Below are 115,343 nucleotides of genomic sequence, written 5' to 3' on the forward strand. Positions count from 1 at the left end.
CAGTTGTACGCGCGTCACGTAAGACGGTCTATCGGACCGAACCCTGCCACGAAGGCACATCCCGCAGATTGATCACGACTCGATACGCGCCCTAGCGCGCCGGCGCGCAAGTCCGCTTGGAGCGAGGCGGCGGTACCGACAGAGATCACCTTCTGAACGCCGAGGGCGACTAGCTGTTCCAGCACCAGAGCTGCTGCGGGGGCTCCGAGACCGAATCCACCGCACACAGCCACCCAGCGACCTCGCCGCTCCAGCAGATGTAGATCACCGCGGACCCAGTCCATGTAATTACTGCGGTAGCTGGTCGCGATGTGGTTCAGGACCTCGCGCTGGTACACGAGGACCACCCCGTCGACTCCTGTGAGCGTCGCAGCCGGGTGCCGAGTCCGCACATAGTCCGCGTGCTCGATTGGATTAACGACCGCCGGAAGCGTGTGCTTGCCCGGATGCAGGGGGAAGTGCCCTTTCATACGCGGGTTTCCCTCTCTGCGAGCGCGGCGGCGAAAGCCTTCTCGGCCTCGGGGTTGACGTGGTTCACTACGTGCCACGGCAAGGCAGGCTCATCCATGTGCCGCAGATGCCGCTCGTAGGACAAGCCGCGCTTTTCCAAGGCGGCAACGAGTTGGTCTTTCGTGATGGTGCGCAGGTCGACCCCTGCGTCGTACAGGTCCTCCAGGACGTGGCCCATGCGACGGTCGCCGCGCGAGCATACGACCTCCAGGTGCATCCGGCTTGCTCCGAACTGTTCCACTCGGTAGTGCTGCTCGTATTCCTCGTTCCCTACGAGCTCACGCAGCCGGGCAGTAATCTCGGCGCCGTACCCTTCAACCACATCAGGGTCTGCCATGCGAAGGCGCTGGCTGAGCGTCCCGGGCTTGGGCATGAACTGGTGGAGTTTGACGACTATGGCGCCGTCCGGATGTCCGAGACGTTGGCGGACGTCGCGGGCGTAGTCAGCGATGGCGAGACGGTCTTCGGGGTGTTCCCCGGGCGCCCCGACGATGAAGTACATCATTACCGTGTTGACGTGTTCGCTCTTGCGACACAAGTCGATGGCTTTGTTGACTCGTTCGCGTTTCTGCGTCTTGCCATAGAGGGAGACGAGATCGGGGGCCGCCCATTCTGGGGCGATGGTGATGATGCCGCGGGCCTTTTCGAGGTTCAGTTCGGTGAAGAGGTGGCCGAAGTCGCCAAGCTCGGTCACGGCTTCGAGGTAGTCGGCGCTGATCTCGTCGGCGCGGATGGAACCGATGATCGTGGTGACCTTTTCGCCCTCGGCCGCCGCCCTATGGGCGTAGGCGCGGATGTGTTCCAACAGCTCGCCCCTGTACTTGTACTGGGTGAATGTGGGCGCACTGATGATGATCTTTCGGACCTTGTGTGCCTCCAGCCGATCGATGTAGTTGGTGAGCATGTCGAGCGGCGCCTGCCGGAAGTCCGGGACACCGAGGTTGCAGAACCCGCAGCTGTGGAGGCAGCCGAGCACCGGGTACACGCCGGCAGCGGTGCCGTCTGTGACCGGGTAGCAGAAGTGGGCGGGAGGTAGGTCGTCGACGGTGAGGTACTGGGCGTGCACTGTGTCCGGGACGGTCGGCCGGGTGGGCCGGACGAGGTTGACTCCACCGCCGGTCTGTAAGTCGTACTCGTACATTGCGGGCACATAGAGTCCCGGAACGCGGGCGAGTTGTTCGGGCAGTGACACGGAGACCGGTGTGGTGCGGTGGGCTTGGACAATCCGCAGCAGCTCAGGAAGGGACTGTTCGGCCTCGCCGATTGCGACGACATCGAGATAGTCAGCGAGCGGTTCGGGGTCGGCGAGACCGCTGTTTCCACCCACGACGAGCGGGTGCACTCCGGGGATTCGGTCGGCTGCACGGCGGGGAATGCCGGCGAGGTCCAGCAGGCGAAGCACGCTGTGCAGATCACCTGAGTTGATCACGGACAGGCCGATGACATCGGCCTCGCTCACCGGCTGTGGCGACTCGATGCTGCGGAACGGCTCTCCATCCGGAGGCAGGAGTCGGTTCCCGTCGCGGACAAGGCAGTCGTACTCGATGGCTCGCTCGGCGACGGCCGGAATGCCCGGAGAACGGTTGATCAGGTCCCGGAGGCTCATGGGTCCGTTGCACATCAGGCTGTAGGCGTGCCCGAACGGCATGAGGAACACCATGCGCAGCAGCTCGTCCCCATCTTTGGGCTCATACGGGTCGGCTACGGAGATTTCGCGGGCGAGGATGCTATCGATCTCCTGCTGAAGCTGGGACATACGAGGTCCTCTCAAACGGTGAGGTTGGTGTGGGCGACGTCCGCCGTTGCCCGGCGGATGGCGTCGCAGATCGCGATCTCGTCCTCGGGAGTGATGCGTGGGTGAAGGACCGGACACAAGAGGCGGGCGGCGAGCTTTTCGGCCCGTGGGCAGTGCTGACCGTCGGTGTGTTCGCGAATCAAGTCGTGCCCGAGGTAGGTCACCGGGTCGCTGATGATGCTGCCGACGCCGTATTGGCTCGCGAGGACGTTCATCAACTCATCGCGCGCCGTGCCTGCCCACGCGGTTGGGACGAGGAGGCTGTGCCGGTAGTAGAGGTGCTGCCCTCGATGCAGGGTCGGTGGCAAGGTCAGCTCGCCAACGTCGGAGAGAGCTTGAGTGCGACTGTGGGCCCGATTGATACGGGCGAGGTTCATCTCCTCCAGGCGGCTCAGCTGGACCAAACCCACGGCTGCCTGGATCTTGGAAAGCATCTGGGTGGTGCCCCACTGTTCGCGGCCTCCGTAGGTGCGCAGCAGACGCAGCCGGTCGGCCAGCAGCGGGTCATTTGTCGTGACCATGCCGCCCTGCCCGAAGGTGGTCATGAGCTTCTTGGACTCGAAGCTGAAGACCGTGGCCCATCCCTCCGCGCCGACCGCTGCACCGGTCGGTGTGCGGCCGCCACAGGCTCGTGCGGCGTCCACAATCACGACCGGCGGCCCGTGTAACGGGTGCGGATAGCGGCTGGCGAGGTCCAGGAACGGACGAAGGTCGGCGACCGCTCCATTCCAGTGAGTAACCAGGATTGCCCGGGTGCGCTGGGACAACAGCCGCTCGGTATCGACCGGGTCCAGGTTGAGCGTCACCGGGTCGGGCTCACCGAGGACCAGGGAACCGCCCTGCCCGATGACGGCGATGTGCGGACCCACGAAGTTGATCGCGCAGGAGATCACCTCGTCACCTGGAAGGAGCTGCAAGTAGCGCAGGACCATCTCCAGGGCTGTGCCGCCGGAGTTGAACGCCACGGCATGGCGGGCAGCCGTGTGCGCAGCGAAGGCGTCCTCGAAGGTTCCGACGTATTCGGCGGGGCGCCAGCCCGTCCGCCAGTCGTCGGAAGCTGCCACCACCTCGCGTATGGCCTCGTGCTCAGCTTCCGTGTACCAACCGCCTTGTGCTGGTTCGACGGGCCAGCGGAGGTCGGCGGCCACAGTCGGCACGGTGCAGGGGTTCGTGGGCATCAGTCTTCCCCTCGCCCGGTTGGGACGAAGGTGTCGTGCCTGTTCTCGAAGGCACTGATCATCCTGACCTTCACGGCTGCGGACGAGCCGGGGTCGAAGCGATAGGTGAGCCACTCCGCTACGAGGCGACGGGCCAGGCTGAGACCTACGACACCCTGCCCAAAGGCAAGTACCTGAGCATCGTTGGAACACACCGCTGCTCGCACTGAGAGCGAGTCGTGCGCGGTGACAGCCCGGACCCCCGAGACCTTGTTGGCCGCGATGGCGACACCCAGGCCGGTGTGACACATCAGCAGTGCGCGATCGGCCCGGCCATTGGCGACGAGCTGTGCCGCGGCGACGGCGATTTCCGGATACGTCCCGCTGTTGTGAACACTGACTCCAACGTCGATCACCTCGGCAACCAGGTCGCTGGCTCTCAGGTCGGCGGTCAGCGCGTCCTTGTAGCGGCGACCCGCATCGTCGGAACCAACGACGATCTTGAGTCGATTTGGGTCCGTACTCATACACGTCCTCCTACTGAGCGGTGATGGGGTAGCGCGTGCTTCCCGGCCAGGCTCGGCTGCCATCCGCTTGAGCGCGGAGAGGCTGCCGGCTCTGCGGGGTGCCTGCCATCAGCAGGCCGGGAAGTTGGAGCCCGCCCCCGGCCTGCGCCACATGGCGGGCAGGTCGTGCCCGGCAGCAGGCGGGGGGCGGGAGTCTGGAGAACTGCGACGGTGACGCTTCGAGAACACCACCAGTGCGACGGCCGTGGTGGTCGACTAGCAGGATGTGCAAACGCCTTGCAGGATCTGCAAAGGCCGCCCTTGCGGGCTATCAGCCCGGGGGGCCGTGGGCCGAGTAGTCCCTCGTTCACACCGGCATTTGCCGGGGTGTGCGAGGTCATGCCGAGCGGGGCACTGTGGCGCCGGTCGGACGACTGATGCCGACGAGTGCCGCCAGGTCTCCGACGGCCGTCGCCAGGCACGCTGTGTGCCACACGCGCACCGGGTAGTCGGGGCCGCGCACTGCCGCGGCCATGACTGCCGTGCGTGCGATGAGGGCCGACACCTGCTGATGCGTGGTCGTCGGTGGCAGAGGGCCGCATCGGGCGTGTTCGACCAGGTGGTGCGCTGCCGTGACGAGCTGGGAGATGACCCGGTCCAGTGCTTCAGGTGCCGGGAAGAGGCGTGCGTTCCACCACCCGCGGGCACGGCGCACGGCCTCACGGGTTTCGTCAGTGCTGAGGGCCAGATGCGGCGCCGGTGAGGGAATCTCGACCGGCGCCGTCGATCGCTTCGCGGCATCTGGACGCACGGTCGGCCGCCGGGAGTCGCCGTACTCCAGCACCCCTTCCGCGAACAGGCGGTGCAGGGCAGCGGAGAGCGGCTTCTGCCCAGTGACCAGGATGCGGCACAACTCAGACCGCTCTGGCAGCGCGGCGCCGGGAGGGAAGACGCCACTCTGCACAAACTCCAGCACAATCAGGGCAAGTTGTGTTGGGCGGTTCTGTTCGAGGTGTGCGCCTGGCACCCGCACACGCCCATTGGGGTGCTGTTCAATCACGCCCTTTGCCGCGAGGTCGACCAGGGCCAGCCGGACGCTCGGGATGGGAAGAGAGAGATCGGTCGCGACCCTGCCTGGGGCCATGATGACGCCAGGAGGGTAGGCGCCGGCCGCGATCCGCTTCTTGATCTGCTGTGCGACCTCGATGATCGGTACCCACGGGGGCAAGGTGTCCCGCAGGGCCCGAAGCAGGTCTCGTGTGTAGCCGATCCGCACGACCAGCGTCTCGTACGTCATCGTGGTCGGCGCCGGGGGACGAGTAGCCGCCTCGATCAAACGGGACCACCGAGCCTGGTCTGACTCGGAACCGGCAGCCGATTCGCGGCGGCGCTCGGCCAGCGGCACCCACGTGGCGGCATAGCCGTCGAGGACGGCGTGATCTTTCAACAGCGTCGTTGTGGATGCCGTCAACTTCGCACTGCCGACCTGTCCCAGCCGTCGCAGATCAGCACGTAACGCACGCCGGGTGACCGCGGCGTCGTCCGACGGCGAGCTGGACTCGCGTGCCCGCTCCTGGTCCTGATGGGTCATGTCGCTGTCACCTCTGTGGCGGCCTCGGCCTCGGCGATGCAGTGGTCGGTGGCGCCGTAGAAGCGGTCGCGGTCGCTGTCGGTGATGCGGAAAGGGAGGCGCTCACCCCATTCCACGATCCAGTGATTCGGCTTGCCCGGAGGTGAAACGAGGCGGATGCGCACATTGGGGAACCCGGGGATCTCCGACAGGGCGTGCCGGATCGCCAGGGCCACGTCCACGGGCCCGGCGTCCATGCTGCCGCCGCGGCGCCGGCCGCCGACGGGCACGGCGAGCAGGGGGGCGCGGAAGACGCGGACGGCGACGCTGGAGTCCAGGAGGTGGCGGTCGTGCAGGCGGGCGGCGGCGAACTCGAAGTTGTGCGCCGCCCTGGCGTGGAGCAGCGTGACGGACGGTGTGTCGGCTTCCTGCGCCTGGGAAGAGAGATGCGCTCTCATGTCGCACCACCGGCCAGGCGTGCCGCGCGATCCAGCACGTCTTCGTCAATCACGTCCTGATCGAGGATGTCTTGGGCGGCCAGGGCGACGCGTCGTAGGTGTCCCAGGCCCCCATCACCTTGCGTGGACAGTGCCTCCGCCAAGGCTTCACAGGCGCGGAGGACTGCGGCGGCGACCTCGCCCTGGGGCCGGTTGTGCGTTTTCTGCATCACGACGTCCATGAGCTGGGCGGCTGCGCTGCGCAGCCGGAGGGACAGCGGGATGATCGCGTTTGCGGCCGGCGCGCGTTCGCCAAGCGCTGCGTCGATGTCGTCCTCGACATGGGCGAGGGCGACCATGTCGATGGCCACGGATTCCTTCAGCGCGGCCACGAGCCGTTCCATGAGCGCCGTGTCGCCGACCAGTTCGGCCCTCTCCACGGCGTCGTCTCGCCAGGGTGTCCGCTGAGCGAGGCCCGTTGCGGCAGTCATGGGCTCCTCCGCGCAGTGGTGGGGATCGTGAAGGTGCACCAGGTCTTGGTGCCGTCGGGACTCACGCCGCACAGGGTGGACAGCTCGCTGACGATGAACAGGCCGCGGCCGTTCTCGTCGTACGGGTCCGCTTCGTTGACGTGCGCTCGTTCGAGGGAACCGTCGTCCACTTCGAGCGCGAGCACGTTTGCGGCGAGGAGGAGCCGGAAGGCGACCCGGTCACCCTTACCGTGTAACAGTGCGTTGGTGACGAGTTCGCTGATCACGCTTTCGGCGTCTTCGACCAGGCCGGGGATCCCCCAGTGGCGCAGCTTGGCCGTGCTGATCCGGCGGAGGCGACCGACCCACTGGCCCTCGTGTTCGGCGATGGGCTCGCCTTCGGGCCTGGGGTCACGCTGGATGCTGAGGGCCAGGTCGTCCCATACGGCCTCGGGTACCAGCCCCAGATCCTCGACTGTTCCGACGATCATGGTGTTGCCTCCCAGCGAGCCGGCTCACGTCGGCCGGGCGGCGGCCTCACTGCGGCACCACGTTCTCGGCGTGCACCAGGGCGATGAAGCCGCTGTGCATGGCGAACCAGTTCAGTTCGGTCTCGTACCTGTCGAGCTGCGGGCTGATGGCGGCCCGGGTCACCGCCACGACTCCATCGACGAACCCGCTCTTGACCCGCTGCTTCATCTGCAACCAGCCGTAGCGGTCCTCGGGGGCGGTCAGGCTGAGGCAGTCGGTGAAGGTCTGCTCACGGCCGACCTGCCACTCCATCCGCTCCGTGAACTCGCGGGCCGCGGCCAAGGAGCGGTCGGGGTTCTGTCCGTTCACCGTGCGGGCGTACAAGGCGATCCGGGGGACACGGTCGTTGGCCCTCAACGCTTCGAGCCGCCGCTCCACCTGCTCTCTGCGGAGCTTCATGAGCTGGACGGCCCGGTCCGGCGAGATGCGCGGGACGCCGGGACGGAACATCGGGTCGTGGTCGTTGTCGAGGTCCATCCAGTCGATGGAGGCACGGGTGGTGCTCTGGCTCGTCATCAGCGGCCTCGGCTTCGTCGGAGGGAGCAGCGGAGGTCCGCCCCCACGGGGGTAGGAGGGCGGACCTCCGCCGGGCCAGCGACCCGGCCCGTGCGGCGGCGTCCGTAACTGTGCGTCACCAATGATCGTGACTTGATGGACAGTCACGTTCGCTGTGGCCCTAGGATGCTCCAGTCGAGCATCGATGCGCAATATCGAGCGTCAGATTCTCGAAACGACAGAACACTTGTCTTATCGCCAACGCTCCTCGCGACTGACACAATGCTCCCCATGACGCAAAAGAAGCTCCCTCCGCCTGTCATGAGGCGCCGCGTAGGTAGCTTGCTGCGCGATTACCGCGAACAAGCCGATCTGGGACCTGGAGCAGCCGCCAAGAAACTCAGCTGGGACACCACACGGCAGGGCCGCATCGAGCGGGGCATCTACCGCGTTGCCGTCGACGACATCCGCAGGATGCTGGAGACGTACGGCATCCACGGGGACGAGGAGGCTGTCCGTGAGATGGCTGCGGCCTCCAACGAGGCAGCGGGAGCCGGCTGGTGGGCCTCATATATGGGCCAAATCTCGAATGCTCTCCTTGACTTCATCATCCTTGAGTCGAAGGCGAAGAAGATTCAGATCCAGCACCCTGCGATCATCCCCGGCCTGCTCCAGGCCCCTGGCTACGTGAGGGAGATCTTCAACAGCCCGCTCCACCCGGACAACCGTGAGTTGTCAGACATGCTGAGCGCGATCCGGATGGCGCGCCAGGAAGTCCTACACCGTCCGGGGAACCCGATCCAGCTTCACGCACTGATCTCCGAAGCCGCCCTCCTGCACCGCTTCCCCAATGCTCCGGGGGTGATGAAGGAGCAGCTCCGCAAGTTGGCCGACGATGCTGCACGTCCCAACATCACCATCCAGATTGTCCCGGTGGATGTCCCCGCCTACGCGGCTGCGAACCAAGCCATGACCATCTTGAACTTCAATCACCCTTGGCCCACGGCCGTCTCTATCGACAGCTCCTTGGGTGGCAGCTTGCTGGATGAACCAGCCGAAGTGCGCGACCTCGCGGTCGTATTCGAAAAGATCGCCGAGCTCGCACTTCCCGCGGAGAAGTCGCGGGATCGCATCAACGCTCACCTTGAGGGGAAGTTTTAATGACCGGCTACACCCGTACCGATGAGAAGACTGGCCTGGCCTGGCGAAAGTCGTCCTACAGCGGCGGGGAGCAAGGGCAGTGTGTGGAGGTCGCCGAGGCGACCAGCGTGATCCACGTTCGGGACTCCAAGAACCCTGACGGCCCCTGGCTGACCTTCGCCCCTGCCGAGTTCAGCGCCTTCGCTCAGTTCGCATCTGCCTTCGACGTCTGACCCGGCGTACTGCACGACAGGGGCCCGACTCCCCCAACCTATATCTGGGGGAGTCGGGCCTCGTCGTACTTCCGTACCCACCGGTCAGGGCAGTGTGCCCCGAGCGATCGCCTCGCTAGATGAAATTGGACGCTCGCGTGGGAATGGCCCCTTTGCAGGATCTGCAAACGATATACACGCAACGCTCCCGAGGCCCTACGGTGGGTGTGCATACGTGTCGGGTCCTCGCGCGGGAGAAACCGGATGAACGCGGTTCGTCTCTGGGTGTCGGAAGAGGCGCGCTCCTGCGTGGATGAGCAGGACCCGGGCGGCCTGATCCGGCTCGGCCGTACGGGACGCGGCTGGCGCCTGGAAGACCTCGGTGCCCGCATCGGCTGCTCGGCCGCCACCGTCTCCCGGCTGGAGCGGAAAGGCCGGAAGGCCGACTTCGATTTGATCATGAGCGCCGCCAAGGCGGTGGAGATCCCGACGCATGTCCTAGCTGCGTCTCTCGGCTTAACCAGCCTCCCAGCAACTAGAGTTGCGCCGGATGGGCCACGCTGTGCCGAGGAGGACCCAATGCGTCGCCGCACGTTGCTCGCCGCCGCCGGCCTGGCGGCTCCAGCCTCCCTCTTGGTGGGGGTGAGCGACGCACTCGCGAGCATTCCCGACCCCACTGGGTCACCCGTACCTCTCGACTCGCGGCTCGCCGCGGCCCGCGGGCTCTTCGATGCCGGTCAGAACTCCAAGCTGCTGCGCGTGCTGCCCGGCCTGCTTGCCGACGCGAACCACGCCGCGTCCCCCGCGCACGAGGAGATCGCGCTCGCCCGTCTCTCGACTGCATACAGCCTGGCCAGCCGGGTGCTGACGAAGGTCGGCCATTACGGGGACTCTCGACTCGCCGCAGACCGGGCGACGCTGTACGCGGAGTGGTCCCGATCGCCACTCGCCGCCGCTGCGGCGGCCCGGGAGCTGAGCATCGTGTTGCGCCACCAGGACCGGCCCGCCGCCGCCGAGCGCCACATCCTCGATGCCGTGGCCAAGGTCGAGGAAACCGGGCTGCGAACGGACGCGCAGCGCTCGGCGTACGCACAGATGCTGTGCACAACCTCTTACACCGCGGCCCGCGCCGGGGACCGCGACCAGGCCCTCACGATGATCCGCGACGCCGCGCGGGCTGCCCGCGATCTTCCCGACGTTGCTCCAGAGGGGCGGCTCTTCCCCATCACACCGGCAGCGGTGGACTTGTATTCCGTCGGCGTCCACTGGGCCCTCGGGGACGCGGGTGCCGCACTGGAGGCCGGTCGTGATCTGCGTGAGGGACAGTTCACTACCGCCGAGCGCAAAGGCAGGATGCACACCGACCTTGGCCGGGCGTGGTGGCAGTGGGGAAAGGCGGAGCAGACGGCCGCCGAGCTGCTGTCGGCGGTGCGCGTCTCCCCTGGCGAAGTCCGTGACCGGCCCGCCATCCGGCAGATCGTCAGCGACCTGCGGTCCCGTCACCCTCGGGTGACGGGGGTGCGCGAGCTGGCAGCGGCGGTGGGCTCGGCGGCCTAGATCGCCGGAGGCTCGGTGCCCATCGTGTCGGGTTCAGCCCCCTCTATATCCGCCGCGTCCCGGTAGGCAGACCGCCGCGGTTCTGTCTGTGCACCGCTCGGCTCGGTCGTGGCAGGCCCCGACTCTGAGTTTCCCCGAGCCGTAGCCACCGTGAAAATCTGTTCCGCGCGTGCCAAGGACAGCCGCATCGTGCCGTACGGCCCCACCGAGTATCCGGCGCGATGGCCGTGAAGGTGCAGTTCCGCCACCGCTTGCACGCCTGCGTTCACCTCCGGAACGTCGTCCGGGGGAACGAGCGCGTGCAGCTCGTCTCTCCACTCCCAGCCGAGATCGTGGAGCACGGCCCGTGCTTCTTCCTGCTCCCAGCCGCTCCGTGCCACGAGTCCGTGGCGGGGGTTTACCGAGAAGACCATGTGGAGGTTCGCCATCATCCCGCCATCTCCTCGACTCGCTTCGCGCGGTCAGGTTCTCCAGCGTCGCCGTTGGCCAAAGCTGGCCAGGCTGCCAGCTGGAAGCGTGCCGGACGCTGTTCGTGCTTCCCGACGCGGCATTCGTCGCCCGCTTTACCCAGGGTGTTGTTCATTCGTGTGAGGAAGCGGTTGTACTGCTCGTGCCAGGTCACAGCCGAGCCCGCCTCCGCGTACGCGTCACCTCTGGCGAAGGCCAGGGCCGCGATGTCGTACGCCAGGCCCTCGTGTTCCGTCCAGCAGGGCGGGATGACGTCCTGCGGTTGCCAGGCGTACCGCCCGTTCAGCCAGCGACACACGGAGTCGAGCCACGCGGGCATCGGCTCGATCAACTCCGCCGGCAGGGCCCCAAGATCCCACGGCGCGGGACCGTCGACCACGGACTCCTCCGCACTCCGCTCCGCGATGTACTCCAAGATCAGCGCGGGCGGCTCGGGGAAGGGCTCGAAGCGAGCAAGCGGATTCGTCACGCGGCAGCCGCCTTCTCCCGGGCAGCCCACGCGGCGGCATGGGCCTTCATCTGGTTCTTCTTCGCGATGGTCTGGCGCGAACGCTCCGCCTCGTTCGCGGCCCGGAGGTCCCGTACGTGATCTTCGATCTCGGGCCAGGACCTCCAGGTCCACATGCCGTCGAGGCGGGTGACGACGGGCGGGAGGTTGTCCGCGAGCACCAGGGCGTGGCCCTCGGGCAGAGCCCGGATCTCGTCTGGACGCAGGACCGGTTCCAGTGCCATGTGCGTGGCGGTCGAGTGTCCGCCGCGGTCTCCTCCGGTCGTGGTCTTGGTGGTGCGCGCGCGCTCGATCTGGCCGCACAGGTCGGACGTGTCCTTGAGGAAGGCCGGGTCCTTCGCTCCGCCGAAGGCCACGACGTGGTTGGTGAACGACGCCAGCTCGTTCGCGGTGTCCTCGCCGAAGCGGGCGCGGGCGGAGGCCCATCCTTGAAGGCCGTAGATCACCGTGATGCCGCGGCCTCGGCCGTCGGCGACGCGTTGGCGGAGGGAGGGGAGCGGCGCGATGTTCGGCGCTTCGTCCAGGGCGGCCAGGAGGGGCGGGTCGAGACGCCCTGCCGGGGACGTGATGGCGTGGGCCTCGGCGAGGTCCAGCAGGTCTTCGGCTATCGCCGTGGTCAGCGGTGCGACGCTGTTCACCTCAGAGTCCTTGCCCAGCAGGAAGATGGTGCCTTCTGCGTCGAGGAATTCGCGGACGTCCGTAGGGCTCTCTCCGTTGCCTTGGAGCGCGCGGATCACCGATTGGTGCATGAGCGGTTCGAGCGCCGCATCGAGCGTCGAGGCGGTGTTGCCGACGGTGCGGCTGTCGCCTGTGGTCGCGGTGCGGAGCATGTCCGCCCAGCCGGGGCCGGCGCCGGGGTGGGCGTTGAGGATGCCGAGCGGAGCGGGGTCGGTGAGCTTGCGGGCCCACTTCAGCACCCAGTCCAGGTCGGCGCCGTCGAGGGCGGCAGCGTGGAAGAACGCGGCGAGGATCTTGGATGCCTGGCCCTTGTAGAAGGCGCTGCCTTCGCTGGACTGCGCCGCGGACCCCGGGATCCGGGAGCCGGCGACGAACGCCTTGGCCCTCGTCATCGCGACTTCCGTTTCGGACGCGCCTGTGATCGGCGTCCAACGGAACCGCGGCAGGGAGGGGGCGATGTTCTGAGGGTCGAAGACCATGACCGGGCGGCCGTCGCGCCGACGTGCATCCAGGGCCAGTTCGACCAGGTCAGGCTTGGTCGAGGTGGCGAGCACGGGCCCGGCCCAGCTGCGGATGGTCGGAGCGAAGAAGCGCAGAGTCTTTCCGCTGCCCATGGGGCCGATGACCCGGCACGCCTTGTCCGCGCGGGACCACAGCTGTACGCCCTTCGGACGTTGCGAGGTCCCCAGCGAGTAGCCGAAGTCGTGAGGATCGAGGGGGTGGCGCATGACGTGCTCCGGGGAAGATACGAGGTGAGCGGGTGAGTCAGGATCCGGCGGAGCGGTTCTTCGCGAAGCTCACCGTTGACGTGCGGGCGGGGTGGTCTGCGCCGCGCGTGAGGGAGGGCCGGATCTCCGTAGCTCTCACGACGGCCTTGGCCGACATGTGGCGCTTGAGGTGGGCCTTCGTAGCGAACCCGGCGTTGCGTCGGCCCCGGTTCGTCAGGACCCAGACCGTCACCAGAGCCACCGCGCTCACGGCGGTCAGGGCGTACAGGGCCAGGGAGACGGTGCTCGGCAGGAAGTCCACTACTCGGCCCTCCGGGCGACGCGGGCCGCGAGGTAGCGCATCCGTCGGCCGCACAGCCGGGAGAGAGACGCGTGGGGTCCGGCGCAGCGCGGCGGAGCTGTGTGGAAGGCGCTGTGCAGGTCCTCCGCAGCCCGCCAGATGTGGGATACGGCCGTGCGCACACGGCCACCGGCGGCGGAGTAGTCGCCGTGGTCCAGGATCGTGGCCAGCGCCTTCGTACGCCGGGCAAGTTCGAGGGCATCGGCGTGCAGCTGGTCGATGTCCTGTCGCGCCGCGTGCCCGTTGGCCGGGAAGTGGGTTTCGGGGTTGATCGTCATGGAGGGGACGCGCTCCGAATCTGCGGGGGAGAGGTCGGTGGCGGAGAGGCGAGACCTGGTCATTCGGCGTCCGGGGAGGTGCTGGTGAGGTCGGTCATCGAGCCGGAGGAGAAGCAGAGGTGCTGCTCGGCTTCGACCAGGAGGTGTTGGACGCCGGGGTAGATGACGTCGCCGACCTTCCACAGCGCGATCCCGCGGCGCAGTCGCATGATGTGCTCCGCCGTCCAGGACGGCAGGCCCAGCCGGGACACCGTCGCCTCTGCCTCCGATTTCTTCTGCGAGTAGATGACGATGGTGTCCGCCATCGTCAGGGCTGCTTGGGTCTCTGCGCTGTCATCGATGTCCGACAGGTGGTGGACGATGAAGATGCAGCTCAGCCCGTAGCCCCGAGCGAACTTCAGGAACTTCTCCAAAAGCGCTGCGAGTTGAGGAGTCCCGAGGATGTGCCACGCTTCCTCGCAGACGAGGATGCGCTTGCGCTGGGTGTAGCGGCGGCAGCCCGATCCGGGGTTCGGCCCCAGTTCCCAGGCGCCGGAGTTCGCATCGAGCACGACGCGGTCGTGCTGTCCCGGTTCCGTCCCGCACTCGCACAGCGGGCGCAGCCAGACCTCTTCGAGGAAGACGCTGATGACGGCGACGAGGATCGTCATGGCGACACCGCCGGACGGCACCTTCGTCAGGTCGAAGACGATCATGTCGGCGTCGAGGTCCACACCGAGGCTCGTCGGTCCGTCGAGCATGCCGGTGAGGTCGCCGGTCGCGTCCTGTTCGGTCCCGCAGAGCCGGTCCAGTACGTAGGACGCCTCCAGACCGTCACCGAGGAGTTCGTCCCGGGTCCGCTGCTTGTCCGTGGCGTCGGACTCCTCCGGAGACCGGAGTGCGGCGGCAACGTCCGCGAGGACTGGCGTGCGGCCGAGGTCGCCCGCCCGCTGGTGGGCCCGGCGGATCGCGATGCGCAGCGCGGAGCCGGCGAACTCGTCCAGCGACTTGCCGAGGCCGAGTTCCACGATCGTGCGCACCAGCTCGATCTGCCGCTTGCCCGCGATGGCGGGGTCCATCGGGTTGATGCACGAGGCACCGCGACCGCCGCCCAGGGCGAACTTGACCGGGGCCTTGCCGGTAAGCGAGCGGCCGAGCGCGGCCCACTCGCCCTCTTCCCGCTCCTTCTGTTCTTTGGTGTCGAGCACGACCACCTGACGGCCGAGACGGATCTGTCGCGCCGTGTACGTCTTGGTGAGCGCCGACTTCCCCCGGCCGGTGTCGCCCATCACGATCATGTTCCCGCCGGGCAGGCCGTCGCCGAACGCCGAGAACGGGCAGTAGATGAATGCCTTGCCGGAGTACAGCTCCCGGCCGATGATCGCGCCCGCGGAGCCGAGGGTCGGTGGCGCGATGGGCAGGTACAGGGCTTGGCTGGTGGTCGTCTCGGTGTAGAGGGGACGGCGCACCGTCTCGTGCATCGGGGACAGCGGGGCGAGGTCGAGGAGGTCAGTCACTTGATGCCTCCGGCGAGGGGGAGGGTCGTGGCGAAGGCGCGAGCGTGTTCGAGGTCGAGCCATTCGATCCGGAGGCGGGCGTTGCGGGCACGGGAAGCGGTCGTCCGCTTCGTGCGCTCCAGCTCCTCGGCGCTGCGGGAGGAGATGGTGATGTAGCCGACGACGGCGGAGCCGGCTGCGCCGGAGGAGGCCAGGGCCATGCCCCGTGATCCGGTGGCGCTCGCGGCAATCTGGTCGCGTGGGTCGATGTTCTTGCCGTGCCTACGGTCGCGGTCCATTTCGGCCTGGTTGTTCGTGTCCTCCGCGAGCATCCGTTCCACGGCCTTGTCGTTGGGCTCCAGTTGCTGCGTGATGGAGATGGTGCGGATCACGTCGGGCATCCCGATGAGCAGGGGCGACAGGAAGTCGGGGCCCACGGGCGTGGTGGGCCACCCGACGACGGCGGCCGTGGCGTGGAACCAGCTGTCGGTGGAGCCTGCGGCCCGGGTGGCGACTTGGGCGCCGTTGCGGACGTCGACGTTGCGGGGGAAGGCGTGCGCCTGCGGGAGGTCGGTGTCCCAGATGGCGTGGTCCGGGTCGTAGGAGTTGCGGATGACCGCGGTCATCCGGCCCTCGTCCAGGGGTGCGATCACGGAGAGGTCGGCGTCCTCCGCGCGGGACCACAGCTCCTCCAGGTACGCGGCCATGGCGGCGGCCACCCCTTCGTCACCGGTGCCTCGGGCCGCGGCTTCGGCCGCCAGGTCGCGAGTGAACCTCGCGTGGATGGTGATGTAGTAGCGGTGCTCCTCCGCCGACGTGCTCACGGCGTTGGCCAGCACGTCGTACGAGTCCTTCAGCCACTGCGGCGCATCGGCCGTCGCCGCCGATTCGTCGCGCTGCGCGATGAACCGCTGGTGCGCGTAGGGGGCGGACTTCATCTGCCGGGCGAGGACCTGAACCCGCTTCACCGGGTGTTCCTCGACGTTGCCGAAGGCATCCAGCAGCTCACCCCAGCGCTCCAGAGCGACGACCTGCTCCCCGGCCTCCTTGCCACCGAGGCCGGGGGAGGCAATCTCCAAGGTGGCGGTGACGCACCCGGCCTCCGGCTGGAGTACCACCACGGCCTGCTGCCCGCGGACCGTGACCGGCACCCACGTCATGCCCGTGACGCCCTCCGGCTCCGCCAGGGCCGCGTCCGGCGGGGTGCCGTCGCGGCCCACGCCGGCCTCGAAGGCCGGGGACACCCACACGCCGCCGGTACGGCGGAGCGCCTTGCGGTGGTAGCGGTTGATCCGCCACCAGCGGTAGAGCGTGCGCCGCTGGGACGTGCCCTTCGGCCGGTACGGCGCGTACACGATGACCAGGGCGAGCAGGACCGGCAGGATGAGGCAGGTCGCGGCGATGGCCGTCACGCCGTTGAAGAGGTAGCCGAACAGGATGCCGGTGGCCGCGCCGCCACCGAGGACGACCTGTTCGCCGAGGTCGCGGCGGCCCACCAGCCCTGTGGGGCGGTGCTTTCCGAACTGATACGTACGAGTCGACATGGTGGGTCACTGATCCTTGCTGGGGTTCGGTTGTCCGGGGGACTGGCTGCCCGAGGGCCGCGGCGGCGAGGCCTGGCCGGAGGTTCCCGGGCCAGGCGACGGCGGCAAGGGCGGCTGAGCCGTGCTCGGTGCCCTGTTGGCTCCCGGTGGGCGTGCGCCCGATGCGTAGGTGCCTGCCGAGGACCAGTCCGGAGAAGGGCTGACGACCGGGTCGGAGGTCGTTCCCTGGGGACGAGCGGCGTCGGGTGCACCGGACGTACCAGCGGTGTCGTCGCTGGCCTGCTGGCCTGCTGGCTGTTCGGGCTTGCCGCCGCCTGCGGCGTCGGTGCCCTGCATGCCGGGAGAGCTCGTGGCCTTGTTCTTCGCCATGTCGATGCCGGCCTTGGCCACGGCCGCCCCGGCGGCGACCGGTCCAGCCGCGGCCGTTCCGCCACCCATCTTGGCGCCGACCGCCTTGCTGCCGGCCGTCTTCGAGCTGCCGCCGACCAAGGAGTCCTGCACATGGGCCCCGATCGCGCGGTTGGCGTGCTGGCCGGGCCCGTCGATCGCGGCGGCCGGGCCCGAGGACTGGGCGCTCTTCCGGTCGTGGTGGAGCTGGGCCATCTCGTCCCCGTATGCGGGCACCCACTTGTAGAGCGTGGTGCTGGCGAAGACGGCGAGCAGGAGGATCAGCGCACCGACCAACGTCTTGGAGACCGCGTCGGACATCCTGCCGGACGTGTCACTGAGGATGGCGCCGCCGAGGCCGAGCAGAGCGAAGAGCACGGGCTTGCTCAGGCCGATCGCGAAGATGGCGCCGAACCACTTCTTGCTCTTGTTCCACAGGTCGCGGTCGACGAGCCCGGCGTTCACGATCGGGCCGACCGCGACCGCCACGTAGATGGCCGCGCTGCGGATCAGCAGCTCGATCCACATCAGCAGAGCGCCGAGCATCATGATGAGGTTGACGATCAGCAGCTGCCCCACGCCCTCGTTGGGGTTCGAGGCCATGACCTTGAGGATGTTCTCCAGGAACGGCTTGAAGTTCGCTGTCGCGTACGGCTCGAAGATGGCCGTGACCTCGTCAATGGCCTTCATCAGCAGGGCGATGGCGCCCGGTGTCATCGCGTTGACCACGAACTGGAGGAGCAGGAAGCCGATCGCCTCGGAGACCGCGGTGGTCACGGCGACTCCGCGGACCGCCCGCTTGGCCACGGCGATCAGCCACAGAGCCACGGTGAGCAGGCTGGAAGCCGCGAAAATGATCGCGTACTGCTTCAGGAAGCCCGCCGACGTGAGATCGATCGTCGTCGTGTTCTGGATCAGCTCCAGCATCTTGCGCAGGAACCAGATGTTGGCCTCGGTCAGCTTCTGGAGCAGGAAGCCCAGCGGATCCGAGGTGAAGTCGATCGCTGCCTTCGCCTCGCACACCATCGGGATGTAGCAGAAGGGATTGGCGACCGCGGAGGGCACGCACAGGAACGCGATGACCACGTTGACCATGGCCACCATCTGGAGGCGGCGCCGCCAGCGGCTCGGGTTGCCCCGCTCGATGGTCAGCAGGCCGGGGGCGTCGTCACGCAGTCGCAGGACCATTGCCGGCACCTCCCACCTCCGCGAACCTGTCCGCCGGGTCCGCCTCCTGCATGGCCGGCGGCGACGGCACGAGCGGTTCGGACGGAGTGACGGCCGTCGTCTTCCAGGTGCCGCCCTCCCAGACCAGGTCCACGGTCATTCGCAGGAAGCCGACCTGCGGGCGCTGTGTCTCGTCCTTCCCGGCGACGCCGCCCGCCGACGCGGTCCACAGCTCGATGCTCGCGGCCTGGTCGGAGTACGAGATCGAGCGAGTGGCGAGCGCCGAGGTTCGCGTGATCAGTTCGCTGCCGTCGACGGTCTTGCCGTCGGCACCGACCCCGCGGTTCTCCATGACCAGGCGAGCCGTCGAGTCGGTATCCGAGGTGACCGAGTGCAGCACGCTCGATGCCGCGGTGGCCGTCAGCATCCGGTGTCGCCAGTCCTCATCGGTGAAGAACCGCGGGTCGCCGTAGAGCATGGTGGCGGTGACAGCGGCCGCATGGGCGCCGCTCTCGTTGCGCGCGTACGGTGCCGGAAATCCGTCATGGCCGGCCGAACCGCTCAGGACGGGGTCCTCTGCAGCCGCCGGAACGTAGTCGGAGAAGTCGCCCGGGACGTTGGACGCCTGCCGCGCATCGATCGGAGCGACCAGGCCGCTTGAGGCAGAACTGTCCTTCAGTTTCCAGTCGTTTGACTCCCAGACGAGCGTGACCGTCACCGACTGGAAACCCGCCTTGGGCGTCGCCTGCCCGGCCGCACTGCCGTGAACCGTTGTCGTCCACAGCCGGACCATCGCCTCGTGTGAGTCGAAGCCGAGGACGTGAGCCGAGAGGACACCGGTACGTGCGATGGCCTTCTTGGCGGAGACCTTGGAGGCGTCGCCTCGAAGGGAGCCGACCGCGTCACCGGCGGCGTGGTCGGCCTTCTTCACTGCCGCACTGGACGCGCCCTTGGCCGCCATGACCGCCACCGCGCGGTGGCGCGCGTCCCTGTCCGTGAGGAACTTGGAACTACCGGAGACTGTCGCATAGTTGGCTGCTGCCGCCTTGGCTCCGGACCGCGTGTGCGGGTAGCCGACCGGCACGCCATGCAGCTCATGAACGCCGTCTCCGCTCGCCTGTGGCGTCGAGTGGATGGGTGCTGACGTGGAAGGAACAGGAGCGGGCGGGGTGCCCGTGGCCATGCTGACGATCACCCCGGCCGCAGTGACGACGGCCGCCCCTCCGGCGGCGATGCCCCAGAGCTTCGCCGACGGTCGGCGGGCTCCGGTGGACTGTGATGAGGAAACGTTCCTCCGTCGGGATCGGGACGTCATGGGTCACACACCCATGCCGTAGGTGATGGCGAAGATGGTGCCGAAGGAGGCCACGAGAAAGACGCAGGTCAGGCCGCCGACCATCATGCCCTTGCCGCGCGAGCTGTCCATCGTGCTGTGGCCTTCTCCGAACCAGCCCTTGGACTTGCCGACACCGGCGAGGAACGCACCGGCCCCGAGGACGAGGACGACGGCGGCAATGACGCCGAGGATGACCTTCGCCGTGCCGCCGAGCTCGCCGAAGGGGCCCCAATCGGGCTTCACGCCGGACACCACGTCGGCTCCGGCGGCGAGGGTGGTGTGGAGGGAGGAATCGGCAGCGGCAGACAGGAGGTTGTGCATGTTCAGCCCCTTGGTGCTGTAAGTGATGGTTTGGGAGGTTTTAGTACGATTAGCCGACGTGCCGCATCGCGGTGATCTGCGGTTTCCAGTAGCTGAGCGGCTTGGTCCGCACCTGAGCGCCGGTGTGCGGGGCGTCGATGACCTGGCCGCCGCCGATGTACATGCCGACGTGCTCAGGTCCGGAGCTGCCGGGGACACTGAACAGCAGGTCGCCCGAGGCGAGTTGGGAAACGCTCTTGACGGCGGTACCGGCGTGGACCTGGTCGTACGTGACTCTGGGGAGGTTCACGCCCGCTGACGCCCAGGCCATTTTGGTCAGCGAGGAGCAGTCGCAACCGCCCGCGCCCTTGTACGGGGAGGTGCAGCTGCCGCCCCACCGGTACCAGGTGCCCAGCGCGGCTTTCGCAGCGCTGATCGCGCGGGCCGCGCCCTTGCCAGCCGGAGCGTCCGGGCGGACGACATTCGCCCATTTCGAGGCCAGGACACGGATGTTGCGTACGTAGTCGCGGGTCTCGGGGTACGGCGGTACGCCGCCGTACTTGATCACCTCACCGCCGCCCGCGTTGTAGGCCGCCAGCATGTTGTCCGTCGAGTCGCCCGGCACCTTCTTGACCTCGTCGACCAAGGTGCAGTCGTACGCGACCTGTGCCGCGATGGCGTCGGCCGGGTTTCGGATGTGTTTGACCCCGTCCCCGTCGCCATCCTTGCTGTGCTGAGCCCAGGTCCCCGGCATGAACTGAGCGATCCCGATGGCTCCGACGGGTGAGGTCGCCTTGAGGTCGAACTTGCTCTCGGTGTAGAGCTGAGCCGCCAGGAGCGATGCGGTGACCTGCGGGCACTCGCCCGCGTGCTTGTTGATCAACTCGCGGACCCAGCCCGGCACGGGCGCGTCCGTCTTGATGCCGCCGCCGGGGCCGGCCTTCTGCGCGGAGGTGCTGTCGGCGCCGCCGAACGTGGTCAGCAGGGCGACGCCGGAGATCAGTCCGGCTGTGACGAGTCCCAGGCCAGCTTGAGTGCCCTTGTTCATCGCGGCCCCGTCATGCCCAAGGCAAGGAGACGACGCGCCAGCCCTTGGAGGTGTGCTCCAGGCGGAGCGCGAGCTGTTCGCTACTGCGTCGCGCGGGCCCGGACTTCGGGGTGGTCGTGAGGGTGTAGCCCGCGCGGACGAGGGCGGAGTAGCCGGTCACCGCGGGTGCGCCGTCAGGGACGACGGCGGACGTGACCTTCGCCGTCTGGTGTGCCTTCTCGGCTCGCAGGGCAGCCCACGCGGCGTCCTGGCTCGGCCGCTGCTGGGCCAGGACGCCCGCGAGTTCCCCGGAGGCGAGGCGGGCCGCCCGAGCGCCGGCGTTCGCGTACGAGCTGTCGGCTCCGTCGCGTGCGTCGTGCTCTGCATAGGCCGTGGTGAAGGCGCGTGCTGTGCGCTCAATGTCTTTCGGCAGGATGGAACTTGGAGATGTCTCTGAGTCCTTGGTGCTCGGCGAGGCCGTGTCGGAGGCGCCCGCCGAGACGGAGTGTCGCTGTGCGGCCGAGGGCGAGGTCTCGGATGTGCCGCTGGTCGAGCTGGAGCACCCGGTCGACAGGAGAGCCAGAGAGCCAGCAACTCCTAGTGCTGCGGATATAGGTACGAAGTGGGTGGATCGAGGCATTGGGGAACCACAACCTTGGTGCAGGAATTTCGGGGGGGTACGAGCGGCGCGGCCCGCGGGGGATGGGGCCGCGCCGCCCCTTCGCAGGAAGAGGAGGGAGTGCTTCCTGCGGGCTTTACCGGCGATTGCCGGGGAATTTGAAGGGCAGGTCGGAGCCTGTGGCCGGGCTCTATCTGCCTGGCCTCTTCTGTGGAATGATTCGATCGCTACCCGCGTCGAATCGAATTCTGCGATCAGTTCCAGATCGCGTGATTGCGTGCAGTGACCTAGGGGCTAGGCCCGTCACTCATATCAAGGCCATCAACCCCTTGTGCGATTCGGAGGGTATCGTGAATCGATCTCCACGGCCGGAAAACGCCCTGTGGCGTTGGCCGTGCCTGAATCCTTGCAGGGGTTCGCGGACAAGTCGAACCAGCAAGAAAGCCGGAATCTAATTCCAGGAATTAAGTTCCGGCTTCTGTGGTCGAGGGGTTCTCGGTCTTATGCAGCAGGGCGGCTTAGGGTCTGTCCGGCGGATCTTGCCGGACAGACCCCTGGCCCCTGGGGAGGGGGCTCAGCGCTTGAGCGTGAAGGTGAAGTCGCAGGAGAGCTTGCCGCTCAGCCGGACTGCCGAAACGATTTTCCCCTCCGTGATCAGTCTCTCGACCTCGGCCCGCGAAAGACCGCACCCTTCAGCGATCAGGCGCACCGGCCGGACAGGGATCCGCGCCGCAAAGCGGACCGAGACGTCGATCGCCTCGCGGTCCATGTAACCCGATCCGCCGGTGTCGAGGCGCCAGGCGTCGTCCCAGTCGAGGGCGATGCGATTACGACGCTGCACGACCGGATCCTGGAGCAACTCGGCTGTCAGACCAAGGTCGTTGGCATGTAGGCAGTCCAGCAGCTCAGGCCGTACGGAGCGCACATTCACCCGCTCCAGGATCGTGAGCTTTGCAGTCTCCCCGCAAGAGGTGCAGAGCACGAGGAGCCAGGCGTCGAGGAGCTTGCGGTTTGCGTTGACGCGAAACTTGCCGTTTGCCCGGAAGCGTTCGGACGCGCACGTGTGGCAACGGCGGAGGACGAGAGGCAGGCAGGTGGGCATGACAACCCAGTTGTTGAGCACAGAAGTACACCGGTTTCAGTGAGAAGACCGCAGCAGAAAGGAGCGCGGCGCACACGTGCGACGCGCGACAAATCAGCACTCGGGAGGTCTCACAGGGTGTACAACGGCACGTCCTTGCCTAGACGACTTGGTTCGGCAGCACGGTAATGGCACACAGGGGCGCTGTTCCACTGGTTTTCGAGCGCCTCACCGCCAGGTTCTGACCGGCAGATCATTTGTGGGGCATCGCCCCACTGCCCCGGAGCGATCAGTAGGGCCAGGGGGCGGCGTCCACCCTCACCGGCCAGATGAATCTTGCAGGTCAGACCGCCCCGGGAGCGTCCGAGTCCCTCGTCGGGGCGGTGCTGCCGGGGCGTGCGTCTTTTCCCGGCACCCGCGGCGCCGTCTTACGGGCCCCGGCGGCGTGCTGGTGGGCCCGGCAGGAGGTCGAATCCACGCTCACCATGGACCAGTCGATGCGGCCTTCCGCGTCGGCGTCGGCCAGGACGGCCGCGAAGATCTTGTCCCACGTGCCGTCCGCCGACCAGCGTCTATGGCGTTCGTACGCGGTCTTCCATGGACCGAAACGCGCAGGTAGATCTCGCCACGGCACCCCGGTGCGCAGTCGGTACAAGATGCCGTTGATGACCCTGCGGTGGCTGGCCCAACGGCCGCCGCACTGCCCGGACTTCGGCACATGTGGCTTCAGCCGGGCCCACTCCAATCTACCCGCCCCTTATCCATGCTCATGCCAACGAGCCGAAGTCACGACGGTCACAAGATCCGCCGGACAGGCCCTAGGTGCTCGATGGCCACGCTCAGCCACGGCGTAGCCGGGCCAGAGAGGAGCAGAGGCGCGCACACGCTATACGAGAGCACGACCGCGGGCTCTTCCTCGGCGGCGACTCCGGTCAGGAGAGCATGGTCGAACGGCAGCCAGTCACGTGATCCGGTCGGCCTGAGCCGCACACCGGTCGAGGTGAGCAGCACTCTGGCCACGGTGTGATCGCGCCACTGCGGTAGGGCGGCGTTCTCCGCCTCTCGGCGCCGACGGGCGTCGAGGCGGCCGTTGGACACCCACCGCCGGCCGAAGGTCGGGTGGTCCTCGAAGTACCCGCTGGTCGAGGGCAGGTAGGCAACCTCTGTTCCGTAGAAGCGGGCGGCGGAGCAGATCACGTCGGCGAAGACGACCTCGCCGCAGGCCAGAGGAACGTCATTCACCTGGAGCGGCTGAAGTTCGCCCCCGCCCTGGAGATGAGCCGCAAGCGCGGACGCTGCCTGTACGGCATCGGCGCGGACGGCGTCCTCCGCCCGATCGCGTCGGCGAGACCACATGATCGTTCCTTCCTGATCGAACTGGCCGGCCAGGACCTGTGCGGCGCGGGCGTACAGGCCCCGGGGCCATTCTTGAGATGAGATCACCAGAGGGCACTGGAGGAGGCTGCGGGCGTCGTCGCAGCATCCTCGGCCTCTTCCCTCAGCCGGGCCAGCAGCAGCCCAAGCCGGTCGTTGCTGATCGCCTGGTGCTTGCGCACAGCGCCCGCCACCACGTCACGACTGATCCGTCCGGCCTGCTCAGTAGCGGCCTGCGCGATCGGCAGCAGCTCCGCCAACCACTCGTCGTCGGCCTCCCGATCCTGCGGGCAGTCCGCATCGTGAGGGACGGACGGCTTCTCGCTGTCCGCAAAGGCGCGGACCGCTGCCGGGTCCGAGAGCTCTGCCGCTGTCGGGGTTGCCGTGGCTCTCCCGTGGTCCGCCGGCGCAGCGTCCCGTCCGTCCGCGGCCCGGGTGACTTCGTCCGCGCCGTCCGTGCCCCTGGACGCTTGGGGATGCGTGCCGTCCGCACGCGTCCACCTTTCGCGCTCCGCTTCATGTTTCCGCAGGTCAACGGGATGCGGGGCGGATTTTCCTGCTGCGGACGGACCAGATGTAAGGGTTCGTGCCCCCACCGTCATCGCTGCTTCCAGCGGACGAGGATCGGGCTGAACTTCGACCCGTTCGAGTGTCGACATCTCTTCGCGGTCCGGTCCGGGACCGCTGTCCGCACCGTCCGGGACCGGCACTTCAGCCGTCCGCGCCATCAGAATGTAGAGGTGCACCGAGCCTGCCAGCGCGAGCGGCGCGAGCATCGACAGCACCCCGACCACACCGTCCGCGAGGTGCAGTGCGGACCGTCCGGCCTCCGGGGCATCGTTCAGCGTGATGGCGTGCAACGCGTTCGCGCCGAGACTCGCCCCGGTCGCAGCGAGAAACAGGAACCAGGCGTACAACCGAGCGCCGAAGCGCTGGTGACGAAGAAGGACGATCGCTCGAACGCCGTACGCAATGAACCCGTCGATGAACACCGGGAACAGGTAACTAAGGCTCTCCCGCGCGTGGATCGCGATGGCGACCTGACGTAGCGCGTCGTAGGAGAAGGCGAAGCCGGCCGCGCCGAGCATGACGATCGCGGAACGGTCCCAGGCCGTCATCCTGCGAAGGCTGTAGACCCACTGCTGATCGGCCGCCCTGGTGTCTATGTGTGCGCGTGACATCAGAGGTTGCCCCCGTTGCGCGGGCCGATGTCCTGCCAAGCCGGAGTCTGCGAGAGCAGCTGACCGAGCTGTTCCAGGGACGTCACCTCGTGCACGTGCTGACTCGGGCAGCTCACGCACGACACCCGCAGCAGGATGCGTTCCGTACCTCCTTGGTCGGTGTAGTACAGCTCCAGGTGCTGACCACCGACGGTGTTGAGCGATGCGAACGCTTGCAGGTGTTCCTCGAAGGACAGGAGCCCAAGGACCTCCCAGTCGAGAGTGAGCGCCGGGTGCCCCAGGATGCGTCGCGCGTACTTCGAGGCTGCTGTCACGGACCGCGGCCCCCAGGTGCGGAAGGCAGTCTCCCGCGCGGTCTTTCGCCGTTCTTCGGCGGTCGCGAGGCGCTGTGCCGCAGCGTTCATGATCGGGTGACTCATCGGGAGACCTTCCGAGCAGTGCGAGGAGCAGGGTGTAGCGGAGGTGACGGATCTGTTGGCGAGAAGCAGCAGGACGTCTGCGTGGCACGGCAGGTCGAGTGGGCAGTTGCACAGCAGATCAAGGCCGTGCAGCTCACGGGCGAAACGGGCTGCGTGGTAGCGCCCTACCGGACCTCGGAGGGTGGCCGCGAAGAGGTCGACGGCTTCGGCCGCATCCATCGGCAGGCCCTCCGGGGAAGGGCTGGGAACGCCGACCGTGAACGGATTGGCGTACGGACTGCCCAACCCCACGAAGGCGCAGCGGGAGGGATCGGCAAGGTCTTGCAGCCCACCGCACAGCCGGATTGGCATCACGATGCCCTCCTGCCACGGCGACGGTCGTTCCCGGTCATCGGAACGAGGGTCGTCACCATCTCCGCGAGGCGGCTGGCCACTCGGGCACCGACGAAGTCGGTCAGGTCAGGGCCTTCGTCGTCCCGGGCGGGCAAGTTGGACGTGATGATCGTGGGAAGGCAGTGGTTGTAGCGGTAGTTGATAAGCCGGTACGTGACCTCCTCTGTCCATTCGGAAGTCTTGGCCGAACCCAAGTCATCGAGAAGCAGATACTGCACTTCGCTGAGCCGCCGAAGCTCCCTCTCCGCAGCGCCCATGACTTGAGAGGGGCGCAGGCTGCCGTACATGTCCGCACTGTTCACTGCGATCAGCTCGAACTTATCCGGACCGCTGGCCGCGATACGCCGTAGGGCACCATAAGCCTGGTGCGTTTTGCCCGTACCGGTCAGCCCGGTAAGGAGCATGCCCCCCGCAGAGGCGTTATCCGACAAGGCTTCATCGGCCCAGGTGGCGACCTCGGGAATGGTCGATTCGGCATCACGGAACCGGGGCGGAGTCGCGGTCTTCCAGCGGTTCAGTGCGTACTCGGCCCGCGCGCGACGGTGCCATGCACGATCGCCGGGATTCTCTTCCTGAGACCCATTGTCGAAGCAGTCGGACACGATCTCGATTCCCTTCGCTGAAAGTATTCGCTCCAAGGCGCGCATGGACCGGGCACTTCCCGCCCGTTCAGGCTCGGCCATGATTAAAATCCGTTCTGGTAAGCACTCGCATTTGCTGCGTTCTGAAAAGGGATGTGTCCGGAGGGCGGTCGACGTATCGGTACGACATTGGCTGCTGACTTCCCTGGCGTAGACCCCTGTGGGAGATCAGCCCATATCCGAAGCAGATAACGAGCCGACTGAGGCGGTCGGTCCGCATTCCAGCGTCGGGCGACCATTTCCACCAGCCGCGCGTGACCCCATTGGTCTTCCAGCGCTGTTACCTGGGCCCATTCGTCAGCTGTGAGACGCCAGCCGACCAGCATTCCGGCGTCCGTCATCGCCGCCACCAGTTCCTTCGCGCCATCGGGAACTGTTACCGGACTTTCGGAGATCTCTTCATGATGCCCACTGGGCAAGCTAGCTTGCTTAGGGGTGGTAGTAATACTCCCGTAGGGAGTATTACTACCACGCGTACGCGAGGAAGAAAGTTCCGACTCTGAAGGCGTAAAGTTCCTACTTGCTGGGCTTTCGAGGGAGTTCCCGGAAGGGTGTTCCGGGAACGTGGTTCCGTCTTGCCGAGCCCCGACGGCACTTGTAGGAACTTCACTGCTCTGCGATGAACTACCCTCGGCGGAGTCGTCGTGAAGGAGTATGGAGTACTTGTTGGGGTTGGACGCGCCGCCCCCACGCTGGTGTGTAAGTTCCCCCAGCGCCGACAGCTCGTTTACGCACTTACGGACAGCGCGATCCGTAAGGCGGGTGCTGTGGGAAATTTCTTCCAGAGTCGCAGTCGCGTGACCTCGGTCATCAGCCATGCGAGCGAGGGCAAGCATCACGAGACGCGAACCTCGGCACGACTGAGACTTTGACCAGACGATATTCGTAATGCTTTCGCTCATCGAATTTCCCCGTCGCCTATTCGTATGAGGCGCGACGAGGCCATGCCGAATGTCAAGTCATCCTCGGGGACGTAGCCCAGCTGGGTCGGCTCTGGAGTGAGATAGAGGTGTCCCGTGGGAACGTGGAAGTCATACGCCGACCGCCAGTCAATGGTGTCACCGAAGTTTTGGCGCACCATATGCGCTATCGCCATTTCGTTCTCCCACCCAATGAGAGCGCGATCGAAGTCATGCCCGAATACATGGGTAACAACTCGTCGCTTTGGATGGACGCGAACTAGGGCAGCGACCGGGGCCACTGCGAGGATTGCTGCGCGAAGGCTCTCGCACGAATCCTGTGTGTCGTAGACCATGGGAGTCTCCGGAACTGCAAGGAGGAGCCTTGCGTGCAGAATCAGTTCCTCAGAGTGAGGTGAATTTAGGCAGCGTCTACGGCAGGTGCCGGCCGGGACTTCTTCCGTGCGCGCCAGGCGAGCTTGAACAAGTAATCGCGCGTGACGCCGAGAGCCCTAGCCACAGCGGCAGCGTCCAGTACGGAAGAGTCCGCTGCGAAGCGCGCGATAACCGCTTCACGTTCGCCTGTACTTAGTGGCGCCGTCGCCCCGCGAAGAGCGCGCTCAACGACCTTGTCGTCTACCCGTTGCTGCCAGGTCGCCCGCAACTGCGAGCGCTCAGAGGCCAGCAGGCCGCCCCGAATTCCCCACTCGTCATCGTGCTCGATCGAGTCGACCAAACAGCGCGCTGCCACGGGCAGAGGGCAGGACGCGCACAACTTCATTGGCCGGACGATGGACAGCGCCAGACGCTCCGCCACTTCATGCGGGTCCTCCCGCGGGTGGTCTCCCTTGGGAAAGAAGATGCCAATGTCGCGATTAATGCAGTTGGCTTCTTCTGCCCAGTGCTTGCCGCGGGCCTTTTCGGCTTCCCTGAAAAGCGGGTTCCAATCGCCCTGAAATGCTGCCCCAGATAGGGTCTTTATGTTGGCACTCATGTCGCCTCACGCAGCTTCGCTGTCGGTCGCGCTGCCAGTTGCAGGGAATTTGAAAACGTGAGGCTGCTCACCGGGCATGGAGAATTCGACATCGAGAAGGCTCCCGAGCATTTCCCATTTCTCGCGACTCCATGCGGGGGAAGCATCGAGCTGCGTGCGCACCCACTCATCGATGGAGGCTTCGATGTCACCTGCGCCTGCCATGGCGGCCCTCACGCTTCCAGCCCGCGGAGTTCCGCCGTCCGCAGGTTGAAGGCATGACCTGTGGTGGCCCAGCGAGCATGAGGGAAGCAGCGGATGATCCACCGCGCCATAGGCAGAGACTTCGCGCGCGGCACGCGCAGGGCCTGTCCGCATTCGTTCAGCGCGGTGAGTCCCAGATGGGGCCACAGGGTCCGTGGCCCCTGAAGGCGCACCTGGACGACGACTGCCCCGGGCAGCATCGACGTGAGCTGAGCGGCCAGCCGCTCGGCGCGGGCCGGGCCGGTCCCTGACTTCGGGTTGCAGTCCGCGGAGGGAGACATGCGACACTCCTCTGTGTAGTGCGCCGCTCCGTCAATGCCGTGCTAGGGACACGGAGCGGCTTACCGAGTGGCCTTCACCCCCTGCGAAGGGGTGCCGGTCACGGGCTGTCTGGCGTCCGGGAGCTGCGAACTCCCGGGCGCCGATGGCGCGTTTTGAGGGGGGTGTCCTTGCGCCGATTGCGTTTCGGCCCCTGTCCCTCTACCCGGCCGCGCCCCGCTGGGGCGCGGACAGGCAAGCGAAGGCGGAGGGGTGCGAAGTCCCTCGTTTTTCGCTAACCTGAAGCTATCGCGACCCGGCAGAATAGTCAACACCCCGAGGTTTCCTCGGGTCGTCCGAAAACGAGGATCGGATGCCTGCTCGACGCTTCGACAGAGCTCGTGTGCGCTCAGTACGGCGAGCCGAAGAGATCTCGCAGTCTGACGTGGCTACGGCCTTGGGAGTTGGGGATTCGACGGTAGCGGGATGGGAGATCGGCTCGTCGTCCCCGGATCAGGAGAAGCTGCCCGCCCTCGCTCGGGTCCTGATGCAGGGCTTGGACGATCTCTTCCCGCGCACCGGGTTGCCTGACCTCAAGGATCTGCGCTGCGACGCTGGCCTCTACCGGTACGAAACGGCCGATGTCATCGGCACCAAGAGCGATGGACCTGTGGCAGGGGCTGAACAGGGGGTCCGGCGGCTCAAGGACAAGTACATCTCTAGCCTCGCGCGTGCCTATGGGGTGACCGAGGACGAGCTGAGACGAGCTGCGGAGCGTTCCTTCGCCAGAGCCCACGGCGATGAAGTAGCGGACGAGCCTGTGGTCGCCGCTGCCGAGCAACCTCCCCGCACCTTGGCGGACAAGATCACCCTGATTCTGGAGCGCTCCTACACTGACCAGTCGGCACCGAGTGATCAAGAAATCGCGGACTCCGTGAACGCCTACGCCGGGGCAGACGTGATCTCGGCCGAGAAGGTACGGAGACTTCGCACGGGCGAGGACGAGGAGGCGGCTCCCGTGGTCCGCCAGGGACTGGCCAGCACCTTCGGCATCTCCCACCTCTATTTCGAAGCGGACGACGCCGTTGCACGGCAGGTCTACGAAGGGCTGCGCCTCATGTCGGCGGCCAAGCAGGGGGCAGTGGGCCGCGTCCGCGCCCGGGGCATGACATCCACCGGGCTGCCGCCCGGCGTTCTGTCGATCTTGAATGACCTCGCCACGGAACTGGACAAGAAGGCTGACCCCGGAAGCGAATAGCGTCTGTCGCTGAGCATGTTGCCCGGCAACAGACGCCGAGTTCAGTTGCTCGCTATGCCTCCGCCCGCGGCTCGTACTGGCGGCCAGCGGCGAACACCGCCTGCACCTGCGACAGCGCGTCGAGATCGGCGAGGGGGTCGCCGTCAACGATGAGGAGGTCCGCGCGGCAGCCGGGGGCGATCCGGCCGGTCGTCGAGCCCAGCCCCAGGGCTTCGGCTGCTCCAGAGGTCGCCAGCTCGATGACCTTGCTGTTGGCAAGTCCCAGATGGGCGTAGAAGGACAAGGCTGGGACCAGGCTGTCGAAACCGGCGCGTTGGACTCCGGCGTCAGTTCCGGTAATGATCTTTGCGCCAGCGGCCTCCATCTGCCGCACCTGATCAAAGATCGTTTCTGCTCGCTCTGCGCCGAAGACGAGCGGGAGCATCTGCCAACGAGGGTTCACTGCTGGGCAGATCACGATGCCCTGATCGACGATCCGCTTCAGTACGTCGTGGCGGAGGTCGAAGCCATTGCCCGTCATCCACGTACAATGCTCGATCGTGTCCACGCCTGCCTCCACGGACGCGGCGATGCCGTCTGCTCCGTGAGCGTGGGCGGCTACTCGAACGCCCGCTCTGTGGGCCTCGTCCACCAGCGCCGCGAGTTCTTCCGGTGAGAACTGGCTCTCGAAGCTCTTGGGCCCGTCCTTGGTCAGCCCGCCACCAGTCGCCATCACCTTGATGACAGCGGCTCCCGCTGCAAGGTTGCGCCGGACCAAAGCGCGGATCTCGGCCTCACCGGAGACCTCGCCGCCGAGGAAGTAGCAGTGTCCGCCGGGTGGGGTCGCGGGCGTGCCGGCCGCGACGATCCGGGGGCCCGGCGTTCGGCCCGCGTCGATATCCTTAGCCAAGCGCAGCGCCAGGCCATTGCGGTCGCCGAGGTCGCGCGCCGTCGTCACTCCGCTGTGCAGCAGTCGTTCCGCACGGCTCCGCATGTCCTGAAACAAGCGCTCGTCGGGCGACGAGAGGAACGTTGCAAGGGGTTCTGTACCACCGTCGAACACGAGGTGCACATGGGCGTCGATCAGCCCTGGCACGATGGTTCCGGAGAAGTCGAACCGCGGTATGTCGGCGCGAGCCTGGTCCAGGATCTGCGCCCGGGATCCAACCGCGGTGATCGAATCTCCGTCGATCAGAACTGCGCCGTCGTCCAAATAGGTTCCGGAACCGATAAGCACTCGGCCACCAGTGATCAGCATCTCGTCTCCAAGGGAGTCGACGGTTGTGCGGCAGTGCGGAGCGCGTCCGATACCGCGATGAGTTGCTGCACGTCCGATCGATGATCACCTCCCAGAGCCATCGCCAGCGGCACAGCTTGGCGCGGTGCGGGATCGCCTTGCCCGATCTCGGCTACGGCTCGGCGCAGTCGGGCGGCCAACTCGGCAGGGGGGAGTTCGAGTGCTGCGCTGCCGTCCCCCTCGCAAGCCAGATATGGGCTGATGTCGACCAGACTGTCCCGACACTCCACTATCCGCCGGTGGTAGCGACGATGCACCCCACGAGCCCGCCACCGGTCGCGGACAGATGCAGAGGCGGGCCTCAGCACGTTCTCGGGGTACGCCTCCGCCAGCAGCTCCCACAGGGGACTCAGCCGACGGTGGTCACGCCGGTGCCGAAGCCACAGGCCTGCGGACGCGATCCTGGCGCGAGCCCCCGAGTACGTCACGCCTGCCAGGAACAGCAGGATGGACAGCAGCACTACAACGGCCACGCCCGACATGAGCGGTCGCGGCACGCTCCCCCCGCTCCATCGGATAGCCACGATGACCGCGCGAATCGCGCAGGCCACCGCCATGGCTCCGAGCCCAATTGCCGCCATCCAGAGGCCCGTGGCATGTGGGCGGCGCGACATGCGGGCGTACTTCCGCGTCCAGTGAGCGGCCATGCCCAGGGCGTACGTGAGATAGAGGCCGGCCCCTCCGTAAAAGAAGGCGACCTGAGTAATCGTCATGTCTGCCGTGATGAACGACCCCGCGAGGGCCGGGTGCGGAACCGTCTCCGCCGCCATGGTGATCGCCACTGCCACCACCGCGACTACGACGGCCTCACGCCGAGCCCGATGACGCCCGACCTGCCCGCCTGCTGAGTACAGGTAGAAGCACATAAGGAAGTACACCATCAGAAGGAGGAGCACGTTCTGAATCAGCTTCGCTGTCCCGTATCCGGCCATGGTGTCCACGGCAGTGGCGAAGCGATTCATAGCCAAGGGGTACGACAATCCTGCACTGAGTAGGCAGAGAACGACGGCTCGGAGTGGCGCATCGTGGGGGGCCCGCGTCAGCTGGTACAGCTTCCACACGACGGCTGCCGCAGGCAACAGCAGAAAGAATTCCATCGTTAAAGCCACCCTCGCCGGTCACCAAAAGCGGACTCGATCCGGCGGAGCGACGGGTCCTCTGACATCGAGGTAGCGCCCTCCAGCACCGACGACCACTCCAGGATGATCGTCGCCACCAGTTCGACCGAACACTCCTCTCCATCGTCGTATGAGCAGCGTCTAGCCACTCGCTTGATCAGATCGGGATCGAACATCGGGAGCATGTCGGCCCAGCCGCTGACGAAGGCGTCGCTGTCATCCTCCTGCTCGGCGCTTGCCTGCTCACGAAGCTCTGCGTGCTCGGCCAGGAAGATGTGGCCCACCTCGTGCAGGACGATGTGCTCCTGATGCAGCCGGGTCGTCTCCTCCTGGTAAAGGATCACGTCGTAGTCATCGAATTCGACCCAGAGTCCCGAGGGGCCAGGCCGCTCCAGCGGGGCCGACCGGAGGACGAGGGGCCGCCCGCGCCGCTTACTCAGCGCTCGGCACAGCTCTTCCACATCCAGAGGTGGATAGATCCCCAGGTCTCGCAGTTCTCTTCGAATCAGGCGGTGGAGATCTTTCTCCACATTGCGATTCGCGGCGGTACGCCCGCGGTTCATCCGTCCAGGGCTTCTGCCCTGGACGGGCAGCTTGGGCTCAGCAGCTCTGCGGCCACGGCTCTTCGGCCACATTTGAGCACTCCTTCAACCGGCGGTGAATGGGCTGCCGGGTGATACGGCGCCCGAGGTGACGTCCAGTTCCTCGGTGCATGCGGAAGGCGATCGATGGCTGTACGGGCTTCCGAACCGAGCCTTCAAGCTTCGGCGTTTGGCCGCTCCATCGCCCAGATGTCGCGAACGCGAATCGGGAATGAATTGCCGACGGCTGCCTCAACCGGGCCTCCGGGAACTTCTTTGGACAGTACGTGACCGTGCTGACGAAGATTGACCAGAGTGCGCCCTGCTAAGCGAGGGCAGACGGTTTACCGACCTTCGTGAAACCACCCAAAACGGCCTTCCTTGTTTTGCGATCACGGTTTGAGCTGCAAATTTTTGCGCGACGTGATCACCCTCAAGCGGAGTGGAGCGCTCCGGATACCGTTATGGATTCGAGATCTTCCCTGGCTGTGATTCAGGGTGATCATGCCGCAAAGATAATAAATCCTCAGGCGGAATGAGGTGTGGCGGCGGCCGCTTGGGGAAGTTTGGGGCGGTTCGGGCGGAGAGCTACCTGTTGTTCTGTATTTGATACCACCTGTGCGCCCTTGCGGCTATCTGTGAGGACGGAGGCGCGTAGGGTGCTTTCGACCGGCGTGATGGCTGCCCTTCCTGAAAGCGCAGCGCGGATTAACACCCGCAAATCCAGGAGGAAGGTCGCCGACAACTGGAAGGTGGTCTCCCATGGGTCGTCGAGCGCGTGATGATTGAGACCTCGACCGACGGCGCTCAAATCCTGACCGCCGGAACCTTCACCACGCTGGGCTGACCGAGCCATCGGCCTCTAGACCGTGACGCAGCACCTTGGCACTGCCTTCGGGGGAGTCGTGCGGCAGAAGCGGGGCTAGGTCGGCCAGCACGGTGTAGTCCCCGCCATCCACAGCGCCCCGGAAGTGCCGTTCGGCTTCGGGCGCATCGCCGGTGATCTGCGCGTGCTGGCCCAGCAGGCGACGTGCCTCCGGCTCGTGCGCAGATGCTTCCTTGAGCAGCGCGATGATCTTCGAGGGCACTGCCTCATCCGGCGCAGGTTCCCTCTCCTGCCACTGATCCAGGTGCCACAACGCCAACATGAGCTGCGCTGCGCTCGAACCGTCCTTCGCCAGCAGGGTCAGGAACTCTTCGGCCAGGTGCACTGCGGCTGGCTGGGGCCGCATGAGCAGCGCACGCACGGCAAGTATCACGGCCTTGGTGCGACCAGTGCGCCGACAGCGCTCCAGCAGGTTCCGGACCTCTTCGGGACGAGTTGTCGACCAACGGGAGACAAGGTCGACCACCGCAAGATCATCGCCTTCCTCCGCGGCTGTCGGCAGCAGCGCTGTCGCCTCGTCGTGCCGCCCCTGTGCCCTCAGGAAATTCTCCAGGCTGAAATACCCTGGGCGTGAGCCGGCGTCGATCAGTGCGCGCAGCAGTTTTTCGGTGAGGTCCACTTCGCCGAGCGCGGGCAGGTTGGTCAGCCAGCCCGAGGGAAGTGCCCTCGGCGTGGTGGCGAGCCGGCGGCCCAGGGCGCGGATCTCATGCGGCGTGGCTTCGATCCGTTCCCGCTCGTTGCCCCGGTTCGCCGGAGCTGCCAACGCCGCCTCGATCTGCATCACAAGAGGAGAACCCGGCGCGGAGGGAGTACCCGGCGCCTTCGCCTCCGCGGCACGCGTGTACGCAAGCAACTGAGCAGCTTCCGTGACGAACCCGGCGTCCTGCCACATACCAGCCAGAGAGTGCGCGGCATCGAAGTACCCGGCATCGATGGATTCAGCCAGCAGCTCAGCGGCCACGGCACACATTGCCTTGTCGCGGACGTCGGTACCCACGGTCGCCAGAGTCGAGCCGACGTACCACAGGCTGTAGCCGCCATCGTCCACCTCGCGTGCATGCGCGGCGAGTTCTTCGCGGGCTTCCGAGGTCAGGATGCGGCCGGTCTCGGCGTAACTGAAGCACAGGCCCTCAACGGCGTCCGAGTGGCCTCGCGCCAGAGCCCGCAGGTACAGATCACGTGAAATGCGGTATCGGCTGCGGGAGAAGGCGTGTATAGCCAGCCGTTCCAAATCCTCACCGGCAGCGACATGTTCGAGTGCGGCGTCCCAGAAGGATGCGGGTGGCACCTGGTCCCAGCGCAGGTCGCCCACGTGCTGCTCAAGATAGTCCGCCAGATCGACAACGCCCGGCACGGCACCCATTCCGGTGGCAGGAGCAACCGGCAGCAACGCGCTGGTGACCTGCTTGATCGGGCGGCGTGCGTAGTCCAACGCCTCTTCGAACCACGACGCAACCTTGGCTTGGCCCCGCTCGCGCGGGGTGAGATAGCCGGATACCGCCTGTTGCAGGAATGTCTCTGGCAAGGGCGAGCGTATGCCCAGCCGACGAGCGTCGACGGCCGCAGTGATCAACGCCTTACCGCAGGCGTCGGGCGCCTGCCGCCAGTGGTCCAACAACTCGGGCCCAGCCGCCAGAGTCTGAGTCACCGCCCCTTCAGCCCCGGCAGCTGCCGCCACCGCGGACAAGGACGCATCCGCAGCCGCCCGCCGCTGGAACTCCTGCCACGCCTGACCGGTGAACGCCACCGGCACGTCAACCATCCACCCACACCTGAGCAACGCGCGGGACTGCCGATGTCGGTCCGCCTGGCCCGCGACGGGCGTTGCGACCAGCGCCTGATAGTTCTCGGGCCAGATCGTTGCCACGGCTGCCACCGGTCCGGGCCGCTCCAACACCTCCAATAGCGCCACTGCCGCGTCCTCTCCGGCCGGCTCGGCCAGCAGACGGTGCAGGTCGTCCAGCCACAACACGGTCTGGCCCACCACGGACGAACCTGCCAACGCTTCCACCAGTGCCTGCGCCGTCTTCGGGTACAGCAGACGCCAGTTGGGTACCACGTCCCGCACCGCCTCATACGCAGTGCGGGTCTTGCCCGTACACGACCCGCCACGCAACACCAACAGTGCTGCCTCGCCGCCCTCGACCACGTATCGCAACCGCGCGCGTACGCGCGCATCGTGCTCTCGCGGCACATAGTCCGGCAGCGCGAACTCGCCGCGATCATCGTCGCCCCGGCCACCAGGCACCGCAGCATGGATTCCCAGCTGGCGAGCCGTCCACGACGACGCATTGCGGGGAACGACCTGGTGCTGCACCGGGGAGCGGTCGGCCTGCTGCGACTGTGCTCGTCGCGCGCTGCCGGTGCGGGCCGACCGGCTGCGCCCCTCAGCCCGAGCATTCTGAGCCGCTGCGTGTGCCCGCGCCCAGTCGACCCGGTCAAGGCGGACCACATAGTCGCTTGCCGAGGCGTCCGGGTGATTACGGGCAGCGTCCAGCAACAGGTCGGCCGCCTTCCTCACCCTGTCGACCTCATCGGGAATCGTCGCGTCCTTCAGCCACGACACCAAGGTGCTGCGCGGCACCCCGACCTGACTCGCCAACTTCCTGATGGGAAAGGCGACGCATTTGCGCAGATTGCCCAGGGTGAGCAACAACGAACGGAAGTGTTCCTCCGCCTCCACCGAGCCCCCCTCGTCGCCGGCCATCTCTCTCCCCCTGTCGGACATCCCAGCAGGTGGTGTCCGACGCTATTCGCCGTTGGACGCCCAGCAGCGCGATGCACCCCGCTGACCTGCTGACTCGACTGGCCGGACACCTGCTTGTCCGATCGGCGTGTGGGACACCCAAACCCCCCGGCACGGTACTCACATCACGCAGCGCACAGCTGCCCGCCCACCCAAGGAGAGTCCATGTCCCTGTCCGCCGTCGTGGCCGTTCTCGTTCTGACCGTTGCCGCCGTCTGCTCCGCCCTCGCGGCAGGTGTGGCCGGCGTCCTGCACCGCTTGGACGGGGCCACGCTGCCGACCGCGGCCATCAGGGCCGCCTCCACCTTCGTCGCCGCCTTCGCCACGAGTATCGCAGCGCTCACCCTGCTCGCGTCCTGGACGAGCAAATGATGACCATTACACGATCTGCCGCTGGAAGTTGCTCTCCATCCCCAACCTCACCCGACAGGACGACTAGTCCGCATCGTCAGAGGTAGTGCGCATGTCGAGCTTCCAGTCCAGTTGCACGGCCAGGGTGTCGTCGCCGGGGCGCTGCGGGGGCGGTGCCCCGGCGGTGCGCGGTGGGGTGCGGGTGCGGCGGGAGATCTCTCCACTGGCGATGATGTTGTGCTCCACGCGGGGACGGCGGCACGCCTCGTACAAGGAGAGGGCGCTGTCCAGGCCGGGGGTGTCCCGCAGAGATTTGGCGAGGATGACGGCGTCTTCCAGTGCCATCGATGCCCCTTGCCCGGTCACCGGTGAGGCGGCGTGCGCCGCATCGCCGATGAGCAGCGTCCGCCCGGAGTTCCAGCGGGTGCCGGGCGGGATCTCGGTGGCGTTGGTGGCCATGATGTCGTCGGTGGAGGCCGCGACGATGTCCGCGGCGGGGGTGGCGTCCTTGGCCAGCAGCGCGACGAGTTGTTCTCGCCAGCGGGACGGCGTGGGGTGTGCGAGTTCGTCGACGGGCACGGCGTCGCCGCTGACGCGGGCAAACCAGTAGGTCTCCCCATCCGGCGAGACCATGTAGCCGAAGGCCGCGGCGCTGCCCCGCACCGTGGTGAACCGGCCGGTGCCCTCAGCCGCCGGGTTACTGCTCGTGTAGCCGTAGAAGACGCCCTGCCCCGCGTAGACGGGCTCCACGCCGGGCGCGACCGATCGCCGGACGACCGAACTCAGGCCGTCTGCGCCGACGAGCAGATCGCCGGTCGCGACGCTGCCATCAGCGAAGCGCACGGTCACCTCGTCCTGCCTGTTCTCGACGGACACCAGCCGCGCCCCGTGCGACAGCCGGATTCCTCGGCGGACGGCCTCGGCCTGCAGGGCGGCGTTCAACTCGCCGCGGCGCAGGCACCGGTACCGCAGCCGCGGGTTGTCGGCCTCGCCCAGCGGCACCTGGGCCAGCTGACCACCCTGGGCGTCGAGTACTCGCATGGAATGCAGCGGGAAACCGAGCGCCGTGACCACGCCCGAGGCGTCGAGTTCCGTCAGCGCGCGCATCCCGTTGCTCGCCACGGCCAGAAACGCCCCGATGTCCTCGGCCGTGTCGGGGTGCGCCTCGTGCACGGTGACGTTGAACCCTGCCTTGTGCAGGGCCAGCGCAGTCGCCGTGCCGGCGACCCCACCACCGATGATCAGAATGCGTGTCACGTATCACTCCGCTCTTCTCGGCAGGTTCCTCGGAGTCCTAAAAGAGTCCGCAGAATTAGGCTCCGGTCGCCATCCGCATGCCGTCGGGTGGGTCGGCGCTGCTCGGCTCACTGATTCCAGATAGGGATAAGCCTCTTGGGGTCGGGGGTCTTGTTGCCCTTCTGTCCCGGCAGCACCTGGATTGCGGCGAATGCCTCGAACAGCACTTTACGCTTCTGTTCGAGGTCGTATTCTCCGGCCAGCCACTTTCGAGCTACATCGCCCGGCGCTTCTCTCTCGGCCTGGGATGCCAACTCGAACTGTGCGCGTTCACGCCGAAGCGCCTTTACTTCCTTCTCAATCTTCGGGGCCAGCCGATAGAACATCTCGCTACTGATCCTGTCCTCGCTCCACTGATCTTCCAGTTCGGCCAACTTGTCGGCTCGCTGCCGTAGTTGACCTTCCTTTGGCCAAAGGGTGTCAGGCGGGATGAAGGTTGCCTGAGCTTGTTCCAGCTTGGCCAGGAGCAAGCGCTGAATCTGCATGTCAACCATCGGGCCGGATATTCCATTGCGCGAGCATCGGGCGCAGAGGTAGACGTATGGGCTCTTCCTGCTGCGAGCCTTGTTGCCGCCCATTGGTTTATTGCAGACCCGACCGATGAGCGAAGGGTCTTTGACGTCATATCCAAACCGATACTGGCAGCGAAGCAGGGTGGACCCCATATACTTTATGGTCTTTGGCACCCCGGTTATTCGCGGAGTTCCAGCGCCGCGCGCCAGGTAGGTGCTGCCGTCCCCAAAGGTCGCGCAGACCGCGAGCCATTTCTCGGGTGAGCAGATCGTCTGCCAGATGCCGGCGATCGGGGACCCTTCGTCGTCCAGGACGAGTTCGCCGCGGTTGGCGCGATAACCACAAACTCGCGGAGCCGTCATCATCTGCGTAAGGGTCTGAGGGACGATCTCCCCACCCCGAGTACCTGTGAGTCCGCGTCGCTTCGCCTCCAGGCAGAGCGTCGACATGGCCTTGCCCTTGATCCGTTCATCGATCGACCAGGCCAGGAACATCGCCTCGTCCGGCCGCAGGGTCTTGCGGTCCTCTTCCCAGCCGAAGGGCCGGGGCCCGCTGTGAGGGAGGCCGTCAAGGATTCGGTCCTGGTGCCAGTCGCGGATGCGACGCCTCTTCTTCAGGGACTCCGCCTTGTTCACCACCGCCATGACGCCGGTCTTGATGATCTCGCTCTCCTCGGTGAGATCCATCGGGCCGGAGGGGGTGTAGAAGCGTCGACTCGTGTCGAGGGTCAGGGCGTCCACGAAGTCTTCCCAGTCCCGGTCCGTGCGCTGGACTCGGTCCTGGTCCACGCAGATGACCCCGTGCGCGGGGTAGCCCTCGGGGGTGTGCCCGCGCCGCAGGTCGCGAAGCATCGCCTGAAAGTCGGGGCGTACGACGTCTCGCTTCGAGGCCGACAAGTCGTTGTCGGTGTAGCGGTGGACGATGATCGCTCCGTGGCGAGCCGCGTTCTTGTCGTTGCGTCGGTGCTGGTTCGCGACGCCCTTGCCAGCCGCCCAGGACGACGTGGCCGCCTTCTTGCGGTTGTGCTTCCGCCAGTCATCTGATATGCGCGAGTACGCGATCAAGAAGGCCGTGTCGGGGTGGAGGTGGGCAAGTTCGTCGGGTGGCGCCAGGCCGGCGGGCCTGCCCCGCAGGTCGAGATCGCTCGGACCCATCTCCTCCGCCGGGGCAGGGGATGTACCTTCTTGGTTACGTTCTGTGTACATCTAATTACTCCCGGGTCTGGCCCTCGATTGCTGGGCCGGACGCTCCGGATCGTGCGACGATGCCGGTATGAATCGACTGGATAACTCCCAGTCGCCTTATGTGCTCCAGTACGCCTCCAATTCAGTGTACTGGTGGCCATGGGGAGTGTGGGGGCGATGGTAGAAGCGAAGTGGCGGGACGCACCCATCCTCTTGAGCGTGGGCTATGCGTCCTGTCGCTTACGTGTTGTTAGTTTACTGGTGTCAGTGCTGAATACGTAGAACCAGGTGGTCACTGCCGCGGTCAGCATCACAGGCCTGATGTGAATGGCTGTCGCGCAGGTCCCTACGTTAGGTGCCGCTCCCCTCGCTGCGCTCTCCGGGCGCAGTCGTTGTTGAGGCACCCGGCCGCGAGTGGGGTATTGATGGCGTCCCCACCCTTGTCACCCAGGGGCGAGTTCGGGTTTCGGTGCTTGGTGGCTTGTGTGCCGCTGCCGCCTGTCCCCGGTGTATGTCGAACGGTTGGAACTGACCGCACTTGCCTTCCGTGAACTGCCTGTCCTTGCGTGCCGGTTACCGACTCGGCCCGAGGTGTGGGGCCCCCGACGGGGCGTCTTGGGGGCCTGGCAGCCTCAGCTGAGAAACCTGGGCGTGAACGCGTATTCTGTGGCATGGAGGGATCTCAGGCGAATGCATTCACCTTCTGTCCTGGATGTCCTTTTCTCTCATCCTTGCTGAAACAAGCGTCGACCCTTGATAAAAGTGCAGATCACGAAGACCGCTCCCCGCACCGCGGGGATGAGCCCGATGGAGGCCGAGTACGGCACGGCGCTGCGCCCCGCACCGCGGGGATGAGCCCGGAGCAAGCTAAGCGCGACGGCGATGACTGGGCCGCTCCCCGCATCGCGGGGATGAGCCCCCGACGTAGGACGAGCCCCCCTGAGCTCAATCTGCTCCCCGCACCGCAGGGATGAGCCCACAGTGCATCCCAATGATGCACAGGCGTGGAACCGCTCCGCACCGCGAGGATGAGCCCCTTCCCTCAGGCCCTGCCTTACTGGTCCTTCGCGGCCCGCCGGGACCAGCTGCAAAGAGACCCTTTCGCCTCCACCTGCCAGGGAGCAGCGACCGGCGACGGTCGCTTCAGCCGCCGCATGATCGACAAGACGCAGAACAGTAGGGGCGGGACGGCCCTCGTGAACTTCTATATCTACAGCCGGATCCTGAACAAGGATAAGTTCCTGGTATGGATCAAGCCCTGAACCCCGGCCTGTGAGGCTCTCCGATGACGCGCCCGATCACTGAACACACCGGTCAGCTCTTCGTCCACTACAGCCAGTTCCTCGTCCAGGAAGAAGCCGGCAGCGTCACCGAGGACCTGCCGCTGGGGGACAACGGCCTGGTCGAAGCCGGCGAGGGACGGCTGACCGTCCACACCGGCATCCACACCGGCGACATCGAAGTGACCCTCCGCGCCTACGGCACCGAACCGGAAGCCGAACTCGCCGGCTTCGAAGAAGTCGTCGAGGTATCGGTCACCTCCCCTTCCGGAAACCTCACGGTAGGGGAGCTGATGACCGACCCGGGAGCCTTCCCCTCCCTGGCCCCCCAGGGCCCGGGAAGCTACCGGCTGCGCTTCCACGCCCGGGGCAGGGACACGGCGCCGGATGAAGCCCCCGAGCATGTGGTGGAGTGGTACCTGATCCAGTCCTGGCCTGCACCACCCGCCCCGCCACAGGCCCTGGCACTCAACGACGCCTGCGGCGCGGAACTCCGTGAAGCATCCTCAGGCCAGGAGATCACGCGCACCGTTCCGGTGGCCGAGAACTCCGGCCTCGCCGCCATCCGGGCACGCCAGGCCCGCCTCGAACAAGAGGGCGACTGACCTCGACGACGTGCCGCTGAACGGACCCCAGCGCCAAGACTCGCCCTCGCCGGCATCAAGGAGCGGATCCTCCCCAAGACCACTTGTCGTCGGCAGGGCGAGCACGTCGAGCCGACCCGGGACATCCCTGCCTCTGAGGGGAGCGCGGACTGGAGGTAGCGGATGTGGGTACGCACCGGAGGCCCACCTCCCGTCCACGGAAACCACGCGGCGCTGTCAGGCACTTCACCTCGAACCTCGGGAAGGTGAGTTCTGGGCTCCGCACACGCGGAGGGCTTCCGGATAGCCCCAGCCCGGTGCCTGCCGGCCGGCACCGCGGCCCGGGGGTGCGCTTGGCGGGTTTCACGGCTGCGGGATCTCATCGTTTGCAGCCCCCGGCGGAGCCGCCGACTGGAGGATTCACTCGAACGAGGGGTGTGGTGTGCCGGGTGCGCGAGGGACTTTCAGGCTCGCCTGCACCTTTCTGACCAAAGTTGCCCACCAGGTTCCGCCATTGATCGACAGGGCTTCCTCTGCGTTGGGAAGCGGTCAACTCCAGCGCTGCTCCACTGCACTTTTGGAAGTTCCCGGCTCCGCTTTCATGTGTATCAGCTGCTCCGGCAAGCGGGGAATGTGACTAGCTTCCGAGTGGGCACGAAAAGGGCCCCGAGGCTGACGACAACCAACTCGAGGCCCTCTCCCTCGTGCCTTCTCAACTACGCACCGAGGAGCACGAAAATTGATTCAGCACGTCCGCCGGATGCTCGCAAGAGTCCTTCCGGCAGCGCCAGAGGTTAGCATTCCGCTGCCGGCCCTCCTGCAAACCGCGATCTCGAGCGTCTTCATGTTGACGCTCCGCTTCAGTTCCCTGCTGTTGATCGGCACCCTCGCGACGGCAGCCGCCCGCGCAGAACCCCTCCCGGTGGAGGTCCTGCTGGGTATGACGGCGGCCTCCGTGTCCGACCGCAGCTGTGCCGCCTACCTGAAGGTCCGCCGCACCGTCTGACGGCTCAACCTGGGTGAAGCCCCCGTCCGCCCCGGCGGGCGGGGGCGCCGCCGGAACATCCCCCCGCGCCACCGGCCGACTCCTGACCGTGTCCCTTTCGCCTGCCTGCGGCCCGTCGTCCAACGCGTTGTGCCGCCTGCGAGCCCGGCTCCGCTCTGCCCTGCCTGCAACACCTGTGAGGTGAACCTCATGCTGATGCGCCCCAGCCCGCCGGGACTGCGCGCTGAAGCCGAACTCGGCGACCGGTGCTGCGCATGGATGGAACCGCGGACCGCTCAGCAACTCCCCGTCTCCTACCTGGCCTTCTGCTCCGACCACTGGGCCGTCTACCAGCGGTTCGGCGCTGCCGCCGCAGGATCCCGGCATGCCGGCAGCAGGATCGCCCGGGCTGCCCTGCGCGACCTCGGCGAGCAGTGGCACAGGGCACTTCGCAGCTCCTCACCGGCGGCTCACGCCTGGGGCCTGCTGTCCCGCAGAGCCTCCGAGAACCGAACCGCGCCGCGATACGGGCTTCACGGTCTGCTGGACCGTGACGCGGCGGACGCCCTGGTCCTCCGCTACAGACTGGGCTTGCCGCCCCGCCGGGCCGGCCACGCGATGGGGCTGTCCGAGGCCGGCTTCGAGCTGCTGCGCCGACGGGCCCTGCGAGACCTCCTCCCCACCCATACACTGTGAATATGCCTGCGTCGAATGCCCTCACGGCACAGAGGTGCGCATCGGAACGCTAGGAGTCAAGAGGATGGCTGATATGCCATCAAATGCCATGCAGCGCCGATGGGCCAGGGTAGCCCTGTGACGGTTGCCCTTCTACCATGGGATCTCTGCCTTCGGGGACCTGCCGTATCCAAGGGGATGCGTGCGTCCGAGAGTGGGGGGAGCGGCTCATCATTGATCTCAGCAGGCCCAGCGTTGCCAGAATGTACGACTACCTTCTGGGCGGGACGGACAACTATTACGTCGATCGGGAAGCGTGCACGGAGTTACTCCGGCTGGCTCCCAGCACTCGTGAATTAGCGCTCGTCAACCGGGCATTCCTCATCAGGGCCGTGCGCTATCTCGCGCAGGTGCAGGGGGTGCGCAGATTCCTCGACCACGGGTCCGGACTTCCCACGACGCCCAACGTGCACCAGGTCGCACAGGACATCGACCCGGCCAGTGAGGTCGTCTACATCGACAACGACCCCGTAGTCCTCGCCCACGGGGAAATGATGCTGGCGGAGGACCCGACGACCACGGCCGTCCTCAACGCCGACATGCGCGACACTACAAAAATCTTCGCAAGCCGCGCAGTGCGCCGACTGCTGCGCGATGACCAGCCGGTCGCGGCCCTGTTCGTCTCCGTTCTCCACTGCATCCCGGACGGTGACGACCCCTGGGGACTGGTCCGCAAAGTCGCCGAGCAGCTGCCGTCCGGCAGCTATCTGGTGATCTCGCAGCTGGCCAGTGATGACGAGGGACTCCGGGACAGCATCACCGGATTCATGCAGGAGATCACCAACAACTCCTGGGGGCAGGTCCGCTCGATCAGCGAGGTCAACCGGCTCTTCGAGGGCCTGGACCTCCTCGAAGCTCCCGAGCCGGTCGAGGTCTCGCGCTGGCTGCCGGACAGCGATCTCGCTCCGCGGCAGCGGACCGAGGAATGGATCGAGTACGGCGGGGTCGCCCGCATCAGGTGACGGGGCTACTCCGGTTCCTCGTCGGCGAGCCGGTCGATGTGGTACTGGAGACGCCTCATGGTCTCCGTCTTCGACAGGGTACGGGGCCACCAGTCGTCCATCGACGCCATGTAGGTCTCGATTTCCGCCCTGTCGGTGAGGAGCTCGCAGCTTCGGTTCTTGTCCTCCAGGTACACGGAGCAGCCGTCAGCCCCGTCATAGGGCTTGCACAGGGTTATCGCAGGGTGCAGCGGGGACTCCTCACGCAGGGCGGACCCGGGCAGGATCCGGATATGCACGTTCGGCTTGTTCTCCGCCAGATTGAACAGCCACCGCAGCTGCTCGCGCATGATCCTCGTGCCACCCAGCTCCTTGTCCAGAACCGATTCCGCGATGACAGCCTTGAAAGTGGGGGCATGGGGCTCGTCGAGGAGATGCTGCCGACGGCGGCGCATGTCCAGCCGGCGGTCGATGGCCTCAAGGTACTTGCGTCGCATCTCAGAATTGGACTGTGCCCGGGCGAAACCTGCCATCAAAGCACGGGCATAACCGGCAGTCTGGAACATCCCCGGGACGTTGTTCTCCTGGAGTACCTGAACCTCCCTCGAGGTGGATTCCAGGGCGAACAGGGCCAGCAGCGTGGAGTTCGCGACATCCGTGAACGAGGACCACCAGCTCTGCTCGTGGGGCCTCTGCAGGAGCAGCTCAGCTTCCCTGATCCAGTCCTCCCGCGCCTCGTAGAAGCGCAGGAGTGCAAAGACCTTCTCCGCCTTGAGAGTGACCGCGGCGTTCTCGTAGCGGCTCAGCGTGGCATCAGACCGGAACTCCGGGACGGCCCGCACGACATCAATCTGCTTGTACCCCTGCTTCAGCCGCAGGTGCCGCAGCAGCACGCCGACGAGCTTCGCTGCTGCTGCGGGGGTGGCCGGCGGTGGCTCATCCTGCCGTCCGACCAAGGCCAGAATCTGACCTGACATGTCCACTCCTTGTGCGGGCGGGAGTCTCCCGCCCGCGCCAAGAATGAAACGCTACCCGGCCACAGGCAACCTATGGCCACACGTTTCAGTCAGTCAGGGCGTTGAACTCACCCTTCATCACACCATCGAAGAAGGCCACGATCTCCGCGCGCGTGAAGACTAGCGCCGGACTGTCCGGGAAGCGCGAGTTTTGCATCGCAATCTCGTTTTCACCAACCTTCGCAACCTCGACGCAGGAGTTGATCGCATCGCATGCGGACGCCTTTACCCACTGCGCACCGGTCACCGCATCGGCCGCCATACCGTTGTGGATCCTGCCCATGCCCGAACCGCCTTCCACTTGCTGACCAGCCTCGATCCGTCCCACTGGTCCACCGTCGTCCTGGCTCCCCGTCACGTTTTCACGCTGGTGCGCCATTTTCACGGACCAGTGAGAACGGAAGAAAGCCTAGACGGTGGAAGCTGCCACCGCTGTCCCTCGAAAGGGCGTTCCTGACAGGGCGGAGGGATAAATCTGACTAATGGTCGGGTGGAGCTGAGCGTGGAAAATGGCCGGAGATGTGCGGCGGGAGAGCGCCGAAGCTAGGGCTCTCACGTAGATGATCTCCGAGCCGCCTCGCGCGAGGTCAGCCTTGATGCGGGGCCCCTGGCTCAGTCGGCGAGGGTGAGGTTGTGCATCTGTGAGATGCCGAGCATCGTGTGGTGGATGCCTTCGCCTTTGAAGCGGCGGTCGCGGAGGATTTTCCAGGTCTTCATGCGGGCGACGACGCGCTCGACACGGGCTCGGACCTGCTTGTGGGACCGGTAGTGCTCCTCTTTTCAGTCCGGGAGTGCGGCATGGCCTTTCGCCTTCCGGTGCGGGATTGACCAGGCCGGTGCCCTGGTATCCGCCGTCGGTGATCACGGTGGTGTTGCCGACGGCGGCCTTGGCGCCGGATTCCTCCCAGCCGCAGGAGGCGCGGCGTCGGTGGCTGCGCGGCGTCGACGTCACGACGAGTACCGGATGGTAGCCACCTCGGGCGGCAGCCTCACCTGAGAAACCTGGGTGTGAACGCGTAGTCTGTGGCGTGGGGGCACCTCAGGCGAACGCATTCCCCTTCTGTTCTGGATGTCCTTTTCTCTCATCCTTGCTGAAACAAGCGTCGCCCCTTGATAAAAGTGCAGCTCACGAAGACCGCTCCCCGCACCGCGGGGATGAGCCCCTTGAGCGGGCGGCACGGGGGTGGGGGTTCGGCCGCTCCCCGCACCGCGGGGATGAGCCCCTGCAACCATCGGACACGTGCCAGGTCCGCCGCCGCTCCCCGCACCGCGGGGATGAGCCCCAGGACCAGCCCACCATCTACCAGCTGATGTCCCGCTCCCCGCACCGCGGGGATGAGCCCGAGGACAGCCAGACCACCTTGGAAGGCTGGTTCCGCTCCCCGCACCGCGGGGATGAGCCCCGGTCGACTTCTCCCAAGACGGGGCGCCACCCCCGCTCCCCGCACCGCGGGGATGAGCCCCGCACCTGGCCGACCTCGTACCGGGGCTCGGTCCGCTCCCCGCACCGCGGGGATGAGCCCGAGATCCTCAAGATCGGCGTCAACAGCTACAAGCCGCTCCCCGCACCGCGGGGATGAGCCCACCCTGGAGCCCGTCACGGGCGGCGGCCGGGTCCGCTCCCCGCACCGCGGGGATGAGCCCCACCATGGCGTCGCGCGCGAAGTCCGCCCGGTCCGCTGCCCGCACCGCGGGGATGAGCCCGTCCCGTACCGGCCGTGGTAGATCCGCGCGGCCAGCTCCCCGCACTGCGGGGATGAGCCCAGCGCCGTGCACGGGTACCCGTCGCGACGCTTCCGCTCCCCGCACTGCGGGGATGAGCCCTTGCAGAGTCGGCATGGAAGATGGTCGTTGCCCCGCTCCCCGCGCCGCGGGGATGAGCCCCCGGCCACCCCTACGGGGCGTAGTCTCACCTGCCGCTCCCCGCACCGCGGGGATGAGCCCGGACTGGCAGGCGGCGCGAGTCGGGCGGCGGCCCGCTCCCCGCGCTGCGGGGGTGAGCCCAGGTGGACGGCCAGGGGGACGGCCAGGGAAGGCCGCTCCCCGCGCCGCGGGGATGAGCCGAGGAGGCTTCCGCCCCAGCCGACGAGGAGTGCCCGCTTCCCGCACCGCGGGGATGAGCCCGCCGACATCCACCTGATCACCTCCGACGACCTCCGCTCCCCGCGCTGCGGGGATGAGCCCAAGCCCTTCCCCAGGGGGCTGGACGCACGAAACCGCTCCCCGCGCTGTGGGGATGAGCCCACGACGGCGGGTATGGCGAGGGCCAGCGCGATCCGCTCCCCGCACCGCGGGGATGAGCCCATCCGGCGGTGGGGAACCACTGGCTCGGGCACCGCTCCCCGCACCGCGGGGATGAGCCCGGGCGGTACCTCTGCACCCACCGCGCCCGCCGCTCCCCGCGCCGCGGGGATGAGCCCAGGGTCGGGGCGGCCACAGTCGCACCGCCCCGCCGCTCCCCGCACCGCGGGGGTGAGCCCGTCACCTCCCCAGAGTTCGGCGCTGCTGGTGACCGCTCCCCGCATCCGCGGGGATGAGCCCGAGCTGCAGACCAAGGTGAGCCTCAAGCGCCTCCGCTCCCCGCACCCGCGGGGATGAGCCCCATTTGGTCACGACGGGATGTTGGTCCTCCGGCCGCTCCCCGCACCGCGGGGATGAGCCCACCCTGAACTTCATGGCGATTCAGACCTACTCCCCGCTCCCCGCACCGAGGGGATGAGCCCACCTTCCTGAGCGCGCAGCAGATCGCGCGGCCTCGCTCCCCGCTCTGCGGGGATGAGCCCCAAGCCGCGCATGTTGAGCACGACCAGGCGGGCCCCGCTCCCCGCACTGCGGGGATGAGCCGGTCATGATCACCGGGATTCCCGGCTCGGGCAACCGATCCCCGCACCGCGGGGATGAGCCCCTTCTCTCAGGCCCTGCCTTGCTGGTCCTTCGCGGCCTGCCGGGATCAGCTGCGACGAGAACCTTTCGCCTCCACGTACCAGGGAGCAGCGACTGGCGACGGCTGCTTCAGCCGGCGCATGATCGACAAGACGCAGAACAGCAGGGGCGGAACGGCCATCGCGAACTTTTACACCGACTTGGGGGCCTGGCAGCCTCACCTGAGAAACCTCGGTGTGAACACGTAGTCTGTGGCATGGAGGGGATCTCAGGGGAACGCATTCCCCCTCTGTCCTGGATATCGTTTTCTCTCATCCTTGCTGAAACAAGCGTCGCCCCTTGATAAGAGTGCAGCTCACGAAGACCGCTCCCCGCGCTGCGGGGATGAGCCCCAGAGCGTCATCAATGACAAGGACTTCGACTGCCGCTCCCCGCGCTGCGGGGATGAGCCCCGCGTCGACCCCTTCGACCTGTTCCACCGGATCCGCTCCCCGCGCTGCGGGGATGAGCCCAAGCCGAACCAGGCGACGCGTGAGCTGTGGGCGCCGCTCCCCGCGCTGCGGGGATGAGCCCGACGACCTCGCCGTCGAGCTGTTCACCTCGATGCCGCTCCCCGCGCTGCGGGGATGAGCCCGTCCGCGCCGACACCGCCCTCCGCGAGCAGGTCCGCTCCCCGCGCTGCGGGGATGAGCCCCTGGGCATGCCCAACCGGCGCGCGTTCCCCGACCGCTCCCCGCGCTGCGGGGATGAGCCCTGGCCAAGGTTCGAGCAACTCGTGAGCCACCTCCGCTCCCCGCGCTGCGGGGATGAGCCCGGCGACGGCTTCCACGACTGGCAGCACGCCTTCCGCTCCCCGCACCGCGGGGATGAGCCCCAGATCAGGCCGGTCACGTCGATCTGCTCGTACCGCTCCCCGCACCGCGGGGACGAGCCCAACCCCTTCCACCGCGACGCCCAGTTCCTCAACCGCTCCCCGCACCGCAGGGATGAGCCCGTAGGGATCATCGGACGGGCCCGCGTCGGGAACCGCTCCCCGCACCGCGGGGATGAGCCCATGCTGAAGGTGCAGGGCTCGCCGTCGTTGAACCGCTCCCCGCTCTGTGGGGATGAGCCCGGCCACAAGACGCTGGCGCTCTGGCTTGTCGTGTGAGGTCTCGGGACTTGGTTGACAGCTTGTTCTCAGGACATCGTTGACGGTCTCAGGAGATGCTGGATTGTGGCTCAGAGCTTCGGAGCGTGGATTTTTGCCCTGAAGCGGGTGACTGGGTGCTGGCTCTTGCGTGGGTGAAGTGCAAGGTCAGCGCCGTTCAGCGTGACGCGGAAGTAGGTGTCCTCGACGTGGACAGTGACGATCTCGCCGGCGTAGGTGCGGCCGACGCGTAGGCGTTGGCGAGCGACCATGATGACGCCGTCTGCGGGGACCTTGCGTTCGACGTGGACTGCGCCGGCCACGGGTGCGGGTAGTTCGCCCGAAGCGACTCTGGCGCCGCGAAGGCCAGCGCGCTGGTCGGCATCGATCGGTGAGGGCAGAGTCTTGGCGAGCACGCCGTCATGGACGACGTGCATCAGGTGGCCGTCCAGGCGCAACGTGACCCGCTGGTTAGCGAGTTCATATCCGACGGCCACCTCGGTCTTGCCGAGGCTGGCGACACCGCTTTGGTCGACCTTCCGGTCCACTTCGATCACAGCGCCGGGTTCCAGTCGTCCCAGCCGACCCGCGGCAGGGACTGCGGGTGGAGGCCCTGCCCGGACCGCCCCTCGCATCGAAAGCTCGTGCAGGTTGCTGGCGTCGAGACACGACGCGACGCTCCTGATCAACTCGCCGTCGATGACGATGTGAACCGTGTGCTCGTCGGCCCACACCCGTACGCGGCGCCCCGCGTACTCCTTGCCGAGCCTGACCCGCTGAACGCGGGGCAGCACGCCGACCAGGCCGCCAGCTCCGACGACGGTCTCGAACTCCCTGGGCGGCGCCGAGGTCGGAATCAGCATGGTGACCGGCGCCGCGGGCTCGGCCGCGACGGATGGTTCTTCAAGGGACGCTGCAGCGGTAACAACGGTCGGTTCCGGCGGCGGGTTCGGACGGAACCTGCTGGCTGGGGTGGCCATCTCGAGGGCCTGGTGGGGCCTGGCCGTGTTGTAGGTGTGCACCCAGGCATCGACGGCGGCCTGCGCGGCGGGCAGATCAGTGAACGGGCCCGAGACATCGAGGAGTTCGCGGCGCAGAGTCTGATGCCAACGCTCGATCTTTCCCGTCGTGGTCGGCGAGTAGGGCTTGATCAGTTTGGCGGTAACGCCGTTCTCCCGGCAGACGCGCTCGAACAGCACCTCGGCGGGCCGGGGTTTGGTGAAGCGGCCGGTGAACTGCTTGCCGTTGTCGGTGAGAACCTCCGCAGGCACCCCGTAGGTGCGCATAGCGCGCATGAAACCGTCCGCGACGGCCCGCCCGGAGGGCACCGCCAGGACGTTGGCGACGACGACGAACCGGGAGTGATCGTCGATCCCGGTGAGCATCTTGCACTCACGGCCGTCGGCCAAGTAGATCCCGCCGACCAGGTCCAGCTGCCACAGATGCATCGGCGTCTCGCGCTCCCACCGCCGGTACTTGCGGCGATGCTGCTGCTTCTGGTGCCGGATGAGCCCGTTGCGTTCCAAAACGCGATGCACCGTCGCCCGTGACGGAGCTGCGGCGGGACTGGTCCGAGCGATCTCGAAGGCGATCCGCCGGGCGCCCCAACGGGGGTTCGCTCGCCGCATCTCACAGGCCAGGGCCTCGATCTCGCCCGGGATCCGCGTGGGGCTGGACCGCGGACGCCGGGACTTCTCCCGCAGCCCTTCGAGCCCGCCCACGTTGTACTTGGACTTCCAGGTGTAGATCGTCTGGCGCGACACGCCGTACCGGACGGCTACTTCGCTGACTGGAGAACCATCGAGCACTTCAAGGACAGCGCGGTATCGCTGCTCTACCAGCCACGTTGGACCCTGTTCGGAACCTTCCCCCACCGCCACAACATCAAGGATCAAGGAGCTGATCGCGGCCGTCAAGAATGTCCCGAGACCGCCGTCAAGCCTGTCCTGAGACTCTTCTGTCGGCTATGTCATGAGGCCGCACACCACAGCTTGGCCGGGAGCGACGTGTCGTGCGACGCTGCCAGTATGAATCGACTGGCTAACTCCCAGTCGCCTTATCTGCTCCAGCACGCCACCAATCCAGTGGACTGGTGGCCATGGGGAGAGTGAGGGCGATGACAGAAGCGAAGCGGCGGGCGCGCGGTGGTCTCTCTCAAGTGCTGCGTCCTGACCGCTCGTATGTGAAGAGCCCTGCCGCCGGCGCCGAACGCCAGCGGCAGGATCCGCGAGAAGAAGTTCGCCTTCGGTCGGCCGTTGAGCGGTTCAGCGTACGAGGATCAGCCCGCAGCTGTACGCGCGCGCGTGGCCGATGCCCTGAGCGAGGGCCGCGACGAAGGTGTTGGGGTCGGTGACCGTGAGGGCGCCTTTGATTTCCGCACGAGCGATGCGCAAGCCTTTGTGCGGTGCTGGGCTCGAGGCGTTCGGGAGCATGCGTACGGCGATCCGATCGGTATCGGCGTCCGCTCCGATGCGGGTGACGCCGTCCGGGGCGACCGCGGGTTCGCCGGGCGGTTGGAGGCGGCGCACGAACCATCCCTTCACATGTTCAGGGCGAGTGTGGGGGACGCGGGTGCCCCGGGTCCTCGGCGGAGAGCCCGGTGGGGGTGGAACGCTGTGAACGGGATTGACGACCGTGCGGAAGGTGACCTTGTCGCCGAAGCGGAAGGTCCGATCGATGGTGAGAGGCTCCGGCCTCTCGGCCAGAGCCGCACGGGAAATGCCACTCCAGTCGGCAGGGACTGACGACTGGACCACCAGGTTGAGCCGCGCCTGCCGGAGGTCGACAGTCCAGGTCGACAGGATGCCCATCTGGGCACGGGGATCCGGGCTGCCGTCGTCTACCCAGCCGGGGAAGCCGCTCATGACGGTTCGGTGCATGTCCTGTGCGTCGATGAGCGATTTGCCGACGAACGGATGTCGGGCGTCCAGGGTCAACAGAGTCTGCGCGGCGACGAATCTGGCGGCCCGGCCCGCGCCCGATGAAACGTCCGATGCGGTGGTGTTCGTGTTCACAGGATGATGTCCCATCCACGGGCGTGTGCGGCGATGGTGATGCGGTGGCGGGTCTCCCAGCGGAGGCTGTGGGTCCCTCCGTCCGCCCCGAATTGCACGGGCTGGTCGGACAGGGGGCCGACGCCGGGGAGCGGCCGTCTGCTCTCGATCCAGGCCCACGGGCGTATGCGCTGCGCGGTTGCCGACGGCTCGGCTTCGGGCCCGACGGCATCGGGAAGCAGGGAGTGTGTCTCGAAGACCTCCTTGAGCGAGCCCGGAGCGATACCGACGGTGAGGTCACCCGACGGCGGACAGGCTTTGCGGCCGAGCCAGAGCAGCCTCTTCGGGTACTCCAGGGCGTGGGCCACACGCTCCAGGAGGGCCCTGTCCTGGTGCTCCAGCCCGACGAGGAAGGCGGCGTCGGCGAGATACCAGCGCTCTGTGATCAGGCTGTGGCGGCGGACCTCTCCGGAGAGGAGCACCCCTGACCCCGGGTCGGAGGCGACGTATTTCGGTGAGCCGTACCAGGCATGGAGCTCGGCACGTCCGAACGGGCCGGGCGCCAGGGCGTCGTCCTGCGGTGGCGTCGGCAACGAGTCCGTGGTCGCTTTGGCGGCTCGCTGGTGGTCGGTGATCAGGTCCCGTGGACGCAGCGGATACTTTCCGCCGCCGACCGTGTGGTAATCGCGAAGCGGCGTGCCGGGCCGGTCGGCCCGCGCTCCGAAGCGCACCTCGGCGAGTTCCCCGAGGGGTTCTTCCCGGGGCAGTCCGAGGGCCGCGGCGCACAGGCCGATCACGCCCGACTTCGTCGGACGGCTGTGTGTGTCGCGACGGGCGAACCTGCCGCCGATCCCCCAGGACTGCAGGGGGCCGGCCAACCGGATGAGGAGGACGTGCGAGTCGTTCGTGCCGCTCACGGTGTGAGTTCCTCGGCCCGCTCCACCACGGACAGCGACTCCGGCAGTTCCAGCTCTCCCAGGAGCAGATCGATCTCGGGGTCGTACGTGAGCAACCGCGTGGTGCGCAGATCGCCGCGACGGCGGCTGACGAAGGTGTGGTGGCGCAGCAGCCTGCGTACGGCGGCGGGTCCCGCCGGTCCTTCCCCGCCGGTCGACAAGAGCCCCTCGTCGACCGGCCTCTGAAAGGCGGACGCGTAGTTGTAGGGACGTTCCCCTTCGAAGGCGAGGACGAGCGCAGGCAGTGATCCGGTGGACGCGGTAGAGTTCTTCTTCGCTTCCGGAAATGCCTCCACGAAGGAGTTCACGAACTCCTTCTCGGCCTCGGACGCCACCTGTTCGGCCTCGGCCTCGTCCATTCCGGCTACCCTCAGATTGACGCGAAGCTGCGTACGGTCGAGGACTGCGTGTCGGTAAAAGGTGCCGGAGATCAGGGACTGGTACCCGGTCATACCCGCGCCCGCGTCGTCCGCGGCGTCGAGGAAATCGAGAGCATTGCGTTTGCGATCGAGCTTCGCGTCATCGGCGGCCGCGTAGAAATCTTCGATTTGTTCTGCTTCGTGCACCGTGAAGGCATGTCCCGTCTGGACGGCGCCGTCGACATTGGGCGAGTCGGGAATCTCGGCGAGGAACCGGCCGTAGAGGGCGATGTCCACGGCGTCCCGAGGTGCGAGGGCCAGCAGAACGGCGTCGCGGGTGGCCTTGGGCAGCGGAGGCAGGGCGACGGCCCTGGCGGTTTCCGCGGGGGTCTCCTCCGCATCCGGTTCTGCCGCGTCCTTGCTCCTCGCCCCGCGGCGTGTCTTCTTCGTCGCCTCGATACGAGCCTGGGCTTCGAGATAGGCGTTGCGCCACTCCTCGACCTCCGCCGCCCGTTCGACGATGTGGCGCGCGATCTTCGCTCCGGCGTCGGACGGCGCGAAGATGAGCACCTTGGTCAGATTGGCCACGGTCTTCTTCTTCGGATCGCCGAATTTGAGACCGCTGGCTTCCATCACCGAGCGGGCCGTGACCAGCGCCCTGTCCCGGTCCCAGCCGTGGGCGGACTCGAGTTCGCGTCCGGCCAGAAGGGCCCACTCCCGGGTACGGACGCCCATGCTTCGCCCCTTGAGCTCCCCCAAGCCGGCGTTGGCCCGGTTGCGGGCGTGGACCCGCTCGGCGCGCCTGCGGGCCTGGCTCGTGATCATGTGACGTTCCACACCGCCGAAGACCAGGGACTTGGGCTGCCCGTTCTCGTCGCGTACCGGAAGGACGGCGGCCAGGGTCTCGATGAGGTGCAAGGAGAGGAACTGGCTCCGAGGTGGCTCGGTCACGAGGTGGTGTCCCTTCGAGTCGTCGGTGGAATCGCTGGTGGAGGAGTCGCTCGTGTCATGGGTTCGTTCCGCGCTTCCCGGCTGTTCCCGGAGGGGTGTGGAAATGGACCGACCACTCGTAGGCGATGCGCGCCTTGCGGTCGTTCCACCGGATGAGGTCTTCGGTCAGGGTGGCCCAGGACGGTGGGGGCTGTTCGCAGGAACGGAGCCGAGTGATCGCGTGCTGGAGGTGCCGCCAGGGAACGCGTCGGCTCGCGACGACACGGTCCAGAAGCCGTTGGGCGCCGGGATTGTCCGGCCCGCGTCCGGTCCCGTCCCCGATCCTGCGGGCCGCGGCGCCGAGACTGCCGTAGCCGTAGGAGGGTGTGGGGCGCCCCTGGTGGTAGATCGCGAACAGGAAGGCCACCCGCTCGAAGAGGTCACGGTGGTCGTCGCCTCCGTACCAGCCCGCGCGGATGTGCGCGTTGGTACGAACCCGGGACCGGCGGAGTTCGGCGAGCGTCCCGTACTCGCGGTTGCGGACGAGGGCGGTGAGCCAAGTGGTGAGTGCCGCGCTGTCGTGCGGGAAGCCAGGCGCCCCCGTACCGGCCGACGGATCCTGCTCAGTCAAGTGCTGTCTCTCCTCGGAGTTCGGCCGGCGCCCGGCCGCCGGACACGGCCTCCTCGAAAAGCCGCACGGCCCGGGACCGCGCTCGGTTGTAGCGGTCGCCGGGCGGCAGTGTGTCGAGGAGCTGGAGTAGCCGGGTGCGAGCCGTGATCACCAACTTCAGCGCGTAGGCGACCAAGGGAGCGGACACCGGGTCGTCGTCCTCGAATCCCTGGTCGACCACATCGTCCAGCAGTTCGAGGAAGGGGTCCTCGGCTGCGGGCCAGAAGTCGTACCGGGCATCGAGACGTGCCACCTGACCGGCCTCGTCCGCGGCCCTCATGGCGGGGAACGCGGTCTCCGCGGCCACGATCGCCGCGTTCTTGAGGGTTTGCGCCAGGTATTCGGCGATGTCCGAGCCGCGGCGGGACGCGCGGTAGAGGTGCGCGGCCATGCCCGGGGCGTAGGGGTAGGCGCCGTGGGTCCAGATGACGGGGAGCGTCTTGTTGGTCAGGAGGCCGACGGCCCAGAGATGGTACGGGGCGCCCTGCTGCGTTTCCGGGTCCGACCCCTCCGGCTCCGGTCGCCGGTACGGGAGAAGGGACCGCAGCCGCGCGTACATCCCGCCCCGGCCGTCGTTGACGGCGCTGTACAGAGCATGGGCCTGTTGCCAGAGGGCCCGGCTGGGCGAGGGCCACAGGGGCTTGGACACGCCGTTCGTCGTCGTGCTGTACACGGCGTCCTGAAGATGACGCGCCGGGGCGAGATCCAGTACCTCACCGGCTCCGATCAGAACCCGGTCGACCATGAGCTGCCCGTGTGGGCCGCGTGCTGGACGCAGCAGTACGGAACGCCCCAAGGCGCTGTGCAGGTCCGCGGAGCTCCGCGGTGCCCGGGGCTTCCGCTTCTCTTCGAACCTGCGCTGCTCGAGGACGGACGTGGTCCAGGAGGTGTTGAGCGGCTGTCCCGGTCCGTCGGGCGGATAGAGATTCAGGCGCAGCGTCTCGCCGAGCGTTCCCCCCAGGGCGACGACCCGGATCCTGCCCGTCAGGCGGCCCGCCGCGAGATTGGTGACCCTGGCGCCGAGTTCGCCCCCGGACATGCGTGCCCGTCCGTAAGGGCCGTAGACGTGCTGTGTGAGGGTGGCGCGGAACGCGTCCGCTGCCGGGAGGGGGTTGTCGCGTGCGAGATGATGGTGGTCGAAGTGCTGGTGGTAGTCACCGGAGTGCTCGATGATCAGCTGAGCGGTTCCGGTGCCGCTCTTGCGGAGATCCTTCGACAGGTCGGAGTTCTGGGCCAGGGGATGCGTGGGATGGAACAGGTCCCAGGAGTCCGCCGGTTGCTTCAACAGCCACTCGGCGGCCGGTGCGAGGGGCCTTTGGCCAAGGATCCAGGCGTTCCAGTCCTCGTCGGAGGACGGACAGGTGCCGGACGCGAAGCAGATGGCCAACAAGTACTCGATGACGGCGACTGTCTCGCCCGGCGAGGTGCAGTCGAGGGCGGCCAGGTCGTCGGCCCGGTTGAAGACCGCGCTCAGGGAGTGGTGCGCGGTCGCCCCGTCGAGGTCGACGGCGGGGATGCACGGCTGCAAGCGAGGGTCCCAGCTGGCGCGCTGTCCGGCGGGAATCGGCGGTCGGGCCTCGGGCAAATCCGTGCCACCTCCTTCTGTTCAATAACCGGAAACCAACAGGTGGCGGCTCGGACGAGGGCTGTGTCCCCGCATCGAGCCGCACTCCGGGCCGGTCCGTGGGGACCGGAAGTGCGGGCCGCCCCCGCCCACGCGGGGAAAATGCCCATTCCAGGGCTCTGCAGGCTCCCGACGGGCCACCCCCGCGATGAGCGGGAAACGCTTCGCCGGCCTTGATGGTCCTTACTGGTCAACACTCGATCACCCGGCCGGATGACGTCTGCGCAAAGGTCTAAACTCGGGAACTGCCGATGTATCGGCGCCCCTGGCAGTACCTCACCGGGAGACCGGCGAGATGCGAATGGTTCCCGTCCCGTGCGCGCGGAACGGGGACCACTCACTGCTGGGGCCGGCCGTTCTCGACGCGTAATCTGCGTCGAGAACGGCCATCTACCAGAGGTGGTCGACTGCCTTGGCCATGACTGCGCTGACCACTCCGGCTACCAGGATGAGAAACAACTCCTCCTTGCGGCGTCCCAGCCACTTGCGTGCTGCCTTTCCCATGCCACTCCTTCCGTGTCGGGGCCTGCAGCTCGGCGGTTGCAGAGCTGCAGGCAACGCCACGGTTTGAGCGGGCGGCAACACAAAGGATTCTCTCGGGCAACTCTCGCCCCCTGGTAGGCGATTTCAGGTCATCGAGGGTGGCGAAGGCAGTGCGTGGGTACCCAGTCCAATGCACTAGAAGCACCCGAGTCCCACCTCAATGCCATGCGCTCGTTCCGCTTGATCAGGGCCCGCCACAAGCGCCGGTGCGCGAGGCATCGGATGCCTTCCCCGCACTCAACGCGGTCGCCGACGCACAAGGATGCCGAGCGTCGTCCGCGCGTCCTTGCGGCGATCCTGTGCGGAGGCGAGGACGGAGACGAGGGCCACGGTGAGGAGGGCGACCACATAGAGCAGGCCGGCGGTTCCGCTCAAGAGCAGGGTGTAGGGCAGGAGTTCGGTGGGCTGCGGCATGGGACGTCCTTCTGTCGGGAGCCGGTCTCGGCTGCTGGGGTGATGGCTCCAGACTGGCGGCGGCGGCCTTGTGACGAGAAGTTGCGCCGACCATCGCACCACGGTTTCCGCAGGTCGAACGCCTGAAGTCGTACGGCGGCAGTCGAGTCTTCCGCGCAGCGAACACGGACGGGAGCGGGCCGGTGAAGGGTTCAGCCAGACGCGCGAGGAACGAGCTGCACAGAATGCTGCAGGAGGTGTGGCCCCCCGAACGGCTCACTTATGGCGGCGTGGTCGAGGAGTTGGGCGTCCCTCGCTCGACGCTGCAAAGCTGGATCGAGGGGAAGACGGTCCCCTCGCCGGATCGATTGCGTGACTTCTTGGCCGTAGTGGCCAGGTCGCAGAGCGGACACAGCACTCCGACGTACTCGGACGCCGAGTGGGAGGCCGCCTTGCGGGCGGCGAAGGAGGAGGCAAGGAGCGCGCAGCACGGGCAGATTTCCGTGAACCGGCGGCAGGCGGACCCCGGCCTTCGCTTCATCGGGCTGCACGGTTCGGCCCCCGAGGTTTCCACGGCCGAGGTCCGTGTGCGGGCGAACGAACGTGCGGAGATGAAAGCGTTTGCCCAGGACTCCCGTCCCGGGGCACCGTCCTACCTGTGCTGGCACGCCGACGGCCCCGTGGGCAAGACGACGCTGCTCGCCGGTTACGTCCGTCAGAAGCCCCCGACCGGTAGCGACATCCTGACCTTCTTCGTCTCCGCGGCCCACGGCACGGACACGCGAGCCGAGTTCGAGAACGAGATCGCCGGCCAGATCGACCGTTTTCTCGGCAGGTCCGGGATCCCGGTCCCCAAGGGCACCCGGGCGTGGAACGCCCTCTTCGCCGAAGCCGCCGCGAAAAGCGCGAGGCACGGACGGAACCTCCTGCTCTTGGTCGACGGACTCGACGACGACGTGGCCTGGTCGGGCGACATGGCCGGGCCGGATCGAGCAGGCAGGGGCGGGGCGCCGAAGCCCAGGGCCCGCTCCGGTGACGAACTCGAAGGCCCGGACCGAGTCGTACGCAGATCCGCGCGCGAGAGCATCGCCGCGCTTCTGCCCTCCCGCCCACCACCCAACGTGCGTGTCATCGTCTCTCTCCGCCGCTGCGCCCCCCTTCCCCGCGACGTTCCCGAGAAGCGGCATCCACTGCGTCAGAGCCGTCATCTGCGAACGCTCCTGCCCATCGCCGGGGTACCGAGGCTCCGACAGCCGCCACCCGACGCCACCGCGCTGGGCGAACCGGTCGCGGGGCTGTTGGCCGTGGCGGACGGCGGCCTGCGGATCATGGACCTGGCGGAGCTGACCGGGCTCTCCGCAGACCATCTCGACCGCCTGGTACAGGGCCCGACGGGGCGCGCCCTCGTGACCGAGGATCCGGTGCTCGGGACGTACGCCTTGGCGGACTCCCGTCTCGTGCGCGCGGTGCGCGAGGACGTGGGAGGGGCTGCGGTCCTGCGGTACACCGAGGAACTGCTGCTCTGGTCGCGGAGGTGGCGCGCGGCCGGCTGGCCGGACGACACTCCTCCGTACCCCTTGGCGCATCAGCTCCGCCTGCTGACCGATACCGCCGAACGCGCCTCGTACGTCCTTGACTTGATTCGCTTGTGTCGGCTTGCCCGCACGGCCGGGCCGGACATCCCGCTCGCCCAGCTGGACGCCTTCGAGAAGGAGATCGGTGCGGCGGCGGACGTCACGTCCGCCGACCGTCTGGCGACACTCACCTCCCTCTGCGGTGCGCGTTCCCTACTGCGCCGGGCGCACGACACGTACGTGCCCGACGGAGCCCCGGCTCTCTACGTCCGGCTCGGGGACGCGGAACGCGCACGCGGCCTGGCCCGCTCCGCGCCCACGGCCGTCGACAGGGCCGTACACCTGGCGGACACGGCGGTGGAACTGGCGTACGCGGGACAGCCATCCATGGGATGGACCCACCTGAATGTCGACGCCCTCGTGCGGGAGGCGGCGGAGTGGCTGGCCCGGGACCGTGCACATCAGGGCTTTCCCGGTCCCTTCCGAGAACCCGAGCCGTACGTACGACTCCTCTGCGCCGCCGGGACACTCGCCCGTCTGAACGGTCTCGGCGCTGCCCGGCCCGTGTTCCGCGCGGTGATCCAGGACCCGGCGGCCGGGACGGCGGCGATCACCGAGGCGGCAGGGAAACTGGATGCCGTCATGACGCTGTACTCCCGGGCGGAGACGCACAGTGCGGGAGATCTGCGCGCCCGGACCGCGGCAGTGGAACTCTACGGAGCCTTGGCACAGGTGGCGTCCTACCTCGGCCCGTACGCCGGTGATCGCGTCGAGGCCGTCTGCGAGGAACTCGGCGACACGGAGGGACTGGGAGCGGTCGACGTCCTGGCCACCGCGGCGTCGGTGCTCGTCGCTCTGCCCGCGAAGCGACACCGCCGAGCCGCCGAGCAGTTGCGGAAGGCCCGAGCCCGGATGCATCGGGCGATCGAGGCGCTGAGGAACTCCGATTTACGGTCCGATGCCTTGTCCGAAGCCGATCGCGCCCACCTGCGCCGCGAACTCGCCGGGACACTGGAGCGCCTGGCCGAGGCCACAGTGGCCATGAAGGCGATGGGCGACCATGACGGTGTCAGACGCCAGATGGAGGCAGTACCGGAAGACCAGCGCGTCGGGATACTCGGAGACCCCCTGCTGGAACGGGCGCAATCGATCCTTGACGCAGCTGAGAACGAGAGGGCGCGACGGGCCCGCGAGGCAGCGCAGGAGGCTGCCGAGAAGACCGAGACGGAGCGCAAGGCGAGGCGCAGGAAAGCTGACGCCGAGCGGGCGGCGCTGAACGAAGCGCGGACGGCCCGCGGCGCACAAGTCACCCGGACACCACAGCCCACACAGACAGAACCCGAAGACACGCGGGCCTCCTCCCCGCCCCGCCTCCCCGACCCGCACCGGCGATCGACCGGCCTGCTGCGCCCCGGCGACGGCCCGTATCCCGATCGTCCGGAGCAGCCTCTCCTCGCCCTGCTTCTGGAGGTGGACGACCAGGTGGGTGCGGGCCGTCTCCTCCGTGGCCGGGAACTTCTGGAGGCGGCCCTGCAGAGCCGAGCTGCGGCACAGTCCGCGAGCACCCCGTACCTCCCCGAAGACTGGACTACGGAACTCTGCCGGGCCATGGGTGCGGCAGGCGCATCGACCGGGGCCGAAGCGCTCGTGCGGCACCTGCCCGGCACACATCTCCGCGTGCGGCACCTGGCGGCCCTCTCCCTCGGCTGTTCCCTTGCCGGACACCACGACCCGGGCACCCGCCACGCCCGGGCGGCGGCCCGGCTGCTGCCCGCCGGAGCCGCTCCCGATCTGGCCAATGCCGTGGCCCAGGCCCTCGCCCACGCCGGGGACGAGGCCGCGGCCACGGCGATGGCGAGGGGAGACACGGCGCAACGGCTGCAGGCGCTGACGGCCGTCGCCGCCGGGCTCGTACGACACTGCCCGGAGGCGGCGGCACGCGTCGCCGAGCCGCTGGTGGAGGTCCTCGCACGGCGGTTGGAGACGGGCAGCCCGCGCGTCTCTCTTCCCGAGCTGGCGGCGCTGCTCCTTGCCTTCCCCGACGTCCGGAACCCAGCCCCGCGGCTGAGCGACACGCTCGGCCGGGCCGTGCTGCGCGTGGCTGCCCCCTCCATGGCGGCGCCGGAACGGTCGATGGCCGTCCTCGCCCTGCTGGAACGGCTCCGTTGCCTTCCGGACGGAGCCGTGAACGCTGCCGAAAGTTCGGTCGGCAGATGGCGGCGCGCCTGTCAGCCGGGACTGCAGCTCCCTGCGGAACTGGCGCTCCTGGCAGCGGTGAACGGCGACACCGCCGCCGTGTGGCGGCACGCCGACGCGGCACGGACGCCGGACGACCGGGCGACGGCGCTCGCTACCGCCGCCGCGCACCTGGCGGGCACCCAGGTGGCGCCGGCCGCGGACAGCGGCGCCCACGACCGGGTGATCCGGACCTGCCTGGCACTCGCCCGAGCCACCGACCACGACAGTCCCCCCGCAGAGGAGACGGCCCGGGACATCGCGCTGGGGCTCCTGCAATCCGACGCGTGGACTCGCGCGATCCCGCTCCTCCCCTCACTTGCACCTGGGGCGCTGGGGCACCTGACTGCCATGGCGAGGGACATGACCGTCCTACGGAAGGATTCGCTGATGTAGGCCCGCGACTTGAGGGGGAAGAGCCCTGAGGCCTGGTCGTCTCGGGGCGCCCGCTCCAACGGAGCCTGTGCGGGCTTCCCCGGACGGATCGGGCGCTGCGGGAACCCCGGGTGCGTGAACCGGTCAGTGCGACCTCGCCTTGCCCTTCAGCGTGCCGACGACCGGGTCGACACATGGCTCCCGTGGAGCTTCGACCAGTCGTCGCGGCCGGGGTTCAGCCCGACCACGGGTCCGGAACGCGGGCCGTCGGGTCCTCTTGGCCGACCGACTCCACCCGCAGGGTGGTCCGTGGCGGCCGTGCTTCGTGTACGCGTGATCACGCGTACACGATCCTCGTCGTGAAACGATGGAGGCATGAGCCGACTGGCGAACTCAGTCGCCCTATCTTCTCCAGCACGCCTCCAATCCAGTGGACTGGTGGTCATGGGGAGAGGAGGCGATGCAAGAGGCCAGGCGGCGCGACGTACCCATTTTTCTCTCGGTGGGCTATTCGTCGTGCCACTTTGCCCGATAATCATTGGTGCCAGTGCTGAATACGTAGAACCAGGTGGTCACTGCCGCGGCCAGCGTCACGGGCCTGGTGTGAATGGCTGTCGCGCAGGTCCCTACGTTAGGTGCCGCTCCCTCGCCGCGCTCTCCGGGCGCAGTCGTTGTTGAGGCCTCGGCCGCGAGTGGGGTATCGGTGGCGGCCCCCGCCCTTGTCGCCCAGGGGTGAGTTCGGGTTTCGGTGCTTGGTGGCTTTGCGCCGCTGCGGTCTGTCCTCGGTGCATGTCGAACGGTTGGAAGAACTGACCGCACTTGCCTTCCGTGAACTGCCTGTCCTTGCGTGCCGGCTACCGACTCGACCTGAAGCGTGGGGGCGCGCCCCCCCTAACGGGGCGTATTGGGAGCCTGGCGGCCTCACCTGAGAAATCGTGGTGTGAACGCGTAGTCTGTGGCGTGGAGGGATCTCAGGGGAACGCATTCCCCTTCTGTTCTGGATGTCCTTTTCTCTCATCCTTGCTGAAACAAGCGTTGCCCCTTGATGAAAGTGCAGCTCACGAAGACCGCTCCCCGCACCGCGGGGATGAGCCCGCGCTGCGGGGATGAGCCCGCGCTGCGGATCACGGCGGACCGGCTGTGCTGCCGCTCCCCGCACCGCGGGGATGAGCCCCCGCGGGACTCCATCTCGACGCCCAGTGCCCACCGCTCCCCGCACCGCGGGGATGAGCCCCGACCGAGCAGATGACCCCCTGGTACGAAGTGCCGCTCCCCGCGCTGCGGGGATGAGCCCGGCATCACCAAGCCGCACGCCGCGGGCGCCGCCCGCTCCCCGCACCGCGGGGATGAACCCGGGCCCAAGCGCACGTACAGCAGCACCGGCCGCCGCTCCCCGCACCGCGGGGATGAGCCCCGCAGGGGGAATGGCAGGGACTGCCAGGTGCACCGCTCCCCGCACCGCGGGGATGAGCCCACAGTGCGCGCGACGGTGGGGGTGACGGTCAGCCGCTCCCCGCACCGCGGGGATGAGCCCGGATCCGGTGCGGGCGGGAACACCACCGCCTTCCGCTCCCCGCACTGCGGGGATGAGCCCGGAGCGGCCCCCGGCAGGTGCTACCAACACCACCGCTCCCCGCACCCGCGGGGATGAGCCCTCTTCACCGGTGGGGTCGAAGTAGGCATCCTGCCCGCTCCCCGCGCTGCGGGGATGAGCCCACCCGCCGGTGATCCCGGAGCAGCCGGACTTCCCTCATCCCCGCACCGCGGGGATGAGCCCGACGGCGTCTGGGGCGGCCTGTCCGAGGACGACCGCTCCCCGCGCTGCGGGGATGAGCCCGCCCAGCCGGTCTGGTTGATGTCCCACCGGTACCGCTCCCCGCACTGCGGGGATGAGCCCACGCCCGTGGGCGTGCAGATACGATCCATGACCCGCTCCCCGCGCTGCGGGGATGAGCCCCACCTGGAGGAGGGCGGCGAGCGCGGCAAGGTCCGCTCCCCGCACCCGCGGGGATGAGCCCTCGTCCCAGGTGCGGCCGTCGAACTCGCGGCCCCGCTCCCCGCGCTGAGGGGATGAGCCCCGTGTCGGACGCCGCTACCAGCTCGCCCGCCACCGCTCCCCGCACCGCGGGGATGAGCCCGTCACGATCCGTGATCTGGAGATCCGCGACCTCCGCTCCCCGCACCGTGGGGATGAGCCCACGCCAAGCGAGCAACGGGGTTGGGTGAGGAGCCGCTCCCCGCACCGCGGGGATGAGCCCCGGGCGACCCGCCGGGCGATAGCCCGCCAGAACCGCTCCCCCACCCGGGGATGAGCCCACCACGGACCTCGTCCTCACGTGGCGCCGCATCCGCTCCCCGCACCGCGGGGATGAGCCCGGGGTGTCGTACGCGACGGCGCCCGTGAGGCTCCGCTCCCCGACCGCGGGGATGAGCCCTCGTACGGGACGAGCGTGGCCTCGTCGACGTACCGCTCCCCGCACTGCGGGGATGAGCCCGGGCGGTACCTCTGCACCCACTGCGGATGGGTCCGCTCCCCGCACCGCGGGGATGAGCCCGTCACAAAGCGCCGCACCGGCGCTCGACGGCACCGCTCCCCGCACTGCGGCGATGAGCCCGGCACAGGAGCCCACCACGATGGCCGTGGACCCCGCTCCCCGCACCGCGGGGATGAGCCCCTTCCCTCAGGCCCTGCCTTGCTGGTCTTTCGCGGCCCGCAGGGATCAGCTGCGACGAGAACCTTTCGCCTCCACGCACCAGGGAGCAGCGAACCGGTGGCGGCCGCGTCAGCCGGCGCATGATCGACAAGACGCAGAGCGGCAGGGGCGGAACGGCCCTCGCGAACTTCTACATCTACAGCCGGACCCTGAGCAAGGTCCCGCTCATCGAGTGCTCGGCCCCGGTGCTTGGCCGGGAGCGACGTGTCGTGCGACGCTGCCAGTATGAATCGACTGGCTAACTCCCAGTCGCCTTATCTGCTCCAGCACGCCTCCAATCCAGTGGACTGGTGGCCATGGGGAGAGGAGGCGATGACAGAAGCGAAGCGGCGGGACGTACCCATCCTCTTGAGTGTGGGCTATGCGTCCTGTCACTTACGTCTTCTGTTAATTTACTGGTGCCATGTCATGGCCCACGAGTCCTTCGAGGACGAGGCGACCGCCGCCCAGCTCAATGAGCACTTCGTGCCGGTCAAGGTGGACCGGGAGGAGCGGCCGGATGTGGACGCCGTCTATATGGAGGCGGTGCAGGCGGCCACCGGGCAGGGCGGCTGGCCGATGACGGTCTTTCTCACCCCGGACGCCGCGCCCTTCTACTTCGGTACGTACTTCCCGCCCGAGCCGCGCCACGGGATGCCCTCCTTCCGGCAGGTCCTGGAGGGCGTGCGGGCCGCGTGGGACGAGCGCCGTGACGAGGTCGGGGAGGTCGCCGGGAAGATCGTCCGGGATCTCGCCTCCCGCTCCCTCTCGCTGGGTTCCGCGGGGGCCCGGCCGCCTTCCGAGGAGGATCTGCACGCGGCACTCCTCGGTCTCACCCGCGAGTACGACGCGTCGTACGGGGGGTTCGGCGGCGCCCCGAAGTTCCCGCCGTCGATGGTGATCGAGTTCCTGCTGCGGCACCACGCCCGGACCGGCTCCGAGGGCGCCCTCCAGATGGCCCGGGACACCTGCGGGGCCATGGCGCGCGGCGGGATCTACGACCAGCTCGGGGGCGGCTTCGCGCGCTACGCCGTGGACCGTACGTTCACCGTGCCGCACTTCGAGAAGATGCTCTGGGACAACGCCCTGCTGTGCCGGGCGTACGCCCATCTGTGGCGCGCCACGGGATCCGCCCTCGCGCGCCGGGTGGCGCTGGAGACCGCGGACTTCCTGGTGCGCGAACTGCGCACGTCCGAGGGCGGATTCGCCTCGGCGCTCGATGCCGACAGCCCCGCGTTCGAGGGTGAGGGGGCCGGCTCCGGCCGGCATGTCGAGGGCGCCTACTACGTGTGGACGCCGGAGCAGCTGCGCGCCGTGCTGGGCGAGGAGGACGGCCGGTGGGCCGCCGAGGCCTTCGGGGTCACCGAGGAGGGCAGCTTCGAGGAGGGCGCCTCGGTGCTCCGGCTCCCCGCCGACGGCCCCGGACTCCCGGGCGACGACGTCCTGGAGAGCGACGTCGTGGAGAGCGGTGCCGGGGAGAGCGACGCCGTGGGGCGGTCCGGAGGCGCCGCCGCACAGAGTATGGAGGCGCAGCCGGGCGCGGCGGCGGAGCAGGCAGCGGGCGCCGAGCGGACTGCGAGCACAGGGCAGGCCGGGGGCGTAGGGCAGGCCGCGGACGCCGAGCGGATGCGGTCGGTCCGGGAGCGGCTGCTGGCCGCTCGCGAGGAGCGCCCGCGTCCCGGCCGCGACGACAAGATCGTCGCCGCGTGGAACGGCCTGACCGTCGCGGCGCTCGCGGAGACCGGCGCCTACTTCGGCCGGCCGGACCTGGTCGAGGCCGCCCTCGACGCCGCGGACCTGCTGGTCCGGGTGCACATGGATCAGCAGGGCCGGCTCTTCCGCACCTCGCGCGACGGCGCGGCGGGCGCGCACGCCGGGGTTCTGGAGGACTACGCCGATGTCGCCGAGGGCTTCCTCGCGCTGTACTCGGTCACCGGCGAGGGCGTCTGGGTGGAGTTCGCGGGGCTGCTGCTGGACACCGTGCTCCGCCATTTCACCGCCGAGGACGGCTCGTTGTACGACACCCCGGACGACGGGGAGCCGCTGATCCGCAGGCCGCAGGACCCGACCGACAACGCTCACCCCTCGGGCTGGTCGGCGGCGGCCGGGGCGCTGCTCGGCTACGCCGCGCTCACCGGCAGCTCCCGCCACCGCGAGGCGGCCGAACGGGCCCTGGGCGTCGTGGGCGCCCTGGCGGCGCGCGCGCCGCGCTTCATCGGCTGGGGGCTGGCGGTGGCCGAGGCCGCGCTGGACGGGCCGCGCGAGGTGGCCGTGGCCGGTCCGGAGGCTGACCCGGCGACGGCGGCGCTGCACCGGACGGCCCTGCTCGGCACGGCCCCCGGCGCGGTCGTCGCGGTGGGCGCCCCCGCGGCGGGGGAGGCGGACGTTCCGCTGCTGCGCGACCGTCCGCTGGTGGACGGCCGCCCGGCCGCGTACGTCTGCCGCCACTTCACGTGTGACGCGCCGACGGCCGAGCCGTCGGAGCTGGCGCAGCGGGTCGGGACCCGGGTCGGCTGAGTCCGGCTTCCCGGGGCAGCGGGTTGGGTCCCGCGTCGGCTGAGTCCGGCATCCCGGGGCCGGCCCCGGGGCGGACCGGGATCTCGGACCGCCCGACCCGGCCGGACGAGCGCCGCCTCCTCGCGAGGGTGCGCTCCGCGGGCGAGAGGCGCCGCCGGAGGCCCCGGCCCGGTCCCGGGGGTACGCCCGGCTTGGTCCCGGAGGCATCGGCTCCGGCCCGGTCCCGGAGGTACGCCCGTCCCGGACCCCGAGGTACAGCCGGCCCGATCCCGGAGGACTGCCCGGCCCGCTCCCGTAGGTACGGCGAGCAGTGCGCTCCGCCGGCGGGAGGTGCCCGCCGGGCCGTGTCAGAGGGCGAAGCCGTGGGTGAGGGTGGTCATGGTGTGGTCCACGGCGTCCTCCAGGGCACCGTCGAGGCCGCCCTCGGCCCAGTGCAGCAGCGTCTCGTGGAGGGCGCCGAGTACCGCCGCGGTGAACACCCGGAGGTCCAGGTCGTCGGCCGGGCGCCCGGTGCGGTCCGCGAGGATCCGGCACAGCAGGCGTGCGGTGTCCGCCTGCCGCTCCCACATGCGGGCCCGCAGCGCCGGTACCCGAAGCACCAGGCCGGCCCGGAGCGCGACCTCGTCGCGCCTGTCGGCGAGCAGCCGGCGCAGCGTCCCGACCACGACGTGCCGTACGAGTCGAGGGGCGGCTCGTCCTCCGGCCGGGCGCGGAGCGCGCTCTCCAGCAGGGGGTCGTACTCGTCCGTGAGGACGATGTCCTCCTTGGTGGGGAAATAGCGGAAGACCGTGCTGGGGGAGACCTCGGCCGCCTCGGCGATCCGCTCCACCGGGGTGGCGTCGTACCCCTGCTCCTGGAAGAGCCGGTAGGCGGCCCGGCGGATCGCCTGCCGGGTTCTGATCTTCTTCCGTTCACGCAGCCCGAGTTGGGGGACGGGGGCGCCGGAGGGGGAGACGGCGGTGCGTGCGGAGATCATGCGGATCATTGTCGGGGATCGGATCTCCGCGGGACCACGGCAGCGGTTCGGCCACGGCGCACGCGCCACCGGGAACCCCCGGCCGGAAGGCGGCATCGCGGGGCACCGTCGACCACGCCCCGGGCATGGGCAAGGCCGCGGCCTCCGGGGCCACGGCCAGGGGAGAACGGGGGACGGGGACGAGCGCGGGGCCGGAGCGGGGGACGGGACGCGAGCGGGGCCGGAGCGGGGGACGGGACGCGAGCGGGGGACAGGGGCAGCGCCAGGTGACGGCGGGACCGGAGCCGGAGCCGGAGCAGGAACCGGAAGAGGGAACCGGAAGGGGACGCCGCCCGGCGGCTCAGCCGTGCTGGTACGCCACCAGCGAGATGCCGACGTAGTGCACGACGAACGCCGCGAGGGTGAAGGAGTGGAACACCTCGTGGAAGCCGAACCAGCGGGGTGACGGGTTCGGGCGCTTGATGCCGTAGACCACGCCGCCGACGCTGTAGAGCACCCCGCCGACGATCACGCAGACGAGCACGGCGATGCCCCCGGTGCGCATGAAGTCCGGGAGGAAGAAGACGGCGGCCCAGCCCATCGCGATGTAGCAGGGGGTGTAGAGCCAGCGCGGCGCACCCACCCAGAACACCCGGAAAGCTATGCCCGCGACGGCGGCGGCCCACACCGCCCACAGCAGCGCCTGCCCCCGGCCGCCCGGGATCAGCAGCATGGTGAGCGGGGTGTAGGTGCCCGCGATGATCAGGAAGATGTTGGCGTGGTCGAGGCGGCGCAGCACCGCCGTGACCCGCGGGCTCCAACTGCCGCGGTGGTAGAGCGCGCTGACGCCGAACAGCAGACAGGCGCTCAGCGTGTAGATCGCGCAGGCGATCCGGCCGCGGGTGCTGTCGGCGAGCGCCGTCAGGAAGACCCCGGAGATCAGCGCCGCCGGGAACATGCCCGCGTGCAGCCAGCCGCGCAGATGCGGCTTGACCTGGGCCGGGAGGTGCAGTGCCCCCGTTCCGGAGGGCCGGGACCCGTTCTCCGGGGAGCCGTCCGGGGGCGTGAGGTCGTCGTGCGCGGCGTCGGACGCGGCGTCGTGGGCGGCGGCAGTCATGGCCGCCATGCTAGCTACGCCACCGTAAGTACCGCCGGTCCGTCGAGTGGTGATGCTCACGAAATCGCCCCCTGGACAGAACCGCCCCGGGGTCGGATGATCAAATGAGTGCGGTCGGCACCGGATGAGCGGTCACGAAGCATCCGGGTCGCGGCCCCCACGGGGCAACTACTTCATCAGCGGACTCCCTGGACATCTCCAGTACGGCGGATTCCGGGCCGGGCCCGTTCAACCCTCAATCAGTGACGCCGGACCTGGCGGTTCCGGCGGGACGGAGCGATCGTGGCGCGCAGCAATGCGGCTCCCACCACCCTCACCAAGCACCAGGAGCTCATCTCCTGGGTCGACGAGATCGCGGCACTCACCGAGCCCGCCGAGGTCGTGTGGTGCGACGGGTCCGAGGCCGAGTACGAGCGCCTCTGTGAGGAGCTCGTCGAGAAGGGCACCTTCCGGAAGCTCGACCCGATCAAGCGCCCCAACTCGTACTACGCCGCCTCCGACCCGAGCGATGTGGCACGCGTGGAGGACCGCACCTTCATCTGCTCCGAGAAGGAGGCGGACGCGGGCCCGACCAACCACTGGAAGCACCCCGACGAGATGCGGGAGATCTTCGCCGGGGAGCAGGGCATCTTCCGCGGCTCGATGCGGGGCCGGACGATGTACGTCGTGCCGTTCTGCATGGGGCCGCTGGGTTCGCCGCTGTCCGCCATCGGTGTCGAGATCACCGACTCCGCCTACGTGGCCGTCGCCATGCGCACCATGACCCGCATGGGGCAGCCCGTCCTCGACGAGCTGGGCACCGACGGTTTCTTCGTCAAGGCCGTCCACACCCTGGGTTCGCCGCTGGAGCCGGGCCAGGCCGACGTGCCGTGGCCCTGCAACAGCACCAAGTACATCTCGCACTTCCCGGAGGCCCGCGAGATCTGGTCCTTCGGCTCGGGCTACGGCGGCAACGCCCTGCTCGGCAAGAAGTGCTACGCGCTGCGCATCGCCTCCGTCATGGCCCGCGACGAGGGCTGGCTGGCCGAGCACATGCTGATCCTCAAACTCACCCCGCCGCGGGGCGAGTCGAAGTACGTGGCCGCCGCGTTCCCGTCCGCCTGCGGCAAGACCAACCTCGCCATGCTGGAGCCGACGATCCCCGGCTGGACCGTCGAGACCATCGGTGACGACATCGCCTGGATGCGCTTCGGGGAGGACGGCCGGCTCTACGCGATCAACCCCGAGGCCGGGTTCTTCGGCGTCGCGCCCGGCACCGGCGAGCACACCAACGCCAACGCCATGAAGACCATGTGGGGCAACTCGGTCTTCACCAACGTCGCGCTCACCGACGACGGCGACGTGTGGTGGGAGGGCATGACCGAGGAGCTGCCCGCCCACCTCACCGACTGGAAGGGCAACGACTGGACGCCGGCCTCGCAGACGCCGGCGGCCCACCCGAACGCCCGGTTCACCGTCCCGGCCGGCCAGTGCCCGATCATCGCGCCCGAGTGGGAGGACCCCAAGGGCGTGCCGATCTCCGCGATCCTCTTCGGCGGCCGCCGCGCGAGCGCGGTGCCGCTGGTGACCGAGTCCTTCGACTGGCAGCACGGTGTCTTCCTGGGGGCCAACGTCGCCTCCGAGAAGACCGCCGCCGCCGAGGGCAAGGTCGGCGAGCTGCGCCGCGACCCGTTCGCCATGCTGCCGTTCTGCGGCTACAACATGGGCGACTACATGGGTCACTGGGTCGAGGTCGGCAAGGACAAGGACGCGTCCAAGCTGCCGAAGATCTACTACGTGAACTGGTTCCGCAAGGACGCCGACGGCCGGTTCGTGTGGCCGGGCTTCGGTGAGAACAGCCGTGTGCTCAAGTGGATCGTCGAGCGGCTGGACGGCTCGGCCGAGGGCGTCGAGACGCCGATCGGCATCCTGCCGACGAAGGAGGCCCTGGACACCGAGGGGCTCGACCTCGGCGACGCCGACCTCGACTTCCTGCTCACCGTCGACAAGGACGTGTGGCGCGAGGAGGCGGCCCTGGTGCCCGAGCACCTCAACACCTTCGGTGACCACACGCCGAAGGAGCTGTGGGACGAGTACCGCGCTCTCGTCCAGCGTCTCGGCTGACCCCGGGCCCGCGTCCGGACGGTGCCCCGGGCCTCCCCGGCCCGGGCGCACCCACGTCCGGGCCCCCGGGTGCGGAGTCTGATACCGCTCGATGCCCCCGTTCCGCCGGAGATCCGGTGGGGCGGGGGCATCGTGGTGTCCGGGCGGACCGTTATCGGCCGCGCGCCGTCAGTGCCCTTCGGTCCGATGGGGCCGCCGTCCGGTGGGGGCCGGTGGGCCGGACGTCAGTGGGCCGCCGACAGGGCCGCCGAGGTGACGTCGAGCGCGGCGGCGTGGGCGTCCATCCGCTCGGCGGCCAGGATCGCCGCGGCCGTGTCCGCGCGGGACGCCGCGACCACCAGCGCCCGGCCGGCCAGCGCATGTGCCCGGCGGTGCAGGGTGTCCGCACGCGCCGCGCCGGCGCCGCCCGGCGCGGTCGAACGCACCGGGCGTCGCCCCCGCCGCAGCCGCGCGACCTGCTCGGCTATCCGGTCGGCAGCGGGGTCGAGCTCGGATCCGGGCCCGCCACCGGCATCGGCGGGCAGGGCGCGCAACTCGTCAGTCACCGCGAGCAGAGCCGCCAGGTGCCCGGCGAGCTGGATGTCCAGCTCCTCGCCGCGGGAGCGGTGCGGGAACTCCGGCTCGGCCATGGTGTGGACCGACTTGGTGCGGATCGGTTCGTACATGGTGGCCTCCAGCCAGGTCTAGGAGCCCATCCTAACTTGGATCCAGTCTAAAGTTCACCCGGATCTTCTCTCCGGATCTTCTCGGCTCCCCGGACACCCCCGGCCTCCGCCCCGGACCGCGGAACGGGTGTCCGGAGCGCAAGGGTCGCCGGGGCCCGGACGGGTACTGGCGAGGGGGAAAGCCCGTATCCGACCGGGAAATGAGGATCCGATGGCCACCACCGCCGCCGCCTACCAGGCCTCCGAGGGCGGACCGCTCGACGTCGACCGCGCCTTCTACGACCGGCTGGCCGGCACCGTCGACGGCCGTGAACGGACCGCGAGCTTCACCATTCCGATCCGCTCCGGCCGGGCGTGGGAGGTGCCCGCCGGACATCTGTGCCGGCTCCTCACCGTGGACGGCCCGCAGGTCGGGGACCTCAATGTGTGGAACCGGCACGATCCGCGCGAACGCCTGTGGGCCGCCCGAACCCGGCAGTTGCAGCGTGCCCACGTCAGCACCTACGACCGGCTCTGGTCCACCCTGCCGTTCCTGCGGCCGCTGCTCACCGTCACCGGCGACACCCTCGCCGGGTACGGCACGGACGCCGACGGGGGCAGGGTCCACGATCTGCTCGGCACCCGCTGCGACCCGTACGTCAACCGCATGCTCACCGGCGAGGACTTCGACTTCCACTGCCACTCGAACCTGGTGCGGGCCGTCCTGCCGTACGGGCTCACCGAGTTCGACGTGCACGATGTGCTCAACGTCTTCCAGTGCACCGGCCTCAACGCCGCGGACCAGTACTTCATGAAGGCCTGCCCGGCACGGCCCGGCGATCACCTGGAGTTCTTCGCCGAACAGGACCTGCTGTGCGCGCTGTCCACCTGCCCCGGCGGCGATCTGTCCGTACCGCTCTGGGGGCCGGACGCGCGCGATCCGGTCGACGTCTGCCACCCGATCGGTGTGGAGGTGTACCGGGTCGATGAGGAGCTGCTGCGGGGCTGGTCGGAGCCCCGGCGGGCGGAGTACCGGAATCTGCACGGCGTCCGTCTCCCCGCCTGGGGGAGCTGAGCGGGCCTCCCGGGAGGCGACGGCCGCCGGACCGGGCGACCGTCCGGAGACGGCCGGGTCCGGACAGCCGGATGCCGGGGCACATGTGGTCGTGCCCCGGCATCGACAGGCGTGCGGCCCGAGGGCGCTACGGCTGGCCGTAGCCGTCCAGGAAGCGGCCGATCCGGTTCACCGCGTCCGCCAGGTCCTCCTTGTGCGGCAGCGTGACCAGCCGGAAGTGGTCGGGCTCCGGCCAGTTGAAGCCGGTGCCGTGGACGATCATGATCTTCTCGGCGCGCAGCAGATCGAGCACCATCTGCCGGTCGTCCTTGATCTTGTAGACGTTCGGGTCGAGCCGGGGGAAGGCGTACAGCGCGCCCTTGGGCTTCACACAGCTCACGCCCGGGATCGAGGTCAGCAGCTCGTACGCCGTGTCGCGCTGCTCCAGCAGCCGCCCGCCCGGCAGCACCAGATCGTTGATCGACTGCCGCCCGCCCAGGGCCACGGCCACCGCGTGCTGGGCCGGAACGTTCGCGCACAGCCGCATGTTGGCGAGGATCGTCAGGCCCTCCATGTAGCTGGTGGCGTGGTCCTTCGGGCCGCAGACCGCGAGCCAGCCACTGCGGTAACCCGCCACCCGGTAGGCCTTCGACAGGCCGTTGAAGGTGAGGGTCAGCAGGTCCGGGGCGATGGCGGCGGTCGGGGTGTGGACGGTGCCGTCGTAGAGGATCTTGTCGTAGATCTCGTCGGAGCAGACGATCAGCTGGTGCCGGCGGGCGATCTCGGTGATACCGGTCAGCAGCGCCTCGTCGTACACCGCGCCCGTCGGGTTGTTCGGGTTGATCACGACGATCGCCTTGGTGCGGTCGGTGATCCGGCGCTCGATGTCCGCGAGGTCCGGCATCCAGTCGGACTGCTCGTCGCAGCGGTAGTGCACGGCGGTGCCGCCGGAGAGGGAGACGGCGGCGGTCCACAGCGGGTAGTCGGGGGCCGGGACCAGCACCTCGTCGCCGTCGTCGAGCAGCGCCTGCATCGACATCTGGATCAGCTCGGAGGCGCCGTTGCCGAGGTAGACGTCCTCGACGTCGAGCTCGATGCCCTGGGTCTGGTAGTGCTGGACGACCGCGCGGCGGGCGGCGGGGAGGCCCTTGGCGTCACCGTAGCCGTGGGCGCTGCCGAGCGAGCGCAGCATGTCCTCGAGGATCTCCGGCGGGCACTCGAAACCGAAGGGTGCCGGGTTGCCGGTGTTCAGCTTGAGGATCTGGTGACCTGCTGCCTCCAGCCGCATTGCCTCCTCGAGGACCGGGCCACGGATCTCGTAGCAGACATTGGCGAGCTTCGTTGACTGGATCACCTGCATGTCCGCCACCATACGGGCGTCCGGCGCGGGCGGCGCGGTGTTTTCGGCCACCGGAACGGGCCGGTGGCCGTCCCGGTGAACCGTGGATCACCGGAGCCGCGGCCGGTCGCGAGCGGAGCCCCCGACGGCCGTGGCCCGCTCCCGCTCGCGGGCCGTCTTCGATGACAAAGCGGCCGTGGATCCGGACGTGCGGAATCCCGGTCGGAAGGGCCGGTGAGGCTTCGAAAGCGGAGTCGGACCCGTCCCGCTCCCGGCCGCCGCCCCACCCGCCGGGAGCCCGCGCCACCTGCGGAAAGGGGGTGCGAACGGGCCCGGCGGCGGGTCGGCCGGGTGGGAGGTGAGATGCGCCACGCACTGCTCCGGTGGGAGTACGCGCGGGCCGGTCCGGGCCCGCGACCGGGTGCGATCCGGTCCGGGTCCGCGGCCGGGGCTGTGCAGGAATGCCTCCGGAGGCCGCGCCGTCGCGTCGGGACGCGAAAGGCCCGCGCCTCGGTGACGCGGGCCTTTCGGCGGGCGGCTCCGGAAGAAGCGGCCTGCCCTGGTGGAAGCGGCCTGCCCTGGTGGAAGCGGCCTGCCCTGGAAGAAGCGGACTGCCCTAGAAGAAGGTGCGGACGAAGTCCGTGACCGTGCCGTCCTCCGTCACCACCGGGATCAGCTGCCACTTGTCGAACACCGTGCACGGGTGCGACAGGCCCAGCGCGACCCAGTCGCCGACCTCCAGCTCCGCACCGTCGGCGACCTTCACCCAGGCGTGCTGGTCGGACAGCCCCGTGACCGAGAGGCCGTCCGCCGGGCGCTCGGCTCCGTCGCGCGCCGACCGTACGGTCTGCGGCACCGGCAGGTGCAGGTCGTACGCGGCGTCCCGCTTGCCCGCGTTCAGGAAGGCCTGGCCGGGCTCGGGGCGGGAGACGACCTGGGCCCACAGCCGGAACGCGGGGATCAGCGCGCCCTCCTCCGGCACCCGGTTGAACGGGGTCAGCCGCCGGTAGTGCACGTCGTCGTGCGAGACGTAGGCGCCGGAGCGCAGCAGCTTCAGCACCGGCCGGGAGAGCTCCGGCACCTCGGCGAAGACCTCCGCCACCGCGTCGAACCAGGCGCTGCCGCCCGCGCTCAGCACGATCTCGTCGACCTCCGCGAAGCGGCCCTCGGCGTCGAACGCGGTGGTGATCGCGACGAGCCGGCGCAGCCAGGCCGTCACCCGCTCGCTGTCCGGCCGCGGCACCTCGCCCTCGTAGCCGGCGACGCCGACCAGCCGCAGCGTCCGGGCGGCCGCGACCGCGTCGGCGACGGCGGTGCAGTCGGCCTCGGTCCGGGCGCCGGTGCGGGCCCCGTCGCCGGCGCCCAGTTCGATCACGACCTCGACCGGCCGCCGGGCCCGGGCGTCGCGCAGGGCGGCGTCCATCAGCTCCACGCCCCGCACCGAGTCGGCGTAGACGACGCAGCGGAAGCCGGGGTCGGCGTCCAGTTCGCCGCTGAGCCAGCGCAGCGCTGCGGGGTCGACGAGCTGGTTGCCGAGGAAGATCCGCTGGATCCCGAAGGCGCGGTAGACGCGCATCTGGGCGGGCGTGGCGGCCGTGATGCCCCAGGCGCCGCGCTCCAGCTGGCGCTCGAACAGCTGTGGCGCCATGGAGGTCTTGCCGTGCGGGGCGAAGGCCAGCCCGTGCTCGGTGGAGTAGCGCTCCATCTGGGCGAGGTTGTGCTCCAGGGCCTCGGCCGACAGCGTGAGCACGGGGGTGAGGAAGCCTCCGGTGAACAGCGAGCGGCGCTCGGCCGCCAGGGCCCCGACGGTCAGCCCCTCGGCGTCCGGCGGGAGACCCTTGAAGCGGTGGTCGACCCGCTCGTGCGCCAGCCGGGCGACGGCGTTGTCGGCGGCCATGGAGCCTCCTGGAAACGTTCGTGGGACAGGTTCACAACACCCATGAGGGATATCGTTCACGGCTGTCTAGCATCCGGAAAACCGCCTGGTCAACGGCGGACCGCGGCCCTGGAGCCGGGTGCTCCGGCGGCGGCCGGCGGGGTGGGGACGGGCATCGGGTGGGGGCGTCGGCCCGTCGTGAGGGGGCGCCGGCCCGCGTCGCGCACCGGAATGCCGCCCCCGGCCCCGCAGGGAATCCGTCCGCGGCCGACCGGCCGGTGAGGGACCCGGCGCACCGCGAACGGGGCGCCCCGGTACGGCACACCGCGAACGGGGCGCCCCCGTACGGGACGCCCCGTTCCCCGCGCAGGACCGGCGGGCGGATCAGCGGGTGGCGCAGTACTGCTGTTCCTTGCCGATGGAGCGGTACATGCAGTCGGCGTTCTCCAGCAGTTGCAGGACGGCGTCGCGGTTGCGCGAGGTCTCCCGCTCGATCACCTCGTCGGGCGGGTAGAAGCCGCCGCCGAAGAAGCCGGTCGGATACATCTCGAAGGTGTAGCTGAAGATCTTCTGGTTCCCCCACAGCCAGTCGTCGATCGAGCCGTCGGTGATGTAGAGGTCGCTCGCCTGCTCCGGGGTGTAGCCGTTGCTGGCCGCCATCTTCCCGCCGACCGCGGCGAAGGCGTCGTGGTCGTCCTTCGTCATGCCCGGTGCGGTGTCGTCGTCGGTGTACCCGTACGGCCAGAGCACCAGTTCGCTGTAGGTGTGGAAGTCGATGCCGGCCGTGATCTGCTGCTTCCCGCCGACGACCCGGCTGCGGGCGAAGTCGGCGACGACCTTCACCTCGGGTGCCGACTCCGGGCGGGCGCCGCGGTAGGTCTCCGCCCCGGGCGTGCCCGAGGAGCCGCCGCAGCAGCCCCACTTGTAGTCCCAGTTGCGGTTGAGGTCGGTGCCGATCCGGGAGGAACCGGCGTTGGGCTGCCGGTTGAGGCGCCAGCTCCGGTAGCGGCCGGTGGCGATGTCGTACTCGCCGCCGTCCGGGTTCAGGTCCGGGACGATCCAGATCTCCCGGCCGTCCACGGCCTTGGTGATCCGCGGGTCGCTGCCGTAGTCCTCACCGAACTCGCGCAGCAGGTAGAGGGCCATCTCGACGGTGAGGTGCTCCCGCGCGTGCTGGTGGTGGGTGAACAGCACCTCGGGCTCGGACTCGTCCCTGGCGACGTTGTCGCTGACCTTGACGGCGATGATGTCGCGGCCCTCGTGAGACTTCCCGATGACCTTCTTGCTCATGATGGCCGGGTACTTGGCGACCCTGGCGTCGATCTCCGCCATGGCCTCCGCGTAGTTGTGGTAGCGGGAGTCGGCCGACGGGAAGTCGAAGGCCTTCGCGGCCTTGCCGTCCGTCCGCGCCGGGGGAGCGGGCAGCCGCTTGAGCCGGTGGCCGAGCCGGCGCAGGGTCCTGGCCTGCGCGGCATCGGCGGTGACCACGACGGAGTGGTCGTCCACCTCGTCGATGGAGACCCCCGCCGCGGCGAGGGCGGAGCGCTGCGCGACGGTGGCGGGGCCGGCCACCAGGTACTGCCGGGCGTCCGGTTCGCCGGTGACGGTCCGTGCGGAAGGGGTGTCGTCGGCCTGTGCGGTGAGGGGGGCGGCCAGGGCGAGCGCCAGCAGTGCGGCGAGGGCGGTGGCCCGTCTGCCCTTGAGGGGGAGTCGCATGAAGTCTCCTGGGTGGGGTGTCCGGAGGGGGTGCTCAGTGCGACGTGAAGGGTGCGGGTGTCCCCGCGTGAAGGGTGCGGGTGTCCCCGCCCATCGTCGGGAAATGGCATGCAACGGTCAAGAGGGCATGGTTGTTCTCCGCCGCCGGTACCCCCACAATGCGCATGACAACACCGAAGGATTTTCGGTACAGAGGGGACCCCCACATGAAAAAACCTCTCGTCACTGCGCTCATGACGGCCGCTCTGGCCGGTCTGGGCACAGCGCCCGCGGCAGCCCTCGGTCCTGACCTGACGTCGGCTCCGGCCGCCGCCCAGGCCCCGGCGGCGCAGCCCCGGGCGAAGGTCAAGGCGGTCGACTTCGCCGGCACCGTGGCGCTCAGCAACTGCTCCGGCTCGGTGGTCCGCCCGCCCTCCGCGAGCTCCGCGGACCCCGCACTCGTGATGTCCAACGGCCACTGCCTGGAGAGCGGCATGCCGGGTGCGGGCGAGGTCGTCGTCGACAAGGCGTCGAGCCGGTCGTTCAGCCTGCTGAACTCCGCCGGCCGGAAGGTGGCCACGCTCCGGGCCACCAAGGTCGCGTACGCCACCATGACCGACACCGACGTGTCGCTCTATCAGCTCAACACCAGCTACGCCGCGATCGAGTCCCGGTACGGCATCCGAGCCCTGCCGCTCTCCGCGGACCGCCCGGCGCAGGGCACCGCCATCAAGGTGGTCTCCGGCTACTGGAAGCGGATCTACAGCTGCAACGTCGACGGCTTCGCCCACCGGCTGCGGGAGGGTGAATGGACCTGGAAGGACTCCGTCCGCTACACCGCCGCCTGCGACACCATCGGCGGCACCTCGGGCTCGCCCGTGGTCGACGCCGCGACCGGCAAGGTCGTCGCGGTCAACAACACCGGCAACGAGGACGGGGAGCGGTGCACCGACAACAACCCCTGTGAAGTCGACGAGAACGGCACGGTGACGGTGCGCGAGGGCATCAACTACGCCCAGCAGACCTATGGGATCACCCGCTGCATCGGGGCCGGCAACAAGGTCGACCTGACGCTGCCGGGGTGTGAGCTGCCGAAGCCGTCGGGGCTCCGCTCCTGACGGAACGCGCGGTTCCGACGTGGGCCGGCCGCCGGGGGGCGGCCGGCCCGCATGCCGTGGTCCCGGCGCCGGGCCGGGCTGAGCCGAACGGGTGATTCGGGGAGGGAATTTCCCAGGCGCCACGACAGGCCCTGGATCCCTCGCGGCCGGGCCCGGGCGCGACCGCGCGGCGCGTCCTGGGCGGTGGGCCGGTTGTCCGCCACCGCTCAGGGGCCGGACGTACGTCATCGCCGTCCCCCACGTCACCGCAGCCTCCGGCCGCTCGACCGTCCCGCCACCGGCCCGTGTTCGGGTGATCCGGGCCGTCTCGCCCGTTTTGGCGATGAACTCTGCGCTGATCGTTCCTTGCGGAGTGTTCTCTGGCGCTCACCGCGCGGATAAGCTGCGGAGGCGTCAGGGGGCAGCGCCATCACCTCGAGCAGTGCGTACAGGGATGATCTACCGTCCCCGGGTCCGGCCGGGTGCGGAGTGGAACGGGGAACCACACGTGCTCACCGCCATAGCAGTCACCAGCCCCGAGCTGGTGCTTCCGCCGGCCGACCGGCACACGCCCACCGCGGTCGTGCTGCAGCCGCCCGCCCGGCAGGAGCTGGAGGCGGCACTGACCACCTTCCAGGTCCTGGTCGAACAGCACGGCTACGTCATCGCGCTCTACCCCTCCTCGATCGACCGGGACTTCGTCCGGCGCCTGCACACCGTGCGGTCGGTCATGGAGAGCGACCGGATCGCCCTGCTGCCGGTCGGCCTCCCGCCGCTCGCCGTCGCCGTGCTCGTCCGCCAGTTACGCCAGTTGTCGCTCGGCGACTTCAGCCCCGGAGTCCTCGCCTCCGCGGCCCGGCTCCTCTCCCACTACATCCACGCGGGCGCGCTGCTCGCCTCCGTCGCCCGGCTCGACCGGATGCCCGTCGGCCTCGCGTCCCACCTCGGCTCCTGGCTGCCGGGCACCCGCTACGGCGTCCTCGCCGCCCCCGAGGCCCGGCTCGTCCGCGTCCGGCCGGACACCACGCTGGAGGGCCCCGGCTTCGACACCCGGCTCACCGTGGCGGGCGGCCGGCTCCGGTCCGACTGGGTCACCGGCACCCTCGCCCGGCAGTGGCGCGTCCAGGAGGTCCAGGACGCCCGGCTCCCCGAGGAATCGCCCCGCTGGTGGGGCACCGGAAAGCTCATCGAATTCGCGGCCGCCATCCGTGATCCCGTGATGCTGTACCAGCTCGTCGCCTCGGTGCGCCGGGACCTCTGTCACTGGTGCGGGCTCGAATTCATCGGCGACCGCTGTGCCTTCTGCTCCGCCCCGCTGCTCCGGCCCGAGCTCCCGGCGGCGTCCCACGGCGGCCCGAACCGGTGAGAGCTCCCCGCGTCCGGCCGTTCCCGGTGGCCTCCGTGCGGCCCGGCCCCCGGCGTGACCCCGGCCCGCACGCGCGCCGCGCCGTGCCCCGCCCGCCGCACCCGGCACCCGCCACCCGCAACGGCCCCGTACCCCGACGAGGAATCCCCTTATGAACTCACGCCAGCGCCGTGGCGTCATCCTGCTGCTCCTCTCCGTCCTCTGCGCGGGCGGAGCCTTCGCGGGCGTGCTCTCCGTGATCAGCGACGTGGAGTCGAAGGTCGGGCCGGAGACGACGGCCTACGAACTCAAGGCGGACGTGCCGGCCTACCGGACGCTGGACTCCGGGCAGTTCCGGCGGATATCGGTGCCCGAGCGCTGGCTGCCGCGCACCGCCGTGACCGACCTCGGCGACCTCCGCGGAAAGATCGCCGTCAACCCGCTGCGCAAGGGCTCCCTGCTCCAGTCCGACATGATCGCCGACCGTCCCGCACTCCAGGCCGGGCAGCAGGAGATCGCCATCATGATCGACGCGGCCACCGGCGTCGCCGGCAAGATCACCCCAGGATCCAGCGTCAACATCTACGCGACCTTCGAGGGCGACCGGGACGACCGCGCCCCCGTCTCCAAGGTCATCGTCGACCGGGCCCGCGTCATCGACGTCGGCGAACTCACCGCCCTGCGGCCCCGGAACGACGAGGAGCGGCGCAGGGGCGGAAGCGGCGAGGCAGTGCCGATCACCTTCGCCCTGGACACCGGCGACGCCCAGCGGGTGGCCTACGCGGAGTCCTTCGCCACGCGCGTGCGGCTCGCCCTGGTCGCTCCCGGGGGCGATGCGTCGATCCCCCGGAACGAGCGCACCTACACCCTTGACGGAGACAGGTGAGGCACCGGATGGCCACCCGAATCCTCCCGGTCGTCGGCGATCCCGACGCCGCCCGGGCGATCACCACGCTGATCGGCCAGCTGCCCGACACCGAGCCGCTGCCGGCCGCCGCCGACTCCACCGCGCTGGTCGACACCCTCGCCCGGCTCGCCGGCGAGTCCGTCATGGACCTGCCCGAGGTGGTGCTCGTCCACGAGCGGATCGGCCCGGTCCCCGCCCTGGAGCTGATCCGCGACATCGCCCTCCGCTTCCCGGCGGTCGGCACCATCCTGATCACCGCGGACATGAGCCCCGGGCTGTACGCGGCGGCGATGGACTCCGGCGCCCGCGGCCTCCTCGGACTGCCGCTCTCCTACGACGAACTGGCCGCCCGGGTGCAGGCCACCGTCCAGTGGGCGGTGGGCGTCCGGCGGCACCTCGGCTCCGACGGCGACGTGCTGACCGGCCCCGGCGGCACGGTGGTCACGGTCACCGGCGCCAAGGGCGGCGTCGGCACCACCCTCACCGCGATCCACCTGGCGCTCGCCGTCCGCGCGTCCGGCCGCAGCGTCGCCCTGGTCGACATGGACCTCCAGTCCGGGGACGTGGCCTCCTGCCTGGACGTGCAGTTCCGCCGGTCGATCGTCGACCTGGCGGGCATCAGCGACCTCTCCCCGAGAGTGCTGCAGGACGCCCTCTTCACCCACCCGACCGGACTCGGGCTGCTGCTCGCCCCGGACGAGGGGGAGCGCGGCGAGGAGGTCGGCGACCGGGCGGCCCGGCAGATCGTCAGCGCCCTGCGCAGCCGCTACGAACTGGTCGTCATCGACTGCGGCGCCCAGATGAACGGCGCGAACGCGGCCGCGGTGGAGATGGCGGACACCGCGCTGCTGGTCACCACGCCGGACGTGGTCGCGGTGCGGTCGGCCAAGCGGATGGTGCGGCTCTGGGACCGGCTGCAGATCCGCAAGGCCGAGGAGACCACCACCGTGGTGAACCGGCACAACCGGACCACCGAGATCCAGCCCGCGATCGTCGGACGGACCACCGGAACCCAGGTCGCCCGCACGGTGGTTCCGGCGAACTTCAAGGAGCTCCAGCCGTGTGTCGATGCGGGCCGGCTCCAGGACCTGGACAGCCGCTCCACCGTCAAACAGGCGCTGTGGGGACTGGCCGGGGAGCTGGGCCTGTCCGGTGGCGGCGGCCCGGCCGGAGCGGAGGGACGGGGCGGCGTTCCGGGCGGCAGAACGCGCAGACCGGCCGGGCGCTGGGCGGCGTCGGGCCGCCGCCGGCGCGGCGCCGACAGCGGCCAGGTCTCCGTCGAGTTCCTGGGGATCACCCCGCTGATCCTCGTGGTGCTGGTGCTGCTCTGGCAGTTCGTGCTCGTCGGCTACACCTTCACCCTGGCCGGTGACGCGGCCGACCGGGGCGCGCGCGCCGCGGCGGTCGCCGCCGGGGGCGGAGGCACCGGCGTCGAGGCCGCCGCCACCGAGGACCTGCCCCGCGCCTGGGCCGACGGGGCCCGGGTCGGCGCTCCGCGCACCGAGAACGGGCTGACGAAGGTGAGCGTCGGTCTGAAGGTCCCCGTGCTCTTCCCCGGCGGGGTCTCCTTCCCGTTCACGGTCACCGGGGACGCCGGAGCGGCCACGGAGGACCGGGGATGACGCCGGAACCCGCGCGACCGGAGCGGCGGTGGCCGCCGTCGGAGCGGTGCCCGTCTTGCCGGCTCCCGTCGAACCGGCTGTCGTCGGCCTGGTGCCGGTGGGCCCGGCGCCGGTCGAATCTGCTGTCGTCGGTCCGGCTCCCGTCGGCCACGCCGCACCCCCGGCCCCGGCTCCGTCCTCAGCCCCGGGACCGCGGTCAGGCCTCGGTCGAGTTCCTGGGCTTCCTGCCCGTGCTGCTGGTCGTCGTCCTCGCCGCCGTGCAGCTGGGCCTCGCCGGGTACGTGGCGGCGCAGGCACGGACCGGTGCCCGCGCGGCGGCCCGTACGGCGGCCCGCGCGGAGCCCGCCACCGACCCGGTGGCCGCGGGCCACGCGTCGATGAGCGACTGGGTCGCCCGGCGCGCCGAGGTCGTCTCCGACGCCGGCGGGTCCGACGCCGCTTCCGCCACCGTTCGGGTGCCGATCCCCTCGGTCATCCCCGGGATAGAGAGCTTCGGCCCGGTGGAGAAGTCCGCCACCATGCCCCGCGACGAGCCGGCCCCGTGAGCCCCGCACCGAGGAGCACCGCATGAGCCTGAGGGCGCGCATCACCTCCCCCGAGACGGCGGGCGGGCAGCACGAGGAGAGCCATCTCGTCGCCGTCTACCGCGCGAAGCTGCTGGAGGAGATCGACCTCGCGGAGATGTCGCTGCTCGCCGCCGCCGAGCGCCGGGCCCGTCTGGAACGCGTGCTGGGCCACATCATCAGCCGCGAGGGGCCGGTCCTCTCCACCCACGAACGCTCCCTGCTGATCCGCCGGGTCGTCGACGAGGCACTCGGCCTCGGTGTGCTGGAACCCCTCCTCGAGGACGCCTCCATCACCGAGATCATGGTCAACGGGCCCGACCACATCTACGTCGAGCGGGCCGGCCGGGTGGAGCGGCTGCCGCTGCGCTTCGCCTCCAACGACCAGCTGATGCAGACCATCGAGCGCATCGTCTCGACCGTCAACCGCCGGGTCGACGAGTCCAATCCGATGGTCGACGCCCGGCTGCCCTCCGGTGAGCGCGTCAACGTCATCGTCCCGCCGCTCTCCCTCACCGGCGCCACGCTCACCATCCGGCGCTTCCCCCGCGCCTACCGGCTGCCGGAACTGATCGGGCTCGGCACGCTCGACGAGCCGATGCTGATGCTGCTCTCGGCGCTGGTCCGCGCCAAGTTCAACATCATCGTCTCGGGCGCCACCGGCTCCGGGAAGACGACGCTGCTCAACGCCCTCTCCGGGCTGATCCCCGAGGGCGAGCGCATCATCACCGTCGAGGACGCCGCCGAGCTCCAGCTCCAGCAGCCGCACGTGGTCCGGCTGGAGACCCGGCCGCCCAATGTCGAGGGCAAGGGCCGGGTCACCATCCGCGACCTGGTGCGGAACTCGCTGCGGATGCGCCCGGACCGGATCATCGTCGGCGAGGTCCGGGGCGGCGAGACCCTCGACATGCTCCAGGCGATGTCCACCGGCCACGACGGTTCGCTGGCCACCGTGCACGCCAACAGCGCCGAGGACGCGCTGATGCGGCTGCAGACGCTGGCGTCCATGTCGGAGGTGGAGATTCCGTTCGAGGCGCTCCAGGACCAGATCAACAGCGCCGTCGACTGCATCGTCCAACTGGCCCGGCACGCCGACGGATCCCGCCGGATCGACGAGATCACCATGCTGTCCTCGCGCGGCCGGGAGCCCTTCCGCATCGTCTCCGTCTGCCGGTTCGACGCCCGGCCGCTGGGGGCCGACCGGATCGTGCACGGCAGCTTCCGCTGTCTGCCCCTGCCCGCCCGTACCGCCGAACGCCTGCACTACGCGGGGGAGGCCGTCCCGCCCGCGTTCGGCGTCGCCGCCTCCGACGACCAGCTCGACACCCGAAGAGCCCTCTAGCCGCCCTCCAGCCGACGGCCTCCCGACAGCCGACCCGATCCGACGCAGCCCCATCCGACCGAGCCCACGCCCTGCCGAAGCCCACGCCCCGACCAAGCCCACGCCCGCCGAACCCCACGCCCCGCCGAACCCCACGAAAGGGAAGCCGGCCCCCGACATGGACCATCTCGCGCTACCGACCCTCGGTGTCACGCTGCTGGCCTGCTGCCTCGCGGTCCTCGGCGGGCACGCCTACGCCACCGGGAAGGCCCAGCGGCAGGCCGTCGTCGACCGGCTCACCGCCGTCGGCCCCGTGCCCGTCCCCGGCCGCCGGCGGCGGTTCCCTGGCCTCGACCGGCGGCTGCGGCGCACCCGCTACGGCCGGCACCTCGACAACCGGCTCGCGGCGACCGGCCTGGACCTCACCGCCGGCGAGTTCACCGTCTTCACGGCGCTCCTCGCCGGCGGGCTGTGGCTCGTGGGCGCCTCGGTGCTCGCCGCGTTCTTCGGCCCGATCGCCGGGCTGATCGGCGTCTGGGCGGCCTTCGCGTTCCTCAACTGGCAGCGCGGCAGGCGCAACGAGCGGTTCATCAACCAGCTCCCCGAGCTGTCCCGGATCCTGGCCAACGCCACCCAGGCCGGCCTCGCCCTGCGCACGGCGCTGTCCATGGCCGCCGACGAACTGGAGGCACCGGCCGGTGAGGAACTGGGCAAGGTGGCGGACAAGCTGTCGGTCGGCCACTCCGTCGACGACGCCCTGGCGGAGCTCACCGGCCGGCTGCCCTCCCGGGAACTCGTCGTCCTCGTCACCACCCTCGTCCTGTCCAACCGGGCGGGCGGCACGGTCGTCGGCTCGCTGCGGAACCTCACCGTGACGCTGGAGGAGCGCAAGGAGACCCGCCGCGAGGTCCGCACCCAGCTCTCCCAGGTCACCCTCACGGCGTTCGCGGTGCCGCTGCTGGGGCTGGGCGCGCTGCTGCTGATGAACCAGGTCATGCCGGGATCGCTGGACCGGATGACCTCGTCCGCCGTCGGCCAGGCGGCGGTGCTCGTCGCCCTCGGCCTCTACGGGCTGGGGTTCTTCCTGATCCGCCGTATGTCGAAGATCGACGTCTGAGAGGAGCGCAACCGTGGGACTGCTGCTCGCGTCGGTGATCGGCCTCGGGGTCCTGGGCGCCTTCCAGGGCCTGCGCATGTACCGGGCGGAGGCCCGGCTCCCCGGCGATCTCGCCGTGGCCCTGGAGGTCGGCGCCTCCCGGACGACCGCCGTCGGCTCGGTGATCGACCGGCTCGGCATGCGCTTCGCCCCCCTGGTGCTGCGCATGATGGGCCCGAAGCGGGTCGACGCGGTCCGGCGGCGAATCGACCTGGCCGGCAACCCCGGCGGCCTGACCCTCGACCGCTACGCCGCCCGCCGCGCGGTCTACGGCGTCCTCGGCGCCGTCGGGGCGTTCGTCATGCTCGACAAGGGCAACCTCGTCCTCGCCGCCCTCCTGCTCGCCTTCGGTATCTGGTGGACGGATGTCGGCATCCGCGCGGCGATCCGCCAGCGGAAGGACGTCATCGAGCGGACGCTCCCCGACTTCCTCGACGTCCTCGCCGTCGTGGTGAGCGCGGGCCTGGGCTTCCGGCAGGCCCTGGACCGGGTCGCCGACCAGTACGCGGGCCCGTGGGCCGACGAACTCCGCATCACCCTGCGCCAGATGGACATGGGCGTCAGCCGCCGGCAGGCCTTCGACGAACTGCGCCGGCGCAACGACTCCGAACAGGTCGCGATGTTCGTGACGGCGCTCCAGCAGGGCGAGGAGCTGGGCGCCCCGATCGTGGACATCCTCATCCAGATCGCCACCGACATGCGCCGGACGGACGCCCAGAACGCCCGCCGCAGAGCCGCCCGGGCCGTGCCGAAGGCCACCGCCGTGATCACCACGTTCATGGTCCCGGCCACGATGATCCTGCTGGTCGCGGGCTTCGTCTTCGGCTCGGGCGCGGACTTCGGCGCGATCACCGGACAGTGACGGACGCGGACGCGGTGGAAGGAGGTGCCGACCGGATGCCCCGGCGAGAGAACGTCGCGCACGGAGGCCTGACCGGCGACCCCGCGGGCACCGCACGGCCGGGTCCGCCGGGGCGCGACGAGCACCGGTACGGACCCGGGCACGCGTACGGCTCCGAGCGCCGTCCGCCCCGCACCGCGGACGGGCACGGCCCGGAGCGTCCCCCGCCGCCCGGGCAGCCGCACGGCCACGGGCGTCCCGCACCGTCCGAGCACCCGTACGGCCGCGGGCGTCCCGCACCGTCCGAGCCCTCGCACGGCCACGGGCGCCCCGCACCGTCCGAGCCCCCGCACGGCCACGGGCGTCCCGCACCCTCCGAGCACCCGTACAGCCCCGAGTGGTCGCGCGACCCGGACTGTTCCGGCGAACCCTCGCTCGGCATCCAGGTGAGCGCCCTCCAGGCGCTGTGCCGGCAGGTCCTCGGATTCCGGATGGCGATGATCGGCGTCGCGGCCCCGGCCGCGCTCGCCCGGACCGCCCCCGGCCTGCCCTCCTGCCTCGTCGGGGGCGCCGTCGTCGTCACGTTCATGGGCTCCTACGTCCTCTTCCGGGACTGGGAGCGGTTCGGCCCGCTGCTGCTGCGGCACCCCGCGCTGCTCGCCGTCGACATGGTCTTCGGCTCGCTGCTCCTCATCACCGCGACCCCCGAGTCGACCCTGGCGTACGTCACCAGCTGCACTCCGCTGCTCGCCGGGCTGGTCTACGGCTGGCGCGGCGCGGGGGTGTTCGCCGGGCTCGACGTGCTGCTCCTGGCCACGCTCTACGCCGCCGACGGCCGGCTCGACGCCACCGGTCCCAACGCCTATCTGCTGGCCGGGTTCTGTGTGGTCGCCGGTGCCATCGGGGTCACCTTGCGCGGTCTGATGTTCCGGGTCGGCGCGGCCACCCGGGCCCTGACCGAGGCCCGCGCCCGGCTCGCCGTCACCGAGGCGGTGGGCGCCGAACGTGCCCGGCTGGCCCGCGAGATGCACGACTCGGTGGCCAAGACGCTGCACGGTCTGGCGCTCGCCGCCGACGGCCTGGCGGGCAGCGCCGGACGGATGGACCCGGACGAGGTCGGACGGCAGGCCGGAACCGTCGCCCGTGCCGCCCGCCGGGCGGCCGCCGAGTCCCGCGAACTCCTCTCCGACCTGCGCCGGGAGACCGACATCGACAGCGCCGGCACGGACCTTCCCGCGGAACTCGCCGTGCGGGTGGCCGACTTCGCGGGCCGGAGCGGCCTCGACGCCCGGGTCCGCCCGCTGAACGAGGCCCCCGTGCCCCCGGTGCCGTACGCCGTGGCGCGCCAGCTGCTGGTGATCGTGGGGGAAGCCCTGGACAACGCCGCCCGGCACGCCCGTGCGGAGCATGTGGTGGTGGAGGCGGGCGTCGCGGACCGGATGCTGTGCCTCCGGGTCCTGGACGACGGCCGCGGACTGCCGCCCGGCACCACGCTGGACGGCCTGCGCAAGGGCGGGCACTTCGGGCTCGTCGGCATGGTGGAGCGCGCGGCGGCGCTCGGCGCGCGGCTGCGGATCGGGCGCGGCGGCGCGGGCAGCGGCACCGAGGTCCGTCTCGACCTGCCGATGGCCGCCGTACCTCCGGTCGGCCACCGGCCTGGCGGCCAGCCTTCTACCGGTGTCCAGTCCGCTCCCGCCGTCCGGCAGCCACCCGCCGCTCAACCCCTCGGTCCGCGGCCTGCCGGGCCACAGCCGCCGGGTACACAAACTCCGGGTCCACAAACTCCGGATCCACAGCCTCCGCGTCCACAGCAACAGCCCACCGAACCCCCCGAGTTCCTCCACCCCGCACCTCCCCGTTCCCGCCCAACGAGAGGAGGCCGCACGCCATGACGGTCCTGCCCGGCACCGGCGGATGCGGCACCACCCCGTCCCCGCCCGCCGCCCTCCGGGAACCTCCCGGCTCACGGCCGCTGCGCGTGGTCGTCGCCGACGACAACCCGGTGGTACGGGCCGGCCTCAGCACGCTGCTCGGCAGCCGCGAGGGCATCGAGGTGGCCGCCGAGGCCGCCGACGGACGCCAGGCGTACGACGCCGCGCTCCGGCACCGCCCGGACGTGATCCTGCTGGATGTCCGGATGCCCGGCGTCGACGGCATCGAGGCCCTGCCCCATCTGACGCCCCTCGCACCGGTCCTGATGCTCACCTACAGCGGTGAGCGCGACGTCGTCCGGGAAGCCCTCCGGCTGGGTGCGGGCGGCTATCTGGTGCACGGTGAATTCACCGTCGACCAGCTCGTTCTCGCGGTGCGCGACCTCTGTGCGGGGCGGGCCCATTTCACGGTGACCGCTGCCGATGCATTGCGGGAGCACGTTCGCGCCGGAGCGTACGACGCACCCTCCGCGGCGGCTCCCGGGAGGCCCGGCGGGCATCGGGATCCGGCTGCGCCGACGGGGTTCGAACCGGCCACTGAGGCCCGTGGAGCCGGGCCCGTGCCGCCCCCTGCTGCCGGTGTGCCGCAGCAGGGCCGGGCCGCCCACAAGGGTGTCGTCCCGACGCCGGGCAGTCCACTGGAATCCTGGACTTCTTTGCAAGTGCGACGAAATATGGGACAGTCGATAGCCGGGTCTTCCGGGGGGCGGAGCCCATCGGCCGACCCGTGGAGGGCAGTCGGGGAGCCGCGGAGCGGAAGCCCGGTGGACCGGGCGCAGTTCGGGCTGAGCCGGCGGGAGGCGGAGGTGATGGAACTGATCACGACAGGGATGTCGAACCAGCACATCGCCGCCGCGTGCTTCATCAGCGAGAAGACGGTCAAGAACCACATCAACCGGATCTTCGGCAAGTTGCGGTGCGAGAGCCGCGGTGCCGCGATCGCCGTGTGGATGGGCATCGCGCGGGGAGCCCCGGCCGGCGTGGCGAGAGGAGCGCACCGTGACTGAGGACGCACGGCCCACGGGCCGGCCGGACTCCGGAGCGCACCCCGGCGCGCGGGCGAACGGCCGGATCCGGGCCCGGATTTGGGCCCCTGGGCCCTGGGGCCGGACCCTCCCGTCGGCCTACGGTGCCCGGGTCGACAGCGGCACCGGCGAGAGCACCACCGCGAACGGGGACGGCGCCCACGGGACCCGGGCCACCCCTCTGCGAGGGGCGAGCCCCGAACGAGGGGAACATCATGAGCGATCTGCTGACCAAGGCGTACGTGACGACCGAGGTACGCGCGGCCCATTGGAGCAGGACGGCCGGCGCGGCGTTCCGGAAGCGTTATGCCCAGCCGTGGGACCGCGGCCAGACGGCGGTCGAGTACCTGGGCATCATCGCGGTCGTCGTCCTGATCGTGGGCGCCCTGGCAGGCACCAAGATCGGCAAAACCATCTACAAGGCGATCGGCGAACAGATCAGCAAGGTCACCGGCCAGGCCTGAGTTCCCGCCGGTCCGGCGACACCGGGCAGGCCTTCCCCATCTACATCACGGTGGTGGCGGGCCTGCTCTTTCTTGCGTTCGCGTACTTCGCGGTCGCTCAGGCCGTGGACCGGCGCAGCGGTGGCCAGACCGCTGCCGACGCCGCCGCGCTGGCCGCGGCCCAGGACGCGCGCGCCCAGTTGCGCACGGCCCTGCTGGACCCCCTCCTCGACCTCGGTGACCTGCTGGACCTGCTGAACGGGCAGGGAGTCGAGTTCGCGACCGCGTGCGCCGAGGCGCAGTCCTTCGCGGCCCGGAACGACGCCGATGTCGTGGGGGGCGAGGGCTGCCGTCGGGTGGACGACGGGTTCACCGTGACCGTGGAGACCCGGAGCACCGTCGGCGACTCCATCGTTCCCGGCACGGAGAACCGGCACGCCCGTGCCACGGCGACCGCGGTCGTCGAGCCGCTCTGCCGCGTTGCGCCGACTCCCTCCGGCACCGCGTCCGGCCGTCCCGACGACGGCGCGACCGGTCCCGCCGACGACGAACCGGAGGAGACGGACGAGCCCGGCGGCGAGGAGGACCCGGAGGCCGACGAGGAGAAGCCGGGGCTCGAACTCGACTGCGACGGTCAGGTCTGGGTCATCGGCCCCGGGGACGGCGCTCCCCTCCCGGAAGCGGCGGATCTGTTCTCCGTTCACCTCAGGGACTGAGCGGCACCCAGCGAACGACGAGTAAAGGACACATGGTTCATGAGCACTGGGCAGACATCAGGGGCCCGAAGGGGCACCGCCGCGGTCGCGCTGGCGGCCGCTCTGGTTCTCGTCGTTTCCGGCTGTGGTGGCGAGGAGGCAGGCAAGCCGCAGGAGCCCAAGCGGACGGAACGGGCCAAGGGCGACGGCGCGACGGAGCGACAGGACAACGACGCCGCCGAGCCGAGGCAGGTGCTGGCGACGATCGAGGGCAGGAGCGGACTGATCATCACGGTCACCAAGGCCGATCGGGACTCCGGGGGGTTCGTGACCGTCTCCGGAACACTGAAGAACACCAGCGACGAGGACTTCATCTCGACCGATGCCACCGACTGGAGCGGCGACGAGGAGGAGGTTCTCAAGCACGGCGAGTCCCTCGGCGGAGCCACCCTCGTCGACAGCACCGGCAAGAAGCGCTACTACGTCCTCCGGGACACCGAGGGCCGCCCCCTGTGCACCACCTTCGAATCGGACATCGAAGCAGGCAAGAGCGTCCCCGTCTTCGCCCAGTTCCCCGCTCCGCCGGCGAACACCCGCAAGGTCGACTTCCAGATCCCGACCTTCCCCTCCGCCTCGATCGAGATCTCCGGGTGAGCGCCCCATGACCACGCCCCGTCGCCCCCGTCCGGCCGCCGCGCTCGCCGTCGGCGCGTGCGCCGTGGCCGCGCTGACGCTCGTCCCCGCCCCGCACGCCGTGGCGGACGACCCGCCCGGGCTGCCCGGGCCCGCGGCGGCGCCGGTGCGCGTCGATGCCGACGACCCCGGGCTCAAGATGGTGAACGGTGCCACCCTCGCCCCGGCCAAGGTCCTCGACATCACGTCGGTGGTCGAGTCCGAGGGCGGTGAGGAACGGCGGGAGGACACCAACCGCAGCGTCACCTTCGCCCTGCAGGCCGAGGTGCTCTTCGGCAAGGACAGCGCGAAGATCGGCGACGGCGCCCGGTCCCGCATCCGCGAGATCGCGGACGAGATCGAGAAACAGGACGCCCCGAACGTCCGGGTCTTCGGCTTCACCGACAACCTCGGCTCCTCCGCCCACGGCGACGTGCTGTCCAAGAAGCGCGCCGACGCGGTGCAGCGGGTCCTCGCCGGGCTCCTGGGGTCGGACGTCACCTACGAGATCCGCGGTTACGGCGAGGACTATCCGATCGCCGGCAACGACGACGAGGAGGGCCGGAAGAAGAACCGCCGTGTCGAGGTCAGCTTCCCCCGCGCCGAGCCGGGCGGCGGCGGATGACCGCCGCGGGGGCAGGACGGCCCGATTCCGCGGGCCCGGTCCGGCCCCCGACGCGGCAGGTGCGGGCTCCGTACCGCCCGGACGGCGTGGCGCGCCCTCCGGCCCGGGACTGCCCTGACGGCCGCTGTTCCCGGCCCCGTAGGGTCGGGGGGTGCATCCGATACTGACCGTCCTCGCCGCCTGTTACGGCGCCGTCGCCGGGGTGTTCGTGCCGCGAGCCGTATACCGGCTGGCCGTCGAGCCCGAGCAGCAGTGGCGCGCCGCGTGCCCCGAGGGCCATCCGATCACCGGACCGGCCGGCGGCTGGCTCGGCCTCGCACGCTGTGCGGCCCCGGCGCCCACGGCACCGGCCGGCCTCCCGGACGATCACCCCGACGGCACGCTCCCCGCACCCACGGCCTCCACCGGCCCGACCGGGCCGAACGCACCGACCGGGCCCGGCACTTCGGCTGCGCACGGCACACCGGATGCGCCCACCGCACCGACCGACCCGACAACACTGACTGGCGCGACGGGACCGACCGACGCGACGGGACCGACGGACCCGACGGTGCCGACCGGCTCGACGGCACCGACCGATCCGATCGCTCCCACGACGCCGACCGACCCGATCGCTCTCACGGCACCGACCGGTCCGGCCGCTCCCAAGGCTCCCGCCGCTCCCGCCGCGCCGGCCGCTCCGCCGGGGCCCTCCGGAGCGCGCGGCCGCCCGCACCGCGTCCACGCCTACGGTCCCCCGGCCGTGATCGTCGCCCTCCTCACCTCGCTGGTCTGCGCCATGCTCTCCGCGGCCGTCGGCAAGCGGCCGGAACTGGCCGTCTGGCTGCTGCTCGCGCCCGTCGGGGTGGCGCTCGCCCTGGTCGACACCGCCGTCAAACGTCTCCCGGATGTGCTCACCCTGTCGCTGACCGCCGGGGCCGCCGCCCTGCTCGGGGTGGCCGCCCTGTTCCCCGGTTCCGCGGGGTCCTGGCCGGGCGCCCTGCTCGGGGGCTGCGCCCTGGGCGGGCTCTACGGCCTGCTGTTCCTGATCCACCCGAGCGGGATGGGCTTCGGTGACGTCAAACTGGCCCTCGGCCTGGGCACGGTGCTCGGCTGGTACGGCTGGGCCGTCCTGTTCACGGGTACGTTCGCGGGCTTCCTGCTCGGCGCGGTCTACGGCGTCGGGCTCATCGTGCTGCGGCGCGCGGGCCGGAAGACCGCGGTCCCCTTCGGTCCGTTCATGCTCACCGGCGCTCTGCTGGGACTGCTGCTCGGCGGCTTCGCGTCCTGAACGTCCGCGGCGCGCCGACAGCCCCCATCGACAAGGCGGCCGGTCGTTCAGCTCGACGAGGCGGCCCATCGTTCAGCTCGCGGCGGCCTCCGGGTGCCGGATCTCGCACCACACCACTTTCCCGCCCGATCCGACCTGCCGTTCCGTGAGCGCGTAACGGCCCCAGTTGTCCGAACAGAGGCGGACGAGCAGCAGCCCCCGGCCGCCCTCGCTCTCCAGATCGGCCGGAATCGGCGAGGGCAGAGCCGGGTTGGTGTCCCAGACGCTGATCCGGAGGGTGTCGTCGGTCCACTTGAGCCGCACGGACGCGGGGCCCGTCGAGTAGCGGTACGCGTTCGTCGCCAGCTCCGAGGTCAGCAGCTCCGCCGTGTCCGCGAGTTCGTTCAGTCCGTGCTGGTCCAGAACCATGCGGACGGTCGACCGGACGATGGCCGGTCCCAGGGGGTCGTGGGGCACCTGGAGGCTGTACTGCCACGATGCGGGCGGCTCGGGAAGGGACCCGCGATCGGAGGCCGGAGCAATGACGGTCATAAGGGGCTCCTGTTCAGGCGGGGAATTTGTACACGTGCCAAGGGCAGACCGGGATGAATGTCGGCCCGCCCGGAGCGCGGTCAACCGAGCGCTGTCAAGAGCGCGAACCGGCGCAAGTCCCACGCTGCGGAGTGCTGTTCTGCCAGGTGGGAGCGGATGTGCCGGAGTCACGGCCGGCGGACCGGCCCCGCCGGGCCGGGGGCGGAGCGGTGAGCGAAAGCACACCGGAACACGGCTGAGGTGCGCCCCCGCGTCATCACCCTCGGGCATCGGAGGGTCACAGCAGGCGACGCGTCCTCTGTCATGGACGCAGCCGACGGGGGAGTCGAATGACGGTGCGTCGCTCTCGGGCGGGACAAGCCTCCCGGCCGCCACGGGAGTTCCGTACGGCACAGCCATCAGCCGAGCCGGAGGGACGACGGAACGGCCGAACGGCCCATCCGGTGACTCCGATCACCTCCTCCGCCCGGTGCCCATGACAAGCTGAGGCGTCCGGACCGGCAACGGCACCGGCATCGGAGGGCGTCGGCCGAGCGCGCGACCCCGCCCGCCGGTCCGCCGCACACCCGGTGGACGAGCCGACCGCGCGCACTCGGCTGTCCCGCCGCGGCCGGGCCCGTCTCGAATCCGCGCCCGCCCCCGCGAGCGGGCCGCCTGCTGGGAGGTACGCACGGTGAACGGAACCGTTCTGGTGACCGGTGGCACCGGCACGCTCGGACGGGCCGTCGTCCGTCGGCTGCTCGACGACGGCATCCCGGTGCGGGTGCTGAGCCGGCGCCCCCGAGCCGAGGCCGACCGGATGCCGTACACCTGGGCGACCGGCGATCTGCGCACCGGCGAAGGACTCGACGCGGCCCTGGACGGGGTGACCGCCGTCATCCACTGCGCCACCGCCAACGGCCGCGGCGACGTCGAAGCCACCAGACTGCTGACCGAGGCCGCCCAACGGGCCGGCCGGCCGCACCTCGTCTACATCTCCATCGTCGGGATCGACCGGCTGCCGCTGGGCTACTACCGGGCCAAGCTGGCCGCCGAGCGGCTGATCGAGCACTCCGGACTCCCCTGGACCGTGCTCCGGGCCACTCAGTTCCACGATCTGGTGGCGCGGATGACGTCGGCACAGCGGCGGCTGCCGGTCGTTCTCACAGCGGCCGGGGTGCGGTTCCAGCCGGTCGACGTCCGCGAGGTCGCGGACCGGCTGGTGGAACTGGCCGCCGGACCGGCGGCCGGACGCGTGCCCGACATGGGCGGACCCGAGATCCGCGACGCCACCGATCTGGCCCGCAGCTGTCTCCGGGCCGCCGGCGTCCGACGCCGCGTCGTCCCGCTGCGGCTGCCCGGCGCCCTCGTCGCGGGCCTGCGGAGGGGCGGCAACCTCGTCCCGGACCGGGCCGTCGGCCGGATCACGTTCGAAGAATTCCTGGCCGGCCCGGCGAACGGCGCGCCCCCGCCTGCGGCACGGCCCCCGCAGCAGGGGATGACGGACCCCGAGAAGACGCATCCCGAGAAGGCTCCCGAGAAGACGGATCTCGGGGAGCAGAAGCCCGGGGAGGAGGCGCCCGGGGAGCAGAAGCCCGGCAAGGAGAAGCCCGGGGAGAGGAAGCCCGAGGAGTAGGAGAAGAGGCGCGGGAGCGGCGGACGGACGACCGGCGCGCGTGCGCCGGGCTGTGCCGGCGGCGGACCCGTCAGCCGATCTCGATCTCGACCTCCGCACCGGGCCGCAGCCCCCAGCGCGCCATCGCGCCGGCCTCCGCCTCCAGGACGTGCCGGGCGCGCAGCCGGGGGAGGCCCAGCCGGCCGGGCTTCATGGTGCGCACGGCGATGACCCGCAGCCGCCGGTCCAGATAGGCGACGTCGATGGGGAACCGCATACGGAAGGTGTGCACCCCACTGGCCGGGGTGAGCAGCAGCGCCCCCTCGATGCCGTCGCGCCCGAGCAGACCGCGGGTGCGTGCCCGGTAGGACGTGGCGATCTCCACCGGAATGGCCGGACCCGGGGCCCGGGACGACCCCTGACCAGCGGGCGGCGCCTCGCTCAGCGATGCCTCCCGAGCCTCGGACAGCCCCGTGCTCCCGCCCCCGGCCCCGCCGATCCGTAACGTGCTCCTGCCGTCCTGCCAGCGGCCCATCCGTCCTCCTGCTCTGCCGGACCCGGCGCACCGGGCCGTTCCCTGTCGCGGATCGCCCCGGTTCCCCGGAGCCACCCGCCTGCGCCCCCGGCCCGTATCCGCCTGCGCCCCCGGCCCGTAGCCGGCCGTCCGAACCCGGCCCGCCCCCGGCGGCCCGTACCCGCCTGCGTACCCGGCTCCCCGCCCGGAGCCACCCGTCTGCCCCTCCCCACCCGTGCCCGACGCGCCGTCCCTGGCCGGGAGCGTCTTTGTCCGGGAGCGGCCCTGTCCGGGAGCGGCCGTCTGGGACTGCTGGGACGGACGGGGCGGAAGTCAAGGCTCCCCTCCCGCGTCTAACCCCTCTCCCAAAGTCGTCTCCGGACCCGTCCCGAGCGGTCCCGGCCCAGCGTGACGGGCCTGCCGGGGGCCGCGGCGGAGACGGCCGACGCGCGCACCGCGCCGTCACTCCCGTCATTGCCCCGACCACGCCCTATGAGCCGCTATGGTGGAAACCCCCCCTCGGGCCGGTCCGTATCCCCCCCACGGACCGGCCCGCTTTTTTGCCCAGTGCGCCGGAGCCGCCCCACGCCGCTCGCCCCGAGGAACTCCGGATCCCGGCCCCTCGGGCCCGCCTCACCAGGACCTCGCCCCCTGGAGCGAGGCCCCCGGAGCGAGGCCCCCAGAGCCAAGGCCACCCCGAACTCGGCTCACCCGGATCTCAGCCCACCCGGATCTCAGCCCACCCGGATCCCGCCCCCGGAACCCGCAGGGGCCTCAGCTCCGCGCAGCCCAGATGTTCACGCCCTCCGTGGAGCGGGCGAAGGAGTCGATCTCCGTCAGCTCGTCCGCCGTGAGCGGCGGGCCGTCCAGCGCCGCGACATTGGCCTCCAGCTGCCGCACGCTCGACGCGCCGATCAGCGCCGAGGTCATCCGCTCGTCCCGCAGCACCCAGGTCAGGGCCAGCTGGGCGAGGGACTGTCCGCGCCGTTCGGCGATGGCGTGGAGTCCCCGCAGCCGCCGCACGACGTCGTCGCTCAGCAGGCCCGGGTCCAGGGACTTGCCCTGGGACGCCCGCGAGCCCTCCGGCACGCCGTCGAGGTACTTGTCCGTCAGCAGACCCTGCGCGAGCGGCGCGAAGGAGATGCATCCCATGCCCTCCGCCTCCAGGGTGTCGAGCAGCTCGTCGTCCTCGGTCCAGCGGTTGATCATGGAGTACGAAGGCTGGTGGATCAGCGGCCGTACGCCCATGTCGCGCAGGATCCGGGCCGCCTCCCGGGTCTGCTCCGCGCTGTAGGAGGAGACGCCGACGTACAGGGCCTTGCCCTGCCGCACGGCGGACGCGAGCGCGCCCATCGTCTCCTCCAGCGGGGTGTCCGGGTCGAACCGGTGCGAGTAGAAGATGTCCACGTAGTCGACACCCATCCGCCGCAGCGAGGCGTCGAGCGAGGAGAGCAGGTACTTCCGGGAGCCCCACTCGCCGTACGGGCCGGGGTGCATCAGGTAACCGGCCTTGGTGGAGAGGACCAGTTCGTCCCGGTAGGGGCGGAAATCCTGGGCGAAGAGCTTGCCGAAGTTCAGCTCGGCCGAGCCGGGCGGGGGCCCGTAGTTGTTCGCCAGGTCGAAATGCGTCACCCCCAGGTCGAACGCGCGGCGCAGGATCGAGCGCTGCGACTGCAGGGTGCGGTCGTCGCCGAAGTTGTGCCACAGCCCGAGGGAGATCGCGGGCAGCTTGAGGCCACTGTGGCCCGTGCGCCGGTAGCGCATCGTGTCGTAGCGCTCATCGGCGGCGAGGAAAGGGGAGGTGTCTGTCACACCGCCCTCCCTATCACGGGGTTCCGCCCCGGCCGGGTTGGTGGCGGAGGCCGAGCGCGCAGTAGGCTTCTGGCTTCGGGGCCGCCATGTCACGGAGGGGCTGAAGAAGGCGATGCTGCGTTTGTCCGGGGGCCGCTCCCCGTATCCGCGGGTGGTACGTGACCTGGCCTACAGGCTCTACGCGCGCCGGGTGGAAGGCCGCCTCGACCACGATCAGGCGCCCAAGCACATCGGCGTCATTCTCGACGGCAACCGGCGGTGGGCCCGTGCCTCCGGCGGTACCGCCGAGCAGGGCCACCAGGCCGGGGCCGAGAAGATCAAGGAGATGCTCGGCTGGTGCGCCGAGACGGACGTCGAGGTCGTCACTCTGTGGCTGCTGTCGACGGACAACCTCGACCGGCCCGAGGAGGAGCTCGTCCCGCTGCTCGGCATCATCGAGGACGCGGTCCGCGACCTCGGGGCCGACGGCCGCTGGCGGGTCAGCCACGTCGGCGCGCCCGATCTGCTGCCCCCGCGCACCCAGGCCGTCCTCAAGGAGGCCGAGCAGGCGACCAGCGGTGTCGACGGCATCGTGGTGAACGTGGCCGTGGGCTACGGCGGCCGTCAGGAGATCGCGGACGCGGTGCGCTCGCTGCTCCTGGAGCAGGCCGGGCGCGGCAAGTCGATCCAGGAGGTCGCCGAGGTGCTCGACGTCGAGCACATCGCCGAGCACCTGTACACGCGCGGCCAGCCCGACCCCGACCTGGTGATCCGTACCAGCGGTGAGCAGCGGCTGTCGGGCTTCATGCTCTGGCAGAGCGCCCACTCCGAGTACTACTTCTGCGAAGTCTTCTGGCCCGCGTTCCGGAAGGTGGACTTCCTGCGGGCGCTGCGCGACTACGCGGCCCGCCACCGGCGCTACGGGGGCTGACGCCCGGCCGGCCGCGGCACGCACCGCGGCCGGCACCCGGCCGATCCTCGTGCCACGGGCCGTGAAGCCCCGGCCCGCACCCGGCCGGCCCGGGACGAGCGCTCCACCCCTCGCACCGGAGCACGCCCGGGGGCGTGGGTGACCCCGCGTTGCTCCGGCCGGGGTAGCGGAGGAACCCCTCTGTCGTATGAGCCGCACGGCCGTGTGCAGTGGCCCGTTCGGACCACGTTCGGCCCGGCCCGGCGTGGCGCCGAGCGGCCCGGCCGGGGGCCGGCGGTGGCCGATTGAGACCGGTGCGGCGGCCCGTTGCCGTCCGCCGCGCACCGGAAGCCGGCGGGGACATTCCGTAGGGTGAGCCGCGTATCGCCGCAAGTTGGACGGCGCTGTTGCCCAACGTTCACCGTCGCGCCGTCATATGCCATGGCATGGCGGCGCACGTTCGAGGGAATATCTCAGTCACGTCGACGCCCGGTCCACGGGCGTCCGGCACCAGCGGGTGGCATGGGGTCGCCCGCCCGGGAGGCCCTTTGCACACGGACGACCGTGCGGTTCGCTCGGCAGGAGCCGACGAGCCGCGGACGGACATCGTGAGGGGCCGGCGCACGGCCCGTGCATCGCGGCCCGAGCCCGGTCCATTCCCCGGCGACGCCGTCGCACCCCGACCTCATCCGAGGGGGTTCGTCCACCCGTGGTGACCAGTAACAAGCGCCGCGCGCACGACCGGCGCACCTACGTCATCGACACCAGCGTCCTGCTGGCAGACCCGTCGGCCATGAGCCGCTTCGACGAGCACGAGGTCGTGCTTCCCGTCGTCGTGGTCACGGAGTTGGAGGCCAAGCGACACCATCCGGAGCTCGGCTACTTCGCCCGGCAGGCCCTCCGCCTGCTCGATGAATACCGGGTGACCTACGGACGCCTCGACGCGCCGATCCCGATCGGGGAGCTGGGCGGCACGCTCCGGGTCGAGCTCAACCACTCCGACCCGGGCGTCCTGCCGGCCGGCTTCCGGCTGGGGGACAACGATTCGCGGATCCTGGCGGTGGCCAGGAACCTCCAGGCCGAGGGGTACGACGTGACCGTCGTGTCCAAGGACCTGCCGCTGCGGATCAAGGCGTCGTCGGTGGGTCTGCTCGCCGAGGAGTACCGCGCCGAACTCGCCATCACCGACTCCGGCTGGACCGGCATGGCGGAGCTCGCCGTCGGCGCGGAGGAGGTGGACGAGCTCTTCGCGGCGGACAGTGTTCATGTGGCGCAGGCGGCGGAGCTGCCGGTCCACACCGGACTGGTGCTCCAGTCCGAGCGCGGCAAGGCACTGGGCCGGGTCACCGCCGACGGCCGGGTCCGGCTGGTGCGCGGCGACCGCGAGGCGTTCGGCATCCACGGCCGCTCCGCCGAACAGCGGATCGCCCTGGACCTGCTGCTCGACCAGGAGGTCGGGATCGTCTCCATGGGCGGCCGGGCCGGCACCGGCAAGTCCGCGCTCGCGCTGTGCGCCGGCCTGGAGGCGGTGCTGGAACGCCGCCAGCACCAGAAGGTCATGGTCTTCCGGCCGCTGTACGCGGTGGGCGGGCAGGACCTGGGCTATCTGCCGGGCAGCGAAGCGGAGAAGATGAGCCCGTGGGCGCAGGCCGTCTTCGACACGCTGTCCGCGGTGACGTCGCGCGACGTCATCGAGGAAGTGGTCGGCCGCGGCATGCTCGAAGTGCTGCCGCTGACCCACATCCGCGGGCGGTCGCTGCACGACGCCTTCGTGATCGTCGACGAGGCGCAGTCGCTCGAACGGAACGTCCTGCTGACCGTGCTGTCCCGGATCGGGGCCAACTCGCGCGTGGTGCTCACCCATGACGTGGCGCAGCGCGACAACCTGCGGGTCGGGCGGTACGACGGGGTCGTCGCGGTCGTCGAGAAGCTGAAGGGCCATCCGCTCTTCGCGCACGTCACGCTGAACCGCTCGGAGCGCTCCCCGATTGCGGCCCTGGTGACCGAAATGCTGGAGGAATCCCGCATCTGAGGCGGATACGGACCCGTTTGACGGGTTCATAGAGCTCCGTACACCTTCATACCGGGACGCCGCGCGGCAAAGCGAAGGAGCTTAGCCGCGCGGCGTTGTCGTGCGCGGGGGTTTCCGAAAAAGCGCTGGCCCAAACGGGATGTGAGCTTTCACACGCAACGCAGAATTGCCTCAAGGCGTCGGCTTCGGGCAGAGTCTGGGTCCTGTCAGGCCCCGCATACGGCACACCGGCACCCCCAGCGGTGCGGCACCACAAAACTCAACAGGCGTTCGCCGTATGCCGCCCGAGCACCACGCGGAACTCCCGAGGGAGTTCGCACCGGGCCAGTGCCTCCCGTGACCAGCCGGACCCAGCACCACCGGGACCGGAACAAGGGGAGGCCAGCGCCAGGGGCACGATTGCGTCCGCGAGGTCACCTAAGCGGGCGATGCTGGAAGGAAACCGTGTGAGCCGGATTTCGGTCCGGGGATTCGCAGTGGCTTCGGCCACCGCAGTCACCACCGTCGGCGCTGTCGTCGGTGTTGCCTCGGGTAGCACGCCGGGTTCGACCACCGAGCCCGCCGAGGCGACAGCTGCTGATGCGACGCTCCTCGCAGACATATCCGCCGGGAACCAGACCCAGGCGCAGACCGCGTCGCTGACGCAGCAGGCGGACGCCCAGTCCACCGCGGCGGACGCGGCAGCGAAGAAGTCCGCGGAGGAAGCGGCCCGCAAGCAGGCGGCCAAGGACGCGGCGGACAAGAAGGCCGAAGCGGACCGGAAGGCGGCCGAAGCCAAGGCGGAGGCCAAGGCCAAGGCGCGCGAGAAGGCCGCCAGTGTGGCCAGCCGCTCCACCCGCGACTCCGGTGACTTCCCCGTCCAGGCGTCCTACACGGTCGCCCAGGTGCAGGCCATGGCGCGGCAGATGATGCCGGCCGACCAGTTCCAGTGCTTCAGCAACATCGTGGACCACGAGTCCACCTGGAACTACCAGGCGACCAACGCCAGCTCCGGTGCGTACGGTCTCGTTCAGGCGCTTCCCGGTTCCAAGATGGCGTCCGCCGGCGCCGACTGGAAGACCAACCCCGCCACGCAGATCAAGTGGGGTCTGAACTACATGAACGAGCGCTACGACAGCCCCTGCGGTGCCTGGGACTTCTGGCAGGCCAACAGCTGGTACTAGGCAGTCCCGCCCGGACTCCGGTCCGCTGAGGCGAAGACACCCGCGAAGCCCCCGTCCACAAGGGTCGGGGGCTTCGTCGTGTCCGGGGTACGGTTTTCAGGACAACGACGCGGGGAGAGGGGGCGGAAGGGACATGTCCACATTGCCGCAGTGGGTGGGCGGTCTGGGGTCCAGGCTGCACGGCTTCACCGCGTGGCTGGACGACCGGCGGCGCGCGGCGGCGGCCGCGGCCGACGAGCACGAGGGCGGCCCGGCGGGCCCGCCCGAGGACGCCGACCGGGAGCCGGACCACGTCCCCGCCCCTCCCGCCTACGCTCCGGCGGTCGCCGCGAAGCCCGATCCGGTCGCCGCGGTCCCCTGGGGCGTACGGGTGGCCGCGGAGGCCGGCTGGCGGCTGCTCGTCCTCGCGGGCACGCTCTTCGTGCTGATGCGCGTCATCAGCGCCGTCCAGCTGGTGGTGCTGTCCTTCGTGGCGGCCCTGCTGATCACCGCCCTGCTCCAGCCCACCGTGGGCCGGCTCCGAAGAGTCGGCCTGCCGCGCGGGCTCGCCACCACGCTCACCTTCATCACCGGCTTCGTCATCATGGGCCTGGTCGGCTGGTTCGTGGTGTGGCAGGTGATGGACAACATCGACAACCTCTCCCTGCGCGTCCAGGACGGTATCGACGAGCTCCAGAAGTGGCTGCTGCAGAGCCCGTTCCACGTCACCGAGGCGCAGATCAAGGACATCGCCCAGAGCCTGCGGGACGCGGTCGGGTCCAACACCGAGGAGATCACCTCCGCCGGGCTCGAGGGCGTCACCGTCATCCTGGAGTTCCTGACGGGCATCCTGCTGGCGATGTTCAGCACGCTGTTCCTGCTGCACGACGGCCCCAAGATCTGGAACTGGCTGCTGAAGCTGGTGCCGAGCGCGGCCCGGGAGGGCGTCGCCGGCGCCGGTCCGCGCGCCTGGCGCACGCTCACCGCCTACGTCCGCGGCACGGTCATAGTGGCGATGATCGACGCGATCTTCATCGGTCTCGGCATCTGGTTCCTCGATGTGCCGATGGCCGTGCCGCTCGCGGTCTTCATCTTCCTCTTCGCGTTCGTCCCGCTGGTCGGAGCCGTGGTCTCGGGTGCCCTCGCGGTCATCGTCGGGCTGGTCACCCAGGGCGTCTTCACCGGGCTGATGGTGCTCGTGGTGGTGCTCGCGGTGCAGCAGATCGAGGGCCATGTGCTGCAGCCGTTCATCCTGGGGCGCGCGGTCCGGGTGCACCCGCTGGCCGTGGTGCTCTCGGTCGCCGCGGGCTCGCTGGTCGCCGGAGTGGGCGGCGCGGTGGTGGCGGTCCCGCTGGTGGCCGTCACCAACACCGTCGTCGGCTATCTGCGCAAGTTCTCCCAGGAGCAGGCGCTGCGGGTCGTCCCGGTGCCCGCGCCGGTCGCGGTGGGGACGGCCGTTCCCACCGGGCAGTCGGTGCCACCGGCGGAAGAGGCCCCGCGCGTCTGATCCCTGGCGTCCGGCTCCGGACCGATCGATCCGGCCCGATCCGGACGGCGGACCTCGGGGCCTGCCCGTGCTGTCGCGCGCGGCACCGCACCTGTGCCGGTGGCCCGTCCGGATCCGGACGGGCCACCGGTGTATCCGCTCGTGCCACCGGTGCATCAGCTCGGGCCCGGTCCGCACCGGGCGGGCGCGTTCTCCGTCCGGGCATACGCATGAGGGCCACGCGGCAACCGCGTGGCCCTCATCGCGAAGGGGGAGAAGCTCAGCCCTCCAGCACGGCCTCGGCGTCGAGGGTCGCGCCGACGGCCTGGAGCACAGAGGCGATCTTGAACGCCTCCTGGATCGTCTCGCGGTCCACACCGGCCTTGCGGAGCACCTGCTCGTGCGAGTCCAGGCACATGCCGCAGCCGTTGATCGCGGAGACCGCCAGCGACCACAGCTCGAAGTCGACCTTCTCCACGCCCGGGTTGCCGATGACGTTCATCCGCAGACCCGCGCGCAGGTTGCCGTACTCCGGGTCCGACAGCAGGTGCCGGGTCCGGTAGTAGACGTTGTTCATCGCCATGATGGCGGCGGCCGACTTGGCCGCGGTGTACGCCTCGGGCTTCAGGTTGGCCTTGGCCTCCGGCTCCAGCTCCCGCAGCACGCGCGGCGAGCGGGTGGCGATCGCGCAGGCGAGCACCGTGCCCCACAGCTGCTGCTGCGGCAGGTCGGAGTTGCCGATGACCGAACCGAGGTTCAGCTTCAGGTCCTTGGCGTAGTCCGGAACGGCGGACTTCAGCTCGTCGAGGGCCATGTCAGATCACTCTCCGGACAGGAGCGCGACCGGGTCGAGGGTGTCCTCGCCCTGGCTCCAGTTGCAGGGGCACAGCTCGTCGGTCTGCAGGGCGTCGAGGACCCGCAGGACCTCCTTGGGGTTACGGCCGACCGAGCCGGCGGTCACCATGGTGAACTGGATCTCGTTGTTCTGGTCCACGATGAACACGGCACGCTGCGCGAAGCCGTCCTCGCCCTCGACGCCGAGCTCGCGCATCAGGTCGTGCTTGGAGTCGGCCAGCATCGGGAAGGGCAGGTCACGCAGGTCGTCGTGGTCCTTGCGCCAGGCGTGGTGCACGAACTCGGAGTCGCCGGAGACGCCGAGGATCTGGGCGTCGCGGTCCGCGAACTCGTCGTTCAGCTTGCCGAACGCGGCGATCTCGGTCGGGCAGACGAAGGTGAAGTCCTTCGGCCAGAAGAAGACGACGCGCCACTTGCCCTCGTAGGACTTGTGGTTGATCTGCTCGAACTCCTTGCCGCTCTCGAGCGAAACGCAAGCGGTCAGGTCGTATGCGGGGAACTTGTCACCGACAGTGAGCACGCGCTCTCCTTGCAGCGTGGAACGTCCCTTTTGGGGCTGTTCCTTGGGGGTTGGACGGGCTTCACCTAACCACAGGCGCCATTGATCGCGGAAATCGGTAAACTTGTTGATGTTGATCGGAGGTGGTTATCAGTGACCGTCGGAAGAAGCCTTGGCCGGAACGGGGCCCGGCAGCCCAGCCTGGCGCAGCTCCGCGCCTTCGTCGCCGTCGCCGAGCATCTGCACTTCCGGGACGCCGCGGCCGACATCGGGATGAGCCAGCCCGCGCTCTCCGGTGCCGTCTCGGCCCTGGAGGAGACGCTCGGCGTGCAGCTCCTGGAGCGTACGACCCGCAAGGTGCTGCTCAGTCCGGCGGGGGAGCGGCTGGCGGGGCGCGCCCGGGCCGTGCTGGAGGCGGTCGGCGCGCTCCTGGAGGAGGCGGACGCGGTGCGGGCCCCGTTCACGGGTGTGCTGCGGCTCGGGGTGATTCCGACCGTCGCACCGTACCTGCTGCCGACGGTGCTGCGCACGGTCCACGAGCGCTATCCCGACCTGGACCTCCAGGTGCACGAGGAGCAGACCTCCTCGCTGCTGGACGGGCTGGCGCAGGGGCGGCTCGACCTGCTGCTGCTCGCCGTGCCGCTGGGCGCGCCGGGGGTGACCGAACTCCCGCTCTTCGACGAGGACTTCGTGCTCGTCACCCCCCGCGACCACTGGCTGGGCGGGCGCGGTGACATTCCGCGCGAGGCGCTGCGCGAGCTGGACCTGCTGCTCCTGGACGAAGGGCACTGCCTGCGGGATCAGGCGCTCGACATCTGCCGCGAGGCCGGCCGGGAGGACGGCGCCCCGGTCACCACCAGCGCGGCGGGGCTGTCGACGCTGGTGCAGCTGGTGGCGGGCGGCCTCGGGGTCACGCTGCTGCCGCGCACGGCGCTCCAGGTGGAGACCGAGCGCAACGACCAGCTCTCGACCGGCTGCTTCGCGGAACCGGCCCCGGCCCGTCGGATCGCGCTGGCGATGCGGTCGGGCGCGGCGCGGCAGGAGGAGTTCGAGGAACTGGCGAAGGCACTGCGCTCGGCGGTGCGCTCGCTCCCGGTACGGGTGCACTGAGCCGCCCGCGCCCGCGCCCGCGCCCGCGCCTGGGAGCCGGGCGGCCCGCCGGACTGCCGCCCAGCCCGGGAGGGGCATCGCAGCCGGGCCGATCCGGGTGGCGGCGTTGGTGGTGCGGGGCTCGGGCCTGGGATCGCTTCCCGGCTCAGTCGGCGGTGCCGGGCTCCACGACCCACTCGGCTTGCAGCCCGCTCACCGAGGCGATCATGTCGAAGTCGCCGTCGTAGTGCAGGACCGTGGCCCGATGCCGCTCGGCGGTTGCCGCGATGAGGACGTCGGCCAGTGACAGCGCCCGGTGAAAGCCGGCGTTCAGGGCCAGGGCCTGGATCTCGAGTGCCCGCTCGAACTCCTCGTCATTGCAGGGTAGATGGTCGAAGCCGCGGAGCAGGGTACGCAGTCGCAGCGCCTCGGGCTTTCCGCGCGCCGAGTACAGAACCTCGTACTCGGTCGGGGCGCACACCGCGAGGAGCCCATCGTGGTCCAGCGCATCCAGCCGCGCCCGCACCGTCGGCTTGCCCCGGCGGGCCAGCGCGGACTTGTCGATGAGGTAGCGCCCCTTCACGCCGCCGAGGCCCCGCCTTCACGCTTCAGCGAGCCGTCCGGATTCCGCGGCCCCGTCTGCGAGCGGATCTCCGCGAACGCGTCCTCGAACTCACCCTCGTCAATGGCATCGAACAACTCGCGGCGCAGCCGCAGCCGCACCCCCTCCTCCATGGCCGCCCGCACCGCGGCGGCCTTCGTCTTCACCCCGTACACACGCATCGCCTGCTCGACGATCTCCTCGTCCAGATCGATCACAGTCCTGGCCATCAGTTATCCCTCCATAGCCCGACGACACAGCGACGATATCAATTCAGGCCTAGGAATGACATCAGGCTCACGTGTGCCCCGCTCCGTCACGACCCGCGCCCGCCGGTCCCTCACGACCTGCTCGCTCACGACCGGCCTCCGACGCCCGCTCGCGACCCGATTCCCGCTCGCGCCCCGGCGCCCCTGTTCGCGCCCCAGCTCCGGCGCCGGACCGCCCGGCCCGGCCCCTCCCGCGGCGGGGTCCTTCGGCGGGCGGCCACGGCGCGGCATCGGCCCGGCCGTCCACGATCTGCCGCCTCGCCGCCACCACCGCACCCGCCTGCTGCCGCGCGCTCGACATCTGCCGCGAGGCCGGCCGGGAGGACGGCGCCCCGGTCACCACCAGTGCGGCGGGGCTGTCGACGCTGGTGCAGCTGGTGGCGGGCGGCCTCGGGGTGACGCTGCTGCCGCGCACGGCGCTCCAGGTGGAGACCGAGCGCAACGACCAGCTCTCGGCCGGCTGCTTCGCGGAACCGGCGCCGGCCCGTCGGATCGCGCTGGCGATGCGGTCGGGCGCGGCGCGGCAGGAGGAGTTCGAGGAACTGGCGAAGGCACTGCGCTCGGCGGTGCGCTCGCTGCCGGTACGGGTGCGCTGAAACGCCCGCGCCCGGGAGCCGGGCGGCCCACCGGACTGCCGTCCCGTCCGGGAGGGGCCTCGCAGCCGGGCCGATCCGGGTGGCGGCTTGGTGGTGCGGGGCTCAGGCCTGGGATCGGTCCAGCCGACCGGTCTTCACGTCGTCGATGAAGGCGGTCCAGGCCTCGGCGGGGAAGAGGAGGGCAGGGCCCTGGGGGTCCTTGCTGTCGCGGACGGGGACGACGCCGGTGATGCCGTCGGCGACCTCGATGCAGGCGCCGCCGTCGGGGTTGCTGTGGCTGCTCTTGCGCCAGGCTGCGGCGCTCAGGTCGGGGGCCGTGGGCATGGGCCGTATTCCTCCATCGCTGATTCGATCAACGCCGCCGAATCTCTGGGCGACAGGGCGTACGCCCGGAGCAAATCGTATGCCTGTCGGCGCTCCTCCACTGCTTCCCAATCCTCAATGAGCTGGCCGGATTTGATCCCCTCCTGGTAGGCGAGGACTGCTCCGTCCCGGAGCGTGAGCAGGATGAGTGCACCACCCTGGCAGAAGTGCTCTCCGTGGCTGAACGGGAGAATCTGAACAGTCGTATGGCGTGCGTCGGTCCGTGGCAAGAGAGCTGCAAGCTGTTCACACATGGTCCCGGTGCCGCCGACCGGGCGACGGATGACCGCCTCATCGAGGATTGCCCACAGCCGGGGCGGGGGTTCGGCGCGGAGCCGTTCCTGGCGGGCAAGTCGGGCGGTCAGTTTTTCCTCCAGATGGTCTGTGCTCACCTCGGGGTTTCCGGCGCGGAGGAGGGCCCGTGCGTAGGCCTCCGTCTGCAACAGCCCCGGCACCGTGTGGGCCGCGTATTCCGCGATGTCACGGGCCTGGGCCTCCAGGTCCATGAAGCGGCGGTAGCGGTTCGGGAATGCTTCCCGGCGCACCAGCGGATACAGCCGGGCGAAGTGCCCGTCCGTGCCGAGGGCCGCGTCCAGCTTCTCCGAGAGCTGCGGCGGGACCATGCGGTCCGCCGTCTCGATGTTCCCGAGATGGGTCTTGCTGTACGTGAGGATCTCGGCCAGGCGGGCCAGCGACAGCCCTGCCTCCGTCCGTAACCGCCGGAGTTCCGATCCGTACAGATCCCGCGCCGAGCGGTCCGGCCGGAGTTCTCGTTGACGAGCCGGCATGTGTCCGACCTCCATGTCCTCACAGGTGCTTGCGGACGCGTCGGCCCTGGTGGGCCCCGTGCTGTCCGGCCACGCTAGAGGCCACGGACGGTAACTGTCCGTTCACTCCAGCAATTGGCGCACGAACAGGTGGGACGAGGAATGAGCATCGTCGACGTGACGACAGGACGACCCGCACCCGGACCGGACCCGAGGGGCGACGCCGAGGCGGCGGTGAGGGAGCTTGCCGGGGCGCTCGCCGCCGCCGGCCTCGTGCTGCCGTCGCTGTGGGTGGATCCGCATCCGGCTCTTACCGGCACGGTGCTGGTCGAGCTCGGCCGGGCACGGCCCGGGGTGGTGCGGCGGCTGGCCGAGCTGGTCGCGAAGGGAGCCGCCGCCCCCTCCCGGGGAGCGACGGCGTGACGGGCGACAGGCCGGAGGAGGATCGGCCGGAGCCGGAGCCGGAGCCGGAGCCGGAGCCGGAGCCGGAGCCGGGGCCGGGGCTCGGGCCCGGCGCTCGGGGAGTTCGCCAGGGACACGACCCAGGGGCGTACGGGGATCGTTGTGCTGCGGACCGAGGACCTGGTGCAGCTGCGTCCCCTCCGCGGGGGCGCGCTGTGGATGGCGGCCCCCGCGGACATCCGGGATCTGTCTGCCCGAGAGGAGCTGAGTGCCCGCCTCGCGGTCGCCAACTCCGCTCATCGGTGGGGAAAGTAGGGTCGGCGCCGACCGGGAGAGCGGGGAAGCTGGCGCGGGCGCCCATGGATCTCGGGGCGCGGCCCCGCCCCGGGAACGGCCCCGCCTCGGCGGCCGGGGCCCTCCGGTCCGGCCCCGGTCCGCCGCGAGCTGCCGACCCCTGCGGCGCGCCGCGAGCCGTCAGCCCTGCTCCGGTCCGCCAGGCTCCGTCCGGTCAGGCCCTGCGCCGGCGTCCCGCGCCGTACCGGGTCCGCCGTCGTCCGGAAGCCGGCCACCGGGGCTCGCTGGGCGTCCCGGCGCCACCGCGGAGCGCCCGCCGCCCGCGCCCGCCGTTCCCTCGCGGCCGGCTCCGTCACGCCCGGCCCCCGGCGCCCGCTCGGTCCCCGACCCCCGCTCGCGACCCGGTGCCTGGTCGCGGCCCGGCTCCGGCGTCGGGCCGCCCGGCCCGGCCCCTTCCGCGGCGGGGTCCTTCGGCGGGCGGCCGCGGCGCGGAATCGGCCCGGCCGCCCGCGGCAGCCGCCCCGCCTCCGTCAGCGCCTTCCGCAGCAGGAACTCGATCTGCGCGTTGGCGCTGCGCAGTTCGCTCTCCGCCCAGCGGGTGATCGCGTCGTGCACCGCCGGGTCCAGCCGCAGCAGCACCTGCTTGCGCTGCTGCGGCTTGCGCTGCGGGTCCCGGCCCCGCCGAGGGGGGTGGGGTGAGTCGTCCGTCACTGGTAGAGCGTGCCCGTGTTGAGGACCGGCTGCGGGGACCGGTCGCCGCAGAGCACGACCATCAGATTGCTGACCATCGCCGCCTTGCGCTCCTCGTCCAGCTCCACGATGTCCTCCTCGGTGATCCGGGCGAGCGCCGCCTCCACCATGCCGACGGCGCCGTCCACGATCTGCCGCCGCGCCGCCACGACCGCGCCGGCCTGCTGCCGCTGGAGCATCGCCGAGGCGATCTCCGGGGCGTACGCGAGGTGGGTGAAGCGCGACTCGACGATCTGCACGCCGGCCGCGGTGACCCGGACGGAGAGCTCGGCGGCGAGCTTCTCGGTGATCTCCTCGGCGTTGCCGCGCAGGGAGAGGTCGTCCTCGTCGTGGGCGTCGTACGGGTACTCGATGGCGATGTGCCGGACCGCGGCCTCGGTCTGGGTGGCGACGAACTCCAGGAAGTCGTCCACCTCGAAGACCGCCTGAGCGGTGTCCCGCACCTGCCAGACCACGACGGCCGCCAGCTCGATCGGGTTGCCGTACGCGTCGTTGACCTTGAGCACGGCCGTCTCGTGGTTGCGCACCCGGGTGGAGATCTTCTCCCGGGAGGTGAGCGGGTTCACCCAGCGCAGCCCCTCGGTGCGGATGGTGCCCACGTACCGGCCGAAGAGCTGGACCACCCGGGCCTCGCCCGGCGCGACCGTGTTCAGCCCGCACATCGCGAAGAACGCCCCGATGGCGACCAGGATGCCGAGGATGATCAGCGGCACGCCCAGCGCGCTGCCGTCGTTCGACAGCGCCGCCCCGCCGACGATCATGCCGATGCCCGCGATGAGCCCCAGGAGACCGAGGAGCAGGGCGAGCCCGCCGCCGATGTCCCGCGCCGGTACCTCACGGACCTGTGGCTTGGGCAGGTCGGGCGCGTCGGCGGCGGCCGGTGTGGTGTCGGACATGGGGTCCCCCGTTCGATCCGGGTGAGGACCGTGCGCCCTCACCGTTCTATCAAAGTGATAGCACATTAACGCCCGACGCAACCAAGTGGAGCTCTGGGATGTCTTTTCTTTGCCAGAGGTGCTGATTGTCACGTCCGGAATGGCCTTGATCGATGCGCCTTTGGTGTCAGATGCGGTGTTAGCGTCTGGGACCGGTGATTTGCCGGGGGTAGGCCCCGGGCCCCGGTCGCGGGGCAAACGAAACGGGAGCTGCGAGAGATGGGCCGAGCCGAAGCGAGACGCGCGCAGAGCCGCGGGTCGCGCCGCGCCAACGCGAAGAGCGGCATACGCCGCTTCTTCACCTGGAGGAAGCTGCTCGGCAGCTTCCTGGCGGTGTGCACCCTCGGGATAGGCGCCTTCATCGCGCTGTACCTGCTCATCGACGTACCAGGCGCCAACGCCCAGGCGAAGCTCCAGAGCAACACCTACAAGTACAGCGACGGCACCCTCATCGCCCGCACCGGCGACCTCAACCGGGAATCCGTGCCGCTGTCCAAGGTGCCCAAGGACGTCCAGCACGCTTTCGTCGCGGCTGAGAACAAGTCGTTCTACACCGACCAGGGCGTCGACCTGAAGGGCACCGCCCGCGGTCTGCTCAATACCGTCACCGGCCGGGGCAAGCAGGGTGGCTCCACGATCACCCAGCAGTATGTGAAGAACTACTTCCTCGGCCAGGAGCAGACGGTCACCCGGAAGGCCAAGGAGCTGATCATCTCGCTCAAGGTCGACCAGCAGAAGACCAAGTCGGACATCCTCGCCGGCTACATGAACACCAGCTACTACGGGCGGGGCGCGTACGGCATCCAGGCCGCGGCCCGCGCGTACTACAACGTGGACGCCGAGGACCTCACTCCCCAGCAGGGCGCGTACCTCGCGGCGCTGCTCCAGGCCCCCAGCCAGTACGACTGGTCGGCCGCCTCCGAGACCTCGCGCAAGCTGGTGCTCCAGCGCTGGAACTACGTGCTGAACAACATGGTCGAGATGAAGTGGCTCGACTCGGGCGAGCGCTCCGGGATGAAGTTCCCCAAGCCGATCGCCCCCCGTCCCGCCCCGGGCCTGAAGGGCCAGAGCGGGTACCTCGTCAAGGCCGCCAAGGCGGAGCTGATCAAGGCCGGCGTCAGCGAGCAGGTGCTCGCCGCGGGCGGCTGGAACATCACCCTCGGTGTCGACAAGGGCAAGCAGAAGGCGCTGGAGAGGGCCGTCCAGCGCAAGCTCACCAGCCGTCTGGACCCGAAGGGGCGGAAGGTCGACTCCCATGTCCAGGCCGGTGCCGTCTCCGTGAACCCCAAGACGGGCATGGTCGCCGCGCTCTACGGCGGCAAGAACTACGCCAAGCACGAAACGAGCAACGCGACACGGACCGACTACCAGCCCGCGTCCACCTTCAAGCCGCTCATCCTCGCCTCCGCCCTGGAGAACGACGCCAAGACCCAGGACGGCGTGCCGATCAACGCCGACACCATGTACGACGGCACCACCGAGCGGCCCGTGAAGGGCAGCGACGTCGCCTTCGCCCCGCCGAACGAGGACGACAAGAGCTACGGCCCCGTCACCGTGCAGCGGGCCATGAACAAGTCGGTCAACTCCGTCTTCGCGCAGATGGCCGTGGACGTGGGCCTGGACAACGTCAAGAAGACCGCCGTCGACCTCGGCATGGACGGAGAGGCGGGGGGCTTCGGCACCCACCCCGCGATGTCGCTCGGCGTGATGGGCGCCAGCCCGCTCAACATGGCCGGGGTGTACGCCACTCTCGACAACCACGGCGCGAAGGTCACCCCGCGTGTGGTGAAGTCCGCCGAGCGCGGCGAGGAGAAGGTGGACCTGCCGGACCCGATCGGCGCGCAGGTGGTGGACCGCACCACCGCGGACACCGTCACCTCCGTACTCACGGGTGTGGTGGACGACGGTACGGGTTCCGCCGTGCGCAGCACCGGCATGGACATCGCGGGCAAGACGGGAACCTCGGACGACAACAAGTCCGCCTGGTTCTCCGGCTACACCCCGAAGCTGGTGACCTCGATCGGCCTGTTCGGCGAGGACAACACGAAGGGCGGCAAGCAGGTCACCCTCAAGGGCGCCGCAGGCGGCGGACGCGTCAACGGCGGTGGCTTCCCGGCCGAGATCTGGGCGGCCTACACCCAGGACGCGCTGAACGGTTCGTCGGGCGAGTTCGACCTGGAGACCGACCAGGGCGCCGCGGTGGCGCCCACGCCGGTGCCGACTCCGACGACGTCCTCCCCGGACCCGGAGCCGACCCCGTCGAAGACGAAGGAGTCGGAGTCCCCGAGCGCGAGCCCGTCGGAGTCGGAGACCACACCGTCGCCGACCCCGACCAAGCCGTCCGACCGGCCGACGGTGTCCCCGCCGCCGCAGCCGGACGACCCCCGGCCGTCGACGGAACCGGGCGGTGGCGACGAACCGCAGCTGCTGCCACCCGAGAACTGACACCTGGTCAACAGTCGGTAGACGAAGCGCCCGGACCCCGTATGGGTCCGGGTGCTTCCCGTTGCGCGAAGGGCCGTGTCAGCGCTCCGGCCCGAGGACCGCGTCCACCTCCAGCTCGACCACCGCGCCCACCGACGCCGGGAGCTTGAACGTCTCACCCGGCCGGTACAGGGACCGTGACCGGTACTCGTCGCCCCGCGGGTCGGTGAGCACGACCACCTCGCGCGCCCGGCGGTCGCCGATCACATAGACGGGCACGCCGGCGTGGGCGTAGGCGCCGGGCTTCTTGAGGAGGTCGTCCGACCGGTTGGACGAGGTGATCTCGAGGACGAGCCGGAAGACCGCTGGGTCGTAGCAGTTGTACTGAGCATGGTGGTCGCGGTAGTCGGCGTCCACGACAGCCAGATCCGGAACGGCGTAATCGTCGTCGCCCGTGGGTAGCCAGATCCCGATGGCCTGGATGATGCGTGTCTCGTCACGATGGAGCCCGCAGGCCATGAGCGGAGCCATGATGGCGGTCAGGGACTCCCCATGGGGGCCGTCGGCAGGCGGTGTCACGGTCAGCTGTCCTCCGAGAATCTCCGCCCGGTGGCCAGGAAAGTTCTGGAACACCAACTCGGCGATGTCGATGAGGCCGGCCGTCTCCGGTGCCTGCGTGGCGGGGCGTTCCGGGGCAAGCGTCATGTCGTCGCTCCTCTTCTCGGCCACGGGACCTCACCTCCATTTTAGAAGCGGCAGCAGGGCATCAGGAACGATTCTGCAGGTCAGCCCCGCCGTACGCGAGCGTTTCCGGTACGACGGGGCCGACGCGGGCGGGAGACCGGGCGGGGAAGGGGAGCCGGGTCAGCCGCCGTTGACCTCCTTGGCGACCCGGTCGCCGAGGTTCTTGTCGACATTGCGCCAGTACTGGATCGCGCGGTCGAGGATCGGCCGGCTCACGCCCTTGAGCAGGTGCCCGGAGATGTTCGACACCAGACGGTCGCGCTGCGCGTCGTCCAGCACCTCGCGCACCTGGGTGCCGGCCTGGCCGAAGTCGTCGTCCTCGCGGTGCAGCGAGTACGCCTCGCGCACCATCTCGCCCGCGGCCTGCCAGCCCGCCGGGTCGCCGTACCGGACGGAGTCGGCCGCCGGGCCGCCGTAGGAGTTCGGGGCGTAGACCGCGCCGACCCGGTTGGGCTCGTACCGCATCGGCCCGTCCTTGGCGTAGGAGCGGACCGGGACGTGCGGCCGGTTCGGCGGCAGCTGGGCGTAGTTGGGGCCGATCCGGTACCGGTGGGTGTCCGCGTAGGAGAAGATCCGGCCGAGCAGCATCTTGTCCGGCGAGACGCTGATGCCGGGCACCAGGTTGGACGGTTCGAAGGCGGCCTGCTCGATGTGGACGAAGAAGTCCTCGGGATTCCGGTTCAGCGCCATCCGGCCGACCTCGATCAGCGGGTAGTCGCCGTGCGGCCACACCTTGGTCAGGTCGAACGGGTTGAACCGGTAGTCCGGCGCGTCCTCGAACGGCATCACCTGGACGTACATCGTCCAGGACGGGGCGTCGCCCGCGGCGATGGAGTCGTAGAGGTCGCGGCGGTGGGCGTCCCCGTCCTCGCCGGCGAGCGTGTCGGCCTCGGCCTGGGTGAGGAAGTCGATGCCCTGGTCGGTCTTGATGTGGTACTTGATCCAGAACCGCTCCCCGCCGCCGTTGACCCACATGTAGGTGTGCGAGCCGTAGCCGTTCATGTGGCGCCAGGTCTTCGGGAGGCCGCGGTCGCCCATCAGCCAGGTGACCATGTGGGCGGACTCGGGGGAGAGGGTCCAGAAGTCCCACTGCATGTCGTGGTCGCGGACCGCGCTG

The 115,343-nt window shown here is 69.6% G+C and carries 96 protein-coding genes, 9 pseudogenes and 3 CRISPR repeat arrays (1 of these 108 running past the window's edge); of the genes and pseudogenes, 40 read left to right on the top strand and 65 right to left on the bottom strand.

Features of this window, described 5'->3' with window-relative positions:
* Positions 1-466: 466 nt before the first annotated feature.
* From ABT112_RS01990 to ABT112_RS02025, 8 genes are all read right to left on the bottom strand, one after another.
* Positions 467-2,266, bottom strand: a complete 1,800-nt coding sequence (locus ABT112_RS01990) for a B12-binding domain-containing radical SAM protein (protein ID WP_351504497.1) — start codon at positions 2,264-2,266, stop codon at positions 467-469.
* Positions 2,267-2,277: 11 nt separating this feature from the next.
* Positions 2,278-3,483, bottom strand: a complete 1,206-nt coding sequence (locus tag ABT112_RS01995; protein ID WP_351504499.1) for a DegT/DnrJ/EryC1/StrS family aminotransferase — start codon at positions 3,481-3,483, stop codon at positions 2,278-2,280.
* Positions 3,483-3,989 (bottom strand): ribose-5-phosphate isomerase, encoded by a 507-nt coding sequence (locus tag ABT112_RS02000; protein ID WP_351504502.1) that lies wholly within the window; start codon positions 3,987-3,989, stop codon positions 3,483-3,485. Before ABT112_RS02000 ends, ABT112_RS01995 begins: the two co-directional genes overlap by 1 nt.
* A gap of 376 nt (positions 3,990-4,365) precedes the next feature.
* Positions 4,366-5,559 carry a hypothetical protein gene (locus tag ABT112_RS02005; protein WP_351504504.1) on the bottom strand — a complete coding sequence of 398 codons (1,194 nt, stop codon included), beginning with the start codon at positions 5,557-5,559 and terminating at the stop codon, positions 4,366-4,368.
* A complete protein-coding gene (locus ABT112_RS02010; protein WP_351504506.1) occupies positions 5,556-5,996 on the bottom strand; it encodes a DUF6302 family protein in 441 nt (146 codons plus the stop codon). Before ABT112_RS02010 ends, ABT112_RS02005 begins: the two co-directional genes overlap by 4 nt.
* On the bottom strand, positions 5,993-6,466 hold the full coding sequence (locus tag ABT112_RS02015; RefSeq protein WP_351504508.1) for a DUF6415 family natural product biosynthesis protein: 474 nt from the start codon (positions 6,464-6,466) through the stop codon (positions 5,993-5,995). The genes ABT112_RS02010 and ABT112_RS02015 overlap by 4 nt, the downstream gene beginning before the upstream one ends.
* Positions 6,463-6,936, bottom strand: a complete 474-nt coding sequence (locus ABT112_RS02020; protein WP_351504509.1) for an ATP-binding protein — start codon at positions 6,934-6,936, stop codon at positions 6,463-6,465. Before ABT112_RS02020 ends, ABT112_RS02015 begins: the two co-directional genes overlap by 4 nt.
* Positions 6,937-6,982: 46 nt before the next feature.
* Complete coding sequence (locus tag ABT112_RS02025; RefSeq protein ID WP_351504511.1) at positions 6,983-7,492, bottom strand: hypothetical protein; 510 nt, start codon at positions 7,490-7,492, stop codon at positions 6,983-6,985.
* 270 nt (positions 7,493-7,762) lie between these two features.
* Between ABT112_RS02025 and ABT112_RS02030 the strand changes: the two genes are divergently transcribed.
* From ABT112_RS02030 to ABT112_RS02040, 3 genes are all read left to right on the top strand, one after another.
* On the top strand, positions 7,763-8,632 hold the full coding sequence (locus ABT112_RS02030; RefSeq protein WP_351504514.1) for a helix-turn-helix domain-containing protein: 870 nt from the start codon (positions 7,763-7,765) through the stop codon (positions 8,630-8,632).
* Positions 8,632-8,844 (top strand): DUF397 domain-containing protein, encoded by a 213-nt coding sequence (locus ABT112_RS02035; RefSeq protein ID WP_351504516.1) that lies wholly within the window; start codon positions 8,632-8,634, stop codon positions 8,842-8,844. Before ABT112_RS02030 ends, ABT112_RS02035 begins: the two co-directional genes overlap by 1 nt.
* Before the next feature lie 243 nt (positions 8,845-9,087).
* Positions 9,088-10,380, top strand: coding sequence for a helix-turn-helix domain-containing protein (locus ABT112_RS02040; RefSeq protein ID WP_351504518.1), 1,293 nt, complete (start codon positions 9,088-9,090; stop codon positions 10,378-10,380).
* Here the strand turns inward: ABT112_RS02040 and ABT112_RS02045 are convergent.
* From ABT112_RS02045 to ABT112_RS02150, 22 genes and pseudogenes are all read right to left on the bottom strand, one after another.
* Positions 10,377-10,811: a hypothetical protein gene (locus ABT112_RS02045; RefSeq protein WP_351504520.1), complete on the bottom strand. Its 435-nt coding sequence runs from the start codon at positions 10,809-10,811 to the stop codon at positions 10,377-10,379. The two genes, ABT112_RS02040 and ABT112_RS02045, sit on opposite strands and share 4 nt — an antisense overlap.
* Complete coding sequence (locus tag ABT112_RS02050; protein WP_351504522.1) at positions 10,808-11,317, bottom strand: hypothetical protein; 510 nt, start codon at positions 11,315-11,317, stop codon at positions 10,808-10,810. The genes ABT112_RS02045 and ABT112_RS02050 overlap by 4 nt, the downstream gene beginning before the upstream one ends.
* Entirely contained in the window at positions 11,314-12,762 is a 1,449-nt protein-coding gene (locus tag ABT112_RS02055; RefSeq protein ID WP_351504523.1) for a type IV secretory system conjugative DNA transfer family protein, read from the bottom strand. The genes ABT112_RS02050 and ABT112_RS02055 overlap by 4 nt, the downstream gene beginning before the upstream one ends.
* A gap of 37 nt (positions 12,763-12,799) precedes the next feature.
* On the bottom strand, positions 12,800-13,063 hold the full coding sequence (locus ABT112_RS02060) for a hypothetical protein (RefSeq protein ID WP_351504526.1): 264 nt from the start codon (positions 13,061-13,063) through the stop codon (positions 12,800-12,802).
* Complete coding sequence (locus tag ABT112_RS02065) at positions 13,063-13,443, bottom strand: DUF6238 family protein (protein WP_351504528.1); 381 nt, start codon at positions 13,441-13,443, stop codon at positions 13,063-13,065. The genes ABT112_RS02060 and ABT112_RS02065 overlap by 1 nt, the downstream gene beginning before the upstream one ends.
* A complete protein-coding gene (locus ABT112_RS02070; protein WP_351504530.1) occupies positions 13,440-14,876 on the bottom strand; it encodes a putative type IV secretion/conjugal transfer ATPase in 1,437 nt (478 codons plus the stop codon). The genes ABT112_RS02065 and ABT112_RS02070 overlap by 4 nt, the downstream gene beginning before the upstream one ends.
* Positions 14,873-16,399, bottom strand: a complete 1,527-nt coding sequence (locus tag ABT112_RS02075; protein WP_351504532.1) for an SCO6880 family protein — start codon at positions 16,397-16,399, stop codon at positions 14,873-14,875. Before ABT112_RS02075 ends, ABT112_RS02070 begins: the two co-directional genes overlap by 4 nt.
* A 6-nt stretch (positions 16,400-16,405) precedes the next feature.
* A complete protein-coding gene (locus ABT112_RS02080; protein WP_351504534.1) occupies positions 16,406-17,974 on the bottom strand; it encodes a hypothetical protein in 1,569 nt (522 codons plus the stop codon).
* The gene (locus ABT112_RS02085; protein ID WP_502975228.1) at positions 17,955-19,088 is read right to left on the bottom strand and encodes a DUF8175 domain-containg protein; all 1,134 of its coding nucleotides are present in this window, start codon (positions 19,086-19,088) and stop codon (positions 17,955-17,957) included. The genes ABT112_RS02080 and ABT112_RS02085 overlap by 20 nt, the downstream gene beginning before the upstream one ends.
* Before the next feature lie 183 nt (positions 19,089-19,271).
* Positions 19,272-19,610 (bottom strand): DUF8827 family protein, encoded by a 339-nt coding sequence (locus ABT112_RS02090; RefSeq protein ID WP_351504537.1) that lies wholly within the window; start codon positions 19,608-19,610, stop codon positions 19,272-19,274.
* Between the two features lie 49 nt (positions 19,611-19,659).
* Positions 19,660-20,637 (bottom strand): C40 family peptidase, encoded by a 978-nt coding sequence (locus tag ABT112_RS02095; RefSeq protein WP_351504539.1) that lies wholly within the window; start codon positions 20,635-20,637, stop codon positions 19,660-19,662.
* Positions 20,638-20,647: 10 nt separating this feature from the next.
* The gene (locus ABT112_RS02100) at positions 20,648-20,797 is read right to left on the bottom strand and encodes a hypothetical protein (protein ID WP_351504542.1); all 150 of its coding nucleotides are present in this window, start codon (positions 20,795-20,797) and stop codon (positions 20,648-20,650) included.
* A gap of 1,012 nt (positions 20,798-21,809) precedes the next feature.
* Positions 21,810-22,358 (bottom strand): DUF1062 domain-containing protein, encoded by a 549-nt coding sequence (locus ABT112_RS02105; protein ID WP_351504543.1) that lies wholly within the window; start codon positions 22,356-22,358, stop codon positions 21,810-21,812.
* A 209-nt stretch (positions 22,359-22,567) separates the two neighbouring features.
* Positions 22,568-23,061, bottom strand: a pseudogene (locus tag ABT112_RS02110) (IS5 family transposase); the annotation flags it as partial.
* 50 nt (positions 23,062-23,111) lie between these two features.
* Positions 23,112-23,672 carry a hypothetical protein gene (locus ABT112_RS02115; RefSeq protein ID WP_351504545.1) on the bottom strand — a complete coding sequence of 187 codons (561 nt, stop codon included), beginning with the start codon at positions 23,670-23,672 and terminating at the stop codon, positions 23,112-23,114.
* 83 nt (positions 23,673-23,755) lie between these two features.
* Positions 23,756-24,808 carry a DUF2637 domain-containing protein gene (locus tag ABT112_RS02120; protein WP_351504547.1) on the bottom strand — a complete coding sequence of 351 codons (1,053 nt, stop codon included), beginning with the start codon at positions 24,806-24,808 and terminating at the stop codon, positions 23,756-23,758.
* 62 nt (positions 24,809-24,870) lie between these two features.
* On the bottom strand, positions 24,871-25,290 hold the full coding sequence (locus tag ABT112_RS02125; protein ID WP_351504858.1) for a DUF6195 family protein: 420 nt from the start codon (positions 25,288-25,290) through the stop codon (positions 24,871-24,873).
* 66 nt (positions 25,291-25,356) lie between these two features.
* Positions 25,357-25,641, bottom strand: a pseudogene (locus tag ABT112_RS02130) (DUF4326 domain-containing protein); the annotation flags it as partial.
* Complete coding sequence (locus ABT112_RS02135; RefSeq protein WP_351504549.1) at positions 25,641-26,366, bottom strand: ATP-binding protein; 726 nt, start codon at positions 26,364-26,366, stop codon at positions 25,641-25,643. The pseudogene ABT112_RS02130 and the gene ABT112_RS02135, both read right to left, overlap by 1 nt.
* 1,278 nt (positions 26,367-27,644) lie before the next feature.
* Positions 27,645-28,217 carry a WhiB family transcriptional regulator gene (locus ABT112_RS02140; RefSeq protein WP_351504551.1) on the bottom strand — a complete coding sequence of 191 codons (573 nt, stop codon included), beginning with the start codon at positions 28,215-28,217 and terminating at the stop codon, positions 27,645-27,647.
* Between the two features lie 6 nt (positions 28,218-28,223).
* Complete coding sequence (locus ABT112_RS02145; protein WP_351504553.1) at positions 28,224-28,421, bottom strand: hypothetical protein; 198 nt, start codon at positions 28,419-28,421, stop codon at positions 28,224-28,226.
* An 8-nt stretch (positions 28,422-28,429) separates the two neighbouring features.
* Positions 28,430-28,741, bottom strand: a complete 312-nt coding sequence (locus ABT112_RS02150; protein ID WP_351504555.1) for a transcriptional regulator — start codon at positions 28,739-28,741, stop codon at positions 28,430-28,432.
* Positions 28,742-29,091: 350 nt separating this feature from the next.
* On the opposite strand from ABT112_RS02150, the gene ABT112_RS02155 reads away from it, so the two are divergent.
* Positions 29,092-29,976, top strand: a complete 885-nt coding sequence (locus tag ABT112_RS02155; RefSeq protein WP_351504557.1) for a helix-turn-helix domain-containing protein — start codon at positions 29,092-29,094, stop codon at positions 29,974-29,976.
* Positions 29,977-30,028: 52 nt separating this feature from the next.
* Here ABT112_RS02155 and ABT112_RS02160 read toward each other — a convergent pair whose 3' ends face one another.
* The 4 genes from ABT112_RS02160 to ABT112_RS02175 form a co-directional block, all read right to left on the bottom strand.
* Complete coding sequence (locus ABT112_RS02160) at positions 30,029-31,213, bottom strand: amidohydrolase family protein (RefSeq protein WP_351504560.1); 1,185 nt, start codon at positions 31,211-31,213, stop codon at positions 30,029-30,031.
* Positions 31,207-32,349, bottom strand: a complete 1,143-nt coding sequence (locus tag ABT112_RS02165; RefSeq protein ID WP_351504562.1) for an MAB_1171c family putative transporter — start codon at positions 32,347-32,349, stop codon at positions 31,207-31,209. The genes ABT112_RS02160 and ABT112_RS02165 overlap by 7 nt, the downstream gene beginning before the upstream one ends.
* A 2-nt stretch (positions 32,350-32,351) precedes the next feature.
* Positions 32,352-32,900, bottom strand: a complete 549-nt coding sequence (locus ABT112_RS02170; protein WP_351504564.1) for a hypothetical protein — start codon at positions 32,898-32,900, stop codon at positions 32,352-32,354.
* An 881-nt stretch (positions 32,901-33,781) separates the two neighbouring features.
* On the bottom strand, positions 33,782-36,544 hold the full coding sequence (locus tag ABT112_RS02175) for a hypothetical protein (RefSeq protein WP_351504566.1): 2,763 nt from the start codon (positions 36,542-36,544) through the stop codon (positions 33,782-33,784).
* Positions 36,545-36,748: 204 nt separating this feature from the next.
* Between ABT112_RS02175 and ABT112_RS02180 the strand changes: the two genes are divergently transcribed.
* On the top strand, positions 36,749-36,955 hold the full coding sequence (locus ABT112_RS02180) for a hypothetical protein (protein WP_351504568.1): 207 nt from the start codon (positions 36,749-36,751) through the stop codon (positions 36,953-36,955).
* 63 nt (positions 36,956-37,018) lie between these two features.
* On the opposite strand, the gene ABT112_RS02185 is transcribed toward ABT112_RS02180, so the two are convergent.
* On the bottom strand, positions 37,019-38,191 hold the full coding sequence (locus tag ABT112_RS02185) for an FAD-dependent oxidoreductase (protein WP_351504570.1): 1,173 nt from the start codon (positions 38,189-38,191) through the stop codon (positions 37,019-37,021).
* A gap of 107 nt (positions 38,192-38,298) precedes the next feature.
* Positions 38,299-39,948 (bottom strand): recombinase family protein, encoded by a 1,650-nt coding sequence (locus ABT112_RS02190; protein WP_351504572.1) that lies wholly within the window; start codon positions 39,946-39,948, stop codon positions 38,299-38,301.
* Between the two features lie 983 nt (positions 39,949-40,931).
* Between ABT112_RS02190 and ABT112_RS02200 the strand changes: the two genes are divergently transcribed.
* The 5 genes from ABT112_RS02200 (at position 40,932) to ABT112_RS02220 (ending at position 44,473) form a co-directional block, all read left to right on the top strand.
* Positions 40,932-41,189, top strand: coding sequence for a NucA/NucB deoxyribonuclease domain-containing protein (locus tag ABT112_RS02200; RefSeq protein ID WP_351504574.1), 258 nt, complete (start codon positions 40,932-40,934; stop codon positions 41,187-41,189).
* A gap of 23 nt (positions 41,190-41,212) precedes the next feature.
* Entirely contained in the window at positions 41,213-41,812 is a 600-nt protein-coding gene (locus ABT112_RS02205; protein WP_351504576.1) for a hypothetical protein, read from the top strand.
* A gap of 718 nt (positions 41,813-42,530) precedes the next feature.
* Positions 42,531-42,797 carry a hypothetical protein gene (locus ABT112_RS02210; protein ID WP_351504578.1) on the top strand — a complete coding sequence of 89 codons (267 nt, stop codon included), beginning with the start codon at positions 42,531-42,533 and terminating at the stop codon, positions 42,795-42,797.
* 189 nt (positions 42,798-42,986) lie between these two features.
* The gene (locus ABT112_RS02215; RefSeq protein ID WP_351504580.1) at positions 42,987-43,472 is read left to right on the top strand and encodes a hypothetical protein; all 486 of its coding nucleotides are present in this window, start codon (positions 42,987-42,989) and stop codon (positions 43,470-43,472) included.
* Positions 43,473-43,684: 212 nt separating this feature from the next.
* Complete coding sequence (locus tag ABT112_RS02220) at positions 43,685-44,473, top strand: SAM-dependent methyltransferase (RefSeq protein WP_351504860.1); 789 nt, start codon at positions 43,685-43,687, stop codon at positions 44,471-44,473.
* Between the two features lie 5 nt (positions 44,474-44,478).
* Here ABT112_RS02220 and ABT112_RS02225 read toward each other — a convergent pair whose 3' ends face one another.
* From ABT112_RS02225 to ABT112_RS02245, 4 genes and pseudogenes are all read right to left on the bottom strand, one after another.
* A complete protein-coding gene (locus ABT112_RS02225) occupies positions 44,479-45,429 on the bottom strand; it encodes a Scr1 family TA system antitoxin-like transcriptional regulator (RefSeq protein ID WP_351504582.1) in 951 nt (316 codons plus the stop codon).
* Positions 45,430-45,514: 85 nt separating this feature from the next.
* On the bottom strand, positions 45,515-45,796 hold the full coding sequence (locus tag ABT112_RS02230; RefSeq protein WP_502975221.1) for a DUF397 domain-containing protein: 282 nt from the start codon (positions 45,794-45,796) through the stop codon (positions 45,515-45,517).
* 284 nt (positions 45,797-46,080) lie between these two features.
* Positions 46,081-46,378 (bottom strand): annotated as a pseudogene (locus tag ABT112_RS02235) (transposase); the annotation flags it as partial.
* A gap of 225 nt (positions 46,379-46,603) precedes the next feature.
* A CRISPR array of direct repeats spans positions 46,604-47,949; the repeat unit is 28 nt; unit sequence CCGCTCCCCGCACCGCGGGGATGAGCCC.
* Positions 47,950-48,715: 766 nt separating this feature from the next.
* A CRISPR array of direct repeats spans positions 48,716-49,465; the repeat unit is 28 nt; unit sequence CCGCTCCCCGCACCGCGGGGATGAGCCC.
* Between the two features lie 107 nt (positions 49,466-49,572).
* Positions 49,573-51,354 carry an IS481 family transposase gene (locus tag ABT112_RS02245; protein ID WP_351504863.1) on the bottom strand — a complete coding sequence of 594 codons (1,782 nt, stop codon included), beginning with the start codon at positions 51,352-51,354 and terminating at the stop codon, positions 49,573-49,575.
* 153 nt (positions 51,355-51,507) lie between these two features.
* Between ABT112_RS02245 and ABT112_RS02250 the strand changes: the two are divergent.
* A pseudogene (locus ABT112_RS02250) lies at positions 51,508-51,582 on the top strand (DUF255 domain-containing protein); the annotation flags it as partial.
* 162 nt (positions 51,583-51,744) lie between these two features.
* Here the strand turns inward: ABT112_RS02250 and ABT112_RS02255 are convergent.
* The 6 genes from ABT112_RS02255 to ABT112_RS02280 form a co-directional block, all read right to left on the bottom strand.
* A complete protein-coding gene (locus ABT112_RS02255; protein ID WP_351504587.1) occupies positions 51,745-52,494 on the bottom strand; it encodes a type I-E CRISPR-associated protein Cas6/Cse3/CasE in 750 nt (249 codons plus the stop codon).
* Entirely contained in the window at positions 52,491-53,390 is a 900-nt protein-coding gene (gene cas5e / locus ABT112_RS02260; RefSeq protein WP_351504589.1) for a type I-E CRISPR-associated protein Cas5/CasD, read from the bottom strand. The genes ABT112_RS02255 and cas5e overlap by 4 nt, the downstream gene beginning before the upstream one ends.
* On the bottom strand, positions 53,387-54,739 hold the full coding sequence (locus ABT112_RS02265) for a type I-E CRISPR-associated protein Cas7/Cse4/CasC (protein WP_351504592.1): 1,353 nt from the start codon (positions 54,737-54,739) through the stop codon (positions 53,387-53,389). The genes cas5e and ABT112_RS02265 overlap by 4 nt, the downstream gene beginning before the upstream one ends.
* A gap of 55 nt (positions 54,740-54,794) precedes the next feature.
* On the bottom strand, positions 54,795-55,349 hold the full coding sequence (gene casB / locus ABT112_RS02270; protein WP_351504594.1) for a type I-E CRISPR-associated protein Cse2/CasB: 555 nt from the start codon (positions 55,347-55,349) through the stop codon (positions 54,795-54,797).
* Entirely contained in the window at positions 55,342-56,916 is a 1,575-nt protein-coding gene (locus ABT112_RS02275; protein WP_351504596.1) for a type I-E CRISPR-associated protein Cse1/CasA, read from the bottom strand. The genes casB and ABT112_RS02275 overlap by 8 nt, the downstream gene beginning before the upstream one ends.
* An 876-nt stretch (positions 56,917-57,792) precedes the next feature.
* Positions 57,793-57,969: a hypothetical protein gene (locus ABT112_RS02280; protein ID WP_351504598.1), complete on the bottom strand. Its 177-nt coding sequence runs from the start codon at positions 57,967-57,969 to the stop codon at positions 57,793-57,795.
* 224 nt (positions 57,970-58,193) lie between these two features.
* Between ABT112_RS02280 and ABT112_RS02285 the strand changes: the two genes are divergently transcribed.
* The 3 genes and pseudogenes from ABT112_RS02285 (at position 58,194) to ABT112_RS02295 (ending at position 67,342) form a co-directional block, all read left to right on the top strand.
* Complete coding sequence (locus ABT112_RS02285) at positions 58,194-62,153, top strand: hypothetical protein (protein ID WP_351504600.1); 3,960 nt, start codon at positions 58,194-58,196, stop codon at positions 62,151-62,153.
* Between the two features lie 409 nt (positions 62,154-62,562).
* A pseudogene (locus ABT112_RS02290) lies at positions 62,563-62,658 on the top strand (DUF255 domain-containing protein); the annotation flags it as partial.
* 541 nt (positions 62,659-63,199) lie between these two features.
* Positions 63,200-63,727: a CRISPR direct-repeat array (repeat unit 28 nt; unit sequence CCGCTCCCCGCACCGCGGGGATGAGCCC).
* A gap of 1,344 nt (positions 63,728-65,071) precedes the next feature.
* Positions 65,072-67,342: a thioredoxin domain-containing protein gene (locus ABT112_RS02295; protein WP_351504603.1), complete on the top strand. Its 2,271-nt coding sequence runs from the start codon at positions 65,072-65,074 to the stop codon at positions 67,340-67,342.
* A gap of 347 nt (positions 67,343-67,689) precedes the next feature.
* On the opposite strand, the pseudogene ABT112_RS02300 reads toward ABT112_RS02295, so the two are convergent.
* Both ABT112_RS02300 and trhA read right to left on the bottom strand, forming a co-directional pair.
* Positions 67,690-68,327 (bottom strand): annotated as a pseudogene (locus tag ABT112_RS02300) (TetR/AcrR family transcriptional regulator).
* Positions 68,328-68,658: 331 nt separating this feature from the next.
* A complete protein-coding gene (gene trhA, locus ABT112_RS02305) occupies positions 68,659-69,414 on the bottom strand; it encodes a PAQR family membrane homeostasis protein TrhA (RefSeq protein ID WP_502975222.1) in 756 nt (251 codons plus the stop codon).
* Between the two features lie 282 nt (positions 69,415-69,696).
* On the opposite strand from trhA, the gene ABT112_RS02310 reads away from it, so the two are divergent.
* Positions 69,697-71,517: a phosphoenolpyruvate carboxykinase (GTP) gene (locus ABT112_RS02310; RefSeq protein ID WP_351504607.1), complete on the top strand. Its 1,821-nt coding sequence runs from the start codon at positions 69,697-69,699 to the stop codon at positions 71,515-71,517.
* A 224-nt stretch (positions 71,518-71,741) separates the two neighbouring features.
* Here ABT112_RS02310 and ABT112_RS02315 read toward each other — a convergent pair whose 3' ends face one another.
* Entirely contained in the window at positions 71,742-72,182 is a 441-nt protein-coding gene (locus tag ABT112_RS02315) for an SCO4983 family protein (protein WP_351504610.1), read from the bottom strand.
* A 211-nt stretch (positions 72,183-72,393) separates the two neighbouring features.
* Here ABT112_RS02315 and ABT112_RS02320 point away from each other — a divergent pair, with 211 nt between their 5' ends.
* Positions 72,394-73,236, top strand: a complete 843-nt coding sequence (locus tag ABT112_RS02320; RefSeq protein ID WP_351504612.1) for an urea carboxylase-associated family protein — start codon at positions 72,394-72,396, stop codon at positions 73,234-73,236.
* 127 nt (positions 73,237-73,363) lie between these two features.
* On the opposite strand, the gene ABT112_RS02325 is transcribed toward ABT112_RS02320, so the two are convergent.
* The 3 genes from ABT112_RS02325 to ABT112_RS02335 form a co-directional block, all read right to left on the bottom strand.
* Positions 73,364-74,575, bottom strand: coding sequence for a pyridoxal phosphate-dependent aminotransferase (locus ABT112_RS02325; protein WP_351504614.1), 1,212 nt, complete (start codon positions 74,573-74,575; stop codon positions 73,364-73,366).
* Between the two features lie 595 nt (positions 74,576-75,170).
* Positions 75,171-76,451: an amino acid deaminase gene (locus ABT112_RS02330; RefSeq protein ID WP_351504616.1), complete on the bottom strand. Its 1,281-nt coding sequence runs from the start codon at positions 76,449-76,451 to the stop codon at positions 75,171-75,173.
* A 363-nt stretch (positions 76,452-76,814) separates the two neighbouring features.
* The gene (locus ABT112_RS02335; protein ID WP_351504618.1) at positions 76,815-78,146 is read right to left on the bottom strand and encodes a M14 family metallopeptidase; all 1,332 of its coding nucleotides are present in this window, start codon (positions 78,144-78,146) and stop codon (positions 76,815-76,817) included.
* A 206-nt stretch (positions 78,147-78,352) separates the two neighbouring features.
* On the opposite strand from ABT112_RS02335, the gene ABT112_RS02340 reads away from it, so the two are divergent.
* From ABT112_RS02340 to ABT112_RS02410, 15 genes are all read left to right on the top strand, one after another.
* Positions 78,353-79,243 (top strand): S1 family peptidase, encoded by an 891-nt coding sequence (locus ABT112_RS02340; protein WP_351504621.1) that lies wholly within the window; start codon positions 78,353-78,355, stop codon positions 79,241-79,243.
* 487 nt (positions 79,244-79,730) lie between these two features.
* Positions 79,731-80,588, top strand: a complete 858-nt coding sequence (locus tag ABT112_RS02345) for a hypothetical protein (protein WP_351504623.1) — start codon at positions 79,731-79,733, stop codon at positions 80,586-80,588.
* Between the two features lie 151 nt (positions 80,589-80,739).
* Positions 80,740-81,453 (top strand): Flp pilus assembly protein CpaB, encoded by a 714-nt coding sequence (cpaB, locus tag ABT112_RS02350; protein ID WP_351504625.1) that lies wholly within the window; start codon positions 80,740-80,742, stop codon positions 81,451-81,453.
* Positions 81,454-81,461: 8 nt separating this feature from the next.
* The gene (locus ABT112_RS02355) at positions 81,462-83,096 is read left to right on the top strand and encodes a CpaE/TadZ family protein (protein ID WP_351504628.1); all 1,635 of its coding nucleotides are present in this window, start codon (positions 81,462-81,464) and stop codon (positions 83,094-83,096) included.
* The gene (locus tag ABT112_RS02360; RefSeq protein ID WP_351504630.1) at positions 83,093-83,641 is read left to right on the top strand and encodes a TadE/TadG family type IV pilus assembly protein; all 549 of its coding nucleotides are present in this window, start codon (positions 83,093-83,095) and stop codon (positions 83,639-83,641) included. Before ABT112_RS02355 ends, ABT112_RS02360 begins: the two co-directional genes overlap by 4 nt.
* Positions 83,642-83,663: 22 nt before the next feature.
* Positions 83,664-85,001 (top strand): TadA family conjugal transfer-associated ATPase, encoded by a 1,338-nt coding sequence (locus ABT112_RS02365; RefSeq protein WP_351504633.1) that lies wholly within the window; start codon positions 83,664-83,666, stop codon positions 84,999-85,001.
* A 157-nt stretch (positions 85,002-85,158) separates the two neighbouring features.
* Positions 85,159-86,097, top strand: a complete 939-nt coding sequence (locus tag ABT112_RS02370) for a type II secretion system F family protein (protein ID WP_351504635.1) — start codon at positions 85,159-85,161, stop codon at positions 86,095-86,097.
* A gap of 13 nt (positions 86,098-86,110) precedes the next feature.
* Positions 86,111-86,998 carry a DUF5936 domain-containing protein gene (locus ABT112_RS02375; RefSeq protein ID WP_351504637.1) on the top strand — a complete coding sequence of 296 codons (888 nt, stop codon included), beginning with the start codon at positions 86,111-86,113 and terminating at the stop codon, positions 86,996-86,998.
* Between the two features lie 35 nt (positions 86,999-87,033).
* Positions 87,034-88,869 (top strand): sensor histidine kinase, encoded by a 1,836-nt coding sequence (locus ABT112_RS02380; RefSeq protein ID WP_502975223.1) that lies wholly within the window; start codon positions 87,034-87,036, stop codon positions 88,867-88,869.
* Positions 88,866-89,915: a response regulator gene (locus ABT112_RS02385; protein ID WP_351504639.1), complete on the top strand. Its 1,050-nt coding sequence runs from the start codon at positions 88,866-88,868 to the stop codon at positions 89,913-89,915. Before ABT112_RS02380 ends, ABT112_RS02385 begins: the two co-directional genes overlap by 4 nt.
* A gap of 233 nt (positions 89,916-90,148) precedes the next feature.
* On the top strand, positions 90,149-90,397 hold the full coding sequence (locus ABT112_RS02390) for a hypothetical protein (protein ID WP_351504641.1): 249 nt from the start codon (positions 90,149-90,151) through the stop codon (positions 90,395-90,397).
* Positions 90,394-91,092, top strand: a complete 699-nt coding sequence (locus ABT112_RS02395) for a pilus assembly protein TadG-related protein (protein ID WP_502975229.1) — start codon at positions 90,394-90,396, stop codon at positions 91,090-91,092. The genes ABT112_RS02390 and ABT112_RS02395 overlap by 4 nt, the downstream gene beginning before the upstream one ends.
* A gap of 39 nt (positions 91,093-91,131) precedes the next feature.
* The gene (locus ABT112_RS02400; RefSeq protein ID WP_351504645.1) at positions 91,132-91,725 is read left to right on the top strand and encodes a hypothetical protein; all 594 of its coding nucleotides are present in this window, start codon (positions 91,132-91,134) and stop codon (positions 91,723-91,725) included.
* A 7-nt stretch (positions 91,726-91,732) separates the two neighbouring features.
* Positions 91,733-92,368, top strand: coding sequence for an OmpA family protein (locus ABT112_RS02405; protein ID WP_351504647.1), 636 nt, complete (start codon positions 91,733-91,735; stop codon positions 92,366-92,368).
* Positions 92,369-92,867: 499 nt separating this feature from the next.
* A complete protein-coding gene (locus tag ABT112_RS02410; RefSeq protein ID WP_502975230.1) occupies positions 92,868-93,638 on the top strand; it encodes a prepilin peptidase in 771 nt (256 codons plus the stop codon).
* Positions 93,639-93,710: 72 nt separating this feature from the next.
* Here ABT112_RS02410 and ABT112_RS02415 read toward each other — a convergent pair whose 3' ends face one another.
* Complete coding sequence (locus tag ABT112_RS02415) at positions 93,711-94,169, bottom strand: ATP-binding protein (RefSeq protein ID WP_351504651.1); 459 nt, start codon at positions 94,167-94,169, stop codon at positions 93,711-93,713.
* A 673-nt stretch (positions 94,170-94,842) separates the two neighbouring features.
* On the opposite strand from ABT112_RS02415, the pseudogene ABT112_RS02420 reads away from it, so the two are divergent.
* A pseudogene (locus tag ABT112_RS02420) lies at positions 94,843-95,592 on the top strand (SDR family oxidoreductase); the annotation flags it as partial.
* Between the two features lie 262 nt (positions 95,593-95,854).
* Here the strand turns inward: ABT112_RS02420 and ABT112_RS02425 are convergent.
* The gene (locus ABT112_RS02425) at positions 95,855-96,298 is read right to left on the bottom strand and encodes a DUF192 domain-containing protein (protein WP_351504655.1); all 444 of its coding nucleotides are present in this window, start codon (positions 96,296-96,298) and stop codon (positions 95,855-95,857) included.
* 753 nt (positions 96,299-97,051) lie between these two features.
* On the bottom strand, positions 97,052-98,089 hold the full coding sequence (gene mgrA, locus ABT112_RS02430; protein ID WP_351504657.1) for an L-glyceraldehyde 3-phosphate reductase: 1,038 nt from the start codon (positions 98,087-98,089) through the stop codon (positions 97,052-97,054).
* 112 nt (positions 98,090-98,201) lie between these two features.
* On the opposite strand from mgrA, the gene ABT112_RS02435 reads away from it, so the two are divergent.
* The 4 genes from ABT112_RS02435 to ABT112_RS02450 all read left to right on the top strand — a co-directional run bounded on the left by ABT112_RS02435 (position 98,202) and on the right by ABT112_RS02450 (position 103,659).
* Positions 98,202-98,999 (top strand): isoprenyl transferase, encoded by a 798-nt coding sequence (locus tag ABT112_RS02435; RefSeq protein ID WP_351504658.1) that lies wholly within the window; start codon positions 98,202-98,204, stop codon positions 98,997-98,999.
* Positions 99,000-99,687: 688 nt separating this feature from the next.
* Complete coding sequence (phoH2, locus tag ABT112_RS02440) at positions 99,688-101,010, top strand: RNA 5'-3' helicase PhoH2 (RefSeq protein WP_351504660.1); 1,323 nt, start codon at positions 99,688-99,690, stop codon at positions 101,008-101,010.
* A 446-nt stretch (positions 101,011-101,456) separates the two neighbouring features.
* Positions 101,457-102,173: an aggregation-promoting factor C-terminal-like domain-containing protein gene (locus tag ABT112_RS02445; RefSeq protein WP_502975224.1), complete on the top strand. Its 717-nt coding sequence runs from the start codon at positions 101,457-101,459 to the stop codon at positions 102,171-102,173.
* Positions 102,174-102,306: 133 nt separating this feature from the next.
* Positions 102,307-103,659 (top strand): AI-2E family transporter, encoded by a 1,353-nt coding sequence (locus ABT112_RS02450; RefSeq protein WP_351504664.1) that lies wholly within the window; start codon positions 102,307-102,309, stop codon positions 103,657-103,659.
* A gap of 259 nt (positions 103,660-103,918) precedes the next feature.
* Here ABT112_RS02450 and ABT112_RS02455 read toward each other — a convergent pair whose 3' ends face one another.
* Complete coding sequence (locus ABT112_RS02455) at positions 103,919-104,452, bottom strand: alkyl hydroperoxide reductase (RefSeq protein ID WP_351504667.1); 534 nt, start codon at positions 104,450-104,452, stop codon at positions 103,919-103,921.
* A gap of 6 nt (positions 104,453-104,458) precedes the next feature.
* Positions 104,459-105,013 (bottom strand): peroxiredoxin, encoded by a 555-nt coding sequence (locus ABT112_RS02460; protein WP_351504669.1) that lies wholly within the window; start codon positions 105,011-105,013, stop codon positions 104,459-104,461.
* A 132-nt stretch (positions 105,014-105,145) separates the two neighbouring features.
* Here ABT112_RS02460 and ABT112_RS02465 point away from each other — a divergent pair, with 132 nt between their 5' ends.
* Positions 105,146-106,102, top strand: a complete 957-nt coding sequence (locus tag ABT112_RS02465; protein ID WP_351504672.1) for a LysR substrate-binding domain-containing protein — start codon at positions 105,146-105,148, stop codon at positions 106,100-106,102.
* Between the two features lie 145 nt (positions 106,103-106,247).
* Here ABT112_RS02465 and ABT112_RS02470 read toward each other — a convergent pair whose 3' ends face one another.
* Positions 106,248-106,664, bottom strand: a complete 417-nt coding sequence (locus tag ABT112_RS02470; protein WP_351504674.1) for a PIN domain nuclease — start codon at positions 106,662-106,664, stop codon at positions 106,248-106,250.
* Complete coding sequence (locus ABT112_RS02475) at positions 106,661-106,912, bottom strand: type II toxin-antitoxin system VapB family antitoxin (protein WP_062781983.1); 252 nt, start codon at positions 106,910-106,912, stop codon at positions 106,661-106,663. Before ABT112_RS02475 ends, ABT112_RS02470 begins: the two co-directional genes overlap by 4 nt.
* Before the next feature lie 326 nt (positions 106,913-107,238).
* On the opposite strand from ABT112_RS02475, the pseudogene ABT112_RS02480 reads away from it, so the two are divergent.
* Positions 107,239-107,547 (top strand): annotated as a pseudogene (locus ABT112_RS02480) (LysR substrate-binding domain-containing protein); the annotation flags it as partial.
* Between the two features lie 102 nt (positions 107,548-107,649).
* Here ABT112_RS02480 and ABT112_RS02485 read toward each other — a convergent pair.
* Together ABT112_RS02485 and ABT112_RS02490 are read right to left on the bottom strand one after the other, a co-directional pair.
* Positions 107,650-107,871, bottom strand: a complete 222-nt coding sequence (locus ABT112_RS02485) for a DUF397 domain-containing protein (RefSeq protein ID WP_351504677.1) — start codon at positions 107,869-107,871, stop codon at positions 107,650-107,652.
* Complete coding sequence (locus ABT112_RS02490; RefSeq protein ID WP_351504679.1) at positions 107,850-108,698, bottom strand: helix-turn-helix domain-containing protein; 849 nt, start codon at positions 108,696-108,698, stop codon at positions 107,850-107,852. Before ABT112_RS02490 ends, ABT112_RS02485 begins: the two co-directional genes overlap by 22 nt.
* Before the next feature lie 141 nt (positions 108,699-108,839).
* Here ABT112_RS02490 and ABT112_RS02495 point away from each other — a divergent pair, with 141 nt between their 5' ends.
* Positions 108,840-109,100 (top strand): hypothetical protein, encoded by a 261-nt coding sequence (locus ABT112_RS02495; RefSeq protein WP_351504682.1) that lies wholly within the window; start codon positions 108,840-108,842, stop codon positions 109,098-109,100.
* A 702-nt stretch (positions 109,101-109,802) separates the two neighbouring features.
* Here the strand turns inward: ABT112_RS02495 and ABT112_RS02500 are convergent.
* Positions 109,803-110,084: pseudogene (locus tag ABT112_RS02500) on the bottom strand (type II toxin-antitoxin system antitoxin); the annotation flags it as partial.
* Positions 110,081-111,019 (bottom strand): SPFH domain-containing protein, encoded by a 939-nt coding sequence (locus ABT112_RS02505; protein WP_351504684.1) that lies wholly within the window; start codon positions 111,017-111,019, stop codon positions 110,081-110,083. The gene ABT112_RS02505 and the pseudogene ABT112_RS02500, both read right to left, overlap by 4 nt.
* Before the next feature lie 258 nt (positions 111,020-111,277).
* Between ABT112_RS02505 and ABT112_RS02510 the strand changes: the two genes are divergently transcribed.
* Complete coding sequence (locus ABT112_RS02510) at positions 111,278-113,503, top strand: transglycosylase domain-containing protein (RefSeq protein ID WP_351504686.1); 2,226 nt, start codon at positions 111,278-111,280, stop codon at positions 113,501-113,503.
* A 78-nt stretch (positions 113,504-113,581) separates the two neighbouring features.
* On the opposite strand, the gene ABT112_RS02515 is transcribed toward ABT112_RS02510, so the two are convergent.
* Together ABT112_RS02515 and ABT112_RS02520 are read right to left on the bottom strand one after the other, a co-directional pair.
* Complete coding sequence (locus tag ABT112_RS02515) at positions 113,582-114,211, bottom strand: Uma2 family endonuclease (RefSeq protein WP_351504688.1); 630 nt, start codon at positions 114,209-114,211, stop codon at positions 113,582-113,584.
* Between the two features lie 135 nt (positions 114,212-114,346).
* Positions 114,347-115,343, bottom strand: partial view of a catalase gene (locus ABT112_RS02520; RefSeq protein WP_351504690.1) — the 3' portion only. The gene runs 467 nt beyond the window's last position; 997 of the gene's 1,464 nt are visible here — the last part of the coding sequence; the start codon falls outside the window, past its right edge; the stop codon is at positions 114,347-114,349.

The organism is Streptomyces sp. NPDC002055 (assembly GCF_040296705.1).
In the GTDB taxonomy this organism is placed as follows: domain Bacteria; phylum Actinomycetota; class Actinomycetes; order Streptomycetales; family Streptomycetaceae; genus Streptomyces.

Coding starts and splice junctions, on each gene's coding strand:
- ABT112_RS02175 (WP_351504566.1), bottom strand. CDS start 36,544: ATGGCCGGCGACGAGGGGGGCTCGGTGGAGGCGGAGGAACACTTCCGT.
- ABT112_RS02020 (WP_351504509.1), bottom strand. CDS start 6,936: ATGATCGTCGGAACAGTCGAGGATCTGGGGCTGGTACCCGAGGCCGTA.
- ABT112_RS02495 (WP_351504682.1), top strand. CDS start 108,840: ATGAGCATCGTCGACGTGACGACAGGACGACCCGCACCCGGACCGGAC.
- ABT112_RS02435 (WP_351504658.1), top strand. CDS start 98,202: ATGCTGCGTTTGTCCGGGGGCCGCTCCCCGTATCCGCGGGTGGTACGT.
- ABT112_RS02330 (WP_351504616.1), bottom strand. CDS start 76,451: ATGGCCGCCGACAACGCCGTCGCCCGGCTGGCGCACGAGCGGGTCGAC.
- ABT112_RS02010 (WP_351504506.1), bottom strand. CDS start 5,996: ATGAGAGCGCATCTCTCTTCCCAGGCGCAGGAAGCCGACACACCGTCC.
- ABT112_RS02115 (WP_351504545.1), bottom strand. CDS start 23,672: ATGTGGTCTCGCCGACGCGATCGGGCGGAGGACGCCGTCCGCGCCGAT.
- ABT112_RS02125 (WP_351504858.1), bottom strand. CDS start 25,290: ATGAGTCACCCGATCATGAACGCTGCGGCACAGCGCCTCGCGACCGCC.
- ABT112_RS02140 (WP_351504551.1), bottom strand. CDS start 28,217: ATGAGTGCCAACATAAAGACCCTATCTGGGGCAGCATTTCAGGGCGAT.
- ABT112_RS02035 (WP_351504516.1), top strand. CDS start 8,632: ATGACCGGCTACACCCGTACCGATGAGAAGACTGGCCTGGCCTGGCGA.
- ABT112_RS02295 (WP_351504603.1), top strand. CDS start 65,072: ATGAATCGACTGGCTAACTCCCAGTCGCCTTATCTGCTCCAGCACGCC.
- ABT112_RS02280 (WP_351504598.1), bottom strand. CDS start 57,969: ATGCCGCAGCCCACCGAACTCCTGCCCTACACCCTGCTCTTGAGCGGA.
- ABT112_RS02370 (WP_351504635.1), top strand. CDS start 85,159: ATGGACCATCTCGCGCTACCGACCCTCGGTGTCACGCTGCTGGCCTGC.
- ABT112_RS02390 (WP_351504641.1), top strand. CDS start 90,149: ATGAGCGATCTGCTGACCAAGGCGTACGTGACGACCGAGGTACGCGCG.
- ABT112_RS02095 (WP_351504539.1), bottom strand. CDS start 20,637: ATGAACAAGGGCACTCAAGCTGGCCTGGGACTCGTCACAGCCGGACTG.
- ABT112_RS02190 (WP_351504572.1), bottom strand. CDS start 39,948: ATGTACACAGAACGTAACCAAGAAGGTACATCCCCTGCCCCGGCGGAG.
- ABT112_RS02475 (WP_062781983.1), bottom strand. CDS start 106,912: ATGGCCAGGACTGTGATCGATCTGGACGAGGAGATCGTCGAGCAGGCG.
- ABT112_RS02215 (WP_351504580.1), top strand. CDS start 42,987: ATGCTGATGCGCCCCAGCCCGCCGGGACTGCGCGCTGAAGCCGAACTC.
- ABT112_RS02180 (WP_351504568.1), top strand. CDS start 36,749: ATGTCCCTGTCCGCCGTCGTGGCCGTTCTCGTTCTGACCGTTGCCGCC.
- ABT112_RS02000 (WP_351504502.1), bottom strand. CDS start 3,989: ATGAGTACGGACCCAAATCGACTCAAGATCGTCGTTGGTTCCGACGAT.
- ABT112_RS02415 (WP_351504651.1), bottom strand. CDS start 94,169: ATGACCGTCATTGCTCCGGCCTCCGATCGCGGGTCCCTTCCCGAGCCG.
- ABT112_RS02405 (WP_351504647.1), top strand. CDS start 91,733: ATGACCACGCCCCGTCGCCCCCGTCCGGCCGCCGCGCTCGCCGTCGGC.
- cpaB (WP_351504625.1), top strand. CDS start 80,740: ATGAACTCACGCCAGCGCCGTGGCGTCATCCTGCTGCTCCTCTCCGTC.
- ABT112_RS02090 (WP_351504537.1), bottom strand. CDS start 19,610: ATGCACAACCTCCTGTCTGCCGCTGCCGATTCCTCCCTCCACACCACC.
- ABT112_RS02380 (WP_502975223.1), top strand. CDS start 87,034: ATGCCCCGGCGAGAGAACGTCGCGCACGGAGGCCTGACCGGCGACCCC.
- ABT112_RS02340 (WP_351504621.1), top strand. CDS start 78,353: ATGAAAAAACCTCTCGTCACTGCGCTCATGACGGCCGCTCTGGCCGGT.
- ABT112_RS02080 (WP_351504534.1), bottom strand. CDS start 17,974: ATGGTCCTGCGACTGCGTGACGACGCCCCCGGCCTGCTGACCATCGAG.
- ABT112_RS02165 (WP_351504562.1), bottom strand. CDS start 32,349: ATGGAATTCTTTCTGCTGTTGCCTGCGGCAGCCGTCGTGTGGAAGCTG.
- ABT112_RS02030 (WP_351504514.1), top strand. CDS start 7,763: ATGACGCAAAAGAAGCTCCCTCCGCCTGTCATGAGGCGCCGCGTAGGT.
- ABT112_RS02505 (WP_351504684.1), bottom strand. CDS start 111,019: ATGTCCGACACCACACCGGCCGCCGCCGACGCGCCCGACCTGCCCAAG.
- ABT112_RS02150 (WP_351504555.1), bottom strand. CDS start 28,741: ATGTCTCCCTCCGCGGACTGCAACCCGAAGTCAGGGACCGGCCCGGCC.
- ABT112_RS02120 (WP_351504547.1), bottom strand. CDS start 24,808: ATGACGGCCTGGGACCGTTCCGCGATCGTCATGCTCGGCGCGGCCGGC.
- trhA (WP_502975222.1), bottom strand. CDS start 69,414: ATGACTGCCGCCGCCCACGACGCCGCGTCCGACGCCGCGCACGACGAC.
- ABT112_RS02045 (WP_351504520.1), bottom strand. CDS start 10,811: ATGATGGCGAACCTCCACATGGTCTTCTCGGTAAACCCCCGCCACGGA.
- ABT112_RS02065 (WP_351504528.1), bottom strand. CDS start 13,443: ATGACCAGGTCTCGCCTCTCCGCCACCGACCTCTCCCCCGCAGATTCG.
- ABT112_RS02040 (WP_351504518.1), top strand. CDS start 9,088: ATGAACGCGGTTCGTCTCTGGGTGTCGGAAGAGGCGCGCTCCTGCGTG.
- ABT112_RS02205 (WP_351504576.1), top strand. CDS start 41,213: ATGACGCGCCCGATCACTGAACACACCGGTCAGCTCTTCGTCCACTAC.
- ABT112_RS02510 (WP_351504686.1), top strand. CDS start 111,278: ATGGGCCGAGCCGAAGCGAGACGCGCGCAGAGCCGCGGGTCGCGCCGC.
- ABT112_RS02355 (WP_351504628.1), top strand. CDS start 81,462: ATGGCCACCCGAATCCTCCCGGTCGTCGGCGATCCCGACGCCGCCCGG.
- ABT112_RS02325 (WP_351504614.1), bottom strand. CDS start 74,575: ATGCAGGTGATCCAGTCAACGAAGCTCGCCAATGTCTGCTACGAGATC.
- ABT112_RS01995 (WP_351504499.1), bottom strand. CDS start 3,483: ATGCCCACGAACCCCTGCACCGTGCCGACTGTGGCCGCCGACCTCCGC.
- ABT112_RS02360 (WP_351504630.1), top strand. CDS start 83,093: ATGACGCCGGAACCCGCGCGACCGGAGCGGCGGTGGCCGCCGTCGGAG.
- ABT112_RS02155 (WP_351504557.1), top strand. CDS start 29,092: ATGCCTGCTCGACGCTTCGACAGAGCTCGTGTGCGCTCAGTACGGCGA.
- ABT112_RS02005 (WP_351504504.1), bottom strand. CDS start 5,559: ATGACCCATCAGGACCAGGAGCGGGCACGCGAGTCCAGCTCGCCGTCG.
- ABT112_RS02455 (WP_351504667.1), bottom strand. CDS start 104,452: ATGGCCCTCGACGAGCTGAAGTCCGCCGTTCCGGACTACGCCAAGGAC.
- ABT112_RS02145 (WP_351504553.1), bottom strand. CDS start 28,421: ATGGCAGGCGCAGGTGACATCGAAGCCTCCATCGATGAGTGGGTGCGC.
- ABT112_RS02485 (WP_351504677.1), bottom strand. CDS start 107,871: ATGCCCACGGCCCCCGACCTGAGCGCCGCAGCCTGGCGCAAGAGCAGC.
- ABT112_RS02225 (WP_351504582.1), bottom strand. CDS start 45,429: ATGTCAGGTCAGATTCTGGCCTTGGTCGGACGGCAGGATGAGCCACCG.
- ABT112_RS01990 (WP_351504497.1), bottom strand. CDS start 2,266: ATGTCCCAGCTTCAGCAGGAGATCGATAGCATCCTCGCCCGCGAAATC.
- ABT112_RS02385 (WP_351504639.1), top strand. CDS start 88,866: ATGACGGTCCTGCCCGGCACCGGCGGATGCGGCACCACCCCGTCCCCG.
- ABT112_RS02315 (WP_351504610.1), bottom strand. CDS start 72,182: ATGTACGAACCGATCCGCACCAAGTCGGTCCACACCATGGCCGAGCCG.
- ABT112_RS02425 (WP_351504655.1), bottom strand. CDS start 96,298: ATGGGCCGCTGGCAGGACGGCAGGAGCACGTTACGGATCGGCGGGGCC.
- ABT112_RS02365 (WP_351504633.1), top strand. CDS start 83,664: ATGAGCCTGAGGGCGCGCATCACCTCCCCCGAGACGGCGGGCGGGCAG.
- ABT112_RS02285 (WP_351504600.1), top strand. CDS start 58,194: ATGCTGCAGGAGGTGTGGCCCCCCGAACGGCTCACTTATGGCGGCGTG.
- ABT112_RS02075 (WP_351504532.1), bottom strand. CDS start 16,399: ATGTCGACTCGTACGTATCAGTTCGGAAAGCACCGCCCCACAGGGCTG.
- ABT112_RS02015 (WP_351504508.1), bottom strand. CDS start 6,466: ATGACTGCCGCAACGGGCCTCGCTCAGCGGACACCCTGGCGAGACGAC.
- ABT112_RS02400 (WP_351504645.1), top strand. CDS start 91,132: ATGAGCACTGGGCAGACATCAGGGGCCCGAAGGGGCACCGCCGCGGTC.
- ABT112_RS02025 (WP_351504511.1), bottom strand. CDS start 7,492: ATGACGAGCCAGAGCACCACCCGTGCCTCCATCGACTGGATGGACCTC.
- ABT112_RS02490 (WP_351504679.1), bottom strand. CDS start 108,698: ATGCCGGCTCGTCAACGAGAACTCCGGCCGGACCGCTCGGCGCGGGAT.
- ABT112_RS02335 (WP_351504618.1), bottom strand. CDS start 78,146: ATGCGACTCCCCCTCAAGGGCAGACGGGCCACCGCCCTCGCCGCACTG.
- ABT112_RS02160 (WP_351504560.1), bottom strand. CDS start 31,213: ATGCTGATCACTGGTGGCCGAGTGCTTATCGGTTCCGGAACCTATTTG.
- ABT112_RS02320 (WP_351504612.1), top strand. CDS start 72,394: ATGGCCACCACCGCCGCCGCCTACCAGGCCTCCGAGGGCGGACCGCTC.
- ABT112_RS02450 (WP_351504664.1), top strand. CDS start 102,307: ATGTCCACATTGCCGCAGTGGGTGGGCGGTCTGGGGTCCAGGCTGCAC.
- ABT112_RS02055 (WP_351504523.1), bottom strand. CDS start 12,762: ATGCGCCACCCCCTCGATCCTCACGACTTCGGCTACTCGCTGGGGACC.
- ABT112_RS02135 (WP_351504549.1), bottom strand. CDS start 26,366: ATGGCCGAGCCTGAACGGGCGGGAAGTGCCCGGTCCATGCGCGCCTTG.